Genomic DNA, 107,579 nt, shown 5'->3' with positions numbered 1-107,579 from the left:
ACCGAAGAAAAGACCAGTGTCCTTGCTATGTTCCGCCGGCCTGGTGGTTCTGGCGAGGGGTCTGAACCCGATCCCATTCCGAACTCGGCCGTTAAACCCCTCAGCGCCGATGGTACTTCGTCTTAAGACGCGGGAGAGTAGGTCGCCGCCAGGCCTGCAGAGCATAGCAAAAACAATCACGAAACCTTCTCAACACAACTCACTCCCCCAAAAAACCAAAGCACAACGAAAAACCCCGGCAGGCCAAAAGCCCGCACGGGGATAAACTCGTTGGCCCAAGGCATGAGAACCGGAAAGCGGTGAACCACAGGTCGGCGAGACGGCGCGCCATGCGGACCGGCTGCCAAAGCAAACGGCCGCCGGATGCCTCCGGCGGCCGCTCGCATCGCGTGACAGGACGGGTGTGACGCCGTCCTACTGAGCCTGCTTCGCCTTGTGGGCGCCGTCCACCACCTCGCTGTGGAGCTTGCGCACCCGGGAATGGTACGGGTGCACCAGGTCCGCGAAGTCGGACTGCGAAGTGTAGACCTTGGCGAAGAAGTCGTCGTCTTCCATGTACTTCTTCACCACGCCGTTCTGCGCCTCGATGAACAGCGTGTAGTACTCGTCCGGGGTATCTAGCAGCGTGATGCCCTCTTCCTCGTACTCCTGCACGGCCTTGGAGTTCTCGTAGAGATTGTCCGCCTGGGTGCGCATGGCGTTCGCCATGATGGCGGTCTCGACGATGGCCTTCAGGTCGTCCGGCAGGTCCTCCCAGAAGTCCTGGCAGATCATCAGCTCGCCGACGTCGGTCTGCTGATGCAGGCCCTGCAGGTAGTAGTAATCCCAGATCTTGCTGAGGCCGAGATTGCGGTCGTCGGCCGGGCCGATCCATTCCGCCGCGTCGATGGTGCCGCGCTGGGCCGAGGGCACGATGTCGCCGCCCGGCATGGCCACCGCCGGAACGCCCATCGCCGTGTAGGTCTGGCCGGCGATGCCCGGCGGCGAGCGGTACTTGATGGACCGGAACTCGTCCATGTTCTCGAACTTCTTGGAGAACCAGCCGAGCGGATCGGGCCCCATGGGCTGCATCAGGAACGGCACGACGCGCAGTCCCATCACCTCCTGGGTGAGCTGGTTGTAGAGCGCCTGGCCCTCGCCGCTGTAGTACCAGGACATCAGCGTCTGCTGGTCCATGCCGGTGCTGGCCGGCACGTTGGAGAACAGCACGTAGGCCGGGTGCTTGCCGGACCAGTAGTGCGGCCAGGCGTAGCCCGCCTCCACGAGGCAGGCGTCGACGGCGTCGAGGATCTCGAACGCCTTCACTTCGGCGCCGTCGGGCAGCACCTCCACCTCGAGGCGGCCGCCGGACATGGCCTCGACGCGGCCGGCGAAGTCTTCCAGGAGCTTGAAGTAGAGGCTGGAGTTGGGGATCGCGGTCTGGATCCGCATCTCGTAGCTGTCGTCCTGGGCGCTCGCCGATCCGGCGAGCAGGCAGAAGGCGCCAAGGGCGCTTCCCGCCAGGCAGGCAATGCGTGAGCGTTTCATCGGTATTTCCTCCCTAGGGTTGGTTCGGTGTCCGGGATCTCCGGACGGTCGGCGAAGGCCCCTTGTTGCTCTGGTTGGACGGGGTCTTCACTGAAGCGCGTTTGGCAGCCACAGCACGATCTGCGGGAAGGCCACCAGAAGGGCGACGACGATGAGCTGCAGCACCACGAACTGGGTCATGCCGAGATAGATGTCGCCCATCTTCCATTGCGGCACGACGCCCTTCAGGAAGTAGGCGGACAAGGCCATCGGCGGGGTCAGCCAAGAGGTCTGCAGCGTCACGGCGATCAGGATGGAGAACCACAGCGGATCGTAGCCCATCTCCACCATGGTCGGCAGGAAGATGGGCACGATCACCAGCACGATGGGAATCCATTCCAGCGGCGAGCCGAGCACGAACACGATCGCCAGGATGATCATCAGCATGATCGTCGGCGAGAAGGGTAGGCTCAGCAGGTAGTCCGTCAGGAGGTTGGCGCTGCCCAGCCGGGAGAACACGGCGCCGAAGAAGTTGGCCGAGCCCAGCAGGAACATGATCATCGCCGACATGGTCAGCGTGCTGTAGACGCACTTCTTGAAGGACGGCCACGACATCCGCCGGTAGACCAGGGCCAGCACCAGAGAGGCCAGCGCGCCGCTCGCCGCCGCATCGGTCGGCGTCGCGACACCGCCGATGATGACGCCGAGCGTGAAGGCGATGACCACTGTCACCGGGATGATGCCGAGCAAGAGCTCGCGCACCTTCTCCGCGCCGCTGGTCTCGTTGATCTCCTCCAGGCTGAGGGGCGGTCCGAGCTCCGGGTTCAGGTAGCTCTTGATCAGCGTGTAGGCGATGTAGGCCGTCGACAGCATCAGGCCGGGAATGATCGCCGCGGTGAAGAGGTCCGACACCGGCACGCCGACCACCGGTCCCATGACGATCAGCAGGATCGAGGGCGGGATCAGGATGCCGAGGGTGCCGCCGGCTGCGATCGCGCCGGCCGACAGGCGGGTGTCGTAGCCCGACTGCATCATCATCGGCGCGGCCATGACGCCGAGCACCGTCACCGAGGCACCGACGATGCCGGTGGCCGCGGCGAACACCGTCGCCACCAGGAGCACGATCAGGTAGAGCGAGCCGCGCACCCGTCCGAGCAGCAGCCTGAGCGCCTTGAACATGCGCTCCATCAGGCCGGATTGCTCCAGCACGAAGCCCATGAACAGGAAGAGCGGGATCGCGGCCAGTGTCGTGTCGCGCATCAGCGCGAAGAACTGGTACTGCATCAGGGAGATCACGCGATCGCCCATCCCCAGCCAGCCGAACACCAGCGAGATGAAGATGAAGGTGAAGGCCATAGGATAGCCGGTCAGGAGACCGACGAAGATGAGGCCGAGCGACACCAGGCCGAGGGTTGCATCGGTCATACCCGTGCCTCCTCGCCCGGAGCGCGGAAACGCCGGTTCGTCACGATGCTGAAATAGCTCTTCAGGAGTTCCGAGACGCCCTGGATCAGGAGCAGCGCTCCGGTGATCGGCATGACCGTCTTCAGCGGATAGATGATTGGCATCATCGGGCTGGTGGGAATCCGCTCGCCGCGCATCCACGACACCATCGCGTAGTCGAAGGTCGCCACGGTGAAGAAGTACATGGCCGGGAAGAACAGGACGAGCGTGAACAGCCCGTCGATGATTCCCTGCCAGCGCGGCGTCAGGATGTTGAACAGGAAGTCGGCCCGCACGTGGCTGTCCTGGCCCAGCGTGTAGGCCGCGCCCAGCATGAACAGCGCGCCGTAGAACATGAACGTCGCGTCGTAGGCCCACATGGTCGGGCTGTTGAAGCCGAAGCGCGCGATCACCTCGTAGACCAGCGCGCCGATCATCGGCACGATCAGCCACGCGGCTGCCTTGCCGACCAGCATGCCCGGAAAGTCCAGTATGCGCGTGAGACGGCGAAGCCGGTGTTCGGCCTCCGGGCTCATAGCCATCGCCTCCTCCCCTTGTTGGTGTCCGCAGGAGGCGGCCGGAGGCGCTGCACTGGCTGGGGGTCGCGTGCCCGGCGGGCCTTTTTCGGACCTCTGTCGGCAGGCGTCCCGATCACGTCCTCACGCGAGAACGACGCAACTCTCATCTTCCCTCCCTGGTGAAAATGAGACTTATAGCCTCAATAAGATATCAATCGTTGGGTCGACGCAATCTCCGATTGGCGGTCTGGCCCCGTCCCTTCTGGTCTCTCCGTTGTCTCGGCGCCCGGTCTTCGCCGGATTCTCCGCGCCTCGTGTCTGGGGTCACGTGGACGGGGCTGGCCCGTCCGCGCCGGGTGCGGTGTCAGGCCTGCGGACGCATGTCCGCCTTGTCGACGCCGGCCACGGCGACCGGTTTCTTCATGGCGTCGCGGCGGAAGGGCTCGCCCAGTTCCTGGTTGATCATCGCCTCGATGAGGGTGGTCTTGCCGCTCTCCATCTGGTCGCGGACGGCCTGGTCCAGCGCCTGGGTGAGCTCGTCCATGGTGCGCGCCTGCACGCCCTTCAGGCCGCACGCCTGGGCGATGCCGGCATAGCTGACGCCGTCGGCCAGCTCGGTGCCGACGAAGTTGTCGTCGAACCACAGCGTGGAATTGCGCTTTTCCGCGCCCCACTGATAGTTGCGGAACACCACCATGGTGATGCCCGGCCATTCGGACCGGCCGATGGCGGTGAGCTCGTTCACGGCGATGCCGAAGGCGCCGTCGCCGGCAAAGCCCACGACCGGCGTGTCCGGGCAGCCGATCTTGGCGCCGACGATCGCCGGGAGACCGTAGCCGCAGGGGCCGAACAGGCCCGGCGCCAGATATTTCCGGCCCGCCTCGAACGCCGGGTAGGCGTTGCCGATGGCGCAGTTGTTGCCGATGTCGGTGGAGATGATGGCGTCGCGCGGCAGGGCGGCCTGGATGGCGCGCCACGCCATCCGCGGGCTCATCCAGTCGGGCTTGGCGGCGCGGGCGCGCTCGTTCCAGGTCGTGCCGGGATCGTCGTCCTCGTGGTCCATGGAGGAGAGCTGCTGGGCCCAGGCCGACTTGCGCATGGCAATCGTGTCGCGCCGCTTGCGGCCGGCCTCCTCGTCCTTGTCCTCCGGCAGGAGTTCCAGGATGCGGCGGGCCACCTTGCCGGCATCGCCGACGATGCCGACCGAGACCGGCTTGGTGAGGCCGATGCGCTCCGGCTTGATGTCCACCTGGATGACCTTGGCGTCCTTCGGCCAGTAGTCGATGCCGTAGCCGGGCAGGGTGGAGAACGGGTTTAGCCGGGTGCCGAGCGCCAGCACCACGTCGGCCTCGGAGATCAGCTCCATGCCGGCCTTCGAGCCGTTGTAGCCGAGCGGGCCGGCGGCCAGGGGATGCGAGCCCGGGAAGGCGTCGTTGTGCTGGTAGCCGACGCACACCGGCGCATCGAGACGCTCCGCCAGCGCCACCGTGTCGTCGATGGCCCCGGCGAGCACGACGCCGGCGCCGTTGAGGATCACCGGGAACCGGGCGCCGGCCAAGAGCTTTGCCGCCTCGCTGATCGCCGCGTCACCGCCGGCCGGCCTCTCGAACTCGACGATCTGCGGCAGCGGCACGTCGATGACCTGGGTCCAGAAATCGCGCGGCACGTTGATCTGTGCCGGGCCGCTCGCACGTTTCGCCTCGAGGATGACGCGGTTCAGCACCTCGGCCACCCGGGAGGGGTCGCGCACCTCCTCCTGGTAGGCCACCATGTCCTCGAACAGCTTCATCTGCTCGACTTCCTGGAAACCGCCCTGGCCCAGCGTCTTGTTCGCCGCCTGCGGCGTGACCAGAAGCAGCGGGGTGTGGTTCCAGTAGGCGGTTTTCACCGCGGTGACGAAGTTGGTGATGCCCGGCCCGTTCTGGGCGATCATCATCGACATCTTGCCGGAGGCGCGCGTGTAGCCGTCCGCCATCATGCCGGCGGAGCCCTCGTGGGCACAGTCCCAGAACGTGATACCGGCTCGGCCGAAGAGGTCGGAGATGGGCATCATGGCGGAGCCGATGATGCCGAAGGCGTGCTCGATGCCGTGCATCTGGAGCACCTTCACGAAGGCTTCTTCCGTGGTCATGCGCATGGGTGTCTTCCCCGTTTTCCAGTCTGTCCTGACGGTCGCCGGTCCGGGCTCAGTGCCGGTCTTCGGCGATCATGTCGCTTGCCTTCTCGCCGATCATGATGGCCGGCGCATTCGTGTTGCCGGAAACGATCTCCGGCATGACGGAACAGTCGGCGACGCGCAGGCCGCGAATGCCGCGCACGCGCAGCCGCGCGTCCAGCACCGCCTGGCCGTCAACGCCCATCCGGCAGGTTCCCGTGGGGTGATAGATCGTCGTTGCCGAGTTCCGCGCCCAGTCGAGAAGCCCGTCGTCGTCGTCCGCCGCAACGTCCGGTCCCGGACGGTATTCGACCGCGATCTTTTCGCGAAGGGGGGAGTTGTCGGCAATCCGCCGCGCGATCTTGATGCCGGCGACGATGGTCTGCCGATCGGTCTCGGTGGCCAGGTAGTTGGGGTGGATCGCCGGGTGGTCGGCCGCGTCCGGTGAGCGCAGCCGGATCTCGCCGCGGCTTTCCGGTCGGAGCTGGCAGACCGACATGGTGAAGGCGGAAAAGGGATGCACACCCTCGCCGGGACTGTCGGCCGACCACGGCTGGACGTGGAACTGGATGTCCGGCGTCTCCACGCGCTCGTCCGTCCGCATGAAGCCGGTGGCCAGGCTCGCCGCCATGGTCATCGGGCCGGTTCGGAAGAGGGCGTATTCCATGAAGATGCGGCCGCGGCCCACCAGGCTGCGCACCTCGTCGTTGAGGGTCGTCTCGGTGCACTTGTAGACCAGGCGGGCCTGCAGATGGTCCTGAAGGTTCCGGCCGACGCCCGGCAGATCGACCACCGGCGCGATGCCGTGCTCGGCAAGGTGCGCCGCCTCGCCGACGCCGGAGAGCATCAGGATCTGCGGCGAGCCGATGGCGCCGGCCGACAGGATGACCTCGCCGTCGGCGTACGCCACCCGCACGGCGCCCGAGGCGTCTCCATATTCGATGCCGGTGGCGCGTCCCTCCTCGATCACCACGCGGCGCACGTGCGCCCGGGTGACGATCTTCAGGTTCGGCCGGTCGAGGACGGGTTTCAGGAAGGCGGCCGCAGCCGAGCAGCGCCGGCCGTTGCGGGCGGTGAGCTGGAAGTAGCCGACGCCCTCCTGGCTGGCACCGTTATAGTCGGGGTTGAAGGGATAGCCGGCGGCCTCGGCCGCGGCGATCCAGGCGTCGCAGACCGGGCGCACCAGCCGCATGTTGCTGACCGCCAGCGGCCCGTCGGTGCCGTGATAGGCGTCGCCGCCGCGCTCCTGGTTCTCCGAGCGCTTGAACAGCGGCAGCACGTCGGACCAGCCCCAGCCCTCCAGCCCCATCTGGCGCCAGCGGTCGTAGTCCTGGGCCTGGCCGCGCACATAGAGCAGACCGTTCAGCGACGACGATCCGCCGAGCACCTTGCCGCGCGGCCATTCCAGGCTGCGCCCGTTCAGGCCCGGGTCCGGCTCGGTGCGGTAGCACCAGTCGACAGCCGGATTGTGCATCGTCTTGAAGTAGCCGACCGGCACGTGGATCCAGGGATTGGTGTCGCGGCCGCCGGCTTCCAGCAGGATCACGCGCACCGACGGATCTGCGGTCAGCCGGTTGGCGATAACGCACCCGGACGACCCCGCGCCGACGATCACATAATCCGCCCTGAGCTCTGCCGCTCCCGTGTCCATGCGCTCCCGTCCACCTGTTCGCCGGTGTGTGGGTCGATCATTGCCTTTTGATAATGAGACTTCAAGTATCAAAATGAAATGGATTATGATGCGCTGCATCGACGGATCGGGGGCGGGCACCATCGTCATGGCGGCAAACTGCGAATTGATGCGCTCCCCCCCTTCTCCTAAGGTCTTGGCGACTTGGCTGGGTCCATTCACGGTGCGGGCGGAGGCGCATGCAGGTTCTCGACGAGGGAAAGGAGACGATCCCGACCAATCTGCGGCTGCTTCTGGTGATGGAGGCGGTGGCGGCCGCCGGCGTGCCGGTGACCCCCACCCAGATCAACCAGGCGATCGGCCTTCCCAAGCCCACGATCCATCGGCTCTTCGCGACGCTGGAGGAGGAGGGCTTCCTGCAGCGCGACATCGACGGCCGCAGCTATGCCCCCGGCCGGCGCGCGCGCGAGATGGCCGGCGGCATCCTGTCGTCGCTCCGGCTGCGCACCGCGCGGCTGGCGATCCTGACGCGGCTTGCCGCGGGCATCGGCGAGACGTGCAACATCTCGCTGCCCGAGCGCGACGAGATGATCTACCTGGAGCGCGTCGAGACGGCCTGGCCGCTGCGCATCCAGCTGCCGGTGGGCACCCGGGTGCCGTTCTACTGCACCTCGTCCGGCAAGATGTATCTGAGCTCGCTGCCCAACCGGCATCTCGACCGCTATCTCGCGGCGGCAAGGCTGGAACCGCGCACGCCCAACAGCATCACCGATCCCGACCGGCTGCGCGCCGCCCTGCTGCAGATCCGCGCCGACGGCTTCGCCACCGACGACGAGGAGTTCATGGAGGGGATGATCGCGCTGGCGGTGCCGGTCCGCGACACCAACGGCCGGCTCTTCGCCACGCTGTCCTTCCACGCCCCGACCCAGCGCTTCGACATCGCCCGGGCCAAGGATCACCTGCCGCAGCTGCGCGCCGCGGCGGAGGAGCTGTCGCGCCTCTCCTTCGCCTGAACCGGCGGAGCGGGCGCCGGTCCGCGCCGGTCGGTCGCATATCTGCAATGCGGCCGGGCTATCCGCTCAGGACATCAACGAAGAGGGCTCCATGATCCTGACCGTCAATGCCGGCTCGTCCAGTCTCAAGGTGGCCCTTTACGAGCGGGGAGGGGGCGAACCGGTTCGCGTGGCCTCCGCCATGGTCGCGCGCATCGGCCACGAGGCGGTCCTGTCCATCGCCGGCGAGGGCACCGAGAAATCCAGCCGGCCGGTCGAGGCGGCGGACCACACCGAGGCGCTGGCCCGTCTCGTCGAGGCGCTGGCGCCCTACCAGGGCGAGGCACCGCTCTCCGTCGTCGGCCACCGCATCGTGCATGGCGGCACCACCCTGCACGAGCCGCGCGTCCTCGACGCCGGGCTGCTCGCCGAACTGGCGAAGCTGGAGCGCCTGGCGCCGCTGCACCAGCCGATCAATCTCGCCTGCGTGCGGGCCGTGGAGGCGCTGGTGCCGGGCGCGGTCCAGGTCGGCTGCTTCGACACCGGCTTCCACCACACCATGCCCTGGGCCCAGACCGCCTTCGCGCTGCCGCCGCGCTATTATGACGAAGGCCTGCGCCGCTACGGCTTTCACGGGCTCAGCTACACCAGCGTGTCGCGCAGCCTGGAGAAGAGCCATCCGGCGCTGCATGCCGGGCGCGTGGTGGTCGCCCATCTCGGCAACGGCGCCTCCGCCTGCGCCATGAAGAGCGGCCTCGGCCAGGCCACCACCATGGGCTTTTCCACCCTCGACGGTCTCGCCATGGGCACCCGTTGCGGCCAGATCGATCCCGGTGCGCTGATCCATCTGCAGCGCGCCTACGGCATGGGCCTAGAGGAGCTGGAACGGCTTCTCTACCACGACAGCGGGCTGATCGCGCTCTCCGGCGTCGGCGCCGACATGCGCGACATCGAAGCCGCCGGCACCGAGGCGTCGGAACGCGCCATCGACTATTTCGTGGCCCGCGCGGTGCGCGAGATTGGCGGCCTGGTGGCGGTGCTGGGCGGGCTCGACGCGCTCGTCTTCTGCGGCGGCATCGGCGAGAATTCGGCCCGGGTGCGGGCCGAGATCGTCGCGGGTCTCGGCTTCCTCGGCCTGGAGCTCGATCCGGTCGCCAACGACCGCAACGCCGGAACCATCTCCCGCGGGCCGACGCCGGCACTCGTCATCCCCACCGACGAGGAGGCGGTCATCGCCGAGGCCTGCGCCCGCCTGACGGCCTGAGGGGCGACCCGGCGGTCGGCAACCGACGCGACGCCGCGCGGCACGGTGCGTGCCGTGCTCAGTGGCCGGGATCTGTCAGGGAAGGGGGGTGGAGCGGGCGATCGGGATCGAACCGACGACATTCAGCTTGGGAAGCTGACGTTCTACCACTGAACTACGCCCGCGAAGCGTCCTGAAAAGAGCGCTCTGGAAGGGTCCTGTCAAGCGCATTAGATGAGGGGTCGCCGCAGCCGTCGTTATGGGCGTGTCATCGACCGCCGACGCCGGCTTCGCCCCGCCCCGACCGTCATCCGCCCGACGAGCCCGCCTGATGCGCCAGCGCCTGAAGACCCTCCTCGAAAGCTCCACCTGGGAGTGGTTCATCGCGGGCCTCATCATCTTCAACGCCATCGTGCTGGGCCTGATGACCTGGGAGGACGCGACGTCCGCCGCCGGGCAGCTTCTCGCCTTCCTCGATGTCGCGGTGATCGCGATCTTCGTGGTCGAGATCGCCGCCCGGCTCTACGTGCACCGGCTCAAATTCTTCCGCGATCCCTGGAGCCTGTTCGACTTCGTCGTGGTGGCGATCGCGGTGGTGCCCAGCCAGCACGGCCTGTCGGTGCTGCGGTCGCTCAGGATCCTGCGGGTGCTGCGCCTGATCTCCGTGGTGCCGTCGCTGCGCCGTGTGGTCGGCGGCCTGATCGCCGCGCTGCCGGGCATGGGCTCGATCGTGCTGCTGATGACCATCATCTTCTACGTCTTCGCGGTGATGGCGACGAACCTCTACGGCGCGTCGTTCCCCGAATGGTTCGGCACGCTCGGCGCGTCGGCCTACTCGCTGTTCCAGATCATGACGCTGGAATCCTGGTCGATGGGCATCGTCCGGCCGGTGATGGAACAGTATCCGATGGCCTGGGCCTTCTTCGTGCCGTTCATCATGGCGACGGCCTTCACCGTGCTGAACCTGTTCATCGGCATCATCGTCTCCGCCATGCAGCAGGAGCACGAGGCGGCGCTGGATGCCGAGCGCCAGGTGCTGCACGACGAGCAGGCGCAGATCGCCGAGGAAATGCGGGCGCTCAGGCGAGAGATCTCCGGCCTGCGTGGGGAAATAGCCGCAGCCCGGCCGGCGGAGGCGTCGTCCGACGCCTGAACGCTCCGCCCGGCGCTTGGCCCCTTAGCCCGCCCGGAAATGCTTCGACAGTTTCAGCCCCTGGGCCTGGTAGTTGGAGCCGAGGCCGGCGCCATAGAGCGTGTCCGGCAGCTCTCCCATCCGCTCGTAGACCAGCCGGCCGACCACCTGGCCGTGGTCGAGGATGAACGGCACCTCGTGGCTCCTGACCTCAAGCACGGCGCGCGCGCCCGCCCCGGACGTGCCGTGGCCGAAGCCGGGATCGAAGAAGCCGGCATAGTGGACCCGGAATTCGCCCACCAGCGGGTCGAACGGCACCATCTCCGCCGCGCATTCCGGCGGCACCTGCACCGCCTCGCGCGACACCAGGATGTAGAACTCGTCGGGATCCAGGATCAGGCCCCGGCCGGGCCGTACCGTCACCGGGTCCCAGAAATCGGCGACGTCGTAACCGGCCTTGCGGTCGACGTCGATGACGCCGGTGTGGCGCTTGCCCCGGTAGCCGACGAGGCCGCTTCCGTCGGTGCTCTGCAGGTCGATGGAGAGCTGCAGCCCGTCCTCGATCAGCGCGTCTCCCGGCGTCACCAGCGGCTCGCGATCGTGCAGCGCCTTCAGCGCGGTATCGGTCAGCGTGGCATTGCCGCGCCGGAAACGGATCTGCGAAAGCCGCGACCCGGCGCGCACCAGGACGGGGAAGGTCCGCGGCGAGATCTCGGCATAGAGCGGCCCGGTATAGCCGGCGGGCACCCGGTCGAAGGCGCCGGCCCGGTCGGCGGTGACGCGGGTGAAGACGTCGAGGCGGCCGGTGGAGCTCTTCGGGTTGGTGGAGGCGGAGATGTCGGCCGGCAGCGCCAGCCGCTCCTGCAGCGGCACCACGTAGACGCAGCCGGTTTCCAGAACCGCGCCCTGCGTCAGGTCGATGGTGTGCAGCGTCACCTCGGCCAGCTTGTCGGCCACCGGCCCGTCCGGGCCCGGCAGGAAGCTTGCGCGGATGCGATGGGCGACGGTGCCGAGCCGCAGGTCCAGGCTGGCCGGCTGGATCTGGTCGGCATCGAAAGGCCGGTCGCAGGCGATGGCGCCGCTGTCGGAAAGCGCCGCGATGGCCTGTCTCGGCAGGATGCCGGCTTCGTCCTGCATGATCCGTCCGCCCTTTGTCTGGCCGCGCCCGGCCTGTCGTCTTCCTGACCTAACCGAAGTGCGCATTGACGCCAAGGAAACTGCGGCGTAAAGACCTTTTGTCCCGTGGTCATTTGAGCCGGCCGGCTTGCAGCCACGTTAAACAAGTCGCTAAAAAGGCCGGGCGAGGTACGCCCCGGTCGCCCCCGACCGGGTTTTTTTGTGCCTGCGGTCCGGCTCTTGCTTGCCCGGCGCCGGGTGAACTCGAAAGGAAGTGCCATGTCGTCTTCGTCGCTGCCCTCCGATGTCGGTCCGTCCACCCGCCTCGTGCATGGCGGCGTCGAACGGTCCCAGTTCGGCGAGACCTGCGAGGCGCTCTACCTGACCCAGGGCTTCGTCTACGAGAGCGCCGAGGCGGCGGAAGCCCGCTTCGCCGGCGAGGAAGACGGCTACGTCTACTCCCGCTACGGCAACCCCACCGTCACCATGTTCCAGGACCGCATGGCGCTTCTGGAAGGCGCCGAGGCCGCCCGGGCCACCGCCAGCGGCATGGCGGCGGTCACGGCAGCCATGGTCGCCTGTACCAAGGCCGGCGATCACGTGGTCGCGTCGAAGGCGCTGTTCGGCGGCTGTCGGTACGTGGTGGAGGAATTCCTGCCGCGCTTCGGCGTCGAGGCGACGCTGGTCGACGGGCCGGACGTGGAGGCCTGGAAACAGGCCGTCCGGCCCAACACCACGGCGCTCTTCACCGAGACCCCGGCCAACCCGACACTGGCGCTGGTCGACATTCCGGCGGTGGCCGAGATCGCCCACTCCGTCGGCGCGCGTCTCGTGGTCGACAACGTCTTCGCAACCGCCATGCACCAGGCGCCGCTGAAGCTCGGCGCTGACGTGGTGGTCTACTCCGCCACCAAGCACGTCGATGGCCAGGGCCGCTGCCTGGGCGGCGTCATCCTCTCCGACGAGGAATGGGTGACGGAAAAGCTGGACGTCATCCTGCGCCAGACCGGCCCGGCGATGTCGCCCTTCAACGCCTGGATCATGCTCAAGTCGCTGGAGACGTACCCGCTGCGCATCCGTCAGCAGACGGCGAGCGCGACGGCCGTTGCCGATGCCATCGCCGATCATCCGCGCGTTGCGCGGGTCATCTATCCCGGCCGCGCCGACCACCCGCAGGCCGACATCGCGCGCAAGCAGATGACCGGCGGCGGCACGCTGATCGCGCTGGAGATCGCAGGCGGGCGCGACCCGGCCTTCGCCTTCTCCAACGCCCTCAACGTGGTGAAGATCTCCAACAATCTCGGCGACGCCAAGAGCCTCATTACCCATCCCGCCAGCACCACCCATCAGCGCCTCACCGACGAGCAGCGTGAGGAACTGGGCATCGGGCCGGGCCTGCTGCGGCTGTCCATCGGTCTGGAGGACGAGGCCGACCTGATCGCCGACATGACCCAGGCGCTCGACCGCGCCGGCAAGAAGGCGTCTGTCAGCTTGGGTTGACCCGAGCAATCCCAGGAAAAGTGCTCTTGCGGTTTTCCGTTCGGGATTGCGGTTAAAGGGACTCCCTCCCGGCTTCGGCCAGAACCCGCGCCGCCATGATCAGCCGCGCTGTCGCCGAGATCCCGCAGACGGCCGCAAAGGTCCAGGCGATGGCCGGAAACCAGGCCGGCACCAGGCACATGAGCACGAAGGCGGCGATGGTTTCGCCGCCTTCGGCCAGCCCCCCCAGGTAGAACAGCGACTTCTGGCCCTGCGCGCTGGTCTCGATGCCGCGCCGCTCCGCGAAGATGGCGAAGGCCAGGAAACAGGCGCCGTTGGCATAGAAGGACAGAAGCAGCGCGGCGGCGGCCAGCGCGTTGTTCTCCGGGTCGGCAACGGCGAAGGCGAACGGGACCGCCCCGTAGAAAAAGAAGTCCAGCACGATGTCGAGGAAGCCGCCGCGATCGGTCTTGGCGGTGGCCCGCGCCACGGCGCCGTCCAGCCCGTCGGCGACCCGGTTGAGCGCGACGAGGGCCAGTCCCAGCGTGTAATGTCCGAACGCGATGGCGACGGCCGCAGCCAGCCCAAGCGCGAAGCCGCCCAGCGTGATCGCGTCCGCCGGCAGGCCGGACGCGGCAATGCGGCGGCCGGCGGCGGTCAGCGGCGGGTCGATCAGGGAGCGCAGTCGGGCATCGAACATGCAAGGTGGGCCGTTGCGGTTGGTGGGGCGCCGGGCGCACACCGTTGACGTTCATCGAAGCCGGGCGTAGAGCGCCACGCAAGTCTCGTGTGCTTGAATGCATCGTGAGAACGGGGCCGCCGCCTCTCGTCCGCGCGTTTGCGCGGTCAACAGGCGGTCGCTCCCCACAGGGATCAGTTCAAGTTGATGATGTACGAAACCACCACGCGCAATCTCCGGATCACCGTCAATCCGCAGTATCTGGAGGATGAATCGGTGCCGGAAGAGCAGCGCTTCCTCTGGGCCTACACGATCGAGATCGCCAACGAGGGCCGCGAGACGGTGCAGCTCGTCAACCGCTACTGGCACATCACCGATGCGGTCGGTCGGGTGCAGGAGGTGCGCGGGCCCGGCGTGGTGGGCGAACAGCCCGTGCTCGCGCCGGGCGATGCCTACACCTACACGTCCGGCTGTCCGCTGCCGACGCCGTCCGGCTTCATGGTCGGCGCCTACGAGATGGAAACGTCGGACGGCGAGCGGTTCGAGGCGGACATCCCCGCCTTCTCCCTCGACCTGCCCGACGCCCAGCCGACGCTGAATTAGGCTATTCCCTCACGCCGAGTTCGCTTCGCTCACCGGCTCCGGGAGGGCGGCCTGACCGGCCGGCGGACGGTCGTCCGCTGGTTGGAGGGAAGCGGCGGGGCGGAGATTGGCTGAGGGCGAAGTCGGCCCCAACGCCGCTGACCACGGGCGCGCCGGGTCCGGCAAGCGGATTTTCAGAGCGTCCGGTAGCGCGCCCGGGCGCCGCGCTCGATGGCGGCGGTGGTGAGCTTGTCGAGGTTCAGCCGGTCGCGCAGCATGGCCAGAAGGCGCAGTTCCTCCGGCTCCACGTGCAGGTCGGCGGCGGCCACCTCGACGCCCAGCGCATAGGCGGTCTCGTAGAGATGCGCCGGCAGGCAGGTGCGGACCAGTTCCAGAACCGTTTCCAGCCCGTCATTTTCCTGCAGGATCTCCGCGCAGATTTCCGACGAGCCCACGAGCTTGTGCTCCTGGTAGTCGCGGAACACCGGCGTCGTGCGGACGATCTCCCCGATGCGCTGCAGTTCCGCGTCGGTCATCGTGCGGTCCACGGCGGACATGGTGACCATGACGTAGATGAGGGCGTCGTGATGGGAGATCGGCTGGTTCATCGGAGGGTCTCGCGAATGAGGGGTCTGCGCACAGCGCGGGCCGCACCCTAGAATATGCGCGACGGGGATTAAATCGTCCGGAGACAGAAAATCGCCCCCGAAAGGCGGAATTCGGCGCTTTTGCCCGCGCAGAAGAATTGACCCGCCTCCCGAAGGTGCCTAGTTCATCGGCCCGGACCGGGCGGCTTGGACCGCGATGCGGCGCGCGCCTGTCCCCTTCTTCATCCGAACACCGAGAAAGACCCGTCATGACCGTCCCTGCCGTTCCCGCCGATCTGACCGAGGAGATCGTGGCCGCGGCGACGGAGGGCAAAGCCTGGCCGTTCGAGGAGGCGCGCAAGATCATCGCGCGGCTCGAGCGCAAGGGCGGCAAGGACGAGGTTCTGTTCGAGACCGGCTACGGCCCGTCGGGCCTGCCGCACATCGGCACCTTCGGCGAGGTGGCGCGCACCACCATGGTGCGCCACGCCTTCCGGGTGCTGACGAAGGACGCCATCCCGACCCGGCTCCTGTGCTTCTCCGACGACATGGACGGCATGCGCAAGGTGCCGGAGAACGTGCCGAACCAGGAGAAGCTGGCGGAAAGCCTGCACCTGCCGCTGACCCGGGTGCCGGACCCGTTCGGCACGCACGAGTCCTTCGGCGCCCACAACAACGCCCGCCTGCGCGCCTTTCTCGATGCGTTCGGCTTCGACTACGAGTTCGCCAGCTCCACCGACTACTATCTGTCGGGCCGCTTCGACGACATCCTCATCCGCGTCGCCGAACGCTACCAGGCGATCATGGACGTCATGCTGCCGACGCTGCGCGAGGAACGCCAGGCGACCTACTCGCCCTTCCTGCCGATCTCGCCGTCGACCGGCCGCGTCCTCTACGTGCCGATGAAGCAGGTGAACGCCGCCGACGGCACCATCACCTTCGACGACGAGGACGGCACCGAGATCACCATGCCGGTCACCGGCGGCAACGTGAAGCTTCAGTGGAAGCCGGACTTCGGCGCCCGCTGGGCGGCGCTGGACGTCGACTTCGAGATGTTCGGCAAGGACCATCTCTCTAACCAGCCGGTCTATGACCGGATCTGCTCGGTGCTCGGCGGCGACCCGCCCGAGCATTTCGTTTACGAGCTGTTCCTCGACGACCGCGGCGAAAAGATCTCCAAGTCCAAGGGCAACGGGCTGACCATCGACGAGTGGCTCACCTACGCCTCGCCGGAGAGCCTGTCGCTGTTCATGTTCCAGAAGCCGAAGACGGCGAAGCGGCTCTATTTCGACGTCATTCCGCGCACCGTGGACGAGTATTTCGCCCACCTCTCCGCCTTCGGGCGCCAGGACGCGGCCGGCCAGGTCAACAACCCGGTCTGGCACATCCACTCCGGCCATCCGCCGGCGGTGGAGATGCCGGTGTCGTTCGCGCTGCTCCTCAACCTCGTCTCGGCATCCAACGCGGAATCGGCCGACGTGCTGTGGGCCTACATCTCCCGCTACGCGCCGGACGTCACGCCGGAGAGCGCGCCCGAGCTCGACGCCCTCGTCGGCTACGCGATCCGCTACTTCGAGGATTTCGTCCGGCCGAAGAAGGTGTTCCGCGCCCCCGACGAGACCGAGCGCCAGGCGCTGTCGGAACTCGACGCCAAGCTCGGCACGCTCGCCCCCGACAGCGATCCCGCCGCCATCCAGGACGCCATCCTCGACGTGGCGCGCCAGCACGAGCGCTATCTCGATCCCAAGCGCAAGGGGCCGGACGGCGGCCCCGGCGTGTCGGGTGTCTGGTTCCAGGCGCTCTACGAGACGCTGCTTGGCCAGGAGCGGGGGCCGCGTTTCGGCTCGTTCGTGGCGCTTTACGGCATCGACGAGACGCGGGCGCTGATCGCCAAGGCGCTGGCCGGCGAGCTCGCCGCGGCGACGCCTTCGGCGTAACTCTGCCCGGTTGCGGGTCCCACTACTGCGCGGTGGGCGGCAGCGGCCGCCACAGGCCGCGCTTCTGTTCCTGGGCGATCCAGGACAGCACCTTGAGCCGGTCCGGGGCGCCCTCGGCCGGTTTCGCCCAGCCCTGCGACACGAGCCAGCCGGCGATGTCGGTGCCGCCGACCGAGCAAGTCGCCTCGAACGGCCCCTTCGGCCCGTGCTGGCCTTCCGGATCCTCGGCCTCGGGCGACGACAGCAGGCGCGCCGTCTCCTCGTCCACCGCCAGGCATTCGATGGCCCGGGCGCGCACCAGCTGGCGCAGCGCCGTGCGGGCGCGCAGCTCGCAGCTCCACGCCACCGGCGAACCCTCCTTGCAGGCCTCGAAGGTGGTCGGCCCCTCCACGCTGCCGATGGTCAGCACCGTGCCGGAGGCGTCGATGGTGGTGGCGTCCTCCACCACCACCAGATGGTAGCGCACCGGCTTCGGCGGCAGCGGCGGCGGCGGCTCCACCGAGCTCGGCAGCCGCTGCAGCGGCGCGGCGATGTCCGGGCTGCGGGTGATGCGGTTGGAGGAGACGTCGCGCACCGCGCGCTCGGGCTCCAGCGCGGCGGTGTCCACGCCGACGGCCGGGTCCACCGGATCGTATCCGACGCTGCCCTGGCGCTTCGGCTCCACGCCGCCCCAGTCCGATGGCACCTGTGGCTCGTCTTCCGGCGCGCTGAGCGGCAGCGATTTCATCTTCTGCACCACCGGCCCGAAGACGGTGTCGTCGAGCAGTAGCAGCGGCAGCACGCTGGCGGCCGCGGCCCCCACCACCACGAGCGCGTAGATCGCCCGGGAAACGGTGTCCGACCGGCGCGGCCCGCGCCCGGTATAGCCGGGAGTGTACGCCATCACTGACTCGCCCAAAGGATCCGCGCCATCCACTCGATGGCGGCAAGCGGCACGATCCTGTCGGGGTGATCCGGGTTGAGCGAGGTCAGCTCGATCTGCTTCGGGGTGCGCCGCTGCAGGATCTTCGCCATCACCTCGCCGTCGGACGTCTTCACCACCACCCGGTCGCCGCGCCGGATCGTCGCCGCGCGCGAGACGATCAATACGTCACCATGGCGGTAGAGCGGAAGCATGGAGTCGCCCGAAATCTCCAGAGCGTAAACGGGCTCGTCGCGGCGCTCGGGAAAGGCGATCTCGTCCCAGCCGGTACCGACCGGGAAGCCGCCATCGTCGAAGAAGCCGCCAGCGCCCGCTTGGGCGAAGCCAAGCAGCGGTACCGCCCTCGGCGTCGGCAGCGCGTCGCCCACCGTCGTCATCCGGACGTCCGCGAAGAACTCCGACAGGCCGGACCCGGTGGCCTCCAGCACCTTGGCGATGGATTCCGTCGAGGGCCAGCGCGGCCGGCCGTCGCCCGCGGTGCGCTTCGACTTGTTGAAGGTGGTGGGATCGAGGCCGGCGCGGCGCGCCAGACCGGAAGGGGTCAGCCCGTGGCGCTCGGCAACACGGTCGATAGCTGCCCAGACCTGCTCGTGGGTGAGCATCGCGGGTCCTCACTCCGCCGCTTGGGGCGGATGCCGGCCCGGGGATGTCCCCGGGGAAAGAGAAAGGAAAACATACCTAGGCCGCACCCTAATCCCCGCTGCCGCTTGAGTCCAGAACACGATGCGGGACAAACTTGCGTTCTCCTTGCCTCGGCTTGAACGCCCGCCCCGTCAGAAGCTACGGTCCGGCCGCGCTTCGGCCGTGTCCGGCGCGGGCGCAATGCTGCGGGGAACGGCTTTCTGGAGACCGGCCATGCCGACACCGACGACCGTCTACAAGATCGTGGAGAAGGACGCCTGGGCGGCGGCTGAGGCCGAGGGCGTCTACCGCGGCGCGCCGGTGGATCATGCCGATGGCTTCATCCACTTCTCCGCCGCCGACCAGGTCATGGAGACGGCCGGCAAGCATTTCGCCGGCCAGGATGGGCTGCTGCTCGTCGCCGTTCCGGCCGCGGCCCTTGGGGCCGATCTGAAGTGGGAGCCGTCGCGCGGCGGCGCGCTCTTCCCGCATCTCTACGCGGACCTGCCGGTTTCTGCGGTGGCTTGGGTGAAGCCGCTGCCGCTGTCGCCGGCTGGCCACGTCTTTCCGGAGCTCGACGCATGATCCAGGGCCTCGCCACCGCCGCCCCCGCGCTGCTGCGCCGGCTCGATCCGGAGCGCGCCCACCGGCTGACCATCAAGGCGCTGGAGACCGGCCTCGCCCCGGCCGAGCGCATTCCGCAGGATGCGGCGCTGGCGGTCTCCGCCTTCGGGCTCGACTTTCCCAACCCGCTGGGCATGGCGGCCGGCTTCGACAAGGACGCCGAGGTGCCGGGCCCGCTTCTGAAGCTCGGCTTCGGCTTCGTGGAGATCGGCACCGTCACGCCGCTCGCCCAGCCCGGCAACCCGAAGCCGCGCATCTTCCGCCTGCATCGCGACCGCGCGCTGATCAACCGGCTCGGCTTCAACAATTCCGGCCACGCCGCGGCCCACACCCGCCTTGCCGCCCGCCGCTTCCAGGGCATCGTCGGCGTCAATATCGGGGCCAACAAGGTCACCCATGACCGCGTCGACGACTATGTGCGCGGCATCCGCGCCTTCGCTGACGTGGCCTCCTATTTCACCGTCAACATCTCCTCGCCCAACACGCCGGGCCTGCGCGACCTGCAGGGCGCTGAGGCGCTGGACGAACTGCTCACCCGCACGCTCGCCGCCCGCGACGAGGCGGCGGCCGTCGGGCGACGCGTGCCGCTGCTGGTCAAGGTGGCCCCGGATCTCGACGAGATCGGCATCGACGCGATCGCCGAGGCGGCGCTGCGCCACGGCATCGACGGTCTGATCGTTTCCAACACCACCATTGCCCGCCCGCCGCTCCAGGATGTCCGGGTGGCGGAAGAGACCGGCGGCCTCTCCGGCCGGCCGCTGTTCGAGCCGTCCACCGTCGTGCTGGCGAAGATGGCGCAGAGGATCGACGGGCGGATGCCGCTGGTCGGTGTCGGCGGGGTGTCGTCGGGGGAGACGGCGTTCGCCAAGATCGCCGCCGGGGCGAGCCTGGTGCAGCTCTATACCGGGCTGGTCTACGAGGGAGGGCCGCTGGTGGGCCGCATCCTGCGTCATCTCGGCGAGGAGGTCCGCCGTCGCGGCTTCACCTCCATCGCCGACGCCGTCGGGTGCGAGCGCGACGCCTGGGCCAGCGGCGAGGCGGCCGGCCGCTGACCGGCCGCTTCTGCCAGGCGCGCGTCTCGCCTATTGCGGCATTCGCAGGATCGGCTTGATGGTGCGCCCGGCTTCGGAATCCTCCACCGCCTGGTTGATCTGGTCGAAGTCGTAGAACTTGACCAGCTTCTCGAACGGAAAGCGGCCCTGACGCTGCAGTTCCACCAGGTGCGGAATGAAGATCTGCGGCACGCTGGAGCCTTCCACGATGCCCATGATCCGCTTGCCCGGGATCATCACGCTGTTCACGTCGAAGCCCGCCTCGACACCGAGTTTCGGGGCGCCGACGATGCCGCACGTGCCCATGGTGCCCAGTGCGTCGACCGCCTGACGCAACACTTCGGGGATGCCGCTCGATTCCAGCGTGTAGTCGGCGCCGCCGCCGGTGATCTCGCGGATCGCCTCCACCGGATCGGTCTCCTTGGAGTTGATCGTGTGCGTCGCGCCGCAGTCCTTCGCCAGCTCCAGCCGGTTCGGCTGAACGTCCACGGCGATGATGGTGGTGGCACCGGCGACCTTGGCCGCCATCACCGCGCTGAGGCCCACCGCGCCGGCGCCGAACGAGGCGAAGCTCTGGCCTGCCCCGACCCCGAGCGAGTTCAGTACCGCGCCGGCACCGGTCTGGATGCCGCAGCCCAGCGGACCGAGCAGCTCCAGCGGGGCGTCCGCATCCACCTTCACCAGGTTGCGCTGGTGCGCGATGGCGTAGGTGGAGAAGGAGGACTGTCCGAAGAAATGGTCGTGGATCGGGTCGCCGTCCCGCTCCGCGACCGCCGTCGAGCCGTCCTTGCGGCATCCGCCGAAATTGAGGGCAAAGAAGTCGTCGCAATGGCAGGGATGGCCGCTCTGGCAGGGATGGCAGATCCCGCACGACATGAAGCTCATGACCACGTGGTCGCCAGGCTCAAAGGCCGTCACGGCGTCGCCGACGGCCTCCACGATGCCGGAGCCCTCGTGACCCAGAACCACCGGCAGCGGCGTCGGGTAGTACTGGTCGCGGATGATCAGGTCGGTGTGGCACATGCCGGCGGCGACCACGCGCACCATGACTTCCAGCGGTCCCGGCGCACCGAGCCTCAGGTCTTCCAGCGTGAATTCGGCCCCTTCCTCGCGGATCACGGCGGCCTTGATGTCGCGGGCGACGGAGTGGTTCATCGAGCGTGCTCCCTGTGTAGCGCGTCTTCTGTCCCGTCGCGGTCAATCGCCGGCGGGGCGAACGCGTTCCATCGTTGGTCGGTCCATAGTGGGGAGCAAAGCACCGGGAAGACAACCCGGCGTGGCGACAGGCTGCGCGCTGCCCGGTTGGATGGCCCTAAATGCAAAAGGCGGCCGTTGCCGGCCGCCTTCGCGTTGCATGCAATGAGGGGCGAGCGTACCGCCCGCCGGGAAGCCCGGAGCCTCAGGCGGCTTCCTTGCGCGGCGTGACCAGCTTGCGGTTCACCAGCAGCTCGGCGATCTGGACCGTGTTCAGCGCCGCGCCCTTGCGCAGATTGTCGGAGACCACCCACATCGACAGGCCGTTCTCCACCGTGATGTCCTCGCGGATGCGGCTGATGTAGGTCGCGTCCTCGCCGGCGGCCTCGTAGGGCGTCACGTAGCCGCCCGGCTCGTGCTTGTCGACGACCAGACAGCCCGGCGCCTCGCGCAGGATGTCGCGGGCCTCTTCGGCCGTGATCGGATTCTCGAATTCCAGGTTCACCGCCTCGGAATGCGAGATGAACACCGGGATCCGCACGCACGTCGCCGACAGCTTGATGGCCGGGTCGAGGATCTTCTTGGTCTCGACCACCATCTTCCATTCCTCCTTGGTCGAGCCGTCTTCCATGAAGACGTCGATCTGGGGGATGGCGTTGAAGGCGATGCGCTTGGGGAACTTCTCCGCCTGGATCGGATCGGAAACGAACACCGCCCGCGTCTGGGTGAACAGCTCGTCCATCGCGTCCTTGCCGGCGCCGGAGACCGACTGGTAGGTCGCCACGACCACCCGCTTGATGGTGGCGGCGTCGTGCAGCGGCTTCAGCGCCACGACGAGCTGCGCCGTGGAGCAGTTCGGGTTGGCGATGATGTTCTTCTTGGTGAAGCCCTCGATGGCGTCGGCGTTCACTTCCGGCACGATCAGCGGCACGTCCGGATCGGTGCGCCACTGCGAGGAGTTGTCGATGACGACCGCGCCGGCCTTGCCGATCTTCGGGGCCCATTCCTTGGCGATGGCGCCGCCAGCCGACATCAGGCACAGGTCCACCTGGCTGAAGTCGACGTGTTCCAGCGCCTCCACTTTGAGCGTCGTGTCGCCGTAGGAGACCTCGGTGCCCTGGCTGCGGCGGGACGCGACCGGGATGACCCGGTCCGCGGGGAAGCCGCGCTCGGAAAGGATGTCCAGGATTTCCCGGCCGACATTGCCTGTCGCGCCGACGACTGCGATCACGTAGCCCATTGAATTGCTCATTTTCGTCGTGTGTCCGTTCGCGCGGCAGTCGCCCCCACCAAGGGCGGGCCGGAACGGCAGACGCGCGTTTACCGCGTCTGGTGGCCAGTGTCCACGCGCCGCCGCTACCCGCGTCCGCTCGCGTCTTCTGATTTGTCAGCGCGTACGTGATCGAACATGCTGACGCCGGGCATCGCGAAGCCGTTGAATAGGACGCGGCCAACGCCATATCGATCTGGACGCGGCTGGACGGAAAACCGAATTTACGTTGACACCTGAAGTGGTTTTTGGTCCAATTTCTTCAAGCTTGGGTTCCTCCATCAGGGAGACTCTCCAATGAATCTCGGGGAAGGCGCACGGGATTAGGCCGTGCACTGTTCGGAACAATCGTTCGAGGCGGCGCAGACGATCATCGTTTGCGCCGCCTCTTCTTTTGGATGGATGTCTCTTCTCACGCCCGTCATTCTGATCGCGTCACTCTGCGTTGCGATTTTCGGCGTGCGGTCGGCGCGGGCGTCGGCCCGCCAGCGTGCCACGCTGGACATGATCGAGAAGGTCGAGTCCACGCCGCACTATCGCGGTTTGCATTCGGTCTTTTCTTATCACCGTCGGCAGAGCTCCTTTTACCGGCTGCACAATCCCAGAGAGGAAAAGGACCGGCAGGAGCGCCAGGCGGTTCTCGACTACCTGAATCACTACGAACTGGTGGCGATCGGCATCTGCAACAGGATTCTCGACGCGGACTTCTATCGCGACTGGATGTTGGGTCCGTTCGTTCGCGACTGGAACGCGGCGGCCGAATTCATTCAGCGGGAGCGATGGAAATGGGATGTCGCAAAGGGGGAGTGGCGCTACCACGGACCGCTATTCAGAAACTTCCAGACACTGGCTTGCAGATGGAGTTCGCAAGCTATTGTCTTGGACGAGGCATACTCACCGCCTCCCGATGCACCGTCCGGTCCCGGCGATGAGGCCTACCCCGTTCCTCGCAATGAGGATGGGGAGACGTCTTGACCCTTCGGCGCGAGGGCCCGCGTCGCCGCGCGGTTTTGCCTTTCCCCGTGGCCGCTGATCCGCTATGCATCCTGCGCTGCAGCACGCGCGAAGGACGCGCGCGGTGCCGGCGACCCGTTCCTCCAGCCGCGTGACCGACCCGACGACCGTTTTCCTCCCGGTGCGGTGCCTCGCTGGCGGTTTCTGGAACGAAGCGGCCACCACTCGACGCATACCAAGATCCTCCCGAGCCGACATCGCGGCCGTGCACGCTTGGGAGCGGATCCAGACGGACACTTTCATGACCCTGCGCAACATCGCCATCATCGCCCACGTCGACCACGGCAAGACCACGCTGGTCGACCGCCTCCTGCAGCAGTCGGGCACCTTCCGCGAGAACCAGCGCGTCGCCGAGCGCGCCATGGACTCCAACGACCTGGAGCGCGAGCGCGGCATCACCATCCTCGCCAAGGTCACCGCCGTGACCTGGCAGGACACCCGCATCAACATCGTCGACACGCCCGGCCACGCCGACTTCGGCGGCGAGGTGGAGCGCATCCTGCACATGGTGGACGGCGCCATCCTGCTCGTCGACGCGGCCGAGGGGCCGATGCCGCAGACCAAGTTCGTGCTCGGCAAGGCGCTCAAGGTCGGGCTGCGCCCGATCGTGGTGATCAACAAGATCGACCGTACCGACCAGCGCCACGAGGAGGTCCTGAACGAGGTCTTCGACCTGTTCGCCGCCCTCGACGCCGACGAGGACCAGCTCGACTTCCAGGTGCTCTACGGCTCCGCCAAGGAAGGCTGGCTGGCCACCGAGCCCACCGGCCCGAAGGATTCCATCGCGCCGCTTCTCGACATGGTGCTTCAGCACGTGCCGACCCCGCCGGTGGAGGAGGGGCCGTTCCGGATGCTCGCCACTACCATCGAGGCGCATCCCTTCCTCGGCCGCATCCTCACCGGCCGCATCCGCTCCGGCGAGGTCGTGCCGAACATGGCCGTGAAGGCCGTCGATCGGGACGGCACCGTGGTGGAAAGCGGCCGCATCTCGCAGGTCCTGTCCTTTCGCGGCCTGGAGCGCGTGGCGGTGGAGACCGCCAGTGCCGGCGACATCGTCGCGCTGGCCGGCCTGCAGACCGCGACCGTGGCCGACACGCTCTGTCATCCCTCGGTGCCGGAGCCGATCGAGGCGCAGCCCATCGATCCGCCGACCGTCTCCGTGACCTTCCGCATCAATGACGGGCCGCTGTCGGGCCGCGAGGGCGACAAGGTGCAGAGCCGCGTCATCCGCGACCGTCTCCTGAAGGAAGCCGCCGGCAACGTCGCGCTCAAGGTTGAGCCGGGCGAGGACGCCGATTCCATGATCGTGTCGGGACGCGGCGAACTGCAGCTCGCCATCCTGATCGAGCAGATGCGCCGCGAGGGCTTCGAGCTCACCGTGTCGCGCCCGAACGTTGTGTTCCAGCGCGACGAGACCGGCGCCCTGCTCGAGCCGGTGGAGGAAGTCACCATCGACGTGGATGACGAGTTCTCCGGCGCCGTCGTTTCCAAGCTGTCCGAGCGCAAGGCGGAGATGCAGGAGATGCGGCCGTCGGGCGGCGATCGCGTCCGCCTGGTCTTCTATGCCCCGACCCGCGGCCTGATCGGCTACCAGTCGGAGCTTCTCTCCGATACGCGCGGCACGGCGGTGATGAACCGCGTGTTCCACGCCTACGAGCCGCACAAGGGCGACGTCCCGACCCGGCACACCGGCGTGCTGATCTCCAATTCCGAGGGTGAGGCGGTGGCCTACGCCCTGTGGAACCTGGAGGATCGCGGCCCGATGATGATCGATCCTGGCGCCAAGGTGTACGAGGGCATGATCGTCGGCGAGCACACCCGGGGCAACGACCTCGAAGTGAACGTCATGAAGGGCAAGCAGCTCTCCAACGTGCGCTCCTCGGGCAAGGATGAGGCGATCAAGCTCACGCCGCCGATCCGCATGACGCTGGAGAAGGCGCTGGCCTTCATCGCCGATGACGAGCGCGTCGAGATCACCCCGCAGTCGATTCGCCTGCGCAAGGCCATTCTCGACCCCAACGACCGCAAGAAGGCGGAGCGGGCCAGCAAGGCCGGCGCCGCCTGAGCGGCGATCTCGACGGGCCGCCGGCTCGTCCACAGCCGGGTGAACACGCCGGCTTCGCAAGGATTTTCGCCTCCCCCGACGGGCGGCGGACCGGTGCTCAAAGCCCGCGGCAGAGATGTCGCGGGCTTTTCTCTTTTCCCGCCGCGAAGGTCGGGCTACCCTTCCTTTCATGAAGACGGGTTCGATCGGCATAAGACGGGCTAGGCTCGTGGATGCTGCGGCCATCGCAGAGGTCCACGACGACGCTTGGCGCTATGCCTATCGCGGCGTCCTGCCGGGGGCGGAACTTGAGCGGATGATCGCCCGCCGCGGCCCCGCGTGGTGGGAGCGGGCCATCCAGCGCCGCGTCTCCATCCTGGTCCTGGAAGTGGGTGACGAGGTGCGCGGCTACGTCACCTTCGGCGCCAGCCGGGCCCGCAGCCTTCCCTACAAGGGCGAGGTCTACGAACTCTACATCCAGCCGGAATATTCCGGGCTCGGCTTCGGCCGGCGCCTGTTCGATGCCGCGCGCACGGCGCTCGCCAACGAGGGCCGGCGCTCCTTCGTGGTCTGGGCGCTGTCGGACAACGAGGCGGCCTGCAACTTCTACAACCGTCTCGGCGGCCGCGCGGTGGCCACCGCCGAGGAGACGATCGGCACCGCCAACCTGCCCAAGATCGCCTTCGGCTTCGCCGCCCGCCACGCCCGCCAGGGGGGCTCGCGCAGCGCCTCCTGAGCCTGCGCGAAATCGCGCACGATCGCGCAAAACTGCGCAGGGTTCGCGCAAGTCACGCCTGCGCATGCTGAGATCCGCGCGGGGGCGATGGCGATGTCTGGAATGACCCTTTCGATCAATGGCTTGCGCAGGCACCCGTGCCTGTGTTGCGCGGACACGGGTGCGCGGCTGCGCGTCCGAGGTCTGCGCGCGCCGGATTTGACATGGCTCCATGCGCAGGGCCGACGAAGGCGCTATCGGCGTTCACGCTGGCCGTAAAAAGGTCCCCGTCGCCCCTTGTCCGTCAGGGGGAGGCATGGTTGAAGGCAACGCGAGCGGTGGGATATTGCAGTGCGACACGGCGTTGCTGCAGCCGGCCGTAGAACAACAAGGTGACACCAACATGCGTATCGAGGCGATCCCCGCCGGATCCAATCCGCCCAAGGACATCAACGTCATCATCGAGGTTCCGGTCGGCGGCGAGCCGATCAAGTACGAGCTTCACAAGGAATCCGGCACGCTCTGGGTCGACCGGTTCCTTTACACGCCGATGCGCTATCCGGGGAATTACGGTTTCGTCCCGCACACGCTGGCCGACGATGGCGATCCGCTGGACGTGATCATCGCCAACCAGCGTCCGATCGCGCCGGGCGCGGTGATGAACTGCCGCCCGATCGGCGTGCTGATGATGAAGGACGAGGCCGGCGCGGACGAGAAGATCATCGCAGTCCCGACCACCAAGCTGACCAAGCGCTACGAGAACGTGCACAGCTACGAGGACCTGCCGAAGATCACGCTGGATCAGATCGTGCATTTCTTCGAGCACTACAAGGATCTCGAGCCCAACAAGTGGGTCGAGGTGACCGGCTGGGAAGGCGCGGCGGAAGCCGAAGCGATCATCGAGCGCTCCATCCGCCAGGGTGCAGCCGACGAGAAGGCCGGCGGCTAGCAGCCGCCACAACGGGGCGGGCCGCCGGTCCGCCCGTCTCTTCTGGTCTTCACATCATTTGTGATTGTGCGATGCACCAGGTGCATTGACGTAATCTCGCCGCCCGATTAAATAACCGTCCGGTTGGATATAAATCGGATGGAATGATGGGTCGCAAGCGCACCATAGATCGCGAGTCAGTCCTCGACGCCGCCCAGTGCGTCGTCCAGCGTGACGGCGTCGCACGCCTGACCCTCGACGCCGTGGCCGCCGAGGCCGGCATCTCCAAGGCCAGCGTTCTCTACGACTACAAGTCCAAGCCGGCGCTGATGCGGGCGCTGGTGGAACGCAAGATCGCCGCCGAGGAGGCGCGCGTGGGTGCAATCCGCGATGCGCTCGGGGACACGCCGGACGTGGCCGTGCGCACCCGCATCGCCGCCGCCTCGGACCCGGCGACCGAGGACGATCAGGCCTTTACACTCTGCCTCGCTGCCGCAATGGCCCAGGACAGCGATCTGCGCCAGCCGATCTGCAGCACCGTCGGTGGCGCGATCTCGGAAATCCGCGAAACCTCTAAGAACCCGAATGGCGCTCTCCTCGCCTTCCTGGCGCTGGAGGGGCTCAAGCTCATGGAATATTTCGGCGTCCACCGGTTCGATCCGGAGCACCGGAAAGAACTCGTCGAGGAGATCGGCTGGCTGGTCGAACAGTCTCCCGGCCGCGTCCCGCTCGTGGCGCCGAAGAAGGTCGCCTGAGGTCGCTCCCTCACCCCCGTTTCAATTGCTTGCCCGCGCCGGACCCGACCGCCGCGCGGGCCGCTCGGAGAACCGTCATGCCACGGATCCATCTACCGCTGGCGCTGGCCGCCATTCTTTGCCTGGCCCCCGTTCTCGCCGCCTGCAACGACAGCGGCGAGGCCCAGGAGAAGGGCGCGGCCGCCGCGCCCCAGCGGCCGCCGTCCCCCGTTGCCATTGTGACCGTGGAGCCGGAGCGCATCCCGATCATCGACGAGCTGCCGGGCCGCATCTCGCCGACGCGGATCGCGGAGGTGCGTCCGCGCGTCTCCGGCATCGTGACCGACCGGGTCTTCACCCAGGGCAGCCGGGTCGAGGCGGGCGACGTTCTCTACAAGATCGATCCGGCGAAGTTCAAGGTCGCTGTTGCCCAGGCCGAGGCATCGCTCGCCCGGGCCAAGGCCGAGCAGCTGAGGGCCCAGCAAAGCGCGGATCGCCAGAAGCAGCTTCTCGACCGCAAGGTCATCGCCGCGCAGGCGTACGAGACGGCGAACGCAACGCTGGCCCAGGCTGACGCCACCGTCGCCGTGGCGCAGGCCGAGCTGGAGGCGGCGCAGCTGGACCTGGAATATGCCGACGTGAAGGCCCCGATCTCGGGACGCATCGGCCGCGCGCTGATCACCGAGGGGGCGCTGGTCAGCGCCAACAACACCGAACCGCTCGCCACCATCCTGCAGCTCGATCCGGTCTATGCAGACTTCACCCAGTCGGTGCGCGACCTGATGGCGCTGCGCAAGTCGCTGAAAATGGGCGCGCTGGCCAAGGATCCGGGCGAGGCGCCGGTGGCGCTGCTGCTCGACGACGGCTCGGAGTACGGCCATCCCGGCCGGCTGCTTTTCTCCGAAACCACGGTGGACCGCACCACCGGCCAGGTCATTCTGCGCGCAGAGTTCCCCAACCCCGACGGCGACCTGCTTCCCGGCCTCTATGTTCGCGTGCAGATCGAGCAGGGTCAGCAGGAGAACGCGCTCGCCGTGCCGCAGCAGGCGGTGCGTCACGACGCCGGCGGCAATGCCCAGCTGTTCGTGGTCAACGACGAGAGCAAGGTTGAGCCGCGGCCGGTCGAGACCGGACGCGTGGTCGGCGAGCGCTGGATCATCTCCGAAGGCCTGCAGCCCGGCGACAGGGTGATCGTCGAGGGCTTCCAGAAAATCGGGCCAGGCGCGCCGGTCGCGCCGCAGCCGTGGAAGCCGGATGGGACCGCGGAAAGCGATCCGACCGCAGCCGACGCCAAGAAGGCCGGCTAGCGGGCCAGCGTCCGGATCGCGTCGACCCGGACCGACCCGTCACGCCCGACAGTGTTGAACCGAGAGCCTTTCCCCGTCGCGCCCGCGCGCGGCTGACGGAGGCGGGCTGCAGGGGCCAGGTGCCATGCCACGTTTTTTCATCGACCGACCCATCTTCGCGTGGGTGATCGCGATCTTCATCATGATCGCGGGCATCATCGCGATCCCGCAGCTGCCGATCTCGCAATATCCCAAGGTCGCGCCACCGCAGATCTCCATCCAGACGACCTATCCGGGGGCGTCGCCGGAGGACCTCTACCAGAGCGTCACCCGACCCATCGAGGAGGAGCTGAACGGCGTTGAGGGGCTGATGTATTTCGAGTCCACCTCGGAGGCCTCGGGCAGCGTCAGCATCACCGCCACCTTCGCCACCGGCACGTCCATCGACCAGGCCGCCGTCGATGTCCAGAACCGGATCCGGCGCGTCGAGCCGAGCCTGCCCGACGTCGTGCAGCGGCAGGGCATCCAGGTGGATCAGGCCAACAGCGGCTTCCTCATGGTGGTGGCGCTGACATCCACGGACGGCTCCGTGGATCCGGTCGGGCTCGGTGACTACCTCACCCGCAACGTGATTGGCGAAATCCGCCGCGTCGAAGGCGTGGGCAGCGCGCAGCTCTTTTCCACCCAGCGCGCCATGCGCGTGTGGATGGACCCGGACCGCATGGTCGGGCTGGACCTGACGGCCGACGACATCGTCGCCGCCATCAGCGCACAGAACGCGCAGGTCGCGGCGGGCAGCATCGGGGCGCAACCGGCGCCGGCGGACCAGCAGATCTCCGCGACCGTGCTCGTCGAGGGGCAGCTGAAGACGGTTGGCGACTTCGAGGCCATCGTGCTGCGGGCCAACCCGGACGGGTCGACCGTCCGGCTGGGCGACGTGGCGCGCGTCGAGCTCGGCAGCGAGAGCTATAATTTCTCCTCGCGCCTGAACGGGCAGCCGGCCGCGGCCATCGGCGTGCAGCTTTCGCCGAAGGGCAATGCGCTGTCCACGTCCGAGGCCATTCGCGTGAAGATGGAGGAGCTGTCGCGTTACTTCCCGCAGGGCGTTGAGTACGACATTCCCTACGACACCTCGCCCTTCGTGGAGATCTCCATCGAGAAGGTGCTGCACACGCTGATCGAGGCGGTGGTGCTCGTCTTCCTGGTGATGTTCCTGTTCCTGCAGAGCTTTCGCTACACCATCATCCCGGCAATCGTGGTGCCCATCGCGCTGCTCGGCACCTGCGCGGTGATGCTGGCCACCGGCTTCTCCATCAACGTGCTGACCATGTTCGCCATGGTGCTCGCCATCGGCATCCTCGTCGACGACGCCATCGTGGTCATCGAGAATGTCGAACGCATCATGGCCAGCGAGGGTCTCGGTCCGCGCGACGCCACCATCAAGGCGATGAAACAGATTTCCGGCGCGATTGTCGGCATCACGCTGGTGCTGACGGCGGTGTTCGTGCCGATGGCCTTCTTCCCGGGTGCGGTGGGCGTCATCTACCAGCAGTTCTCGCTGACGATGGTGGTCTCCATCCTGTTTTCCGGCTTCCTGGCGCTCTCGCTCACGCCGGCGCTGTGTGCGACGATGCTGAAGCCGGTGAAGGACCATCACGAGCGGCGCGGCTTCTTCGGCTGGTTCAACCGCAACTTTTCCCGTCTGACGCGGGGCTATGGCAAGACGGTGCGCGGGACCACGCGCTATGCCGGCCTGTTCATGATCGTCTATCTCGGCGTGGTGGTCGGGCTCGGCTATCTCTATGTGCGCATGCCGACCGCGTTCCTTCCCAACGAGGACCAGGGCTACCTGCTGATCGACATGCAGGCGCCGCCGGATGCCAGCGCCAACCGCACCCTCGACGTCATCCGCACCGTGGAAGGCATCATGCAGGGCGAGGAGGCGGTGGAGAAGGTGATCTCGATCCTCGGCTTCTCCTTCTCCGGCGCAGGCGAGAATGCCGGCCTTGCGTTCGCGACGCTCAAGGACTGGAGCGAGCGCGGACCGGAGGATTCCGCCCAGGCCATCGCCCAGCGGGCGAACATGCAGCTCTTCGGTATCAAGGATGCGATCTCGTTCGCGCTGTCGCCGCCGCCGATCCAGGGTCTCGGGACCACCAGCGGTTTCTCCTTCCGGCTGCAGGACCGCGGCGGCCTCGGGCAGGAAGCGCTGATGGATGCCCGCGATCAGCTTCTCGCTGCGGCGCAGGGCAGTGCCGTCGTCACGGGGCTGCGCGTCGAGGGACTGCCGGATGCCCCTCAGGTGCAGCTCGTGATCGACCGCGAGAAGGCGAACGCCTTCGGCGTCCAGTTCGCCGACATCAACTCGGCGATCTCGGCCAATCTCGGCTCGTCCTACGTCAATGACTTTCCCAATGCCGGGCGAATGCAGCGCGTGACGGTGGAGGCGACCGACCGCAAGCGCATGAAGACATCCGACCTCCTGGACCTGCACGTGCGCAACGTAAACGGAGGCATGGTGCCGCTGTCGGCCTTTGCCTCGGTTGAGTGGACCCGCGGGCCGCTGCAGGTGGTCGGTTACAATGGCTACCCGTCGGTGCGTATTTCCGGCCAGGCCGCACCCGGCTACTCGTCGGGCGAGGCCATCGCGGAGATGCAGCGCCTGGCGGGCGAACTGCCGACCGGATTCGGCTACGAGTGGACCGGTCAGTCGCTGCAGGAGATCGCCTCGGGCTCCCAGGCGCCGATCCTGATCGGCCTGTCGATCCTGTTCGTGTTCCTGCTGCTGGCGGCGCTGTACGAGAGCTGGGCCATTCCGCTCTCGGTGATGCTGGTGGTGCCGCTCGGTGCCATCGGCGCGGTTCTGGCCGTGCTGATGCGCGATATGGGCAACGACGTCTACTTCAAGGTCGGCCTGATCGCGATCATCGGCCTTTCGGCGAAGAACGCGATCCTGATCGTGGAGTTCGCCAAGGAGCTTCGCGACGAGGGCCAGGACCTGTGGAGTGCGGCACGCGAGGCGGCCGAGCTGCGGTTCCGGCCGATCCTGATGACGTCGTTGGCCTTCGCGCTGGGCGTGACGCCGATGGCGATCGCCAGCGGGGCCAGCGCGGCCAGCCAGAACGCCATCGGTACCGGCGTGCTTGGCGGCATGATCTCGGCGACGATCCTGGCGCTCCTGTTCGTGCCGGTGTTCTTCGTATTCGTCATGCGGCTGTTTGGGCCGGGCAAGACCAAGACACCCGTCAAAGCGGCTGAAGCGGCCGGGGAGACGGACTCCGGCGCGGCCGGGCCGGAGCCGGCGGGCTGACGGGGACCGGAGGCGGAAAATGGCGGCGCGCGGAACCATGGGCGAGTGCACACGTTGCATTTTCCGAGCGGACGCGACTAGGTGATAGCCTAGAGCCGGCCGCGGTCGGTTCCTCCAAGCGCCGACCGCGGCCGGACCTCATCGGGAAGACGGAGCTCGCACTTGGCCTATCGATTCGAGGAAGACGACGTCAGCGTGGCAGACGCCGTGCGTCGCATCGCGGTCGAGCAGATCGACAAGGCGATCGGCGAAATTGACGATCCTGAAATCGACCAGCGCGAGACGGTTCACCAGGTCCGCAAGCGCTGCAAGAAGCTCAGGGGGCTGGTGCGGCTGGTACGACCTGCGCTCGCCAGCTACGCGCTTGAAAATGCCGCGTACCGCGACGCCGCCCGCGAGCTGTCCTTCCTGCGCGACACCGAAGCCCTGATCGAGACCTATGACCGGGTGGCCGATTGCTTCGACGGGCAGATCGACCGGCCGGCGTTCGCCTCCATCCGCCGGCGGCTGACGCTGCGCCAGAAGGAGGAGGAGAATCGCCAGGACATCGCCGACAAGCTCGACGCCTTTCGCGAGTCGATGGTGGAAGCGAAGGTGCGGGCGCTGCGCTGGGAGCTGTCGGAAAAGGGCACGCAGGCGTTTGCCGGCGGCGTGGAAAAGACCTATGGCCGGGGCCGCGAGGCCATGAAAACGGCGCGCAAGACCGGCGACGTCGAGGCCTTTCACGACTGGCGCAAACGCATCAAGTATCACGGTCACCATGCACGGCTGCTGGCGCCGATCTGGCCCGGGCCGATGACGGCGCACCATGCGGAGGCCGACGCGCTCGGAAAGCTCCTCGGCGACCATCACGACCTGGAAGTGTTCGCCGAAACGCTGCGGGCCGAGCCCGATGCGTTCGGCAACCTAGGAGATGTGGAGGTGTTTCTGACGCTGATGGAACGTCGGCGGGCCGCCATAGAAACCGAAGCCTTCGAGCGCGGCGCACGGCTTCTGGCCGAACCCGAAGAAGCGCTCGCGGCCCGCTGGGCCGCCTATTTCAAGGCGTGGCGGAAAGAGTGCCGAAAGGCCGACGCGCCGGCGCTTGCGGCCTGAGGGTCTGCCTGTAGCTCGCGGGGGTATTGCGACGCAAAAGGGCCGGCATTTGCCGGCCCTTCGTGCATTTCCAGGGGGGTGATGGCCGCCGGGCGGTTCAGCCCTGCAGGTCTTCCCACATCTTCCGGTCCTTCTCCGCCGTCCAGATACGCGGCGTGTCCATGCCGCGGGCCTCGTCAAAGGCACGCGCCACGTTGAAGGGCAGGCAGTGCTCGTAGATGGCGTAGTCGGAGAATTTCGGATCGCAGACCGCACGGCAGGCGTCCCAGGCTTCCTTCAGCGTGCCGCCGCGCGCGGCCACCTTCTCGATGGGCCGGTAGGTGGAGTCCAGGAAGTCGCGGGTGAGCTCGATGGCTTCCTCCACCTTCGCCTCGCCCATCAGCGCGTCGCCACGCCCGGGTGCGATGGCCGACGGCTGGAAGGACTTCACCGCGTCCAGCGTGTCGCCCCAGTCGGAGAAGTGGCCGTCGCCGCAATAGCAGGCCGACTTGTATTCCACGAGATCGCCGGTGAACATGACGCCGGCGTCCGGCACCCAGGCGACGATGTCGCCGGCGGTGTGGCCGCGGCCGAGATGGATCAGGTCGACCCGGCGGTTGCCCATGTAGACGGTCATGGACGTCTCGAAGGTCATGGTCGGCCAGGTCAGGCCGGGGATCGATTCATGGCCCTGGAACAGGCGCGGGAAGCGGCCGAACTCTGAATCCCAGTCCTCCTGACCGCGCTCGTGGACCATGGCGCGACAGACGTCGGAGGCGATGATCTCGTCGGCGCCGTAGGCGGAGGCGCCGAGCACCCGCACCGCGTGATAGTGGCTGAGGGTGACGTAGCGGATCGGCTTGTCGGTGACGGTGCGCACCTTCTCGATCACGAGATTGGCGAGCCGCGGCGTCGCCTGGGCGTCGAAGATCATGACGCTGTCGTCGCCGATGATGACGCCGGTGTTGGGGTCGCCCTCGGCGGTGAAGGCATAGAGGCCGGGGCCGACCTCGGAGAAGGAGACGGTCTTCTCGCTCATGTCGCCGGTGGAGGCGAACTGCTTTGCCATGGGTCGTGTCCTTGCGTTGGCGGAGTGCGGGTCAGCGGGTCGGGGAATGCTTGCCGGCGTCCCACCCGGCCGGGCCGATGGCGCGCTCGGCGAGGCGTCCGGGGACGTCCTCCATCTCCGTCGCCATGGTGTCGTTCCAGCGGTTGAGGTAGCCGAACAGCGCGATGGAGGCCACGATCTCGACGATCTGGCCCTCGTCGAAGTGTGTCTTGAGCTCGTCGAAATCCGAGGCCTCGGCCGCGTTCGGCACCACGCCGGCATGGGCGGCGAGCCGCAGCGCGGCCTTCTCCGCGTCGGTGAAGAGCGGGCTTTCCTCGAATTCCCAGATGGCGGCGATCTTCTCGTCCGGCACGCCGTAGACGGCGGACAGGTTCGCCATGTGCCCCTGGCAGTAGCGGCACTCGGCTACCGAGCTCGCCATGAAGGCGACCATCATCTTGAGGTCTTCCGGCACGGTGCCCTCGTAGAGCACGGCCTGGTTCAGCAGCATGAAGGCCTCGGCGATGGCCGGCCGACGCGCCATGGTCAGGATCGAGTTGGGCAGGAAGCCGCGAATGCGGTCGTAGCGCTCGAACAGCTCCGCGAACTGGGGCAGGTCGGCGCGGTCGAGGGGATCGAGATGGGGCATGGGTGTCACTCCCGCGGCCGGCAGCTCGTCGTCCACCGGCTCCGTTCGATTGCGCGGCGGGCGGCTGCCCAGCGCGTCAGTTGGCGTTTTCCGCGGCGATCGCGCTCATGTCTCCCTTCAGCGAGGAAGCGCTGCCGCTGCCGTCGTCGACCAGGATGTCGTCGATGACGGCGCGGCCTTCCTCCTCGACAACGGCGAAGCGCGTCTCGGAGAAGGTATCGTCGCCCATGCAGGCCAGGATTCTGTAGCGGGCGACGACGATGGTCACGCCGGCGTCGGTCTCGCCCTGGGTGACGGTCACGTCCTGGAGCGGACAGCCGTCCTGGGCGTTGACGACCACGTCGTAGTCGAAGGGCGTTCCCGCCTCCCGCGCGTAATCGTTGTCGGAGGCCGACCTGAACAGCGCGACAAAGTCGCGGCTGAAGAGCCGGCTCAGGCGATCCTCGGAGAAGAGCTCCCGAGGTTCGCCCGCATCCTCCGACCAGTTGGCCACCGTCACCTCCATCACCTCGTCGACCGGGGCGGTGGCGTCCGCGGCTCCGGCGGCGCCGACCGAAAGCAGCAACGTGCCGGCGATCAGGAGGGCGTTAGCCTTCATATTTCTCGACGACCTGCTCGATGGCGCCGAAGACCGAGTGATGCTTGTCGTCCAGCATCTCGATGCGCACCGTGTCGCCGAAGCTCATGAACGGCGTCTTCGGGGCGCCGGTGTTGATGGTCTCCACCATGCGGATCTCGGCGAGGCAGGAGTAGCCGACACCACCTTCCGCGATGGGCTTGCCGGGCTCGCCGTCCAGCTTGTTGGAGACGGTGCCGGAGCCGATGATGGTGCCGGCGGAAAGCGGCCTGGTCTTCGCGGCATGCGCGACCAGCGTCGGGAAGTCGAAGGTCATGTCGATGCCGGCGTTGGCGCGGCCGAACGGCTTGCCGTTGTAGTCGACGCAAAGCGGCAGATGGACCTTGCCGCCGTCCCACTTGTCGCCAAGCTCGTCCGGCGTCACGGCCACCGGCGAGAAGGCCGAGGACGGCTTGGACTGGAAGAAGCCGAAGCCCTTGCCAAGCTCGGCCGGGATCAGCCCGCGCAACGACACGTCGTTGACCAGCATGAGGAGGCGGATGCGGCCGGCGGCCACCTCGCGCGAGGCGCCCATCGGCACGTCGTCGACGATGACGGCGAGTTCGCCTTCCATGTCGATGCCCCAGGCCTCGTCGCCGAGCCGGATCGGATCGCGCGGGGCGAGGAAGGAGTCCGAACCGCCCTGGTACATGAGCGGATCGGTCCAGAAGCTCTCGGGCATCTCCGCGCCGCGTGCCTTGCGGACCAGCTCGACGTGATTCACGTAGGCCGATCCGTCGGCCCACTGGTAGGCGCGAGGCAACGGGCTGAGCGCGTCGTGCTCGTGGAAGCGCTCGGAGGGCACCGAGCCGTGCTCGAGGCTTTCGGCCAGCGCCTCGAGCTTCGGACCGCAGACGGCCCAGTCATCGATGGCGGCCTGCAGCGTCGGGGCGATCTCGCCGGCGTCGGTCATGGCGGTCAGGTCGCGCGACACGACGACGAGCCGGCCGTCGCGGCCGCCGGATTTCAGCGTTGCAAGTTTCATCAGTCCCACTTCCCCTCGGGCGTTCCATCGAAGCGCTTCTTCAGGCCGTCCCAGCAGTCGAGATAGTCGTCCTGCAGCGTCTTGGTTTCCGACGCGTAGCGCGTCAGATGCTGGGGGTATCGGGTTTCGAACATGAAGGCCATGGTCTCCTCGAGCTTCACCGGAGCGAGCTCGGCGGTGGAGGCCTTCTCGAAACCGAACGTGTCCGGGCCGTGCGGCAGCATCATGTTGTGCAGGCTCATGCCGCCCGGCACGAAGCCCTTCTCCTTGGCGTCGTACTGGCCGTGGATGAGGCCCATGAACTCCGACATGATGTTGCGGTGGTACCAGGGCGGCCGGAAGGTGTTCTCCGCCACCATCCAGCGGGGCGGGAAGATCACGAAATCGACGTTGGCCGTGCCCTCCTCGCCCGACGGCGCCGTCAGCACCGTGAAGATGGACGGATCCGGGTGGTCGAACAGGATCGCGCCGACCGGCGAGAAGGTGGAGAGGTCGTACTTGAAGGGCGTGTAGTTGCCGTGCCAGGCGACCACGTCGAGCGGCGAGTGTCCGATCTCGGTCTCGTAGAAGCGTCCGCCCCACTTCACCTGCACGCGGCAGGGTTTTTCCTTGTCCTCGAAGGCGGCCACCGGGGTGCGGAAATCGCGCGGGTTGGCGAGGCAGTTTGCGCCGATCGGCCCGCGGTCGGGCAGCGTGAACTTGGCGCCGTAATTCTCGCAGACATAGCCGCGCGCCGGGCCTTCCAGTGCGCCGACCTTGATCATCATGCCGCGCGGAACGATGGCGATCTCGCCGGGCGCGACCTCCATGCGACCGAGCTCGGTGAAGAGGTCGAGGGTGCCTTCCTGCGGCACCAGCAGGAGCTCGCCGTCGGCGTTGAAGAAATAGTCGTCTTCCATCGCCTCGTTGAAGGCGTAGACATGGGCGGCCATGCCGACCTGGGTGTGCACGTCGCCGGCCGTGGTCATGGTGCGCATGCCCTGCACGAACGTCGTCGGCTCGTTCGGCATCGGCGTCGGATCCCAGCGGAGCTGGCCGATGGGCAGCTCGCTGTCATCAATGTTCGGCGCGCTCTTCCAGTGCGGCGCGTCGAAGGCCCGGAAGCGGCTGGTGTGGCGCACCGACGGGCGGATCCGGTAAAGCCAGGAGCGCTCGTTGGTGCCACGCGGCGCGGTGAACGGCGAGCCGGACAGCTGTTCGGCATACAGGCCATAGGGGCAGCGCTGGGGCGAATTCTGGCCCTGCGGCAGCGCTCCGGGAAGGGATTCGGTCTCGAAGTCGTTGCCGAAGCCCGGCATGTAGGCGATGCCCATGGCGTCCTCCAGGTCGCAGAGTGCGGATCGGTCGCTCGTCCGGCGGCACGGCGGCCGGCAGCCCTTTGAAGCGCATCCGCCTCGGTCCCCTCCCGGGAAACGGCGGACGACCCGAACCGTTGCGTTGACGGTGACCGGGCCGGACTGGCGCGCAAGATCGTATCAGATGAAACGATTGTCAACGGGGCGCCCGCCCGACCGCGGCAGGCGGAGAGTGCCCCGTGGCCCGCTCAGGCGTCGACGATCAGCCGCCAGGCGATGGCCCACATGACAAGGGCGATCACCGCCTCCAGGATGCGCCATGCCGAGGGTCTCGCAAACAGTGGTCTGAGCCGCACCGCGCCATAGCCGAGCGCGAAGAAGAACAGGAAGGAGCCGGCGATTGCGCCCAGGGCAAACGAGGCGCGGGCGCCTTCGAAGCGGGTCGCGATGGTGCCGAGAAGCACCACCGTGTCGAGATAGACGTGCGGGTTCAGCCAGGTCAGGGCGAGACAGGTAACGAGGGTGCCCACGAGGCCGTTCACCGCCGGCGAGGTCTCGGTGGACAGGGCATCGCTGGAGCGCAGCGCGGAGCGCAGGCTGCGGGCACCGTAGACGATGAGAAAGGCGGCGCCGCCATACCGCATGACTGGTTCCAGCCAGGGCAACCAGGCGGTGACGGCACCGAGGCCGGTGACGCCGAGCGTGATCAGGATCGCGTCGGACACGGCGCAGGTCGCGCAGACCGCGAGCACGTGCTCGCCGCGCAGGCCCTGGCGCAGCACGAAGGCATTCTGTGCGCCGATGGCGACGATGAGGCTGAGGCCCATCATCATGCCGGTGAAGAAGACGGTAAGATTCATGCCGGGCCCCGGTTCCTGTCTGGTTGCCAGGGTTTAGCGTGGGCCGTAAGTTCAGAAAAATTAAACTGACTAAGGCTGAATAAGGATCTCTAATGATCGATTACCGTGCCGCGCGGGCCGTGGCCGAGGTTGCGCAGAGTGGCAGCTTCGAGCGCGCGGCCACGGTGCTCGGCGTGACGCCTTCGGCCGTATCGCAACGCATCAAGCACCTGGAAGAGCGTCTTGGCACGGTCCTGATCGAACGGGGGACACCGTGCGTCGCCACCGAAAAGGGCGCGGCGCTCTGCCGGCACATGGACCGGGTCGGCATGCTGGAGAGCGATCTGATGGAGGCGCTTCCGGAACTCGCGGCCGAGGCCGGCGCGGCGCAGCGGGTGACGCTGAGCGTGGCCGTCAACGCCGACAGCCTCGGCACCTGGTTCCTGGATGCGATCGCTGCCTTCACCCGGGACACGGACTTGCTGGTCAACGTGGCCATCGACGACGAGGAGCACACGGCGGAGTGGCTGCGGCGCGGTCGGGTCTTCGCGGCGGTGACGGCGCTGGAGAAGCCGGTGCAGGGCTGCCGCGTGATGCCGCTGGGCAGCCTGTGCTACCACGCGACCGCCAGCCCGGATTTTGTCGCCCGGCATTTTCCCGAGGGCGTCAGCGCGGAGGCCCTTGCCCGGGCACCGGGCCTGACCTTCAATCAGAAGGACCGGCTGCAGCAGGCGTGGCTGAGGCAGACCTTCGGCTCGGATATCGCCTACCCGACCCACTGGCTGCCCTCGACCCAGAGCTTTGTCGATGCCTGCCTGGTCGGGGTGGGCTGGGGCCTCAACCCGGCGCAGCTGGTGCGCGACCACCTGCAAGCTGGCCGGCTGGTCGAGCTGGTGCCGGGCGCGACCCTCGACCGGCCCCTCTTCTGGCAACTCAGCCGGCTGGCATCCGGCTCGCTGGAGGGGCTGACGCGCAGCGTGGTGACCACCGCCCGGCGGGCGCTGACGTGAGATGGGCGTGCCCTGCCGGGGCCTCCGGCGTGGACGGGGTGCGCCGGGACCCGCTAGAAGATGAGCCGGCTCGAAATCCCGGTCCCTTCTCACCCGCGCATGGCTCGCCGATGCCCCAGGACTTCACCCTCGACGATTTCCTGCCCTACCTGATCAACGTTCTGGGCACGCGCCTGTCGGTGGAGCTGGGCGCCGAATATGGCCGCCGCTTTGCCATCACCATTCCCGAATGGCGGGTGCTGGCGCATCTTTCCCAGCACGAGCGGGTGTCCGTCCGGGAAATCTACCGTCGGGTGGAGATGGACAAGGCGAAGGTCAGCCGGGCGGCGGCGCGGCTGGAAGCCGCCGGGCTGATCCGCAAGGAGGTGCCGGAGGACCGGCGGCTCGTGGCGCTGTCGCTGACACCGAAGGGCCAGACACTGATGGCCGAGATCGCGCCCCTGGCGCTCGACTTCGAGACGCGTTTCCTGGAGCGGCTTACTCCGGAAGAGGCGCGGACGTTCCGGGATCTGGTCGGCAAGCTTCTGCGCTGAGGGCGGCGGTGGCCTCGTCGGCGCTGGCCAGCGCCTTGTCGAGGAGCGCAAGCAGGGTCGCGCGCTCGTCCGCGCTCAGGCCGGACAGGAGGTCCGCCTCGTGGCGGATCATGTCGCGCTCCACCACAGACGCCGCCGAGCGCCCGGGGTCCGACAGGCCGAGCTCGAAGGCGCGCCGGTCGCGGCTGGAGCGGGAGCGCGTGACGAGGCCGTCGCGCAGGAGCGGCGCCAGTGCCTGCATGAGGGTTGGCGCCTCCACCTGAAGGAGCCGCGAGAGTGCCACCTGGGTGATGCCCGGATTGTCGCGGATCAGGAGCAGGATGCCGCCCTGGACCGGCGTTGCGGTCACCCCGAGATCGCGGAACCACATCGCCCAGTGGGCAACCCAGCGCGCCTGCAGGCGGCGCAGCCGGTAGCCGATGACCGGAGCCAGCGGCGCCGTGGTCGCCTCGGCCGCCGGCTCGTCGATGATCTCGCCGGCGCTCACGCGCCCCGGACCCTGATCTCGGTCTCGCCGATGCCCTCGAACCAGGCGTGCATGAGGTCGCCGGGAACGACCGGGGCGACGCCTTCCGGCGTGCCGGTCAGGATGATGTCGCCGGGATGGAGCGTGTAGGCTTTCGAGGCGACGGCGATCAGCTTCGGCACATCGAAGACGAGATGGCGGGTGTTCGATTTCTGCCGGGTTTCGCCATTCACCTTGAGCTCGAAATCCAGCGCGCCGGCATCCGGCAACTCGTCGGCTGTCACCACCCAGGGGCCGAGCACCGTAAAGGTGTCCAGCGACTTGCGGTAGCTGCGATCCTCGGTGCCCCGGATGGTCATGTCGAGGCCCATCGTGTAGCCGGCGACGTGGCCGAGCGCGTCGTCTTCGGAGATGCGAAAGCCCTTCCGGCCAATGACGACGGCGAGCTCAAGCTCGTGGTCGATGCGTCGGTCGGACCAGTCGGCGACGACGCCCTCGCCGGGACCGACCAGCGAGCTGGTCGCCTTCAGGAACACGCCGCACTCCGCGATGGTCTTCACGCCGGAGCCGAAGTTGATGCCGGTGTCGGTGCGCGCCTCGTCCAGATGCAGCTGGTAGTTCACCGGAGCGGCGACGATCTTGTCGGGATTGGCGATCGGGCTCAGGAGTTTGACGTCCTTCACCGGTCTCGTCGGCGCGTTCGCCGCAAGCCGCTCCATCTCGGTGCGCACGGCGTCGAAATGGGCCAGGAAGAGGTCGCCGTGGGGCAGCGGCCAGCGGACATCCGGAAGGATGTCGGCGGCGTCGGTCACGTCGCGGACCGTGTCGCCCTCAATGAGGCCGAGGCGGTTGTCGTCGAAGCGGCAGAAGCGCATGCGGATCTCGTTGTCTTGATGTCTGGGCGTGCCGTCACGCGGCATCGACCGCCCGGCCGGGGCCGGGCAGCGCTCCAGAGGCGTGCGCGGTCAGCCGCGCTGCTCGCGGAAAAGGCTGAGCTTCTCCTGGGCGACCCGGTCGGACAGGCAGAACAGGAAGGAATCCTCGTCGGCCCTGATGGAGCGCCAGGCCCAGGCCGGCATGACGATCACGTCGCGCGGCGCGTAGGTGAACGTCCTGTCGCCGGTGGTGATCTGGCCGCGGCCCTCCGCCACGCACAGCACGATGCCGTCGGTGGAGCGCATGCGGGCGGTCTCGAAGCCCTTCTCCACGTGGGTCATCCAGGCGGACATGGTGGGCATGGTCCAGCCGCCGTCCACGGGGTTGGCATAGCGCAGGGTGGTGGCGAGATGCGGGTCCGGGCCCTCGCCCTTGGCGGCCGCAATGAGCGCCTCGCGGGTGCGCTCATAGGGATAGTTGAAGATGGGCGAGGTCTGGCCGTAGCGGCGGCCCGAGTCGTCGAGCGGCAACAGGCCGGAGCCGAAGCGGGCGAGCGCGTCGCCCTCCGGCCGGGTCAGGCTCTGGCTCTTGTCGTTGTAGCCTTCGGAAAACACCGTCTCGAAGAAGCGCACCATCGGGATGTCGAGACCGTCGAGCCAGGCGCAGGGGCCCGTGCCCTCGTTGCCGTGGTCGTGGTAGGCCCAGTTCGGCGTGATGACGAAGTCGCCGGCGCGCATGGTGGTGCGCTCGCCACCCACGGCGGTGAAGGCGCCTTCGCCCTCCAGCATGAAGCGCAGGGCCGACGGGGTGTGGCGATGGGCCGGCGCCGTCTCGCCCGGCATGATGAGCTGCAGGCCGGCGTAAATAGTTGCGGTGGCGCGGCTCTCGCCGGCGAAGGCCGGGTTTTCCAGCACCAGAACCCGGCGCTCGGCTTCCTCCGCGGTGAGGAGCCCGCCAGATTCCATCAGCAGCGGCCGGACCTCCTCGTAGCGCCACTGATGCGGCACCGCGCGCGACGTGGGTTCCGGCGGCATCAGGCCCTTCAGAACCTCCCACAGCGGCGCGAGATTGTTCGGGGCGAGCCGGTCGTAGAAGTCCTGGCGCTTGGCTCGGGTCGCGGCGTCGATGGTCTCGGTCATGGCGTCTCCTCCGGAGGAAGCGGCGCAAGCCGTCCCTCGTCGTGTCCGTGCGGGTCGCGGATCCTTGCACCGGAGCCGGTCGGCGATGGGCGCAACTCCGTTCTTGAGTTAGTTAGGTATACTAAGTAAATTGCGATGAGGCAACGGCCCGGCTCCCGCACGGCCTCCTCGGCAGCACCGGGGGGTGCGTCAGATCGGGCCTTGCCAAACCGGCGTGGCTGGGCAAGCGTCTCGGTCACGTTCGTCGCGCGGGCTGAACTTCGCGCGGACCAAGAAAGGGCGGTGCGCCGGGACAATCGCGCCGACCGGACAACAAGAGGTGAGGGCACGCGCCGTAGGCCTTGTAGCCGGGCGCGGAGCCGAATTCGGGAGAACTGGCTCGATGAGCTTCAAGACAAACCGCAGAACCTTTCTCGCCGGCACCGCTGCCGCGGTCGGCACACTGGCGATGCCGCCAATCCTGCGCGCCGAGACGATCAAGCTCGACATCACCCATTACCTGCCGCCGTCACACGGTATCGAGGTGGACATGCTGCGTCCCTGGGCGGAGCAGCTGCGCGAGAAGACCGACGGGCAGGTGGATTTCGAGATCCACAACGTCTCCAGCGCGCTGGGCCGCCTGGACCGCCAGGCCGACCAGGTGCGCGCTGGCGTGACCGACATCGGCTTCGGCCTGGCCGGCATTCCGCGCGGCCGCTTCCCGCACACCTCGGTCATCGAGCTGCCGTTCGTGGTGGAGGAAGCCGGCGCCGGCAGCCGCGCGCTGTGGGAGCTGTACCAGACCGGCCAGCTCGGCGGCGAGTATGACGGCTTCAAGGTGCTGGGCCTGATGACCCATCACGGCGCGCTGTTCCACACGGTCGACCGGCCGATCAAGCAGTTGTCCGACCTGAAGGGCCTGCGCATCCGCTCGCCCGGACCGGCGGTCAACGCGATGCTGGAATTCGAGGGTGCGAGCGCCATCGGCATGCCGCCCTCGCAGATCTACGAGGCGCTGCAGAAGGGCGCCATCGACGGCGTTGCGACGACCTGGGACCTGGTGGGCGCCATCAAGCTCAACGAGGTGCTGCGCTACCACACCGACGCGCGCGTCTACGCGGCGGCCTTCTACGTGGTGATGAACCCGAAGTCCTACGAGGCGCTTCCGGAGAACGCCCGCAAGATCATCGACGAGACCACCGGCGAGGGCTGGCAGTCGCAGATGGGCCCGTGGTGGGACAAGTGGGACGCGGCCGGCAAGAAGGACGCCGTGGATCGCGGTCAGGAGATCATCGTCATCGACGACGCCACCCGCGACCAGTGGCGCCAGGAACTCGAGCCGATGATCGATTCCTATCTCGACAGCCTGAAGAAGGAAGGCGTCGAGAACCCGCACGAGCTCTACGAGACGACGCGGGCGCTCGTGCAGAAATACTCCAAGTCCTGACGGGCGACCGGCGCGGGTGAGTGACCTCGGACAGACCGACGCTTCAACGCGGCAGACGGGCGGGATGCGGCTTGCACCCGCCCGCCTCGTCGGGCGGCTGACCTACTGGCTCGCGCTGGCTGGCGTGGGAACGCTGATCGTCGCCATCGTGCTGACCTGCGCCGACATCGTCTGGCGCAGAGCGGTCGGTGGCGCGTTCATCGATACCTTCGACATCACCAAGCTCTGCCTGGTGTCGGCGGCGTCGCTGTCGATCCCGTACGGCTTCACGCTGGGCTCGCACATCACCGTCGACATCCTCGCCGACCGCTTTTCCGATGGCGTCCGCCGGGTGCTCGATACCGTGATCTCGCTGGTGGCGGCGATGCTTCTCGGCTTCCTGTTCTGGCTCACCTGGCAGGGGGCGATGCTGCGTTACTCCTATGGGGATACCACCCTGAACCTGCAGATCCCGCTGATCTGGTACTGGGGCATCTTCCTGGCCGGACTGGCGCTGGCTGTGGTCGCGGCGCTGGCGCGCGCGGCGGAGACGGCCGTCTACGGTCCCATGGAGAAGAGCGCGTGAGCCCCGAGCTTGCCGGCCCCATCGGCTTTGCCGTTGTCGTTGCGCTGATCGCGCTTCGGGTGCCCATCGCGCTGGCGATGGCGCTCGTCGGCACGGTCGGCTCGATCTGGCTCGGCGGCTGGACGAGCGGCACCTACGTGCTCTCCAATCTGCCGTTCGAGGCGATCTCCATCGACGGGATGGAGGTGGTGCCGCTGTTCATCTTCATGGGGGTGTTCGCCACCTATTCGGGTCTCTCGGCGAACCTTTATTCCGGCGTCCAGGCCATGATCGGCCACTGGCGCGGCGGCATCGCCATGGCCACCATCGGTGCCTCGGCCGGCTTCGGTGCCATTTGCGGCTCCTCGCTGGCAACGGCGGCGACCATCGGCCGCGTGGCCATGCCGGAAATGCGGGCGCGCAACTATTCCGACAGCCTGGCGGCGGCCTCGGTGGCCGCCGGCGGCACGCTTGGGGTGCTGATCCCGCCGTCGATTATCCTGATCCTCTACGCCATCCTGACGGGCGAATCGATCGGGGCCCTGTTCGCCGCGGCGCTGATCCCGGGACTGGTGGGGACGCTCCTCTACATGGCTGCCATCAGGGTCCAGGTGGCGCGCCGGCCGGAGCTAGGGCCAGCCGGTCCGCGCTACACGGCCCGCGAGCGGCTCGCCGCCCTCTCGCGCATCTGGGATGCCGCGCTGCTGATCGCGCTGGTCATCGGCGGGATTTACGGGCGGATCTTCTCGCCGACGGAGGCAGCGGCGGTGGGGGCCGGCGGCGCGCTGCTGATCACGCTCCTGCGCGGCAAGCTGACCGGCAGCGTGCTGATCAAGGGACTCGCCGAGACCGCCGGCATGACCGGCATGATCTTCCTGATCCTGATCGGCGCGGCGCTGTTCAACTATTTCATCGAGCTGAGCAACCTGACCACGGTGCTGACCGACGCCATCCGCGCCTCCGGCCTGCCGCCGCTCGGGGTGCTCTTCCTGATCGTGATCTTCTACATCGTGCTCGGCTGCTTCATGGACAGCCTGTCCATGGTGCTTCTCACGGTGGTGCCGCTCTACCAGCTCGCCACAGGGCTCGGCTTCGAGGGCATCTGGTTCGGTGTCCTCGTGGTGACGGTGGCCGAAATCGGCCTGATCACGCCGCCGATCGGCATGAACCTGTTCGTCATCCAGGCGGTGACCCCGAACCTGGCCATCGGCACGGTTATTCGCGGCATTCTGCCGTTCATCGGTGCCGACATCGTGCGGGTGCTGCTGCTTGTCGCCTTCCCTGCGATGGCCCTCTATCTCCCGCGCGTCTTCGGCTTCTGAGCCTCTGCAGGCCCCCGCAACTTGATCTCGGCCCGCGGATCGTGCACGCCCAAGGGAGCGCCGTTGCGGCGCAGCACCGGGTATGGGGGATTGCGGGATGACGTCAGAGAAGTCCGGGCTTGTCGGCCTCGCGATGAAGGAAGGTCCGTTCATCGCCGGCGCCATCACCACGGCGATCTTCCTGCTTTACGGGAAGGTCTGGCTGGCTGATCTGTCCAACCCCCTGCTAACCTTCGTCCTGTTCGGCTGGCTTTTCCTGGCCATGCTGTGGGGAGCGTTCGGTGTCGTGCGCCATGCCGACTGCCTGGCGGAGCTTCTGGGCGAGCCGTACGGCACTCTGATTCTCACGGTGGCGGTGATCACCATCGAGGTCGCGTTGATCTCGGCGATCATGTTGACCGGCAACGAGACGCCGGAGCTGGCGCGCGACACCATGATGGCGGTCATCATGATCGTGCTCAACCTGATGATCGGCCTCGCGCTCCTTCTCGGCGGCCTCCGGCACCGGGAGCAGGTGTTCAACTTCGCCGGCGCGCGCGCCTATATCGGCGTCATCATCCCGCTGGCGACGCTGACGCTGATCATGCCGAACTTCACCCATTCGACGGTGACGCCGACGCTGACGGCCTTCCAGTCGATCTTCTTCGCGGGGCTGACCGTGCTGCTCTACGCGACCTTCCTTGGCATTCAGACGATCCGCCACCAGGGCTACTTCATGCAGCCCTCCGAGCTCGCGGACGGGTCGCTTGCCGAAGATGACGGCAGCCACGGCCACCACAAGCCGGTGAACACGCCTTTTCACGCGATCATGCTGGTTCTGACGCTGCTGCCCATCGTGCTCCTGTCAAAGAAGCTCGCCGTGCTCGTCGACTACGGGACGGCGCAGCTCGGTGCGCCGGCAGCACTTGGCGGCGTGCTGGTCGCGATCCTTGTCCTGGCGCCGGAAGGCCTGGCGGCGCTGGAAGCCGCCAGCCAAAACAAGCTGCAGCGTTCGGTGAACATCTGCCTCGGCTCGGCGCTGGCGACGATCAGCCTGACCGTGCCGGCCGTCGTGATCATCGGCCTGGTAACCGGCGATCCCGTCGTCCTCGGCCTCGACGCCACCGAAACCGTGCTGCTCTGCCTTACGCTGCTGATGAGCATCGTCACCTTCGGGGCGAACCGAACGACGATGCTGCAGGGCATGTCGCACTTCGTGGTCTTCGTCGCCTACATGGTGCTGCTCTTCGATCCGTGATCGAAGGCGGTGACGCTTACACCAGCCACGTTCCGGGAAAAGGCTAATTCTCCCGCAATCCCGGACGGAAAACCGCAAGGGCACTTTTCCTGGGATTGGTCTGGGCGAAGCTAGCGCGCGACGGCGCGCCGGCCGGAGGCCGCCCTCCCGGAGCCGGTGAGCGAAGCGAACTCGGCGTGAGGGGAGTCTGTCAGACGCGTTTGCGGACGGTGAACCGGTTGCCACTTCGCCTGGCAACGGCTTTTTCTGCCGCAATCCCGGACGGAAAACCGCAAGGGCACTTTTCCTGGGATTGCTCTAGTCGCGCCTGAGCTCCACGAGCCGGGTGAGGGCCTCGCCGAGGTCGCCGGAGGGCAGCGCGTCGTCCGGCAGGTCCCCCATCGCCTGGTGCACGTCGGCGATGGCGTTGCCCAGCGCGCCGGTCAGGCCAAGCTCGTCCACCGTGCGGGCGCTTTCGCGCATCTCCGCGGCGCGCCGCACGCCGTGCCTGAGGGTGCGTTCGAACTGGTAGGGGGCGAGGGCCGGCAGGTCGAGACCGGGATAGGACGTCGACAGCGACCGCATGATGTGGTCGAGGCAGCCTGACGCCGAGGCCGCCAGAAGCGTCTCCACCGTGATGGCCTCCAGCCCCTTCACGAACTGGCTTCGCACCATCTTGATGGCAGTGGCCGCGCCGATATCCGCGCCGACGACCTCGAATGCGAAGCCGAGGCGGCGCACCGTGTCCATCACCGAAGCCGGCAGGGCCCCGGCAACCAGCACCGGCGTGCGATGGCCGCGCGGATGCACCGGCGCCATCACGGCCATGTCCACGTAGGCTGCAGCCCGGTCTGCGACCAGCGCCGCCGTCTCCTGCTTGCGGCCCGGTGAGACCGAGTTGATGTCGACGAAGACCTGGCCGGCAGCGAGCGAGGGAGCGACCGAGCGGCCAGCGTCGAGGCTTGAGCTCGCCGTCACGGCAGAGACAATCCAGTCGGCATGCACGATGGCCTCCGCAGCGCTGCCGAGGGGTGAAACCCCGGCGGTTCGCGCAGCCTGCCCCGTCGGGCCGTCCAGGCCTTCCGTGTCGAAAAGGATGTCGTAGGTGGAGAAAGTTAGCTCGGGCTCGCTCGCCGCGAGGCTTTCCTGGAAGGCACGGGCGGCTTCGCCGAAGCCGATGAAGGCAATCTTCATGGGCGTTTCCTGGTCGCGGGATGCGGGCGGAGACCCGGCGTGCCACGCCCGTCGTCGCGGTCAGTTGCGGGCGTCGCCACTCCTTCCCGCCGGGCGGCGTCGATGACGGCGATGGCCTTGAAGTTGGCGAAGCTGGTTGCAACGAGCTCCTCGATGGCGCGCTCGTGGTCGCCGCCGTCAGTTGCCCCGTCCGACAGCCGCGTGATGCGCTCCGGATTGATCAGCGTGTAGTAGAGCGAACCGAGCAGGAACTGGGATCGCCAGACGATCGCGGTCCGGTCAGCGCCCGGCAGGCACCCCTCGATGGCGTCGATGAAGGCGCAGGTCGTGGTGTCGAAGGCCTGGGCGATGATCTCGCGCGCCTCCGGATTGCCCTCTGCCGACAGCACGGCCCGCATTCGCGTGAAGCGGGCGCCGCCGCCCGCCTCGCCATAGGACGAGATGAACGCGGGCAGCACGTAGGCGCGCAGGACCGCCATCAGCCGCTGGTCATCGTCGGAGATGCGCATGGCCTCGCCGATGAGCTCCAGCCGGCGCGCATTCATCGGCCGCGTATGAGTGGTGTAGATCGCCTCCAGCAGGCCGAGCTTGTCGCCGAAATGATAGGTCACGCTGCCGACATGCACGCCGGCGGCGCGGGCGATCTCGCGCAACGGCACCGATCCGAAGCCGCGCTCGGCAAACAGGTGTTCCGCGATCTCGAGAATGCTTTGACGTGTGTCGGCGCGCGCCACGGCAATCCTTCCAGTCTGGCGTCGGGGCCAGAGGTGGCCCATTCTTCCCCTACATGGCCTTGATTGGTCTGTCCATTGAACTTGCACGACTGTTCAAATTGCGTCCGCAGGCCAGGCACCGGGCGTGCGCAGGTCCCTGCACGACAAAACTTTTTTCGCGATGGGCAAGCCAGCGAGCAGCCCCGGCCGAAGCGAAACGCCGGCGCGCTTGCCCGAATATTCCCGGATTCCGCCCGATCGCCTGCGAAATTTGACCGCATTTTCGCGCATGGTCGTCGTTACGGCTCGGCTTGGCCGACCGCACCGAAACAGACCGTGGAGGCATGGCGATGGACGGGCGCGAACGGACAGGGGTCGATCGAAGGCGGCTTCTGATGGGCGGAGCAGCACTCCTTGCCGGTCTCGGCGCACCCTCGCTTATCCGCGTCGCGCACGCGATGACGGAACTGCCGCTGGAAGCTGCTACGCCGTTCGATTTCGAGATCCTCAAGGACGAGGCCCGCCGGCTTGCGGCTCGGCCCTACATGGCTCCGGCGATTCCGCATGCCGACCTTCTGGAGACTGTCGATTTCGACGCCTACCAGACCATCACCTACAAGCCGGCGCGCACTCTCGGCCCGGGCGAGGACACCACGGTGCCCGTTCGGCTCTTCCACCTGGGGCGCTACTTCAAGGCGCCCGTTCAGCTCTATCTGGTGAAGGACGGCGAGGCCCGGGCCATCGGGTACGATCACGATGCCTTTACCTACAAGGACAAGGCATTGGAGGACCGGCTGCCCGACGATCTCGGCTATGCCGGCTTCCGCCTGATGAACGAGGGCGAAGAGACCGACTGGCTCGCCTTCCTGGGCTCCAGCTATTTCCGCTCCTCGGGCCCGGATGGCCAGTACGGACTTTCCGCCCGCGGACTGGCCATCGACACGGGCCTGGCCCGTCCGGAAGAGTTCCCCCGGTTCTCCGCCTTCTGGCTGCATGGCGCCGGCGACGACGCGGACGCCATGATCGTGGATGCGCTCCTGGAGAGCGAGAGCTGCACCGGAGCCTACCGGTTCACCATTTCGCGGTCCGATGCCATCGTGATGGATGTCGATGCGTACCTTTTCGTCCGCAAGGACATCGAGCGGCTGGGTATCGCGCCGCTGACCAGCATGTTCTGGTACGGGGAGGCCACCCGCTTCCAGGGAGCCGACTGGCGACCGGAAGTGCATGACAGCGACGGGTTGGCGCTGTGGACCGGCAGCGGCGAGCGCATCTGGCGGCCACTCAACAATCCGAAGGCGGTGCAGACCTCCGCTTTCCTGGACAACGCGCCGAAAGGCTTCGGCCTGCTGCAGCGCGACCGGGATTTCTCCAACTACCAGGACGACGGTGCCTTCTACGACAAGCGTCCGGGCATCTGGGTGGAGCCGATCGGCAGCTGGGGTGAGGGTGAGGTTCAACTGGTCGAGATCCCCACCGACGACGAGATCTACGACAACATCGCCGCCTACTGGAAACCGGCCGAACCGGTACGGGCCGGCGACACGCTTCACTTCGCCTACCGGCTGCACTGGGTTTCGCACGAACCCTATCCGCCGGAAGCGGTGGCGCGGGTCGTCAGCACCCGGATCGGCCGCGGCGGGGTGCCCGGACAGGAACGCGCTGCAAACACCAAGAAGTTCGTGATCGACTTCGAGGGCGGACCGCTTGACGGGATGGAACAGCGTTTCGACGTGGAGCCCGTCGTCGACGCGTCGCGCGGCACGGTCGAGGGCCGCTACGTGGTGAAGGTGGTGGGCACCAACCGCTGGCGGGCCTTCTTCGATCTCGACGTCGAGGGCGAGGAGCCGGTGGACCTGCGTTGCTACATCAAGCTGGACGACGACGTTCTGTCGGAAACCTGGATGTACCAATACCTGCCGTTCAGCTTTCCGACCTGAGGGAGCGGGCCGCGCGCTTGCGGGCTCGCATCATCGTCCGCTCGATCATCCCCGAAATGTCGGGGTGAGACGGGCGGTGCCGGCGGCGGGTCCCGCCTGCGCGGAAATCCCGGGCGCCAATCCCGGCGCCCCGGGTGGGCTCCATCCCGCACCGCAACCGCGGAGCGTTGGTTTTGCACGCCCTTATTGCCGCCTCCGCATGCGGCAGCCACAAGAATGTCACGAAAAAATCTTCATTTTCAGGTGTCTAACGGGGAACCCGTTCGGCCCCACGCGGTTTTGCGTCCGGGGGCTGCAGCGAGGTGGGGGATACTGCAGTGCAGGATGACATGACCGGCGATCGCAGGAACGGGAGCGTTGCGCTCAGCCGCAGGTCGGTTCTCGGCGGATTGTCGGGCGCGATTGCCGGCGTGGCAATCGCGCGGCCCGCGGCCGCCCAGGAGCAGGCGACGCAACCGACCGGCGATACGGGTTTTTCGTTTGATGCGTTGGCCGCGCGGATGCGCGAGAAGGCGCGTCACGACTACGAGCCGCAGACGGTCGACGTGCCCGAGGCGATCCGCAATCTCGACTACGAGGCCTACAAGCAGGTGGCGTTCCGTCCGGATCGGGCGGTCTGGGGCGACAGCGACCTGCCCTTCCGGATCCAGGCCTTCCACATGGGGTGGCTCTTCAATGACCCGGTGAAGCTGTTCGTGGTGGAGAACGGCGAGGCCAGCGAACTGACCTTCTCTGCGGCCGACTTCGAGTATCGTCCGCCGCTCGATCCGGCGGCGTTCGAAGGACTGCAGATGCCTGGCGTTGCCGGGTTCCGGCTGCATTTCCCCCTGAACAGGCCCGATGTTTTCGACGAGGTCATCGCGTTCCAGGGCGCGAGCTATTTCAGGGCGGTGGGCCACCGCAACGCCTATGGCATCAGCGCGCGCGGGCTCGCGGTCAACACGGCGACCGGGAGCGAGGAGGAGTTTCCGCGCTTTACCGAATTCTACATCGAAAAGCCGGGGCCGGGCGCCCGCTCTATCATGGTCTATGCGGCCATGGAAAGCCCCAGCCTGACCGGGGTCTATGCTTTCCGCATCACGCCGGGCACGGACACGGTGACCGACGTGCGGGCGCAGCTCTTCTTCCGGGCCGACATCCAGCGGCTGGGCGTGGCGCCGATGACCTCGATGTTCCTGTTCGGCGAGAACAACCAGGCCGCCTTCGACGACTATCGCGAACGCGTGCACGACAGCGAGGGGCTGCGGATCGTGCGGCGCAGCGGCGAAGAGCTTTGGCGTCACCTCAACAACCCGCATGTTCTGGCCAACTCCTTTTTCGGAGAGGACCAGCCTGTGTCCTTTGCGCTCAATCAGCGCCATCGGATGTTCGAGGACTATCAGGACGCGGAGGCTCATTACGAGCGGCGGCCGTCGCTCAGGGTCGAGCCCGGGCAGGGATGGGGCAAGGGCCACATCCAGCTGGTCGAGATCCCCGCGAACGCCGACCACATGGACAACGTGGTCGCGTTCTGGACGCCCGCCGACCGCGCGACCGCAGGCAGCGAACTTGCGCTGGACTACCGGCTCGTATGGGGCAGTCCCGGATCGGAGACGAGCACGCTCGCCCGAGCGATCGCGACCCGGACCGGCGTTGGCGGAACCGCCGGCGCTCGGAACGAAGACGGCCTTCGAAAGTTTGTCATCGACTACGAGGGCGGAATGCTTCCGGGCCTCCCCCCGGACGCCGCGCTCTCGCCGAAGATCTATGTCGGGGGCGGCGAGCTGAAGGCGTCGGCCCTGCACCGCATCAACGACGGAATCTGGCGGTTCGCATTCGACGTCCTGCCGGCCGGCGACGGTCCGGTCGAATTGTCGGTGAGCCTCGACATGGCTGGCCGCCCCGTTACCGAAACATGGCTTTATCAGTGGAGACCTGGCGATGAGCGCAGACGTGCGTAGCCCGAACACCCTTATGGAAGCCGACCCGTCCCTGGGGACGGAATTGCGGATCGAGGCCTTTGCCCCGGCGCCGGCGCCTATGGCGATGCCGATCCGTGCGCTCGAGCGGTCGTGGGCGGAGCGCCTCTTCGCGCTGCCGGCGCGTCCCGCTCTGAACCCGGCGAACCGCTAGAGAGCGGCCGTCGAGGCCGCCATCGGCACAAGGCAATAGATGGTCTACTATTATCGCGTTCTCACCCTCACGGCCGCCTTCCTCCTGACGCTGCTCGCGACGTCGCTGTTCTTCGACTACGTCGCGTCGGACGATCTGGATGCGCTGGATCTGGTCAGGGTTACGCTTCTCGCCATCACCTCGTTCGGCATTGCCTGGGGCGCCGCGTTGGCATTTTCCGGCCTCTTCGCCCGCGATCCGAAAGTGCCCGACCCTGCGCCCCTTTCGCAGCGGCGGATGACTGCCGTCCTCGTGCCGATCTACAATGAGGACCCGGTTGCGACCTTCTCGCGCATCGCCTCCATGAGCGACAGCCTGGTCGCCACAGGCCGCGCGGACGATTTCCATTTCATCGTCCTGTCCGACACCCGCGACGAGGAAATCGCCGCCGCCGAGGAGCGGTGGTTTCTGCGACTGGTCGAGGAAACGGGCGCCGGCGCGCGCATGTTTTACAGGCGGCGCCCGGTGAACCATGGCCGGAAGGCGGGCAACGTTGCCGATTTCGTCCGCCGCTCGGGTGCCTCCTACGATTTCCTGCTGATCCTCGACGCCGACAGCCTCGTCGAAGGCGAGACCATGGTGGAGATGGCCCGGCGCATGGACGCCGAGCCGGACGTCGGGCTGATCCAGACTTTGCCGAAGGTCATCAATGCCAAGACCTGGTTCGGTCGCGCGATGCAGTTCGCGTCGTGGTTCTTCGCGCCGTCCTTTTCCCGCGGGCTGGCTGCCGTGCAGGGCAGCGCTGGCGCCTTTTGGGGACATAATGCGATCGTCCGCACCGAGGCGTTCGCCCAGACCTGCGGCCTGCCGAAACTCTCCGGCAAACCGCCCTTCGGCGGCGACATTCTCTCTCACGACTATGTGGAGGCGGCGCTGCTGGCCGGCGGCGGCTGGAAGCTGCGCCTCTACACCGACCTGGAGGGCTCCTACGAAGAGGCTCCGGACGACCTGATCGCCTATGCAAAGCGCGACCGCCGCTGGTGCCAGGGCAACCTGCAGCACATGCGCCTGCTGCTGGCGCCCGGAATGCGGCTCTGGAGCCGGTTCTTCCTGGTCCAGGGCATCATGGCCTACCTGGCATCGCCCCTCTGGCTCGCCTTTCTCCTGACCAGCCTGGTCGCCCCTTTCTTCGAGGCGGGTCCGGTCTACTTCCCGGAGCAGGGGGCGCTCTTCCCGCAGTTCCCACACGTGGACAAGGCGAAAGCGCTGATGCTGCTCGCCACCGTCTTTGCACTTCTCATCCTGCCCCGGCTCCTGATCGTGGCCCGGGCCACCGGCACGGCGGCCCACCAGGGCTTCACGGGTACGGCGTCGGTCGGCTGGTCCACCGTCGGCGAGGTGCTGTGGTCCAGTGTGATGGCGCCCATCATGCTCTGCTATCAGAGCCGGTCCGTGCTCCAGATCGTGACCGGGGCGGATGGTGGCTGGCCCGTATCGGACCGCGAAGAGGGCATATCCCCGGCCGAAGCATGGGCGGGCAGCTGGTGGATTACCGCCGCCGGTATTGTGGCGCTGACGGTCGCCGCCGTCTTCACGCCGGAGCTGCTGCCGTGGCTGCTGCCGGTGGGACTGCCGATGATGCTGGCTCCGCTCATCATCTACGGGACGTCGACCAAGGGCAGCGGGCTGCTGGCCGCACGGCTCGGGCTGTTTGCCACGCCCACGGAGCTGAAACCTCCGAAGCTGCTCCTCGACCGTCGCGCGGTGTTGGCTAGATGGTTGGGCGAGCCGTTGCACCCGCGGAAAGAAGAGGCGATGCCCACCATCGCAGTGCCGGCACCCGGCGCAATGCCCTGAACGGGTTTCAGCCCGCGCCGGAAATGGCAGTCCAGATGCCGCCCTTTGCGAGGTCGCGGGCGAGCTCCCGCATCGTTTCCTCGACCCTGCCCGTGATCCCCGCTGGCGCGCGCTGCGCGTCGTAGGCCACGCTCCAGACGAGCCGCATGCTACCCAGCGGCCGACCGACGACGGTACCGGACGCGATTTCCTCCGTCACGGCACTGCCCGGCATGAGGGCCACACCGATCCCGGCCCGCACCAGCTCCACCATCAGCGTGCGCGAGTTCACTTCCGTCGCCAGCCTGACACCGAGCCCGTAACGGGCGTTCATGCGCGTCAGCCAGTGCCGCATGAAGTTGCCGTCGGGGTGAGCGACCATCGTTTGACCGGCGAGATCGCGCCAGCCGAGTCGCGCCCGGTCTGCAAGCGGGTGGCCGGGCGGCATGACGGCCAGGAGCTGTTCGGAGGCCATCGGCGCAGTGTGAAGCCTGCCGCGCCGCGTCTTCGGGCTGACCAGCACCGCAAGATCGAGGTGACCGCGCGACAGCCCGATCTCCATGTTCTCCGAGATGTCCTCGGTGATCGCCAGCCTTATCCTGGGATGCCGCTCGGCGAGCCGGGCCACGAGCGGCGTGGCGAAGACACGCGAGGTGGATATCGGCAGGCCGATGCGCACCCGGCCGCCCGGATCGGCGTCGAAGGCCGAGATCTCGCGGACCGTGGCTTCGTGCAGCTCCACCATCTCGCGGGCGCGCTGCAGGAAGAGCTTGCCCGAGTCCGTCAGCCGGGCGCCGCGCTTGCCGCGATCGAGCAGCCGCGAGCCGTAGGCGTGTTCCAGCGACTGCACGGATCGCGTCAGGGCGGACTGGGAAATGCCAAGGCGCTCGGCGGCCGAGGTCAGGCTCCCCTGGTCGGCAATTTCCATGAACCGGTAGAGGTCGCTCAGGCTCTCGGCCGCTCTATCCATGCACAAGTCGCATCATAATGATCTCTCCAATTGCATTTTTAGCATGTGAAGCCGGGTATACAATCGATTGCAAACACGACGAACGGGCTTTGTTGCCCTGACGCACCGGAGGATAGGGATGGCACCGCGCATCGAACCCCTGAGCGACGCCGACGCGAGCGGTACCCAGCGGCTCCTGATCGAGAACGCAGAGGCCAATGGCGCGCCGGATCCGCTGTGCGCACGAATCTACGTCCGGGCGGAGGCCGGCCGGAACTGGCTGCGCCACTGGAATGAGCTCCTCAACGGCGGTGTGCTGCCGGTGCCGCTGAAGGAAATGTGCCGGGTGCTGATCTCCATGAAGCACTTCTGCGGCTACTGCTCGACGGTGCGCTCGCGCATTGCCCGGGAGGCGGGGCTCACCGAGGAAAAGCTCATGGCCACCATGGACTTCGAGACGAGCCCGTTGTTCGACGCGCGCGAAAAGGCCGCGCTGCGGTTCGCGACCGCCTTCAAGGCCGGCGACGACGCGATCGACGATGACGCGGTCTACGAGGACCTGAAGAGGCACTTCTCCGAGGAGGAGATCGTCGAACTCGGGCTTCTGTGTGCGGAAACCGACGGCGTCGGCAAGTTCGCCCGTTCGCTCAGGATGCGCACCTGGGAAGAGGCCTGCGACCTGCAGCCCATGCTGCGCGCCAAGAACGAGGCGGCGGCGTGAGTGAGGCGATGAGCGGAAAGCAGGTATTCGAGGTCGTCTTCGACGCGGAAGGCGTCGCCGTCGGCAAGATGCGCAACGAGGTGACGCTGACGGCACGCGCGCCGTTCACCTCCGTCAACATGCTGGCCACGGACGAAGGCCCGTTCCAGGGGGGCGAGGGGACGGCACCGACGCCTCTGGAATTCTTCCTGACCGGCCTCGTCGGCTGCCTGATGACCCAGATCCGGGCCTTCTCGCGCAAGCTGAAGATCGAAGTGTCGGACGTGAAGGTCCGCTGCCGGGCCGAGTGGACGGCGGAGACCGGTACGGTCGGGCCCTACGAAGGCAGTCCGCGCGGCTTCCATCTCGACGTCGACGTGGTCTCCGACGCGCCCGCCGAGGACGTGGCGCGCCTGGTGGAGGCGGCCAAGCGGGGCTGCTTCGTGGAACAGACCCTGGCCGTGCCGAACACCGTGACGCACCGGCTGCGCATCAATGAGGGAGCGTGGACCGACGCCTGAGCCCTGCATCGGAGAAGGACGGTTAATGTCCGGATCGGACAGGATTGCGCTTTCGGCGAGCCCGGCACGGCGGGCAGGCTGAGGGCGCGGACGACCGCCCGGCACCGGGCGGCACAACAAGACGACCAAGAACCGTGGGAGGAGACACGATGAGGAACTTCAAGGGCCTGGGACTGGGGCTCGGGCTTGCCGCGCTCGTGGCGGCACCGGCCAGCGCACAAGAAGCGGTCGATCTGACGATCGTCTCCGGCTTCTCGCCAAGCGTCGCCGCGGTGAAGATGCTGCAGGAAAGCTTTATCCCGACGGTGGACGCGGAACTCGCCAAGACCGGCACCTACGAGATCAACTGGCAGGAAGCCTTTTCCGGCACGCTGGCCACGCCGGGTGGCGAGCTGGAGGCCGTGCAGACCGGCCTCGCCGACGTGGGAGTCATCGTCACCGCCATTCACGCCGACAAGATCCCGCTCTATCTGATCGGGTACGTGACGCCGTTCACCACCACCGACATGGTGCTCGTCCACGAGGTGGTCGATGAGCTAGTGGAGAAATATCCTGCCTTCACCGAGACGTGGGACAAGTTCAACCAGGTGACGCTGTCGGCCTCCGGCATTGCCGACAATTACGTCGTCTGCTCGGCCAAGCCGATCGACACCGTCGGTGACATCGAGGGCCTGAAAATCGGCGGCATCGGGCCGAACCTGCGCTGGATGGAGCCGATCGGCGCCGTCGGCGTGAACGCCAACCTCGGCAACTTCTACAACATGACCCAGACCGGCGTGACCGACGCCATGCTGGTGTGGGGCGAGGCGGTCGTCTCGCTGAAGTTCTACGAGGTCTGCGACTATTACTTCAACGCCAACCTGGGCGGCGCCAATACCTACGCCGTGAACGTCAACAAGGACACCTGGGGGCGCCTGCCGGACGAGGTGAAGGACGCTCTGACGACGGGCGCCAAGGCTTACGGCGTCGCCATTGGTGAGTTCGCGGCCGAGGTCGGCGAGAAGGCCATCGCCACCTTCAAGGACTCCGGCGGCACGGTGTCGGAGATCGACGAGCAGGAGCGGCTCGAATGGGCGGCCACGCTGCCCAACATCGCGCAGGAATGGGCCGACGAGCTGGAAGCCCAGGGCATTCCGGGTAACGATATCCTGCACGATTATATGGAAGCGATGCGCGCGGCCGATCAGCCGATTGCCCGCCAGTGGGACCAGAACTAGTCCCGCATCGTCTTCGGAAAGAGACGATCGATGGCTCACCACCAACCAGGCGATCCCGGGGAAGATACCTCTCCCCGGGATCATGCGCCGTGCATCCCCGGCCTGACTCCGGCGGTGACCGGAATGAATACGCTCGGCGCGCTGGTCGTGCTGGCGATGGCGGTGATCGTCAACATCGACGTGATCGGCCGCTGGCTCTTCAACGCACCGCTGGACGGGGCGGTGGAGCTGACGGAGATGGGGATCGTCGCGATCGTCTACCTGCAGCTCGCCCATGCCATCGCGGTCGGCAAACTCACGCGGTCCGAAATGCTGCTCGACCTCACGGATCGCCGGGCTCCCCGCTTCAACCTGGCGCTCAGGACGCTGTTCAATCTGATGGGCGCGTTCGTGCTCGCGGTGATCGTCTACGGCCAGTTGCCCCGCCTGATCGCAGCCTGGGAGAACGGCTACTACAAGGGCAATCCGGGAATCTTTCGGGCGCCCATGTGGCCACTGGAGGCGATCCTGCTCATCGGTGCGGCGTTCGGCATCGTCCAGTTCCTGGTGCTCGCGGGGCGGAATGTCAGCCTGATGCGTGCGCTCGGCCGCGGCCAGCCCTGATTGGGGAGACGGAACCGCGATGGCTCCCTACGAACTCGGACTGATCTCCATCGGGGCCATCGTGCTGCTGATCTATGCCGGCGCCTACATCGCCGTGGCGCTGTCGCTGGTCTCGTTCGCGCTGGTGACGCTGCTCAAGGGGGCGCCGATCGCGGTCCACCTCCTGACGCTGGCCGCCGCAGACAGCATTTCCAGCCAGACCTTCGCGGTCATCCCGCTGTTCGTCCTCATGGGCCTGATCATGAGCGCGTCGAATGTCGGCCGGGATGCCTACGACGTGGCTGACCATTTCCTCAGGCGCATCCGCGGCGGGCTGGGACTGGCCACGGTGACCTCCAACGCCGTCTTCGCGGCGGTGACGGGCGTGTCGATCGCGGCGGCCGCGGTGTTCACCCGGGTGGCCGTGCCGGAGATGCTGCGCCTAGGCTATCACCCGCGCTTCGCCGTGGGCGTGGTAGCCGGATCGTCGGTGCTGGGCATGCTGATCCCGCCGTCGATCCTGCTGATCATCTACGCAATTCTCACCGACCAGTCGATCGGCATGATGTTCTACGCCGGCATCGGCCCCGGCATCCTGCTGTCCGCCGTCTACTGCGCCGGCATCATCGGCATGGCCTACCTTGTGCCGCGCTTCGTCTACGACGTCGACCGCCGCTTTGCCGACCTGCACGACGATGCGGGACGGCCGGCGCTCTCGGGCCTCGACCTGCTGCGCAAGGGTGGTCCGCTGGTCCTCCTCATCGTCATCGTGCTGGGCGGCATCTATGGCGGCGTCTTCACGCCGACGGAAGCCGGCGCGATCGGCTCGTTCGCCGCGCTGATCATCGCCATCGCGCGCCGGTCGCTGACGCCGAAGGGCCTGTGGAAGGTGCTTCTGGAGACGGGGCACATCACCGCCTCGGTGTGTTTCCTGATCATTGCCGCGACCATGTACAGCCGCGCGCTCACCGTGGCGGGCGTGCCGTTCTGGCTGTCGAAGCTCGTCGCCGGCGACGGCGACAGCTTCTTGATCGTGATGCTGATCTACATTGCGGTGATCCTGCTCCTCGGCACGATCATCGATTCCGTCTCGATCATCCTGATCATGGTGCCGCTGTTCCTGCCCATCCTGAAGGGCATGGGCGCCGACATCGTCTGGTTCGGCATCGTCACCATCATCACCGTGGAGATCGGACTGCTGACGCCACCGCTCGGAATGGCGTGCTTCGTCATCAAGGGCTCGCTACCGGACGAGCGGATCAAGCTGGGCGACATCTTCTCCGGTGCCGCGCCGTTCGCGCTGATGATGCTGCTGGTCGTTGCGCTGATCGTCAGCTTCCCCGACCTCGTCTATATCGGCCGCTGGATCGGGATGTAGGGCGCGGCGTTGCCGGGAGGCCCGTGACCGGCTCCTCAGCGGCAGGCGCGCGCGAGGATATCGAGCAGCGCATCGATGTCGATGGGCTTGGTGAGCAGGTCGACCGCGTTCAGGCGCCGGGCTTCCTGGCGCATCTCGTCGGTGGCGCGCGCGCTGACGATCACGGCAGGCGCCCAGACCTCGGTGCGGCGCAGGTGTTCGAGCGCCTTGAGGCCGCTCATGCCGGGCAGGTTCACGTCGAGAATCAGGAAGCCGGCGTTGTCGGCAACTGGCTGTTCAAGCAGTGCCTCGGCACTGTCGAATTCGGTGACGGCATAGCCGTCGAACTCCAGGACCGTCCGCAACGCCTCGCGCACCGCGGCGTCGTCCTCGACAAGCAGGATGGAACGGACGCCGGGGGACATCGGTTCTGACTTGCCGGCCGGGGCTCCGGCTGGCCGGCCACCGTCGATGCCATCCCGCCCGGTGTCGCCACCACGAGCGAACAGATCCGGCAAGGACTGGTCGTCGGTCATCTGCAACTCCCCCTCGTGTCTTCTCCGCTTGAATGGAACGCCGGTCTGTGCCGGCGTGCCCGAAAATTGCGGTTGGCTCCCCCGAGCAGATTGGGCAGCCTGTCGAAGACGAATCTTTATCGTCAATCTGCGGGAGCATTGGCAGACCCGGATGGCTACGTAAGGGAAAACCCGTACGGGTGCGTGGCCTCTGACCGGCACCAAGCCGGCCGTGTCGACAGCTTGGCGTGCGAACGACGCCTCAAGGGCGGATCCTAAAGCGCGGCCTTCCCAGGCGGGGTGGGATCGTGGTCGCCGGATGTCTTCAGGTATGTAAGCAGCATGTCGGAGGCTTCGTTGGCCCGTCGGTCGAGCCAAGCCTCGTCGATGTCGATGCGGAAGACGGCCCGCAGCGTGTGCATGTTGGAGATGGGGAAATAGCAGAGCGAGGCGATGAAGACGTAGAATTCCTTCGGGTCCACCTTCCGGTGGAAGACGCCCTGGGTCTCGCCCCGCACCAGCACCTCTTCGAGGCGTTTCAGGAGAATCGACTGGATGTCGGCCGCGTCGTGCAGGCTGCGGATCGTGTCGCCGCCGACCAGGTTCTCGGAGTTGAGCATCCGGATGAACCACGGCTTGCGCCGAAAATGGTTCATGGTGAAGCTGACCAGCTCGCGCACCGCAGCCTCGGGATCGTCGGGGTCGAGCTTGAGGTTCTCCTCGCCGTGGCGGATCTGGACGTAGGCTTCCCGCAGCGCCGCCTTGTAGACGGCGTTCTTGTCGCCGAAATAGTCGTAGATCATCGGCTTGCTGACGCCGGCCCGCGCCGCGATCCGGTCCACCCGCGCGCCCGAGACGCCCATATCGGAAAACTCTTCCAGAGCGGCCTGAAGAATGTCCTCGCGCGTCTGCTCGGCGTTGCGCCGGCGTTTCTTTTTCGGTCTGGTCGGGGAAAGTTCTGCCATGATCGGAGGTCTATAGCCGCCTGACTTTCTCTTGGCCAGATCGCGGCGCCACGCCCCGAATGGGCGGCGATCCCGGGCGTTTCCACGGAGAGCCCGGGACCGACGGGTCCGCTCAGCAGGCCGTTCGCCCACGCTCCAAGACGGCCGCGAGCACCTCGTCGGCGTCGCGGGTCCACCAGTCCAGTTCGGAAAAGATCTCCACCTCGACGAGGCCGTCGAACCCCTGTGCCTCGACGAGGCCGCGCAGGCGCGGAATGTCGATGACGCCGTCGCCCATCATGCCGCGGTCGGTGAGGAGATCGCGGGTCGGCACGAGCCAGTCGCAGACATGGAAGGCCATCAGCCTCTCGCGGCCGGCCCGCGCGATCTGCACCTCCAGTTCCGGGTCCCACCACACGTGATAGACGTCGAGGGCGCAGCCGATGCCGTCGCCCAGCCGGTCGCAGATGTCGAGAGCCTGCCCCGTGGTGTTCACGCAGGCGCGGTCGGCGGCATACATCGGGTGCAGCGGCTCGATGGCGATCTTCACGCCGACCGTGCGCGCGTAGTCAAGAGTGGCGGCGAGCCCGTCCTCGACCAGCTTCCAGGCTCCGGGCAGATCCCTGCTGCCGTCCGGAAGACCGCCGACGACCATGACCAGGCAGGCGGCCTCCAGCGCGGCGGCTTCGTCCACGGCTCGCCGGTTGTCGTCGATCACCGACTGGTCGAGGGCGCCGCTGGCGGTGAACCAGCCGCCCCGGCACAGGCCGGAGACCGATAGTCCGGCGTCCCGGATGGCGCGGGCGGCGGCATCCACTCCCATCTCGTGCAGTTTGTCGCGCCAGGGCGAGATGCCGCCGATGCCGTGGCGCGCGCAGCCCTCGATGCACTCCGCCAGCGACCACTGGGCCCGGACCGTCGCCGTGTTGAGGGAGAGGCGTTCCGCCGGGACCCCGCTCACGTCGACAGCCCGCGTGCCGCGAAGACGGGCCGCGCTCGCGCGGCGGCAAGCTCGGGATCGGGGAACAGGCCGGCGGTGTTGGCCAGCCGCACGATTTCCGCGAGATGCACGGTGGAGCGGGTGCTTTCCTGGCCGCCGACCATGGTGAAGTGGTCCTGGTGACCGTTCAGGTAGGCCAGGAAGACCACGCCCGTCTTGTAGAAGCGGGTGGGCGCCTTGAAGATGTGACGCGACAGCGGGACCGTCGGCGCGAACGTTGCTGCATAGGCGTCGGCGTCACCGGCGGCGAGCTCCGACAGTGCCTTGGCGGCGACGCCGGCGATCGGATCGAAGATGCCGAGCAGGGCGTGGGAGTAGCCGTCGTCGTCGCCGGCGATCAGGTCGGGATAGTTGAAGTCGTCGCCGGTATACATGCGCACGCCGTCAGGCAGGCGGCGCCGCATGGCGATTTCCTTTTCGGCCGACAGGAGGCTGATCTTGATGCCGTCGACCTTGTTGGCGTTCGCCTGGATCACCGAAAGGCAGGTGTCCATCGCCGCCATGTGGTCGGCTGATCCCCAATAGCCCGCGAGCGCCGGATCGAACATTTCGCCGAGCCAGTGCAGGATCGCCGGCTGCGACAGGCCGGACAGGACCCGGCCATAGACGCGGCCGTAGTCGTCCGGGCTCTTCGCGGCCGCTGCGAGCGCCCGGCTCGCCATGAGGATGACGCGGCTGCCGGTGGCCTCCACCGCCTCGCATTGCTCCTCGTAGGCCCGGATCACGTCATCGACGGTGACGTCCGGACCGGGCGCCAGATGGTCCGTGCCGGCACCGGAAGCGATCAGATGACCGCCCGCCTTTGCCAGTTCGGTGGAGCGGCGGATCAGTTCCAGCGAGGTGGGCCAGTCGAGGCCCATGCCGCGCTGGGCGGTGTCCATCGCTTCCGCCACGCCGAAGCCCAGCGACCAGAGATGCTCGCGGAAGGCGAGCGTCCTGTCCCAGTCGAGCGCCGCGTCAAGCCACGGGTCGCAGTCGGCGAGCGGATCGGAGACGACATGAGCCGCGGCGTACGCGGTGCGCGTCCAGCCGCCGCTGCCCGACACTGCGGGCCCGGCCTGAAGGGTGACGTCGCTGCCGGGAAGATGAAGCGTCGTGCTCACAGGTCGAGGTCCTCCAGATCGACCCAGCGGCGCTCCTTCGACGAGGTGTAGCCGGCCTGAGCGAGCTGCACGCCCTTGGCGCCTTCCGCCAAAGTGTAGGACCACGGCGCGTCCTCGGCGACATGGCGCAGGAACTGCTCCCACTGCACCTTGAAGCCGTTGTCGAAGACCGTGTTGTCCGGCACCTCTTCCCAGTCTTCGAAGAAGTCCAGCGTCTGCGGCTCGTCCGGATTCCAGACGGGCTTGGGCGTGTTGACGCGGTGCTGGGAAAAGCACTTGTGCAGCCCGGCGACAGCGGAGCCGTGGGTGCCGTCGACCTGGAAGGTCACCAGGTCGTCGCGGCGCACGCGGGTGCACCAGCTGGAATTGATGTGGGCGACGATTTCGCCGTCCGGGCCGTCCAGCAAGAAGGTGGCGTAGGCGGCGTCATCGGCGGTGGCCTTGTAGCGCTCGCCGCGCTCGTCGAGGCGGGTGTCGATGTGGGTGGCCGCCAGGCAGCTTACCGACTTGACCGGCGCCACCACGTTGTCGAGCACGTAACGCCAGTGGCAGAGCATGTCGGAAATGATGCCGCCGCCATCCTCGATCCGGTAGTTCCAGGAGGGACGCTGTGGCGTCAGGTCGTCGCCGGTGAACACCCAGTAGCCGAACTCGCCCTTCACGCTCAGGATCTTGCCGAAGAAGCCGAGCTCGCGAAGGCGCTTGAGCTTGAGGAGGCCCGGCAGGTCGAGCTTGTCGTGGACGATGCCGTTTTTCACGCCCTTCTCGCGGGCGTGGCGGGCAATCGCGACGGCCTCGTCCAGCCCTTCCGAGACCGGCTTTTCCGAATAGACGTGCTTGCCGGCATCGATGGCCTTGCGCAGCAGGCCGGGACGCATCTGCGTGGACGCGGCATCGAAGAAGATCGTGTCGTCGGGGTTGGCGAGCGCGGCGTCGAGATCCGTGGTGAAGCGCTCCACGCCGTGCTTGCGGGCGAGGGCTTCGACCTTGTCGGCGTTGCGGCCGACGATGATCGGATCGGGCATGAGCCGGGTGCCGTCCGACAGGGCGACGCCGCCCTCCGCCTGGATGGCGAGAATGGAGCGGATGAGATGCTGGTTCATCCCCATCCGGCCCGTGACCCCGTGCATGATGATGCCGATGCGTTGCTGTTTCACCCTGCCAGTTCCTCTTTGTTTTCCTTGCGATGCAAAACCTACCAATCGGTAGGTTAGCAATCAAGTCGAATTTGTCACGTGCCCCCGAAACCGGGCCGGTCCAGCGATCCGATGGCGACCTCGCCGCCTTCGATCCGAAGGGCCGGCCGGCCGTTGACCGATCGGTAGATGTCGGGATGAGCCACCATGCGGTCGGCGATCTCCGTGTCCGGGGCGCCCTGCATGCCGCCGGCGAAATGGTGGCCATTGCGCTCCAGGTCCTGCACGCCGCAGGCGGCCGCCATGCTCGTGTCCTGCTGCCAGCAGAGTCCCGGCTGGCAGGTCAGGTCCTCGCCGGAGAGAATCGCGCCCGACGCGTCGGCCCGAGCACGGTTCAGGAGCGCGCGCAGAACGCCCTTGCAGCTCTTGATGGAGGTGCCGGACCAGCCAAGGCGGAGTGCCTCGGCGAACGCGGCCTCGTGGTCGTCGCTCTCGTCGATGACGAGGGGCACCGAGATCCCGGCCGGCAATGGGCCCGCGAGGGCCGCGGCCCGGTCGAAGGGCTGTTCCACGAAGCGCAGCGCTTCGTGGATCGGGCTGGCGGCCTCGCTTCGCGACAGGGCCCCGAGAAAGGCCAGGAAGGCGTCACTGGAGCCGTACTGCTCATTCGCGTCCAGCGTGACAGACAACTCCGGACGGGCCGCGATGACCGGCGCGATCGCCGCAAGCCGGGCGATGTCGGCGTCGGGGTCGCCCTTCAGCTTGATCTTGAAGGCGGTGAAGCCGTAGGCCTCGATCGCCGACGCAAGCGACACCGGCAGGCCGTCGTCGGGCCCGTCTCCATCCAGTTCGCCGTCGGTGAGCGGGCTGTCGAAGCCCACTGTGTGTCGCAGTTTGACGCTTTGCGGCGGTCCGATCCGCGCCAGCGTCGCCAGTATCCTTTCCCGGCTAAGGTCCCTCGGCGCGTCGGCTGCAAGCCCGAACAGGTCGCCGCGGGCGGCGGTCCAGAATGGCACGTCCGCCGACCGGCAGATCGCGTCGATGAGCGCCATCTCCACCAATGCCGGACCGAAGCCGGCCGCGAGCCGCGGCGTGCCGGCAGCCACCCGCGCCTCGACCTCGGCCCGCAGGTCGCGGGTGATGGCAATCGCGGGGCCCGTCATGCCGGGTGCGGCGGCGCAGGCGGTGCGGACGCTGTCCTCCAGCTCCGCGACCGTATCCTCGCCGGACATCTCTGCGCGCTTGTCGAACCAGCGCGGAACCATGAGCTGCGCCGACCGCCCCTCCACCGCGCGCCCGTCTATGACGACGGTAACGGTGCAGTGCGCCTCGGTGGCGCTGCGCATGGTGACGGAGCCGAAGCGAAACGGCAGCCGCATGGCGACGGCGCGGGTGGTGAAGTCGACGGCATCGATACGCACGGCGGTCACGTCAGGGTCCTTTCGCAGGCGCGGAGGGTGGCAATGCCAACCGCAGCGGTGGCGGTGGCATCGACGACCGTGCGGAACGGCTCGACGCCGATCGGATGCTCCCAGCCCGTCTGCATGAGCGCCGCGACGATCTCGTGCATCGGGTCGTCGCCCATGCCGGGCCCGCCCCGATTGGTGTCGTTGGCGTGGATGTGGGCGATGTGGCCGGTGGGAACCCATCTCTGGATCAGCCCGGCCACGGGCGGTTCGCGCCGTCCGGCCGCGCTGCAGTCGATCATGGTGCGGAAGGCGGGATGGTCGACTGCCTCCACCAGCTCCACGCCCTCGGCGACGGTGCCGATGGTGTCGGCTTCGGCAAGCGGTTCGATGCAGTAGGTCACGCCGCGCTCGCCGGCCCGCTGGGCGACCGGCGCGAAGAACGCGGCAAGCTGATCGAGGAGCGCGGCGTCGGAGATCCCGTCGGGCCGCAGCCGCTGGTTCGGCGAGCCGTGCACCAGGATCCGCCCGCCGAGATCGGCGCAGAGATCGATGAGCCGCAGCAGCACAGCCTGGGCCTCGTCGCTTCGTGCGGGATCGGTGATGGAGGCCTCTGGCAGGTGGCTCAGGAGCCAGTGCAGTCCGGTCACCCGGACTCCGGCGTCCTCCACCTGGGCCCGGATGGCCGCGACCGCGTGGCGGTCCAGCCGGTCGGGCGCCTCGCCCAGGGTGAAGGGCGCGAGCTCCAGCCCGACATAGCCGAGGTCGCGGGCGATGCGTGCTTGCTCCCCCAGGGTCTTGCCCTCGGCCGCCAGCAGTTCGTTGCAGAACGCATACTCAAGCATCGCTGGACTTTCCCGACGAGATTAGCCGCGAGACGCGGGCGCGCACCCAGGAGACGTTCGCCAGGATCGACAGCGCGATGATCAGCACGAAGGCGAGCGAAACGGGACGGGTGAAGAAGGGGGTCAGGTCGCCATCGCTGAGCGTCAGGCCGCGGCGCAGGCTCTTGTCGAGCAGGTCGCCGAGGATGATGCCGAGCACCAGCGGCGCCATCGGGTAGCGCATCTGGCGCAGCAGGAAGCCGACGATGCCGAAGAAAAGCATGACGTAGATGTCGAACACCCGCTGGCTGAGCGCATAGGTGCCGACCACGCACAGCACGAAGACGATGGGCATCAGGTAAGCGTAGGGGACCCGCAGCACCTGCACGAAGGCGCGGGTGAGGCTGAGCCCGTAAAGCCCCATGAACAGGGTCGCGAGCACCAGCATGGCGGCAACCGAGCTGATGAACTGAGGCTGCTCGATCATGATGAGCGGGCCTGGCCGGATGCCGTGGATGAACAGCGCTGCGATCAGCACGGCCGAGCTTGCCGAGCCGGGAACCGCCAGCGTGATGGCCGGGATCAGCGAGCCGGGAACGACGGCGGAGTTGCCGGTTTCTGCCGCGGTCAGGCCTTCGTAGCTGCCATGGCCGTACTCTTCCGGCTTCTTGCTGGAGCGCCGCGCCGCCACGTAGCTGGCCCAGGCGCCGATGTCCTCGCCGACGCCCGGGATAATGCCGACCAGGGTGCCGATGATGCCGGAGCGAACGGTGGTGACCTTGTAGCGCCACAGATCGACGAGGCGGGGCAGCACACGGTCGCTCTTGTCCTTGGCCGTGGCCAGGGTGCCGGCCTTGCTCCACATGGCGTTGAGCACCTCGGCGAAGCCGAAGGCGCCGACCATGGCCGGGATCAGGCCGATGCCGGCGTTGAGGTCGCCCACACCGAGATTGAAGCGGACGTGGGCGTGAATACCCTCCGAGCCGATCATGGCGACCATCAGCCCGAGAATGCCGGCGATGTAGCCCTTCACGGGGGTCGTGTCGGCGGTAAGCTGGCCGGAAATGACAATGCCGAACACGGCAAGCCAGAAGAACTCGAAGCTGCCGAAGTTGAGGGCGGCCTCGGCCAGCGGCGGTGCGATCATGACCAGAAGCACGATGCCGACCAGGGTGCCCAGCATCGAGCCTGCCGTGGCCAGGCCCATCGCGTAGCCGGCGCGTCCCTTCTTCGCCAGCGGGTACCCGTCGAGGGAGGTTGCGGCGCTGGCCGGCGTGCCGGGAATGTTCAGCAGGATGGCGCTGCGCGAGCCGCCATAGATGGCGCCCACATACATGCACAGGAGCACGAGAATCGCGGCGGTGGAGTCCAGCGAATAGGTCAGGGTGGTCATCAGCGCCACGCCCATGGTGGCGGTGAGGCCGGGCAGGCTGCCGACAATGATACCGAGGAGCGTTGCCCACGCGGCATGGAACAGCAGCGTCGGCGTCATCAGCCCCATGAAGGCTGTGGCGAGGTCGTTCAGGGCACTCACGGCAACCTCACCAGGAAGACTTCGGAAAACAGCGCCGTCGTTCCCCAGCTCGCCGCCAGCGCCAGCAACGCGGCGGAGCCCAGGCAGATCAGCCGGGCGCGGGTGCTGCCTTCCGCGGGCCAGGAGAAGAGAGCTGCGAAGGCAAAGACGAACACGACGGTCGCCCAGAAATAGGGAAGCCAGCCGAGCAGAACGATCGCGTAGGCGAGCGTGAGCGCAGCCGTGAGGCCGAGACGCATCCAGGATCCGCTGGCGAAGACGGATGACGATTCCTCGGACGCTGCGCGCGCGCCGTCTCGGAACAGCAGCGCCGCGCAGATCACCATCAACACCCCGAGGATCATCGGTACGAGGCCAGGGATGGATGCGGGATGGATCTGGCGGATTTCCAGACGATCCATCGTGTAGCCGCCGACTGCCATCGCCAGGCCCAGTGCGGCCAATACGATGGCGGTCAGGCGGTCAGCCTGCGACATGGTCATGATGAATGCCCTGAATAACGTGAACACGGGAGCCGGCGCGGTGCCGGCTCCCGCAAGGTCGGTCACACCAACCGGTTCAGGGGCAGTCGATGCCGATCTCGGAAGGATCGACCACGGCCTCACCGCGCGTCACCCGGGCACAGGCCTCGGAGATCACCACCGGCATGGCCTTGTCCAGCGCCGCCTTGCCGTAGCTCGGCGCGAACACGGCGCCGCGATCGTTGGCGTAGGACTTGAGGGCCTCGCTGTTCATGACGTGGTCCTTCCAGACCTGGTCCACTGTCTCGTAGACCTCGTCCGGCGCACCGACCGGGATGAACACGCCGAAATAGTCGGCGGCGACGTGGAAGTCGGGCAGGAACTCGGTGATCGGCGGCACCGGGTCGATGCCCTCGACCTCGAGCGCGGTGTCGGAGAGGACTGTCAGCGGACGCAGGCGGCCGGCACGGATCATCTCGGTCTGTTCCACGGCGAGCTGGGTCGTGGCGTCCACTTCGCCGGAGGCAGCTGCGATCACGGCCGGGTTGCCGCCGTCATAGGTGATCATGCGCGCGCCGGAGAGGTCCTTGCCGGCGCCTTCCTTGATGGCGGCGAGCGCCATGCCGCCGGACGAGTTCACGCCGGCGGTGCCGACGGTGACGGAGCCGCTTTCCATGGCCTCGAGCAGGCCGGGAAAGTCCTGATAGTCGGTGTTGGCGTTGACGCTCACGACCGGCACGTTCGCCACGTGCAGATAGATGGCGTAGTCGTCGATGGAGGTGTCCTCGATCAGGCCGGTGACCGAGTAGGTGGCGTTGTTGGCGATGGCGTTGGCGGTCCAGGTGTAGCCGTCGCGCGGGGCGTCGAGGGCAGCCTTGGTGCCGGTGGAGCCGGACGCGCCGGGCTGGTTCACCACGACGACTTCGGTGCCCAGCGCCTCTTCGAGGATGGGCGCCACGACGCGGGTGACCTGGTCGGTGGAGCCGCCGGCGGACCACGGCACGATGATGTTGATGGGACGGTCGGGCTTCCAGCTGTACTCGTCAGCCAGAGCCGGCGCGCTGATGCAGGTCGCGGCCATGAGGCCGACGATGAAACGGTAGTTCATTTGTTGTTCCTCCCTAATCTACCGTTTGGTAGGATACGAGGGGAACGCGACCTGTCAAGCGCTCCGATAAGGGCGTCGCAAAGAGCCGTTCGGCAGAACGAAAAAGGGAGGCCGAAGCGCTTGCCAGCGGCGGCAGTTCAATCGGATTTACAGCCGGGCAGCGATATCAAGATACTGGTTTGACGGGATATTGAGGCGGCAAAGCATCGTCATTCTGAGAGAACGACGCTTTGGCTGCCGTCATGCCGTCTCACTCGCCAGACCGGAACATCGCTGAATCGGCTTCCTCGGCCAGCTTCGCGGTTTCGACGCTGAAGTCGCCCAGAGCCGCCTCGAAATAGTCCGACTGGATGTCAAGCGCATCGGCAGCCGACTGACAGGTGGCGAGTTTCGCGACGAGGTCGGCCTGGGCAGCATAGCGGCGCCCGGCATAACGCAGGCTCTCGGCGGTGAGCCGGAGTGGCGTCTCCACCATCATCTTGTGCCAGATCTGGGCATAGGGCGCGGGTGAAACGAACGCGTCGCCGAGCGGGCTGCCGAACTTGAAGGCGTCGGCGAACGGGTTGCGGGGGAAGGCGCCGCCGGTTTTCATGGCTTCGGACATCGTGGGGTCTCCATCAGTGCCGCGTGGTCGAGGGAACACCACTCTGGATGAATCACCGCGCAAGGGCGTTGATCCCGCTCAATCGGGCGCGGCGCGAGACGCTGTCGCGCGAGCCCCCCTGCGGGAACAGCCGGTGGAATGGCGAAACCCGAGCGGGACGCTTGACGTTTCTCAAGGGCAACCAGCGACCGATCGCTCATAAAGGCGATCGATGGAGTGGGCATCACGCCCGCTCGACGCCACCAGGATTGGTTCCGCGCAGCGCTTGCCGAGATCGGCAACCCGGCGGGCAACCCAGGGAGATGAAACATGCAGGTCGGTGACATCATGACGGTAGGGGCGGCGACGGTGTCGCCCGACACCACGATTGCCGAAGCCGCCGCGCTCATGCTGGAGCACCACGTCAGCGGCATGCCCGTGGTGGACGGCGAGGGGCAGCTCGTTGGCGTCGTAACGGAGAAGGATCTGCTCCGGCGCAGCGAGATCGGCACCGAACAGGAGCACCGGCGCTGGATGGAACTGGTGATGAGCGCCGGCACCCTGGCCGACGAATATGTAAAAGCCCATGCCCGCAAGGTCTCCGACGTCATGACCCGGGACGTGGTGACCGTGGCACAAGATACCCCGCTTTCTGAGGTTGTGGATCTGATGGAGGAGCGCGGCTATCGACGGCTTCCGGTGGTGCGCGACGGCAAGGTCACGGGCATTGTGTCCCGGGCCAACTTCCTGCGCGCCCTCGTCCGACGCGCCGATTCCGCTCCGCCGATCACCGTCGATGACCTCGGTATCCGCAACCACATCGTCGAAGAGATCGACCGGCGTGGCTGGGTTCCGTCGAGCAGCATCGACGTCACGGTGCGCGACGGGGTCGTGGAGTTGAAGGGGGCCGTGATCGACGTGCGCATCAAGGATGCGCTGCGCATCGCGGCGGAAAACACGCCCGGCGTGAGAGCCGTCGAGGACCACGTGGAACTCGTGCCCCAGATGCCGGGCTGGATGTGATTCATCCGCCGGGAACCGTTCAGCCGGAGAGGCGGTCGGCGTTCACGCAGTTGAGAAGTGGTTCGCCGGCGATCAGCCGGCGGACATTTTCCACGAGGCCGGCGACGATCCCATCATAGGAGGCATCGGTGACGCCGGCGATGTGCGGCGTTGCGACGACATTCGGCAAGCCCAGGAGTGGCGAAGCGGAATCCACTGGTTCGCTTGCGAACACGTCGAGACCGGCGCCGGCAATGCGCCCGTCCACGAGGGCTTCGATCAGCGCCGGCTCGTCGACGAGGCCACCGCGCGAAGGGTTGATCAGGACGCCCTCCGCTCCGATCAGCTCCAGCGCCGTGCGGTCGATCAGGCCGCGGGTTTCGGGCGTCACCGGGAGGCACAGGAAGACGATGTCGGCTTCGTCGAGGAGACGGGGCAGCCCGTCCATCGTGTCGATGCGGTCCATGCCGAGCCGGGTGGCGAGTGCGGGGTCCGGCGCGCGCTTCACGCCGATCATGCGCACGCCGAACGGGGCCAGCCGTGTCGCAAGCGCCTCGCCGATGCCCCCCATGCCGACGAGACCGGCAGTCTTGCCGAGAAGCGACCGGCCGATGGGCTTGCCCCAGCTCGCTCCGCCCCGGATCTCGTCGAAGGCGAGCGGCAGCTTCCGCAGCACCGCGATGGCCGCCATGACCGACCATTCCGCGACCGATTCGGCGTTGCCGGTCCCGGCGGTTGGCACGTTGGCGACCGCAATGCCACGCGCGCTTGCAGCCTCCACGTCGACGCCCTCGAGGCCCGATCCGAACTGGATGATCAGCCGCAGACCGCGGACGGCGTCCATGAGCGCCCCGTCGATGCGGGTCATGGTCGGAATGAGGACATCGGCTGCCGCGCCGTTCTCCAGGATGTCGTTGGGATCGATGCCCTGGATGGGCGCATCGGGAAGGGCGGAGTGAAGGTGCGCTCGGGCGGCGGCAAAGCCGGCGCTGGCAAACAGGATCGATGGCGATGTCACGGAACGCGGCTCTGTCGTCGGGAGGGGAAGACCGACGCAAGGGTAGCATCCACGCCGGCGGCCTCAATGCCTCTTTCGCGAGCCGTTCGCATTCATGAGTTCATGACCTCGTCGCGACACCGTGAGCGGTGCACCGCCTTTCGGCCCCGAGCGCCTTGGTCTAGACTCGGTCGTTCGCTCTTGATGGAGCGATCGATGGAACGTGGAGCGGTGCCATGGCCTCCAACCGCGAGAAGTCCGACGATGACGGCCGGCGCCCGATGGGCGGGCTGACCGGCGGCGCGTTCGCGGCCGGCGCGATGGCGCTGGGCGCTCTCATGCTGGGCCGTCGAGCGCTGAGCTCGGCGCGGGACCGGCGGCGCGCCCGTCGCATTGATCCTCCGTCCCGGCCGGCTGAACCACGACGCGGCGACACCGACGGCGAGTAGACGGACCGGCCGCGCTCAACTGCCGACGAGGTTGGCGGCGATGTCGACCAAAAGGGCCAGGTTGATCGTCGAGAACAGGAACGACAGCACGCCGTGAAAGGTCACCCACTTGCGGAAGGTGGGGCTCACCGTCACGACGTCCGACACCTGGAACGTCATGCCCGCGCAGATCGCGAAATAGAGGAAATCCCAGTAGTCGGGCGCGCGTTCGCCTGGGAAGACGAGTCCCGTCTCTCCGGACGGAACCGCTTCCTCGGGGCGATAGTAGAGGTTGGCATAGCGTACCGCGAAGATGCATTGGATGGTGAACCAGGTGATCAGCACGGTGCCGCCGCCCAGCACCAGGTGGAGCGCTTCCGAGACGGCGCCCTGATCGCTGGACACCCGCAGGACCCAGATCGTCGCGGCCACCGACACGCAGGCCCCGACGACAAGCAGGACGGCGAAGGCGAGGGGGCCGGCGGAGGCGACGACGATCCGATCCCGGAACGGCAAGGCGCTCCATCGGCTCATTACGGTCAGCACGAGGGCAATCTGACAGAGCGCCGCGCCGCACCATCCCGCCGCGACACGAAACGCCGGCGACAGCGAGGCGGGCAGCAGCGCCGCGATGGCGAGGCCAACGGCCAGGCTGATCAGGTGGCGCCCGATCAGCACGCTGCGGGGATGGTTGATCACCATGAAATCGATGTGACGGTACAAGCGCCTGGTCTCCCGGGTTGAAGTCGGCCTCCCGTCAACCCGAGAGCCTAGTGGGGGCGGGTTGCCTCGCTCCAGCACACCCGGTTGCGGCCACCGTTCTTGGCCTCGTAGAGCGCGGTGTCGGCGCCAAGCAGCAGATCCTGCAACTGCCATTGCTGGTTCGGCGGCGAGGCATGAACGCCAGCGCTCACGGTGCAGGAGAGGGGCCCTGCCGGCGTTGCGATCTCCTCCTTCTGGAAGCGGCGCCGGATCCGGTCGGCAACCAGGATTGCCTCGGCCTCCCCCGTCCCGGGCAGGACGACGGCGAACTCTTCGCCGCCGATGCGCGCGGCCAGGTCCGTGGCACGCAACGCCTGGCGACAGACCACGGTGAACCGTCTGAGGACGAGGTCGCCGACGGCGTGGCCGTGTGAATCGTTGACGTCCTTGAAACGGTCGAGGTCGAAGATGATCACCGCGGTGCTCTCCACCGTGCCGCTCGCCTTCCCGATGTCCAGAAGTGCCCGGCGGTTCAGCAGCCCGGTCAGGGAGTCCGTCATGGCGTCCGCCCGGTGGCGGTTCGCGATCCGTTCGTGCACCAGGGCGAGACAAAGGGCGCCGATGCCCGTCAGGCCGAGCAGGGTGATGACCCCGTTCAGCGTCTCCACCAGGGTTTGCGGGATACCGAGGAAATCGGGTTCCTCGAAGAAGAAGAGGGCGATGCCGCAACTGAGGAAGCTGATCCCGATCAGCGCCGTCAGGCCGGCCAGTCCGGTCAGGTAGACCGGGCTTTCGGTGCGCGTCGCCCAGAACACGCGCGAGATCTCGAGCAACAGGACGAACGCGGCCACATCGAAGATGACCATCATCGTTCCGGGCCTGCCAGCGAGGGCCGCTGCGGACGTGGCACCGATGCCCGCGGCGATCCGGATGGCTGCGCCGACGACGGGCAGGTCTTTTTGCCGGAGCTGCTCTGCTGCCATCCAGCCGACGGTGATGCCCGCGATGCCGAGAATGGCGGCCAACCACCCGAGCAGGAGCGTCGGTCGCTGCTCGAACAAGCCGAACGAGACGGTGGAGCCCACGAGCACCAGGGTCCCCAGCGACCAGGTGCGCAGAAACCGCTCGGGCCGGTTCGACAGCCAGACCAAGAACGTGACGACGGCGAGCCCCCCGCAGGTGACCCCCACCATGATCATTATGGTGCCTATATCGAGGATCATGCCCGACCGCCGCAAAGGGGGCACACCGAACGCGGCATCCCCTGATGCCGAGTAGCGGCACTCCACCGTCCGGTGCAAGCGCAAACTGACGCGCACCACATACTACAGGATGTGGCGCACGCCTGTGAAAAGCGAGTGGAATGTGGTGTTGCGGCTTGCGCGGATGAAAGCCGAACCCGGTCTGAAGACCGGCGGACGCCCTTTAGTAGCGACGCTGCTGAGGCTCGCGGGCGAAGCGAATGACGTTGAGGGCACTGCGAGAGTCCGGCGTCGATGCCGCCCGGTCGACGGCTTCGAAGATCTGCTCCGCAGCATTCCACTGACCCAGGTTGTAGTGGGCGTAGCCGCGCAGCAGCATCAGGTCGCGCTGGTCGGGGGCCACCCGCGAGCGCTCGTCGAGGGCCATGATTGCGTCGGCGTACTTGCCGTCGCGATAGGCGGCCAGGGCCCGCTGGGTGAGGATCTCGCGCGACACCTCGGCCCGCCGGGTTCGCGGCTGCGGCGACTTGGTCGCGGCGACGGCAGCTTCGTTGGTCAGGTTCTTGGAGGCCGTGGCGAGGGTCTCGCCATAGGCGGCGTCGGCAATGTCCTCGGCGCTGTAGCTGGTGGAGTAGGCGGTCTCGAATGCCATCGCCGCTTCGATCGGCCGCTTCAATTCCATCAGGCACCAGCCGCGGGTCAGCGCGTCGCCACCCCGGATCGCGCCACGCTTGATGGCGGCTTCCGTCAGGCCGACGCAGCGGGAGTAGTTGCCGCTGGCGTAGGCGCTGCGGACGGAGGAGGTGGCGCCCGGATAGGCGTCGATGAGCCGCGGAGCGCTGGTGGTCCGGGCCGGCCCGGCCGGGAGGTCGGTGTTGATGGCGATCACGTCCGGGCCGCCTGTCGCGAGCACGGTGGCTGTCGAGGTGTCGCGGCCCCAGTTCGGAGCGCCGCCCGTGTAGATGATCGAGCCGCCACTCGAAGCCTGTCCGGCCCGGGGGCGGTAGTCGCCGTAGGGCGTGCCGGCAGAGGCTGCCACGTCGCCCGACATGTCGAAGGCGGCCGGCTCCTCCTCCATGCGGAAGGCGCCGCTTGCGGTGGTGGTGGCAGTCTGGGCCGGGCGGCGCGTCGGCTGGGTGCGCATCGGGGCGCCGGTGGCGCGCGTGGCGGTCGTGGTCCGGGTGGTCTGCATCACGCCGGCGGTGGTGCGGCGCGGGGTGGCGGTCGTGGATCGATCGCGGGTCCCGGCCTGGACCTGCTCGCGATCGCTCACGTCGCCGCATTGGATCTGCTGAACGCCGCTCTGCAGCAGCGAGTCGTCCGGGCTCTCCGACTGGCTCGGAGCCTCTGGCTGGTCGCCGGTACCGGTGGCGAGACTTGCCACGGCCGGATAGACCGGACCCCACTCGGCGATGACCTCGTCGAAGCCGGCGGTGTCACCCAGCCGTAGCCGGGCAAGCGCCAGGCCGAACAGCGCGGCCTCGGACGGCTTCCAGTTGGCCGAAGTGATGAACCAGTCTTCCGCCGTCTGGAACTGGCAGGTGTTGTAGGAGTACCAGGCCAGCGCCTGGGCGCCGTTGGCATCCCTCTGCTCTACGACGACCGGTGCGAACCGGGTCACCGTCTCCTGGTCGATGGCGAACAGGTCCTTGCCGGTAAGGAAGGTCGCCACGGCCTCCAGATAGATGTCCATGATGTTGGCCGAGGTGTTGCGCCAGATATAGGCGGCCTCCCGGGCGCGGGCCTCGTCGCCCATGGCGCGCAGGGACAGGATGAAGCCCTGGGCGGCCTCGACGCCGTGGCCGCGCTCCAGCGCGAAGCGGAACCACTCAAGCCCGTCCTGCGGATTTTCGTGCCGGTAGAGATACCAGCCGAGCAGAGTGGCGTCGTTGGTGTCGCGGCCGGTTGCGGCCTCCTTGGCCAGCGTCTGCAGCTGGGTTTCCGGCACCGTGAGCGTCGGGTCCTCGGCGGCCTTGCCGACGGCACGCCGGATGACGTTGATCTCCACGCTGGCGAACTCGTTCACGCCGTCGGCGCCGGTCCGTCCGAACTGGAACAGCTGGTCGATCAGGTTTTCCGGAAGCAGCTGCGAGGCCTTCTCGACCGTTGCGATACGCTCCTGCGTGTCCTCGCAATTCTGCAGGACGTAGGCATAGGCATCGTAGGCCCGCTGCATGCGGTCGGTCTTCGCGAACGCTTCGGCCACGCGCCACAGGACGTCGACGTTGCGGCAGACCAGAAGCTCCGGATTGTCGGAGGCGATGTTGATGACCGCCTGCCACTGCTCCAGCTTGGAAGCATTGGTCAGCCGTTCGCGCGACTCCGCTTCGTTCAGGGCGTTGATAAGGGCCGTGGGCGGCGCCCAATTCGGATCGCGCTGCTGCCGCTGCGCCAGCATCTCGCGCGCCTCGCTGTATCGGCCTTCGCCGAACAGGTCCCAGATCTCCTGGGTCTGCTGGTCTTCGCCGACCGGGTCGAGCAGGTTCGTCGGCGGATCCCAGTCCGGGTAGAGCGCGCGCAACCGGCGCAGCTCCGCCTCAAGACGGTCGACATCGCCCTGGCGCGCGAAGTAGCGCAGCGCGCTCTCGTCGGCCGGAGACGGGCCTGTGCTGGAGCGGTTGCCGGACTGGCTGCTGAACAGTGTCTGTTCCTGGGCGCCGGCCGGCAGCAGGAACTTGTCCGTCCCCTGCGGCCAGGGTCCAATGTTGAGAAGGTAACCGATCACCAGCGCGGAGGCGGCGCCGATCATCATGTGGTGGCGGCGCTTCAGGCGGATGCTGGGGGAAGAGGGAAGCGTGCCGAAGCCGTCGCCGGCAACGGCCGAGCGCAGACCGGTCAGGATCCGGTCGGTGGGGCTGTCGCTGCGAGCGCGCCGGAGCGCGTGCGGCTTCCACCTATCAGAACCAGGCTCGAGGCCTACACTCATTACACGTCAACTCCGACAGCCTCATCGGGGCGGCAGTCGTCCCGACCTGTGCTGCTTCCACCCGTCTGGGCACGACACCATGCGGATCATGGCAGAATCCGTAGTGCGACCATGCAGCGACACGGTTAATAGATGGTAAGAGACCGTCGCCCCCCGGCGAAAAAGGTGGTCTGCTTCAGTCTATCCGGAGCGGATAGCGGCGGGCAAATCCAAGTGTTGCGCGGTGCCACACTTTGGGCGACTTGGTAAACGCGCTGTTAAAGCTTTAGGCGACGACAGGGTCAGCCTGGGAGGCAGCGCGGATAGTCCTCGGCCAGGACAGAAAGGGCAAGCAGCTGCAGCGACGAAGGATAGTAGTCCGTCGGCTGGAAGGTCTGGAGATCATTGGGGATCGGCGTGCCGCGCAGCGCGCAGGCAATGAGCGCGGCCTGGATCCGGTAGCCCGGATCGTCAAGCTGCTGCTGGATCTCGTCCGTCTCGACGTTGACGACCGCCGGCCGCCCGTTGCCCCTCTGGTTCCAGGCCTTGTCGTAGGGTTCCAGGAGCGAGATCTCGGTGATGCCACCCTGGATCAGATAGAGCGGGATGCGGATGGAGTTGTAGCCGAACACGGGATCGAAGCCGGCCGCCGGCCGGGGGGGCTGACCGGCCTGCATGGAGATCCAGTCGGTGGGCAGCTTGTAGGTGCCGAACCGGGCCTCGCGCAGAAGCGTCAGGCCGCTGGCATTGACCGCGCTCCAGTCCGTCTGCGGCGCGAGCCCCTTCATTGCGTTGATCGCGGCGAACACCCAGTAGGACGGGTTGACCACCGGCCCATCCGGTCGCTCCGAGGCCGAGAAGCCCTGGGAACCGGGCAGGATGAGGCTCATCCGCCCCTCCTGCACGATCAGCGTCTGGCCGATCGTCGTCGCCATCTTGGCGGCGTGGTCGCGGTACCGGTCGATACCCCAGCGCTCCGACGCCTTCAGGAGGGCCCAGACGATGAGAATGTCGCCGTCGGTCGCGGTGTTGATGTCGGCGATGTGCGGATCCGCGTCGGGCACCCATTTCCAGGCGGCCAGCCCGTCGTCGCGGATCAGGAGCTGGGTCAGGGTGAAGGTCCAGATCTGCTCGAATGTCGCCCGGTCGTCCGCGGCCACCGCAAGCAGGAGCCCATATCCCTGGCCCTCGGAATGGCTGATGCCGCCATTGCCGGTGTCGACGATCCGGCCGTCGGGGGCGAGGAAGTTCTGCCGGTAGGCCGCCCACGCGTCGCTGGTGATCGACGGTGCGGTGGCGCTGATGCCGACGCCGGACTGCTGAGCGTGCGCCGTCGGCGAAAGCCCGGGAGCGAGAGAAGCGGAAAGCGCGACGACGAGGAAAACAAGGAGCGGGCCGGTCAGGCGCTGCAGGGTCCGCTTGAGGGTCACTTCTTTCTCCCCATTGGCTCGATGACACGGTGGGTAAAGATGCCCAGGAACACCGCAGCCAAAATCATGACAATCGCGTAGATGCCGTTGTTGATCGAGAACCAGTTCGCCGCGATCAGACGAATATTCTGAAAACTCAACGCTTCGGTGACAAGGAAGGTTGGGTTTTCCGCCGGCAGTGTCTGCACCGCTTCCGATTCCACCTGGAAGGCGGACAGGCGCCCCCCCATCCGGTCCCAGCGTTCCGCCGCCGACAGCGCCGCGACGCCGGCGGAGAGAAGCGCGGGCGTCGGCGCGGTGACCAGGGTCCAGGCATTGTCCACCGACTGTGGCGCGGCGGCCTGGGCGATGATCAGGGTCGCCTGTTCGCTGATGGCGGGACCATCCTCCTCCATGTCGCCGGCGGTGATCGCGGCGAAGGAGACGTCGAACTGCCGGCCGAACCAGTCGTGCACCTTGCCGAGCCAGCCGGCCAGGCCCTCGCCGTGGCGAACTTCCGAGCGCCAGCGGTCATATAGTTCTTCCGTCTGGGTGCGCTCGTCGGTCATCAGGTCGTCGGTCGACTGGAACTCGTCGATCGACACGTTGCGGTTTCTCAGCGCGTCCTGTTCGCGGGTCTGGGCGCGCAGCCGCTGGAGGATCTCGTCATACTGGCTCAGTCCCCGGGCCTGGGTATCGGCAACCGACGCCCTCGGCGTGAGCCAGCTCTGCGGGATCACCTTGTCGACCCGCGTTTGCTGAAGCACCAGCGGGGTCACCTCGGCAAATGATCCCACGACGATGGCGGGCCTGCCGATGAGCGAGGAAATGCTGTCCACCGCGACAGCGTTGAAGCGCCTGCCGCGGGTTACCGCCATGCGGGCCAGAAGGCTCGCGGTCGCGCCCAGCGTGTCGCGGGAATCGCCGGAAACCCGCACGGCAATCGGCCGGTCGCCCAGCGAGTAGGGGAAGCCGTCGGCCCCGAACGAGGCGAGGTCTGGCACCCGCCCGATCCGGGCGAAAGCCGGGAACACGAACTCGGTGGTGTTGAACAGCACGAAGCGCTGCTGGGTGGAAACGGTGCCACCCGGCAGGCAGAGCTCGTCGGAGTCCGTCAGCAGATTGACGGAGATGCGGATGTCGTTGACGCCCGGCCGGAAATTCTTCAGCAGGATCCGGACCGGGAACTTGTTGAAGACGCGGCCTTCGCTGGCGGTGAAGGACAGCGCAGTCGCGAGAATGCCGTTGACGTAGACGTTGAGGCGGCTGCCCGGCCGTACCGCCGGGGTATAGGCGGCATCGAGATCAATCGTGGCCTGGCCGTAGGCGGCGGCGAAGAAGTCCGGCGGCAGTTCGATCTGGAAATGGGTCTCGAAGCGACGGCCGGAGAACTCCTGGGTGAACACGCCGGCGTCGCGCAGGCTGAACCGGTCGGCGCCGTTGATCTCAATGGCGTCCGGCGAATGCCAGGGCGGCGTCGAGGCGATCGGATTGGTGCGCGAGATGGGATCGATTTCCGATTCCAGGCGGCGCATGGCGACGTCCAGTCCGCGCTCGTCCGGTGCGGCGACATAGACGGTGGGGCCGATGTCGGGCCGGTCCTGCAGCACCGCCGTCGGCCCGCCCTGGCCATCGGCGGACACGCCGCGCACCAGCCGGCTGATGTCCTCGTAGGTCCCCATGACGAGATTGACCACGCCGGGGCGCGGCGGCGCGTCCATGCCGGGGGTCAGGATCTCCACGAGTGGCTGCGAGAATCGTCCGCGCACGGCCATGATCTGCGCGGCTTCCAGGATCCGGTTCTGGGACGCCGCCGTCATCACGGCCGGCTGCAGGACCCGGATACGGGTGGCGCCTGTGGTGTCGACGCCGACCGCAGGCAGCTCGGCGAGGCTCTGCAGCGGCACGTTTCCGCCACGGAAGGACAGGCCGGTGAGCCGGGGCTCTATGCGCGTCCAGAGTTCGTAGGTGGCGGAAAGCGAGCAGTCGATACGATGGCGCTGATCCACCTCGAAACGGATCGCGTTGGCTCCTGGCCGCACCATGTCGGCGGTGATCGGAACCGCCACGACCTTGGTGTTGTCCGGGCTGTCGATCTCGGTGGTGAGGATCTCGCGGGTGTTGAGGAAGACACGCAGCTCGGAGGCTTCCGGCAGCACCAGGACGGAGTTGGTAAAGGCCACGGTGAGCGTTGCGCCGCGAGCGGCCTGCGCGGCGGTCAGGTAGAGCGTCCAGCTGCGGAAGTCGATCTCGCCGCCGAGGCGCAGATGCGAGAACGGCACGATCGGGCGATCGACGGCCGGAATCGTCTCAGAGATGTTGCCAAGGGCCACTTCCAGCGTCCGCTGGCCGGTGGCGGTATCGTCTTCGAGAAACTGATTCAGAAGCTCCAGCTGGTCGGAATTGTCGATCGTCAGAGGGTTGCGCTGGCTGCCCAGCTCATTGCCGGTGGGCGAGCCTGTGTTCCAGACCGAAGGGGCGTTGCCCGGGCTGCCCTGGTTGGTGAGCGTCTCGATCGGAGGCAGGGACGGATCCTGCGGTCTCGAGGGTGAGGGCTGCGCCGTGGTCTGACGGGACGTCGAGCCTCCGCCGCTCCCCTGGCCGATGGAAAAGGGCGGTGGCGCGGCCTGGCTGTCGGGCTGTGCGCGCTCGATGGACTGCAGTGTCGGGGCAGACCCGGAGCCGCCGGACTGGAAATATTGCGAGGCGGTGTCGCTGATCGATCCCGACAAGCCCCCCGTGCCGGACCCGGTCGACGGGGAGGTGGAGCCGGAGCCGAAGGCCGGTGCAGGCTGAGAGCTGGCCGATCCGGCGCCAAAGGCGGGGGGCTGCCCGCTCTGGCTCTGCGATTGCGGCCGCGAGGTGGTTCCGCGCGACGTCGAATCCGATCCGGCGGCGGGCTGTCCGGGCGCGGAAGCCCCGGAGCCGCCGCGGTCGGTGGGCGACATCTGGAAGGGCGCCGGCTCGTCCTGTGCGTGGGCTGCAAGGCCCCCGATGGCCGCCACGGCGCAGGCAAGCGCAAGACGCGGCAGGAGGCGGGCGCGGCGGCTATCCATCGGCGGCCTCATTCTGCCGGCACCGTGCGCGAGCCCTGCGGCGTGGGCGAAACGGGGCCGTCATCGAAGTCGTCGTAGCTGCCGGTGGGGTGGTCGGGCGGAGGCAGGCGCTCCACGGGACCGTGGCCGGCCGTGCTGGCGTTGTCGGCCGAAATGCCCTGCTCGGCGGGGCCGCCCCCTTCGTCCTTGCGCGGGAACAGATAGGAGAGGCCGCGGACGGTTTGGTAGAACGCCATGATGAAGAATTCGCCGATGCCGCGCAGCACGCCGATATCTTTGCGCCGGCCCTGCTGGAAGGCGACCCACTCATCGGAGTCGGCGAAGACGAGGTCGGCCACGAGGCGGAAGTGAGCCGCCTCCTTAGTGGCGAACTTGCAGCCGAGTGCCTGACCGCCCTGGTCTCGCATGATCGACATGACCTGCAGCGGCAGCGCGTTGGACTTCAGCTCCGCGCGCGGCTCGAAACGCATGGACACTTCCTGGCCCCGCTTGAGGTTGCGCAGGGCGTTCGCGGGAACTAGCAGGCGGGTACCAGTGACCGATACGTCGTCGATCTTGGCGGGCACGACCTCGTCGCCGAACAGAATCTCGGCCTTTCGGTTAATCGTGACGCGCTGGCTCTGACGGAGGTTCTTGCGCTCCGACACCACGCCGAGCGCCGCGCCCATAATGATGAGATTGAAGACGTTCCAGCCGCCCACGACGATCGCGATGTCGGCGATGTAGGGCTGCGTCCAGACGCGCCAGATTGTGACCAGAAGCGCGAAGAACAGGATGAAGAAGATGATGTAGAACGGCCAGCCAAGCTCCGAGATACGGCTCTGCGTGGTCGATTCACCCTTGGCGGTGACCTTGAAGGTCGGTTTTCGCGGGTTCATCAGCACGCCGCCCAGCGCCTTGATCAGGTAGACGGACTGGATGGTCTCGTAGAGTTCGGAAACGAACGGCCAGCGGAAGCTCGAATACAGGTAGTTCTGCATCAACACGTTGATGAGCATGTAGGTCATCGTGTAGGCGGCGAACTCCGCCCCGGACGCGTTGAAGATCTGCAGCGAGAAGAACAGATAGGCCAGCGGCGCGAACAGGAAGGTCAGCCGCGGGAACGGAAACAGCCAGAACATCGACGCGGCCATGTAGCACAGGCGCTGCGGGATCTTCAGGCCGCGCTTCAGGAACGGGCGCTTGAGAAGGATGATCTGCAGCATGCCCTGCGCCCAGCGCGAGCGCTGGCCGATGAAGCTGGCGAACGTTTCCGGCTGCAGGCCGGCGATCATCGGCCGGTCGACATAGGCGCTGTGCCAGCCGCGCGAATGCAGCTCCAGCGCGGTTTCCGCGTCCTCGGTGATGGACACGCCCGAGAATCCGCCGGCCAGTTCCAGCGCCGAGCGGCGCAGCACGGCAGCCGATCCGCAGAAGAACGAGCCATCCCACTTGTCGAAGCCCTTCTGGATCATGCCGTAGAACATCTCGTTCTCCGACGGCATGCGGTACCAGGTCTCCAGGTTGCGCTCGAGCGGGTCCGGATTGATGAAGAAGTGCGGCGTCTGGACCAGGAACAGGCGTTTGTCGTCGCGGAACAGCCCCACCGTCTGCTTCAGCAGATCGCGCGTCGGTGCGTGGTCGGCATCGAGCACGAGCACCAGCTCGCCGTGGGAGTGGGCGAGACCGTTGTTGAGGTTGCCGGCCTTGGCGTGAAGGTTCTTGGCGCGGGTCAGGTAGCGGCAGCCCATGTCGCGGGCGAGCTGCTGAAGTTCGCGACGACGCGCCTGCGCCTCAGCGGCCTTCTCCGGATCCTCGTCCTCGCACTTCTGATCGGTGCCGCCATCGTCGAGGAGATAGACGACGAACTTTTCCGACGGGTAGTCCATCTGCTTGGCCGCGGCGAGGGTCGTGGCCAGAAGCGCCGGTTCCTCGTTATAGGTCGGGACGAACACATCGACGGTCGGCTGGTCGTCGTCCGCCAGCACCCGGGCCTTCGGCCGTTCCAGCGGATCGGAAACGGCAAACAGGCTGAGGAACAGCATGTAGACGCTGTACATCTCGGCGACGTACAGGATGACGCCCGGAATGAAGTCTTCGAGCTGGCCGATGGGCGGGATCGTGCTGGTGGTGCGCCAGTAGACGTAGCGCAGCACGATCGAGGTGGCGAGCGCGAGCACGATCAGCCGCAAGGCGCCCTCGCGCTTGAAATTCTTCAAGATCGCGATGACGGCCGCGACGAGCATGGCCGTGATGAAATGCGTGTTGATGTCGATCGGCTGCGTCACCATGAAAATGATGACAAGGGCGAAGAACGCCCAGCCGACTACATTCAGGATCTTAGCCATCCAGTCTACGCCACGCCGTCCGTGCGGGTTTGGTCGATGCTATGCATGCTCCATCTCCCTTGCCCGGAGCTATCACCGCGCAACTTAGGCTGCGCGCGTTAACAGCCTCTGACCATCCGATCGCCGTCGTCCCTTGCGTTAACCTCTACCCCAATTGGCCTCCCCGGGTCGTTCAAAAAATGTAGCGGCCCGTGCGTTCGCGGTGCGGCACGTCGCGCTTGCGGGCGTGATTTGCGGTCAACCCCGGCCGGTCAGGGCGCGCGCGAACATGGTTAACGGATTCTCAAGGCTTGGCGGTTAGCAAGAATCGGTGCGCGCAGTGTGCAGGTTCTGCGGTCGGATACCCGGCCGCGGAGAACCGGGAAGTTGGCGTGCACGGTTCGAGATGGAAGGCCCATGCTGAAGCTTCTGGCGCGGACAAGTCTGATCGTCGCTCTCGCCCTGGCGGTGGCAGCGTGCTCGTACAAGCCGCGCGGCCCCCGGCTCGCCACCCTGGCGTCCAAGGTGCCGGTCGAGAATGCCTTTATCAGCACGCCACCCGGTGGTCCTCAGCCCATCGCCATCGTCGAGCAGCGCTTCTACAACGGCGTCCTTCAGGAGATCCTGCTGGAAAACCCGACCGCCTCGGCCGGTGAGAACGTCCTTGTCGCGCGCGCCTTCGGGCCGATGGGCGACGATCGCGGCATGGAGCGCATGCCGATGGACGAGCCGACCACCGCGGACATCCGCCGCGAGATGCGCGAGCGCTTCCCCGGCGTGGCCATGACCATCTCCGAAACCTACGTGCAGAACCGGTTCGGGCCGTTCGGCTTTGCGACCGGTCGCCTGGGCAACGGTGTGAGTTGCATCTACGCGTGGCAGCAGATTCGGGCCAAGAAGAGCGTCCTGTTCCCCGGCTACCGCGGCGCCGTCACCTGGCGGCTGCGCTTCTGCGACCGTGGCGCCACACCGCGCGAGCTGCTGTACCTGCCGTACGGTCTGAACGTGAACGTCTACTTCCTGCAGGACAACTGGAACATCTACGGCAAGCCGCCGGAGCCGAATCCCGATCTCGGCGAGCTCGGAGCGCCGATGGGTCCGGACAAGGTCGTCGAGGACCTGTCGATGGCGCCGCCGGCCGGCTACGGCAACTATCGGAGCAAGCCGACCCGGCGCAGCAGCAGCACGCGTACGTCGGTCAAGCGTGAGGCTCCGAAACCGGTCGACAACGAGGCTGCCGCCGGTGCCGCCGTCGTGCCGCCGCCATCAACGGCCCAGAGAATCCGGGTCACGCAGCCCAGCACTTCGTCGGTGCCGGCGCCGCGCCGGACGACCACGCCTCAAGTGCAGCCCGCTCCGTCCATTTCCGCGCCTACGACATCGGGGTCGATCCCGCGGCCCGGCACGCCGTCTCCAACCACGCCAAGCACGGCGATCAAGCCGACCACGCGGGCGCCATCGATCCCGGCGCCGGCGACCTCCAGCTCCATCCCGACGCCGCAGTCGGGTGGATCGTCCTCCGGTTCGACGTCGGACGGGGTGCGGACGGTCGGCCCATCGACAAACCTCGCCCCGGCACCGCAGGCCCCTAACGTGATCCGCTAAAGCAATCGCAGGAAAAGTGCCCTTGCGGTTTTCCGTCCGCGATTGCGGTTTAAGAAGCCAATCGCAGGAAAAGTGCCTTTGCGGTTTTCCGTCCGCGATTGCGGTTTAAGAAGCCAATCGCAGGAAAAGTGCCCTTGCGGTTTTCCGTCCGCGATTGCGGTCCAAAGACATCGCTTACGCGAGCTCGCTTCGCTCGCCGCTGCGCGGGCGCGGCCTCCGGCTGGCGCGCGGTCGCGCGATGAATAAGAGACGGCAGGCTAAGTGGGCACCATGTATCCCTCGGCGACAGCAATCGTCGGACATGGGCTGGCAATGCCAGCAAATGCTCCGGCCATGGAGGGGACCATGAGTGAAACCCGACGGCAGAACCCGTTCGATGGCCCTCAGATGCAGGGGGCCCAATTCAAGCGAGCCGACATGTCCGGCGCCGATTTCGACGGCGTCAACTTGGCGGATGCCAGTTTCTTCGCCGTCCTCAAAGGGGCAAAATTCACGAACACCAACCTTGGTGGAGCCGAGTTTGACGACGTCAACCTCGCGGACGCCCGGTTCGACAATGTGAACCTGTCAGGGGCGACCATTACCAACGCCAACCTGTCGGGGCTGCGCATCACGGGCGCGACCTTGGAAGGTGCGGAAATTGCGGATGCGAACCTCATCGGAATGCGCATCGACGGCGTGCTAGTGACCGACCTTTTCGCCGCCTACGAGCGCGCGACCTCTTAGCAGTCTGCCCGTCTGCCTGTCGGCGGCCGTCGACCGGAACGGCTCGGCGCGCCCCTGGACCCCGGCTTCGCCTCAGGAGAGGCGAAAGCGCGGAGCCAGGTGATAAAGAACGATCCGGAACACGATCAGCAGCGGCACCGCCATGAAGGCGCCGAGTATACCCCACACCCAGAGCCAAAGGACGAGGGACAGAAACACCACCATGGGCGTCATCGCGAAGCGATGGCCCAGCACGGTGGGCGTGATGAACTGGCCCTCCATCAGGTTCAGGGTGATGAAGGCCAGCGGCGGCGCCAGCACTGCCGCGGCGCTGTCGAAGGTGATGGCTCCGACGCCGAGAAGGATGACCGCCATGGTCGCCGGTCCGATATAGAGCGCGAAGTTCAGGACTGCCGCCATCGCGCCCCAGAGGTGGGGCGAGGGGAGACCCAGGCCCCACATGACAAGGCCGACGATGATGCCGAATGTGGCGTTGATGCCGGCGATGGTCAGCACGTAGCGCGACAGGGACCGCTCGATCTCGCGAAACATGCGGGCGGCGGCACGGCGTCGGCGGAAGCGGACAAAACTTGCCAGGACCTGCCTTCGGAATTCGGTCCGGCCTGCCAGGAAGAAGTAGAGCGTCGCGAGGAAGATCAGGACGTGGGCGCTGATGTCGGGGGCCGACGAAACCATCGCGGTAACCAGGCCGGGTGACTTCACGGCGACCTCCATGGCCGCCTCGTCACCGCCGGCGGTTGCCTCGTTCACCTTTTCCTCGACCTGCTTGAGCCGTTCGAGCGGCCCGCGGATATCCTCCCACTTCTGCTCCAGTTCGCTGGTGATCTCGGGAATGCGGGCCGACCAGGTTTCCAGCGGCACCGCCATGGCCACGATCAAACCGGCAATGGCGCCCACCGACGTCAAGACGATCAGCGCGCTGGACAGGGCCGGCGGCAGGCCCCGGCGCTTCAGCCAGTCGACCACCGGCGCCAGCGTCAGGCCGACCAGAAAGCCGCCGACGGTGGGGGCGAGGATGCTGCTTCCGAAGTGCAGCACGGCGACGAAGGCGATAATGAACAGCCCTACCGTCGCGAAGTTGGCTGCCGTCGCCAGAGGCCGACGCACGCCACCGCTTTCGGCCGTCTCCGAATGGGCCAGCGCGGCGATGGTCAACTCGCCTTCCTCGTGGTGCGACACGCCTGTCTCCTGATCGCGCAGCGGAACCCGAAGCGGCGGACGCCGCCCCAATCGCGGTGTCAAATCAGACAGATGCGCGCCGTGCCGAGCGTCCGGTTGTCCCCGGGGTGATGTCGGCTCAATTCCCGAAACCGGGGGTGGTTCCGTGGGATGCAACGGCGCTGCCGGTTTTTCAGCTCCGGGATCCGGGGGCGCGGGAACCTTTCGGGCCAGTGCACGGTTCAGGTTTGAGCGGGTGACTGGGTCGCTGGCGTGGGTGGAGTGGGAGTGATGATGCTGGAACAGATTCGCGACAATTGGCGGCCGATGAAGGGTGCGGTTCAGGAACGGTGGTTCCGTCTCACCGACGACGATCTCGACCAGATCGACGGCCGGCTCGAGCGCCTGGTGCGGCGCATTCAGGCACGCTACGGCGTCACCTCGGAGGAGGCGCACGATCAGGTCAATCAGTGGTATGCGCGGCTCATTCCCGAGCGCCGCCGGCCGATCCAGACCCGGAAAGCGCCCGCAGCCGTTCTCTGACGGACTGTCGCATCGATGATCCATCGCCGTCCCGGGCGCCTGCGCGGGGCGGCTTTTTTATGGGGTGAAGCGGTCTCGACCGTGCCTGGGGGGGCAAGTCGCGCACACTCCGCTCAAGTTGATATTCCGAAACTATTAAATAGATTGGGGCGCAAATTTGGTTGCTTCGCCCCAATTCGGTTTATTTCGATTTTTTGAGGGCCTATACGTCCCTTTGCGGGCGGGAATACTTATACATTTCGCCGGGTAAGGGTGGCTTGGATTGACTTGCCCGGACCGCCATGACAGGTTGGCGCACGGCCGAAGACCCGATGCGGGACTTTGGGGGCCTGACGCCGGCTGCACTCCTGTCGCAGGAAACCTGTCGCTTCCGACAAAAGGCGACCGGGAAGTCGGCGATCGGCCCCGTCTGCCAACCACATCGTGCACCGACGGGACGAAAGATGTTCAAGAAGATAATGCTGCCGGTCGATCTTCAGCACGTGGATCGGCTTGAGAAGGCGCTCCGCGTGGGTGTCGACCTCGCCCGCCTCTACGGATGCGGACTGTGCCTCGTCGGCGTGACCGCTGAAACGCCGACCGCAGTGGCGCACAACCCGGAAGAATATGCCGACAAGCTGGAGCATTTTGCCTCCGAGATGGCAGAGAGCCAGGGCCTCCCGGTGGAATCCGTGGCCTATGCCGCGCATGACCCGGCCGTCGATCTCGACAAGACCCTGCTCGCCGCCGCCGAAGAGACGGAGTGCGATGCCATCGTGATGGCGTCCCATGTCCCGGGCCTGCCGGAGCATTTCTTCGCCTCTCACGGCGGCAAGATCGCATCCCACGCCCACGTGTCGGTGTTCGTGGTCCGCTAAGCCAAGCAGTCCGGCCGCGCCCCGGCGCGCCGACCCATTTTACGATTGTCCATTCGCTCCGCAGGACAAGAAGACGAAAGGATCGCAGACGTGAGCGACGACACGATAATGACCCCCGACGGGGACGCCAATCCCATCGAAACGGACTACACGGTCGGCCAGGACAACATCCAGCCGCAGATCGGCCCGTTCGGGATGGACATCCACAATCCCGTCTTTCTGGTGTCCGGCCTGACCATCGTTGCCTTCGTGATCTTTGCGACGGCGATGCCTGAGCAGGCGAGCACCATGTTCGGCTGGCTTCGCCCGGCCGTGACCTCGACCTTCGACGTGGTCTTCCTGTTCGCCGGCGACGTGTTCGTCGTCCTGGCGCTCCTGCTGATGATCTCGCCGCTCGGCAAGGTTCGCATCGGCGGCACCGAGGCCACGCCCGACTATTCCTATACCGGCTGGTTTGCGATGCTGTTTGCTGCCGGCATGGGCATCGGACTGATGTTCTTCGGCGTCTCGGAGCCGATCTCGCACTACTCGGCATCGCTTGCTGAAGGGGCCGGAAGCCCCGAAAGCTGGGCGCCGCTGGCCGGCGCGGCCGGAGTGGAGATGGAAGCCCGCCGTCTCGCCATGGCAGCGACGATCTTTCACTGGGGTCTTCACCCCTGGGCGATCTACGCCATCGTCGGCCTGTCGCTGGCGATCTTCGCCTACAACAAGGGGCTGCCGCTGTCGGTGCGCTCCATGTTCTACCCGATCTTCGGCGAGCGCGTCTGGGGCTGGGTCGGCCATGTCATCGACACGCTGGCGGTATTTGCCACGCTGTTCGGCCTGGCCACCTCGCTCGGCATCGGCGCCCAGCAGGCGAATGCGGGCCTGAACTTCCTGTTCGGCATCCCGGAGAACGATATCTCCATGATCGTGCTGATCCTCTGCATCACCGGTGTTGCGCTGGTGTCGGTGGTGGCCGGTCTGGACGCCGGCGTGAAGCGGCTGTCGGAAATCAACATGGTCCTGGCGGCGCTGCTCCTGGTGTTCGTCATTGCCGTGGGCCCGACGATGCTCATCGCCACCGGCTTCTTCGCCAACCTGGTGGCCTATGCGGAGTATCTGCCGGCACTGGCCAATCCGTTCGGCCGGTCCGACACCAACTTCAGCCAGGGCTGGACATCGTTCTACTGGGCCTGGTGGATTTCCTGGTCACCGTTTGTCGGCATGTTCATCGCCCGCGTCAGCCGTGGCCGCAGCGTGCGGGAGTTCATCTTCTGCGTGCTCCTGATCCCGTCCATGGTGTCGGTCCTCTGGATGACGGCCTTCGGCGGCTCCGCGATCACGATGGTCAACGAAGGCTTCACCGACATCGCCGAGGCGGACATGCCGCTGCAGCTCTTCACCATGCTGAGTGATCTGCCGCTGGCCTCCATCACCTCGTTCATCGCGATTGTCCTGGTGATCGTCTTCTTCGTGACGTCCTCGGACTCCGGCTCGCTGGTGATCGACACCATCACGGCCGGCGGCAAGGTGGATGCGCCCGTGCCGCAGCGCGTCTTCTGGGCCACCTTCGAAGGTCTCGTGGCCATCGTGCTGCTGCTCGGGGGCGGGTTGACGGCCCTGCAGGCGGCATCGGTCTCGACGGGCCTGCCCTTCGCCATCGTGCTGCTGCTTGGCTGCTTCGCGCTGATCAAGGGGCTGATGTCCGAGCCCCGATAGGCATGGTCTCCTCCGGAGCCGCGCGCTGCGGGGCTCCGGGCGGCGGCGCCGCCGCTTGCATACGAAAAAGGGGAGGATGGAGCCTGGCTCCGTCCTCCCCTTTTCTGTCTCAGGCGATGGCGTGGAAGGGTGCTCAGAGCACCTCGTACATGGACAGGACAACGGCCGACCTCAGCCGCGCTCCGCTGCCGATCGCGACGATCCGGTTGAGCCAGGCATAGCGCGGATCGGCGGTCACGAAGAGTGCCTTGGTGCGCATGTAGTAGGACGACGGATCCACGTCCTCGCCGCGGCCGACGGCCGCCAGCACATCCTGCGGGCCGTGGCGGAAGCCGAAATTTTGGATCTCGACGAGTGCGCCGTCGTCTGTTTCGAAGGCGTAGCGGGCGTCGAGTTCGGCAACGGCGTCGGGGCGGACCGTCTGCCAGTCGGCCCCGATCGGCAGGATTGTGCCGTTCACCCTCTCGCCGGATACCCGGCCACCCACGATCGGGATGATCCGGTGGCGGCCTTTGGCGCCGTCGCCGCCCTCGTGCGGCGCAGACAGCTCGATCGTCAGGTCGAACAGGTGGGCAAGGCCCGGGACGGGCAGCCGCGTGCCCGGCGTGTCGGTGGCGCTCATTGCATGGTCCGGGGCAGGAAGAGAACGATCGCGGGGAAGGCGACCAGCAGGATCAGGCGGACGATGTCGATCAGCACGAACGGCATCACCCCCTTGTAGATCTGGTAGAGGCTGATCTTCGGCGTGATGGAGTTGATGACGAAGACGTTCATGCCCACCGGTGGCGTAATCAGGCCGAGCTCCACCGTCATCACGACGATGATCCCGAACCAGATCGGATCAAACCCGAGCTGCTGCACCACCGGGAAGACGATGGGCACCAGCAGGATGATCATCGCCATGGCATCGAGGATGCAGCCCAGGAGCAGAAAGAAGACGAGGATCAGCGCCAGCGTCGGATAGGCGCCGAGATCGAGGCCCACCAGGAAGGCGGTGATTTTCTGCGGCGTCTGGGTAATCGTGAGGAAATAGCCGAAGAGGAGCGCGCCGATCAGGATCATGTAGATGGAGACGGACGTCCGGAGTGCCTCGGCGAGACTGGCGGCCAGCGCCTTCGGGCCGAGCCGACCGCGCAGGATGCCGATCAGTGCCGTCAGCGCCGCGCCGGCCGCGGCCGCCTCGGTGGGGGTGACCACGCCGGCATAAATGCCGCCGATGATGGCCACGAAGAGCAGCGCCACGGCCCAGATGCCGCGCAGTGAGACGAGGCGTTCGCGCAGGCTGCTCTTCTCGCCAGATGGCAATCGGCGGCCGTGCACCAGCTGCACGGTGATCATGTAGAACAGGATGGCCAGCACGCCTGGCACGACGCCGGCGATGAACAGCTTGCCCACGTCCTGGTTGGTGATGAAGGCATAAACGGCCAGCACCACGGAGGGCGGAATGAGGATGCCGAGCGTGCCGCCGGCCGCGATGACGCCGGTGGACACGTCGTCGGGGTAGCCGAAGCGCTTCATCTCCGGCAGCGCGATGTTGGTCATCGTGGCGGCGGTTGCGACCGACGATCCGCAGATCGCGGCGAATCCGGCGCAGGCACCGACGGTGGCGAGCGCCAGCCCGCCCCGGAACCGGCCGAGCCAGGCGTTGCCGGCGCGGAACAGCTCGCGCGACAGGCCGGAGTTGGTTGCCAGCACCCCCATCAGGATGAACATTGGCACCAGAGAGAGATTGTAGTCGGTGACCGTACGGATCGGCGAGGTGGCAAGGAGATTCAGCGCCGGCCCCCAGCCGACGATGGCTGCGAAGCCGGACACGCCGACGACACCCATGGCCACACCCACCGGCACGCGCACCAGCATCATCGCGAACAAGGCGACGAAACCCAGGACGGCAACGAGGTCGCGCTCACTCATAACCGGTCTCCGCGGGCGTGTGGTCGTCCGGGGCGGGCGTCTGCCGTTCGGCCCCGGTCAGGAGATAGAGAAGTCGCGCGGCGATGGTGATGACGGAGACCGCCACGCCCAGCCAGGCGAAGGCGAGCCATGGCCAGACGGGCAGGCGCAGGTCGAAGGTGGATTCGTGCGATCCCTGAGCGCTTTCGACCCGGCCGAGCAGCTTGTAGGCAAACACGATGGTGAAGCCGAGCAGCACCAGCCAGCCGAACGCTTCCATCCATCGGCCGACGCGCTGCGGAACGACCTGGGCGACGATGTCCACGGCGATGTGCCCGCCGCGAAAGCCGATGGAGGCAAGGCCCCACATCACCGCCACGCCCAGAAGCAGGCGGGAGATGTCGAATGAATCGGGGATCGGAAAAGTGAAGAGGTAGCGGCCGACCGCCGAGATGAAGACCAGGAGCGTGACCACACCGAGGCAGATGCCGGCGATCACGTCGACGCCCTTGGAGAAGCGTTCGAGAAAGCGGAAGATCGAGCGCATGAATGTCTGCCCCAGGCTTGGGAGGTCGGCAGGCCGCCAGCGGTCCCGGCGGGGCGTGCGGCAGCAGGTCGGTCAGGGCCCTTGCCTGACGCGTGGATCGGGTGCCGCGCCGCGGCGCGGCACCCGTCGTGGTCAGTAGGCCGAGTCGTGCTTCGCAAGCGTCTCGTTGAAGCTCTCGTAGATCGCGTCGGCATCGTAACCGCGATCGTTCACATCCTTCTTCCACTGCTCAAGAAGCGGCGCCGCGGCGTCCTTCCAGGCCTGGACCTCCTCGTCGGTGGGCTCGTGGAGAATGTGGTCGTCCGACGAAACCGCGATCTCGCGGCCCTTGTCCTCCCACTGCGCCCAACCGGCGGCGACCTTCTCGGCCCATTCCGGCGTGCAGTGCTCGTCGACGACGGCCTTGTCTTCCGGCGACAGGGCCTCGTAGCGCGCCTTGTTCATGCCGGTGACGAAAGTGGTCACGTACAGCGGCATGTCGAGGTGATGCTTGGTGACGTTGTCGATGCCGAACAGCCAGATGGAATTCCAGGGGAAGGTGATCGCATCGGCCGCGCCCTTGGACAGCGCCTCGCGGGCTTCAGGCGCGGAGACCTGCACGTTGGCACCGCCGAGCGACGTCACGAAGCGGCCCATGGTGGCGTGCGCCGGGCGGATGTTCTTGCCCTCCACATCGGCCGGAAGGGTCAACTTTTCCTTGGAGTGGAAGGTACCGGGCGAATGCAGGTACGCCATGCAGACGTAGATCTCCGGCATCTCCTTCTCGGCATACTGCCGGTACCATTCGTCGAAGGCGCGGCTGCCGGCTTCGGCGTTGGTGATCTGGAACGGAATCTCGCCGAGCGCCACGACCGGGAAGCGGCCGGCCTGGTAGCCCGGATTGATGAAGCCGAAGTCGGCGATGCCGTCGCGCACCATGTCATAATGGTCGGGCGCGGCGCCAAGCTGCTGCGAGGGATAGATGGTCAGCGTGATGCGGCCGTCGGAGGCCTCTTCCATCGACTTCGCCCACGGCTCGAAGCCGGTCGGCTGCAACGGATGCTGGGGCGGAAGCCAGCTTGAGAACGAAAGTTCGGTCTGCGCGCTGACTTGTGTGGCGAAGACCATGCCTGCGGCCGCGGCCGCGGCGAGCCAAGTACCCTTCATCGGTCGCTGTCCTCCCTGGTTGGCGACGTCGATCATCGACAGGGAGAGGACAGGGACCGTACCGGCAGACGGCCTCTGTGTGCCGTCCTGACCGCGGACCGTGCCGGTTTCCTCCCCGTGCCGTTCTCATCGAACGGTTCACCCGTTCGTTTGAGTGCCAACCATACCAATCCGTACGGTGAAGGCAATCGGTCAGCATCGGTGGTGGGCGATGCGGGCTCAGCCGGCCAGCGGTTCAGCCAGCCAGCCGCGCGCCGGTCTCGCGGTCGAAGAGATGCAGGGCCTCGGGCGGTGCGTGGCAGTGGACCAGGCTGTCCGGCGCGATCCGGTGCGTGCCATGGGCGCGCACGATCAGGCCGGTCCCGTCCGGGCGCTCGCAATGGATCAGGCTTTCCGCGCCCACCGGTTCCACCGTGGTCACGCCGAAGGCCAGGTCGAGGCCCTGCATGCCGTCGGGCAGACCGCCGAGCACCAAGTGCTCCGGCCGCACGCCCACGGTGACCGGTCCCGCCGGCGCATCGACCGGCAGCTCAGGCCGCCCGCCGTTGCCGTTGGTTGCGGCGCCGCCCAGGTGCAGATGCCCGTTGGAGACGGTACCGGGAAGGGTGTTCATGGCGGGCGAGCCGATGAAGGTGGCCACGAACACGCTGGCCGGCCGGTCGTAGAGCTCCATCGGCGTGCCGACCTGCTCCACCGCGCCGGCGTTCATCACCACCAGCTTGTCGGCGAGCGTCATCGCCTCGAGCTGGTCGTGGGTCACATACACGCTCGTGGTCGCGAGCTTGCGCTGCAGCTTCTTGATCTCCACGCGCATCTGCACGCGAAGCTTGGCGTCGAGGTTGGAGAGCGGCTCGTCGAAGAGGAACACGGCCGGCTCGCGCACGATGGCCCGGCCCATGGCGACGCGCTGGCGCTGACCGCCGGACATCTGGCGCGGCTTGCGATCGAGGAGGGAGGCGACGCCCAGCATATCCGCCGCTGCCCGCACCCGCCGGTCGATCTCGTCTTTCGGCGTTCGGCGGTTTCGCAGCCCGTAGGCCAGATTGTCATAGACGCTCATGTGCGGATAGAGCGCGTAATTCTGGAACACCATGGCGATGTCGCGCTCGCCCGGCTCGACCTCGTTGACCACCCGGTCCCCGATGGCGATCGTGCCGTCGGTGACGGTCTCCAGGCCGGCGATCATGCGCAACAGGGTGGACTTGCCGCAGCCCGACGGCCCGACCAGCACGACGAGTTCGCCGTCGGCCATGTCCAGGGAGAGGCTTTTGATGGCCTCGTACCCGTTCGGATAGACCTTGCGGACGCGGTCCACGACAATGCCGGCCATCCTATTTCTCCGTCTCCACGAGGCCTTTGACGAACAGGCGCTGCATGACGACGATCACCACGACCGGCGGCAGCATGGCGAGCACCGTCGTCGCCATCACGTAGTGCCATTGGGGAAGCTGGTCGGCGACCGTGACCAGACGCTGGATGCCCATCACGATGGTGTAGTAGCTCTCGCTCGTGGTCACGATCAGCGGCCAGAGATACTGGTTCCAGCCGTAAATGAAGAGGATCACGAACAGCGCCGCGATGTTGGTGCGCGACAGCGGCAGCAGAATGTCCCGGAAGAATTTCAGCGGGCCGGCGCCGTCGATGCGGGCCGCCTCGGCCAGTTCCTCCGGCACCGTCATGAAGAACTGGCGGAACAGGAACGTCGCCGTGGCGCTGGCGATCAGCGGCAGGATCAGCCCGCCATAGGAGTTCAGCAGACCGAGCTGAGCGGTGATTTCGAAGGTCGGCAGGATCCGCACCTCCACCGGCAGCATCAGCGTGATGAAGATGAGCCAGAAAATCGCGATGCGGAACGGGAAGCGGAAATAGACGATGGCGAAGGCGGACAGCAGCGAGATGGCGATCTTGCCGAGCGCGATGCCCAGGGCCATCACCAGCGAGTTGCCGAGCATCAGGGCAATCGGCGGGGCGCCGGATGTGGAGACGCCGCGAAACAGGACATCCCGGTAGTTCTCGACCAGATGATCGCCGGGCAGAAGCGGCACGACACCGGTCAGCAGGTCGTGCGGCGCATGGGTGGAGGCCACGAAGGCGATCCAGACCGGAAACGCCACCAGCGCCACGCCCAGCAGCAGGACCAGGTGGCTCAGCAGGTTGAGGATCGGGCGGTGCTCGACCATGGGCCCCTCAATACTCCACGCGCCGTTCCACGAAGCGGAACTGGATGACGGTGAGCGCGATGACGATGGTCATCAGCACCACGGACTGGGCCGCCGAGCCCCCCAGGTCCTGGGCGACGAAGCCGTCGCGCCAGACCTTGTAGACCAGGATCGAGGTCGACTGGCCGGGGCCGCCCTGGGTGGTGGCGTGGATGATCGCGAAGGTCTCGAAGAAGGCGTAGACCATGTTCACGACCAGCAGGAAGAAGGTCGTGGGTGACAGCAGCGGCAGCACGATCGTCCAGAAGCGCTTCATCGGGCCGGCGCCGTCGATGGCAGCCGCCTCGAACACGGAGTTCGGAATCGCCTGCAGCCCGGCCAGGAAGAACAGGAAATTGTAGCTCACCTGTTTCCAGGCCGCCGCGATCACAACCATGATCAACGCATCGGTGGACGAGATCACCGGATTGAAGTCGATGCCGAGCTGCGCGAGCGCGTAGGTGGCGATGCCGATCGACGGATTGAACAGGAAATACCAAAGCACGCCGGCCACGGCTGGGGCGACGGCATAGGGCCAGATCAGCACGGTCCGATAGGTGTTGGTCCCGCGGATCACCCGGTCGGCGACCACGGCGAACAGCAGCGCCAGGCTCATGGCCAGCGCGGCGGTGGCCACCGAGAAGATGATCGTGACGTGCACCGAGGACAGGTAGCTGGGGTCGCGGAGCAGGGTGCGGAAGTTCGCCAGCCCGACAAAGGTGGTCGACAGGCCGAAGGCGTCCTGCTGCAGCATCGACTGGCGGATCGCCTGCAGCGCCGGCCAGATGAAGAAGACCAGCGTGATGGCGAGCTGCGGCAGACACAGGAGGTAGGGCAGGAAGGTGTGGCGGAAGACCACGCGCTTCGTCTGCATCGATGGCGCTCCGCGCTAATCGGCCGATCGGACAGGGGCAGGTCCCGGCGCGAACGCCGGGACCCGGTTCAGGCATCAGCCGGTCAGTTGGCGGCTTCGAAGCGACGCAGCAGCTCGTTGCCGCGCTCGGTGGCGGCGTCGAGGGCTTCCTGCGGGGTCTTCGAGCCCGACCACACATTCTCCAGCTCCTCGTTCACCACGTCCCGGATCTGGACGAAGTTGCCGAGACGCAGGCCACGGGAGTTCGGGGTCGGCTTGTTGAGCGTCATCTGCTTGATCGGCAGGTCGGCGCCCGGGTTTTCCTTGTAGTAGCCCTGCTTCTCGGAGAGCTCGTAGGCGGCCGTGGTGATCGGCAGGTAGCCGGTCGACTGGTGCCAGTCGGCCTGGACCTCGGGCTTGGAGAGGTAGGAGAAGAACTCCGCCACGCCCTTGTACTGGTCCTCCGGATGGCCCTGCAGGACCCACAGCGTCGCGCCGCCGATGATGGAATTCTGCGGGGCGCCGTCGACGTCCTCGTAGTAGGGCAGCATGCCGTAGGTCACATCGAAGTCCTTGGCGTTGGCCAGGACGCCGGCGCGCGAGGCCGAGGAGGCCATGTTGATGGCGCACTCGCCGGAGAAGAACATCGGATTGGCGTTGGACTGGCGGCCGCCGTACTTGAAGGTGCCGTCCTTGGCCCATTCCGCCATGTCGGAGATGTGGCGGACCGGCAGTTCGCCGTTGATCTCAAGCTCGGTGTCCAGCCCGGCATAGCCGTTGTTCTGGGTGGCGAACGGCGTGTTGTGCCAGGCGGAGAAATTCTCCAGCTGGATCCACGACTGCCAGGTGGTGGTGAAGCCGCACGGAGCGGCGCCCGAGGAGACGATCTTCTTGGCGGCCTCGCCGAACTCGCCCCAGGTCTTGGGCAGCGTCTCGGTATCGAGCCCCGCCTTCTCCATCGCCGTCTTGTTGTAATAGACGATCGGAGTGGAGGAGTTGAACGGCAGCGACAGAAGGTTGCCGTCGTCGTCCACGTAGTAGGAGATGACGGAGGGCAGGAAGGCGGACTGATCGAAGTCCTGGCCGGAGTCTTCCATCAGCTTGTAGACTGGGTAGATGGCACCCTTGGCCGCCATCATCGTTGCGGTGCCGACCTCGAAGACCTGCACGATATGGGGCTGCTCGCCGGCGCGGAACGCGGCGATGGCGGAGGTCATGGTCTCCGCGTAGTTGCCCTTGTAGACCGGCACGACCTTGAAGTCGCTCTGGGTCTTGTTGAAGCCGTCGGCGATTTCCTCGACCTTCTGGCCGAGCTCGCCGCCCATGGCGTGCCACCAGGTGATTTCCGTCTGGGCCATGGCACCGGTGCTCGCCATGACGAGGGCGAGGGCGGAGCCGAACAACATCTTCGAGGACGTCATCGCTGCAATCCTTTTGAAGGGGGGAGGGGGCTGTCACGCACAACCAATCCGTTCCCCTTAGCGATGATCTGACGCGCTGCTGTGACGAACGGCTTACAGAACGATGACGCCTGCAGGACAGCCACAGCCAGGGGCGCTCGGCCTGCGTTCGGTCTGGCAGAAAAGCCAAAAAAAGCCCCGGCGCGGACGCCGGGGCCTTCGATTGGTTGTCGGATCGATGCTGTACGCGGCCCTCAGGCCGCGTCGATGGCCGTCACCATGGACTGGTAGACACCGCTGACGTCATCGAGCTCCGCCGCGGTCGCGGCGCGGCGCTCTTCCAGGTCGGCGATGGACGATTCCAGCTTGTCGCGGCGCTGGCGGGCGGCCCGCGCAGCGGTGGAATAGGCGAAGTGAGCGGGATCCTCGACGCCTGTGCGCCGCTCCTCCGCTTCGATCTGACGGTCGAGATCGTCCGCGATCCGCCGGAAGTCGGCGATCATCATGTCGGACTGGGCGAGCTGGCGCTCCAGCTCCCGAACCTCGAACTCTTTGTTACGTACCAGGCTTTCGCGCGGCTTCATGACGCTTCTCACTCCCCCGATGCCGGAGACGGACCCTAGCGCCGAGTCCTTGCCAAAGAGTTGGCATTTTCACCGGAATTCGCCTGCCTCCGGTTACCGCTCGTTGAAGCGTCGGCGGCTCGGAGGAGTCTTTTACCGCGCTTGGTAACCGATCGTTTACGGCTCTTGTTCACCATCAGCACGTTCCTGATCGGCCGGACGTCGTGGCCGTCGGGAGCCGCAAATTCGACAGGGCGCGCGGTCACCGGTTCATCCGGCCCGTTAACCCGGCCGGCTGTGGATGAAGAATGCCTTTTGATGAACGGCTTATGGTGAACTTCGCATTTCCGTCATTAAGGCGCTTGGGGTCCGATTCGGCTTTTGTTAACCATTCTTGGTCAGTCTCTCGAATCGGGAAACAGACCACGTCTATGCCGTCGTTCCCGCATCTGGCGGACATGACGAACCCGAGGGCGGGTGGCACGAGGGGATTGGCATGCGCGTACTGCTAATCGAAGACGACGGCGCCACGGCGCGGAGCATCGAGCTGATGCTCAATTCCGAGAAGTTCAATGTCTACATCACCGACTTTGGTGAAGAGGGCATCGATCTCGGCAAGCTCTACGATTACGACATCATCCTGCTCGACCTGAACCTGCCGGACATGTCCGGCTACGAGGTGCTCAGGGCGCTGCGGATGTCGAAGATCTCGACGCCGATCCTGATCCTGTCGGGCCTGGGCAACATCGAGGACAAAGTGCGCGGTCTCGGCTTCGGCGCCGACGACTACATGACCAAGCCGTTCCACAAGGACGAGCTGGTCGCCCGCATCAACGCCATCGTGCGTCGCTCCAAGGGCCATGCCCAGTCGATCATTCGCACCGGCGAGCTCGCGGTGAACCTGGACACCAAGACGGTGGAGGTTGGCGGTCAGCGCGTTCACCTGACCGGCAAGGAGTACCAGATGCTGGAGCTCCTTTCCCTGCGCAAGGGCACCACACTGACCAAGGAGATGTTCCTCAACCATCTCTATGGCGGCATGGACGAGCCCGAACTGAAGATCATCGACGTCTTCATCTGCAAGCTGCGCAAGAAGCTGTCGGCGGCCACCGGGGGCAAGAACTACATCGAGACCGTGTGGGGTCGCGGGTATGTCCTTCGGGAACTCGACGAGGAAGTGGCCAAGGAATCGGCCTGAGCCTTCAGGGGACGGATCGCCTCGTCGCGCCGTCCCGGCGGGTGGCCGGAAATCCGCCCCCTCAGCGTACCTCGAGTACGAACCGCCCGTCATCCTCTTCCAGCCGTGCCGTGACCGACAGGCCGGCGGCGCGCACCAGCAATCCCGTCAGATAGGGCTGCACGCAATGCGGGTCGAGCGGGACATCGCAGGCCTCGCCGAGGACGAACGGGGTTGTATCCGGCAGGCGGACCTTCGGCCCCTCGGCCACGACCGAAAGGTTCAGCCGGTCCTCCGCCACCATTTCCACATTGGCCGAGATCGTTCCGCCGCGCGGAATGGCGCGGACGGCGAACATCGCCAGATTGAGCAGCACCTTCACCTGCGAGCGCGGGGCCACGGCGACCGGCAGCGTCAGCGCCAGGTCGGCGCGCTCGTTCTCGAACTGAGCCTCGAGAAGCGTCCGGGCATCCGCGAGATCGATCATCGAGCCGGCGGACCCGCCGGCCCCGAAAGCCAGCCGCATGAACTGGAGAGCCGCCGACGCCTGGGTCGCGCTCTTTTCGATCAGCTGCAGCGCGACGTCGCGGGTTTCGGGCGAATCGTCGCCTTCAAGCAGCTCCAGTCCGTTGACGATGGCGCCGACCGGTCCGACGACGTCGTGGCAGATGCGGCTCGACAGCAGGCTTGCAAGCTCAAGCGAGCCGAGAAGCTCTTCGGAAGGCTCGGAAGACACGGGACGGTGGTCCTTTCGGGATCGCTGACGGAAGCGCGCGAAAACGGCGCGATTCGCATGATCCGGCGAGGGTTACACGGCGGCACCAGCCGTGCCAACAGCCGCCCGCCGGCTCTCGGGGCGATCGCCACGCCGCCTGTCGCCAGAAGGAGAGAGAGATGATCGCAACGACCCAGAGCCGGCGCTGCGGGCCTGCACCCGTCCTGGCCGCCATGGCCGCGCTCGTGGCCTTCACGCTTTTTCCTGCCCCGGCCATGGCCCAGCAGCAACTGGTGCCGCAGCAGGAAAATTATGCTCAGCCGGCCCAACCGTCCGGGTCGCTCAGCCCGGCTGGCAGCGAGACCTACAGCGGCGACGAGGTGCTGAGCACGGGCCATCGCTTCTTCGGCGAGGTTTCCGGAGGGCTGGCCACCGTCATCGAGAAGGCCGTCTCCCGCTATGGCGAGCCGAACGCCTACATTCTCGGCGAGGAGGGCTCGGGCGCCCTCATCGGCGGCCTGCGTTACGGCGAGGGTACGCTCTACACCCGGCTGGGGGAGACCCGGGTCTACTGGCAGGGGCCGTCGATCGGTTGGGATTTCGGGGGTGATGGCGCCCGGGTGATGATGCTGGTCTACGACCTGCCGTCGGTGGAGGCGATCTTCCAGCGCTATGTGGGCGTCAACGGGTCGGCTTACCTGGTCGGCGGCTTCGGCATGACGCTGCTGGCAGCCGACACCACCTACGTGGTCCCGGTTCGCTCCGGCGTGGGGGCGCGGCTGGGCGTCAATCTCGGCTACCTGAAGTTCACCAGCCGGGCGACCTGGAATCCGTTCTGACGCCCGGGCCGGACTTGCCTGTGCGCTCCCGCAGAATCGTGAAGTGGCCCCGCTTCGCCGTCTGCGCTAAAGACTGACGGGCCGGCGCGACCGAGTTGTCCGCCGGTCGATGCCTTCCGAGTTCCGCGGCCTGCGGAGGATGATGTGGACGAACGCCTGTCCCTGCTTGTGACCTACGGACCTGTCGTCGGGTTCGTGATCGCGTTTCTGCTGGCTCTCTATTATCGGGGGTCGGCCAAACGGGCGCGCCGCCGAGCGGACCGGGCGCGTCCCCTGGCGCTTGCCGAAGCGCGGGCGGAGCGTGACGTGCACCGAGCGGAATATGCGGTCGAGGTGCGCGGCCTCGAGCAGCAGCTGGAAGCCGCCAAGGACCAGCTGGCCGCCGCCAGGCTCGCCGCAGCGCGCGACAACAAGCTCCAGTTCGATCTGGCGCGGGCGCTCGAGCGCGCCGTCCAGGCCGAAACCGAGCGCGACCGGCTGCAGCGCGAACTCGCCGAGGAACGGTCGAAGCTCGCCGACATCGAGCAGCGCCTGGCCGACCGGGACAAGGACATCGCCTTCCAGACGGGCCGCGCCGCAGACAGCGACAAGCAGGCAGAGGCTGCCCGGGAGGAGGCGCGCGTTGCAGCCGAAGCGCTTGCGGACGCACGCGAAGCGCTCGAGGCCGTGCGTCGCGAGAAGACCGAAGCGGAAACCCGCGTCGAGGCCGTCACCAGCCAGATCACCGAGATCCGCTCCGCCCAGGTGAGCAGCGAGGAAGTTGCCGCGCTTCGGGCGAGCCTTGCCCAGTCGACCGAGCAGCAGGCGGCAGAAAAGGCGCAGCGGCTGGAGGCCGAACGTCGGCTGGCCGACCGCGAGCACGAGTTCGAGACCCACTCAGACCGCCTGCAGCGTGCCGAGGCCGCCGCAGACGAGGCGCGGGCGGAGCTCGCCAGGCGCGACCGTGCCTTCGCCGATCAGGCCGCAGCTCTTGCCGACGCCGAGGAAGCGCGCGACGCGGCACGCGAACGGGTCGAAGCGATGCTGCGCGAGGGCGACCACGACCGGTCGTCGGCCGCCTCCGCGAAAGCCCGCATCGATCTGCTTTCGCAGGAGCTTTCCGATCTCCGCTCTGCCCGCGTCAGCGGCGACGAGGTGGCCGAGCTGCGCCGGCTCCTGGCCGAAGCAAACACGTCGCTCTCCGACGAGCGCGACAGGCGGTTGGAGATGGAAACCACGGTGCGACGGCTGCAGGCCGCCGCCGGTCTCACGGCCGCAGCGGCTGCCGCCCCGGTTGCCGAAGCGGCACCGACCGATTCCGCCGCCGCCGATCTCGCGGCTGATCTGGAGCGCACCCGCCAGAGCCTGGCGGATGCCAACAATGCGCTGGCGAGCGAGAAGAGCCGGCGCATGGCGCTGGAAAGCGATGTGACCCGCCTCGAGGCTCAGGCCAGGGAGGCACGCGCCTCTGCCGAGGCGGAGGGCGAGGCACGTCGGGCGGCGGATAGGGCTGCGCCCGCCGCAAAGGTCAACGGTGCCGGCAACGGCGACGACAGCTTCGACCGCGTGGCACAGGCGGCGGCGCTGTCGGGTGCCACTGGCGTCAGCCACGAGCGGGCCGGGAGCACGGCCGAACTGGATGATCTCCGTCACGAGCTGGAACGTTTGCGCGCGGAGAATGCCGCGCTGGCCCGCAATGCCGACGGTCATGGCGAAATGGACCGGCTGGAGACGGCCGTCCTGCGCGAGCGTCTGCAGGACATCGCTGCGGAGATCGCCGTGGTGGCGGCCCAGACCAGGGCCAACGGTGCGCTAGGCGATGGCGAGCAGCTCTCGGCGGAAAATGACGACGCGTTGGGCTCGCCGGACCGGGAAGGCCCGAGCCTTGCCGCGCGCGTTCGCGCTCTGAGACGCCGCCGCGCCGTGTAACGACCGCTGGTCCTGGTGCGTACGGGCTGTGCAATCCGCCAGCGGTGGCGGCGATCAACCGGCCCTATGCCGCGCCTTTCCGCGCGGATCGGGCGTGCCGACGCCGGCGGCAGCGTGACAAGCCGTTGAAAGTCTGATCTCTTCTTCTCAAGAGACCGGTTCAGCCACGGCGAGTGTCTCACCTCTGGAGGATTGGCCGGTGGGGGTCAGTCGAACGGCGACGGTTCGGTAGATCAATCTATGAAGCGGTTCCGTAAACCGCGCGCCTCCCGGGGGGACGACGCGCGCACGACGTGGATGCCGCTGCCGGACGATCCATCGGATCAACCGGCCGACGCCGCTTTCACCCCACCCGATCAGGCCCGCGACCGCGAGGGCGGCTCTGCGGCGGTTCAGGCGCTGATCCATGGGGCGCCGGCGCAGGATTCTGATCCGGAGGCAATGCCGCACGAGGTGGCGATGGAGCGGGCACGCACGCTGCTTCAGGCCCTTTCGGACTGCGACGCTGACACCGTCGGGCATCTGCAGCGCACCGCCACCACGGTGGCCAGGGTGAGTGCCGCGCTCGGTTGGGACGAGGATCGCCGCAGATGGGCGACGTTCGGCGCGCTCCTGCACGACATCGGCAAGATCGGCGTCTCGCCCAGCGTAATGTACAAGCCCGGACCACTGTCGCCCGATGAACAGGCGGTCATGCGCGATCATGTGAACTACGGCATCGACCTTGTGACCGCGTACGGTTTTCCGGCCATCGTGGCGCGGATCGTGCGCGAGCATCACGAGCGTCTGGATGGCAGCGGTTATCCTCAGGGGCTCGCGGCGGAGGGGATCTCCGAAGAGGCGAAGCTGGTGATGTTGGCGGATATCGCCGACGCGATGCTGTCGCGGCGCCCCTACAAGCAGGCACTGACGCTCGACGACGTGCGCCGCGCGCTGTCTGCCGGAGCGGGGTCGATGTTCGAGGCTGAGTTGGTGGAGCCAGTGATTCAGGTCCTGGCCGCAACGCCTCCCGAAGAGTGATGCGCAGCCTGTAACAGCGCTGCATCAGGCGGCGAGGCAGGTGTGCGGATTGTCCGCGCAAAGAAAAACGCCGGTCGCGAGAGCGCCGGCGTTTTTGCGTTTCCGGGTGGCCTGTTGGGCCGTCGGGCGCAGCCTCAGTTCAGGCGGCCCTTCACGTCTTCCATGCTCTTGGCCAGAAGCTCGTCGGCCACGGGGCCCTTCACCTTGTCGGTCAGGATCCGCTCGGATGCGGCGATCGCTAGATCGGCGGCCCGGGCGCGAACCTCTGCCACAGCCTGGTTTTCGGCCTGGGCGATCTTGTCCTCGGCAGCCTTCGTCCGCCGGGCGATCATGTCCTCGAGCTTGGCGTTCGCCTCCTCGGTCATGCGCTCGGCTTCCGACTTGGCGTCGGAAACGATCTGCTCGGCCTCTTCCTCGGCCTCGCGCCGCTTGCGCTGATACTCCGCAAGCAGGGCCTGGGCCTCTTCGCGAAGCTGGCGGGCCTCGTCGAGCTCCTTGCGGATGCGCTCGGCGCGGCCGTCCAGCGACCGGATGATCATGCCCGGCACGCCGAAGTAGACGCAGATCGCGAGGAAGATGATGAGGCTTATGAGTGCCCAGAAAGTATCCGTGCCCATCTCGCTACTCCTTCGCCGCCTTGACGGCTGCGGTGATTTCCGAGCGGTCGGCACTGATCGGGGCGATGGTCGCGATGACCGCCTCGACAGCGTCGGAGGCGATGTCCTCGACCTCGCTCAGGGCCTTGGCCTTGATCTCGCCGATACGGCTTTCCGCATCGCGGACCTTCTCGGTGAGACCGTCCTCGGCCTTGCGGCGCTTGGCCTCGTTGTCGGCCTTGATCTGGTCGCGACGCTCCGCGGCGATGCCGTGAGCCTTCTTGCGGGCATCCGCAAGCTCGGTCTCGTAGGCCTCGATCGCGGCGTCGGTCTCTTCCCGCAGGCGCTCGGCCTCGCCGAGGTCGCCCGCGATCCGGTCCCGGCGATCCTCAAGGATGCCGCCCAGCCGCGGGACGATGACCCGGAGCATCAGGAAGTAGAGGAGGCCGAAGGAGACCGCGAGCCAGAACAGATGGGACGGGAACGCCGCCGCATCGAAGGGCGGGAACGCGCTCTCCACTCCGATTGGAGTGTCGACCGCTCCGTGAGTTGCTTCCGCGGCCTCTCTGGCCAGATTTTCGCTCGCCATCTCTTACGTCCTCTCGCGCCGGCGTTCGCTTGACCGCACCGGCAACGGGCCGAAGCGGCCCGCAGCCATCGCA

The 107,579-nt window shown here is 67.0% G+C and carries 97 protein-coding genes, 1 tRNA gene, 1 rRNA gene and 1 riboswitch; of the genes, 43 read left to right on the top strand and 56 right to left on the bottom strand.

Features of this window, described 5'->3' with window-relative positions; translation table 11 throughout:
* Nucleotides 1-39: 39 nt before the first annotated feature.
* Nucleotides 40-154, top strand: a 5S ribosomal RNA gene (rrf, locus tag C507_RS0116845).
* 260 nt (nt 155-414) lie between these two features.
* On the opposite strand, the gene C507_RS21850 is transcribed toward rrf, so the two are convergent.
* From C507_RS21850 to C507_RS0116820, 5 genes are all read right to left on the bottom strand, one after another.
* Entirely contained in the window at nt 415-1,527 is a 1,113-nt protein-coding gene (locus tag C507_RS21850; RefSeq protein ID WP_018700892.1) for a TRAP transporter substrate-binding protein, read from the bottom strand.
* Nucleotides 1,528-1,614: 87 nt separating this feature from the next.
* Entirely contained in the window at nt 1,615-2,931 is a 1,317-nt protein-coding gene (locus tag C507_RS0116835) for a TRAP transporter large permease (protein WP_018700891.1), read from the bottom strand.
* Complete coding sequence (locus C507_RS21845) at nt 2,928-3,491, bottom strand: TRAP transporter small permease subunit (RefSeq protein WP_083923630.1); 564 nt, start codon at nt 3,489-3,491, stop codon at nt 2,928-2,930. Before C507_RS21845 ends, C507_RS0116835 begins: the two co-directional genes overlap by 4 nt.
* A 340-nt stretch (nt 3,492-3,831) precedes the next feature.
* Nucleotides 3,832-5,604: a sulfoacetaldehyde acetyltransferase gene (gene xsc / locus C507_RS0116825; protein WP_018700889.1), complete on the bottom strand. Its 1,773-nt coding sequence runs from the start codon at nt 5,602-5,604 to the stop codon at nt 3,832-3,834.
* A gap of 49 nt (nt 5,605-5,653) precedes the next feature.
* Nucleotides 5,654-7,273 (bottom strand): GMC family oxidoreductase, encoded by a 1,620-nt coding sequence (locus tag C507_RS0116820; RefSeq protein ID WP_018700888.1) that lies wholly within the window; start codon nt 7,271-7,273, stop codon nt 5,654-5,656.
* A gap of 218 nt (nt 7,274-7,491) precedes the next feature.
* On the opposite strand from C507_RS0116820, the gene C507_RS0116815 reads away from it, so the two are divergent.
* Complete coding sequence (locus tag C507_RS0116815) at nt 7,492-8,265, top strand: IclR family transcriptional regulator (protein ID WP_018700887.1); 774 nt, start codon at nt 7,492-7,494, stop codon at nt 8,263-8,265.
* Nucleotides 8,266-8,356: 91 nt separating this feature from the next.
* Nucleotides 8,357-9,508, top strand: coding sequence for an acetate/propionate family kinase (locus C507_RS0116810; protein ID WP_018700886.1), 1,152 nt, complete (start codon nt 8,357-8,359; stop codon nt 9,506-9,508).
* An 89-nt stretch (nt 9,509-9,597) separates the two neighbouring features.
* Here C507_RS0116810 and C507_RS0116805 read toward each other — a convergent pair.
* A tRNA-Gly gene (locus tag C507_RS0116805) sits at nt 9,598-9,672 on the bottom strand.
* A gap of 146 nt (nt 9,673-9,818) precedes the next feature.
* Between C507_RS0116805 and C507_RS0116800 the strand changes: the two genes are divergently transcribed.
* Complete coding sequence (locus tag C507_RS0116800; protein WP_018700885.1) at nt 9,819-10,640, top strand: ion transporter; 822 nt, start codon at nt 9,819-9,821, stop codon at nt 10,638-10,640.
* 24 nt (nt 10,641-10,664) lie between these two features.
* On the opposite strand, the gene C507_RS0116795 is transcribed toward C507_RS0116800, so the two are convergent.
* Nucleotides 10,665-11,756 carry a 2'-deoxycytidine 5'-triphosphate deaminase gene (locus C507_RS0116795; protein WP_018700884.1) on the bottom strand — a complete coding sequence of 364 codons (1,092 nt, stop codon included), beginning with the start codon at nt 11,754-11,756 and terminating at the stop codon, nt 10,665-10,667.
* A gap of 95 nt (nt 11,757-11,851) precedes the next feature.
* Nucleotides 11,852-11,931: riboswitch (SAM riboswitch) on the top strand.
* Between the two features lie 83 nt (nt 11,932-12,014).
* On the opposite strand from C507_RS0116795, the gene C507_RS0116790 reads away from it, so the two are divergent.
* Entirely contained in the window at nt 12,015-13,235 is a 1,221-nt protein-coding gene (locus C507_RS0116790) for an O-succinylhomoserine sulfhydrylase (protein ID WP_018700883.1), read from the top strand.
* A gap of 52 nt (nt 13,236-13,287) precedes the next feature.
* Here C507_RS0116790 and C507_RS0116785 read toward each other — a convergent pair whose 3' ends face one another.
* The gene (locus C507_RS0116785; RefSeq protein ID WP_018700882.1) at nt 13,288-13,914 is read right to left on the bottom strand and encodes a CDP-alcohol phosphatidyltransferase family protein; all 627 of its coding nucleotides are present in this window, start codon (nt 13,912-13,914) and stop codon (nt 13,288-13,290) included.
* A 189-nt stretch (nt 13,915-14,103) separates the two neighbouring features.
* On the opposite strand from C507_RS0116785, the gene apaG reads away from it, so the two are divergent.
* Complete coding sequence (apaG, locus tag C507_RS0116780) at nt 14,104-14,496, top strand: Co2+/Mg2+ efflux protein ApaG (RefSeq protein WP_026319183.1); 393 nt, start codon at nt 14,104-14,106, stop codon at nt 14,494-14,496.
* 173 nt (nt 14,497-14,669) lie between these two features.
* Here apaG and C507_RS0116775 read toward each other — a convergent pair whose 3' ends face one another.
* On the bottom strand, nt 14,670-15,083 hold the full coding sequence (locus C507_RS0116775; RefSeq protein WP_018700880.1) for a tellurite resistance TerB family protein: 414 nt from the start codon (nt 15,081-15,083) through the stop codon (nt 14,670-14,672).
* Nucleotides 15,084-15,331: 248 nt separating this feature from the next.
* Here C507_RS0116775 and C507_RS0116770 point away from each other — a divergent pair, with 248 nt between their 5' ends.
* Nucleotides 15,332-16,999, top strand: a complete 1,668-nt coding sequence (locus C507_RS0116770; RefSeq protein WP_018700879.1) for a lysine--tRNA ligase — start codon at nt 15,332-15,334, stop codon at nt 16,997-16,999.
* Nucleotides 17,000-17,021: 22 nt separating this feature from the next.
* Here the strand turns inward: C507_RS0116770 and C507_RS0116765 are convergent, their stop codons facing one another.
* Nucleotides 17,022-17,882: a thermonuclease family protein gene (locus C507_RS0116765; RefSeq protein ID WP_018700878.1), complete on the bottom strand. Its 861-nt coding sequence runs from the start codon at nt 17,880-17,882 to the stop codon at nt 17,022-17,024.
* On the bottom strand, nt 17,882-18,523 hold the full coding sequence (locus tag C507_RS0116760) for a S24 family peptidase (protein WP_018700877.1): 642 nt from the start codon (nt 18,521-18,523) through the stop codon (nt 17,882-17,884). Before C507_RS0116760 ends, C507_RS0116765 begins: the two co-directional genes overlap by 1 nt.
* A gap of 253 nt (nt 18,524-18,776) precedes the next feature.
* On the opposite strand from C507_RS0116760, the gene C507_RS0116755 reads away from it, so the two are divergent.
* Both C507_RS0116755 and C507_RS0116750 read left to right on the top strand, forming a co-directional pair.
* Entirely contained in the window at nt 18,777-19,127 is a 351-nt protein-coding gene (locus C507_RS0116755; protein WP_018700876.1) for a DUF952 domain-containing protein, read from the top strand.
* Entirely contained in the window at nt 19,124-20,218 is a 1,095-nt protein-coding gene (locus C507_RS0116750) for a quinone-dependent dihydroorotate dehydrogenase (protein ID WP_018700875.1), read from the top strand. The genes C507_RS0116755 and C507_RS0116750 overlap by 4 nt, the downstream gene beginning before the upstream one ends.
* Before the next feature lie 30 nt (nt 20,219-20,248).
* Here C507_RS0116750 and C507_RS0116745 read toward each other — a convergent pair whose 3' ends face one another.
* Together C507_RS0116745 and C507_RS0116740 are read right to left on the bottom strand one after the other, a co-directional pair.
* Complete coding sequence (locus C507_RS0116745) at nt 20,249-21,373, bottom strand: NAD(P)-dependent alcohol dehydrogenase (protein WP_018700874.1); 1,125 nt, start codon at nt 21,371-21,373, stop codon at nt 20,249-20,251.
* 244 nt (nt 21,374-21,617) lie between these two features.
* Nucleotides 21,618-22,652, bottom strand: coding sequence for an aspartate-semialdehyde dehydrogenase (locus C507_RS0116740; protein ID WP_018700873.1), 1,035 nt, complete (start codon nt 22,650-22,652; stop codon nt 21,618-21,620).
* Between the two features lie 360 nt (nt 22,653-23,012).
* Here C507_RS0116740 and C507_RS0116735 point away from each other — a divergent pair, with 360 nt between their 5' ends.
* The 8 genes from C507_RS0116735 to C507_RS0116700 all read left to right on the top strand — a co-directional run bounded on the left by C507_RS0116735 (nt 23,013) and on the right by C507_RS0116700 (nt 33,808).
* Entirely contained in the window at nt 23,013-23,657 is a 645-nt protein-coding gene (locus C507_RS0116735) for a DUF4760 domain-containing protein (RefSeq protein ID WP_018700872.1), read from the top strand.
* Nucleotides 23,658-23,937: 280 nt separating this feature from the next.
* On the top strand, nt 23,938-25,761 hold the full coding sequence (typA, locus tag C507_RS0116730; protein WP_018700871.1) for a translational GTPase TypA: 1,824 nt from the start codon (nt 23,938-23,940) through the stop codon (nt 25,759-25,761).
* A gap of 169 nt (nt 25,762-25,930) precedes the next feature.
* A complete protein-coding gene (locus C507_RS0116725) occupies nt 25,931-26,476 on the top strand; it encodes a GNAT family N-acetyltransferase (RefSeq protein ID WP_051089795.1) in 546 nt (181 codons plus the stop codon).
* A 382-nt stretch (nt 26,477-26,858) separates the two neighbouring features.
* Nucleotides 26,859-27,404 carry an inorganic diphosphatase gene (ppa, locus tag C507_RS0116720; protein ID WP_018700869.1) on the top strand — a complete coding sequence of 182 codons (546 nt, stop codon included), beginning with the start codon at nt 26,859-26,861 and terminating at the stop codon, nt 27,402-27,404.
* 146 nt (nt 27,405-27,550) lie between these two features.
* On the top strand, nt 27,551-28,138 hold the full coding sequence (locus C507_RS0116715) for a TetR/AcrR family transcriptional regulator (protein WP_018700868.1): 588 nt from the start codon (nt 27,551-27,553) through the stop codon (nt 28,136-28,138).
* Nucleotides 28,139-28,215: 77 nt separating this feature from the next.
* Entirely contained in the window at nt 28,216-29,424 is a 1,209-nt protein-coding gene (locus tag C507_RS0116710; RefSeq protein ID WP_018700867.1) for an efflux RND transporter periplasmic adaptor subunit, read from the top strand.
* A 124-nt stretch (nt 29,425-29,548) separates the two neighbouring features.
* Nucleotides 29,549-32,713, top strand: coding sequence for an efflux RND transporter permease subunit (locus C507_RS0116705; RefSeq protein WP_018700866.1), 3,165 nt, complete (start codon nt 29,549-29,551; stop codon nt 32,711-32,713).
* Between the two features lie 162 nt (nt 32,714-32,875).
* Nucleotides 32,876-33,808 (top strand): CHAD domain-containing protein, encoded by a 933-nt coding sequence (locus C507_RS0116700; protein WP_018700865.1) that lies wholly within the window; start codon nt 32,876-32,878, stop codon nt 33,806-33,808.
* A 97-nt stretch (nt 33,809-33,905) separates the two neighbouring features.
* On the opposite strand, the gene C507_RS0116695 is transcribed toward C507_RS0116700, so the two are convergent.
* The 6 genes from C507_RS0116695 to C507_RS0116670 all read right to left on the bottom strand — a co-directional run bounded on the left by C507_RS0116695 (nt 33,906) and on the right by C507_RS0116670 (nt 39,240).
* Nucleotides 33,906-34,856 carry an MBL fold metallo-hydrolase gene (locus tag C507_RS0116695; RefSeq protein ID WP_018700864.1) on the bottom strand — a complete coding sequence of 317 codons (951 nt, stop codon included), beginning with the start codon at nt 34,854-34,856 and terminating at the stop codon, nt 33,906-33,908.
* Between the two features lie 31 nt (nt 34,857-34,887).
* Complete coding sequence (locus C507_RS0116690) at nt 34,888-35,484, bottom strand: carboxymuconolactone decarboxylase family protein (RefSeq protein WP_026319181.1); 597 nt, start codon at nt 35,482-35,484, stop codon at nt 34,888-34,890.
* A 76-nt stretch (nt 35,485-35,560) separates the two neighbouring features.
* Entirely contained in the window at nt 35,561-36,082 is a 522-nt protein-coding gene (locus C507_RS0116685; RefSeq protein WP_018700862.1) for a hypothetical protein, read from the bottom strand.
* Nucleotides 36,072-37,085: a fumarylacetoacetate hydrolase family protein gene (locus C507_RS0116680; RefSeq protein WP_018700861.1), complete on the bottom strand. Its 1,014-nt coding sequence runs from the start codon at nt 37,083-37,085 to the stop codon at nt 36,072-36,074. Before C507_RS0116680 ends, C507_RS0116685 begins: the two co-directional genes overlap by 11 nt.
* Nucleotides 37,085-38,398, bottom strand: a complete 1,314-nt coding sequence (hmgA, locus tag C507_RS0116675) for a homogentisate 1,2-dioxygenase (RefSeq protein WP_018700860.1) — start codon at nt 38,396-38,398, stop codon at nt 37,085-37,087. The genes C507_RS0116680 and hmgA overlap by 1 nt, the downstream gene beginning before the upstream one ends.
* 230 nt (nt 38,399-38,628) lie before the next feature.
* Entirely contained in the window at nt 38,629-39,240 is a 612-nt protein-coding gene (locus C507_RS0116670; protein WP_018700859.1) for a LysE/ArgO family amino acid transporter, read from the bottom strand.
* Between the two features lie 92 nt (nt 39,241-39,332).
* Between C507_RS0116670 and C507_RS0116665 the strand changes: the two genes are divergently transcribed.
* The gene (locus C507_RS0116665) at nt 39,333-40,229 is read left to right on the top strand and encodes a LysR family transcriptional regulator ArgP (protein WP_018700858.1); all 897 of its coding nucleotides are present in this window, start codon (nt 39,333-39,335) and stop codon (nt 40,227-40,229) included.
* A 110-nt stretch (nt 40,230-40,339) separates the two neighbouring features.
* Nucleotides 40,340-40,762 (top strand): MarR family winged helix-turn-helix transcriptional regulator, encoded by a 423-nt coding sequence (locus C507_RS0116660; protein WP_018700857.1) that lies wholly within the window; start codon nt 40,340-40,342, stop codon nt 40,760-40,762.
* On the opposite strand, the gene C507_RS0116655 is transcribed toward C507_RS0116660, so the two are convergent.
* From C507_RS0116655 to gtdA, 3 genes are all read right to left on the bottom strand, one after another.
* Nucleotides 40,707-41,249 carry a MarR family winged helix-turn-helix transcriptional regulator gene (locus tag C507_RS0116655; protein ID WP_018700856.1) on the bottom strand — a complete coding sequence of 181 codons (543 nt, stop codon included), beginning with the start codon at nt 41,247-41,249 and terminating at the stop codon, nt 40,707-40,709. The genes C507_RS0116660 and C507_RS0116655 overlap by 56 nt on opposite strands.
* Complete coding sequence (locus tag C507_RS0116650) at nt 41,246-42,103, bottom strand: fumarylacetoacetate hydrolase family protein (protein ID WP_018700855.1); 858 nt, start codon at nt 42,101-42,103, stop codon at nt 41,246-41,248. Before C507_RS0116650 ends, C507_RS0116655 begins: the two co-directional genes overlap by 4 nt.
* A gap of 90 nt (nt 42,104-42,193) precedes the next feature.
* Nucleotides 42,194-43,243 (bottom strand): gentisate 1,2-dioxygenase, encoded by a 1,050-nt coding sequence (gene gtdA / locus C507_RS0116645; protein ID WP_018700854.1) that lies wholly within the window; start codon nt 43,241-43,243, stop codon nt 42,194-42,196.
* Nucleotides 43,244-43,625: 382 nt separating this feature from the next.
* Here gtdA and C507_RS0116640 point away from each other — a divergent pair, with 382 nt between their 5' ends.
* From C507_RS0116640 to C507_RS0116625, 4 genes are all read left to right on the top strand, one after another.
* Nucleotides 43,626-44,669, top strand: coding sequence for a TRAP transporter substrate-binding protein (locus C507_RS0116640; protein WP_018700853.1), 1,044 nt, complete (start codon nt 43,626-43,628; stop codon nt 44,667-44,669).
* A gap of 64 nt (nt 44,670-44,733) precedes the next feature.
* Nucleotides 44,734-45,234: a TRAP transporter small permease gene (locus tag C507_RS21840; RefSeq protein WP_018700852.1), complete on the top strand. Its 501-nt coding sequence runs from the start codon at nt 44,734-44,736 to the stop codon at nt 45,232-45,234.
* A complete protein-coding gene (locus tag C507_RS0116630; protein ID WP_018700851.1) occupies nt 45,231-46,535 on the top strand; it encodes a TRAP transporter large permease in 1,305 nt (434 codons plus the stop codon). Before C507_RS21840 ends, C507_RS0116630 begins: the two co-directional genes overlap by 4 nt.
* A gap of 97 nt (nt 46,536-46,632) precedes the next feature.
* Complete coding sequence (locus C507_RS0116625) at nt 46,633-47,772, top strand: calcium:cation antiporter (RefSeq protein WP_018700850.1); 1,140 nt, start codon at nt 46,633-46,635, stop codon at nt 47,770-47,772.
* Between the two features lie 297 nt (nt 47,773-48,069).
* Here the strand turns inward: C507_RS0116625 and C507_RS0116620 are convergent, their stop codons facing one another.
* Nucleotides 48,070-48,945 carry an NAD(P)-dependent oxidoreductase gene (locus C507_RS0116620; RefSeq protein WP_018700849.1) on the bottom strand — a complete coding sequence of 292 codons (876 nt, stop codon included), beginning with the start codon at nt 48,943-48,945 and terminating at the stop codon, nt 48,070-48,072.
* Nucleotides 48,942-49,679, bottom strand: coding sequence for a TetR/AcrR family transcriptional regulator (locus C507_RS21835; protein ID WP_018700848.1), 738 nt, complete (start codon nt 49,677-49,679; stop codon nt 48,942-48,944). Before C507_RS21835 ends, C507_RS0116620 begins: the two co-directional genes overlap by 4 nt.
* Before the next feature lie 374 nt (nt 49,680-50,053).
* On the opposite strand from C507_RS21835, the gene C507_RS0116610 reads away from it, so the two are divergent.
* From C507_RS0116610 to mdoH, 4 genes are all read left to right on the top strand, one after another.
* Nucleotides 50,054-51,598 carry an OpgD/OpgG family glucan biosynthesis protein gene (locus tag C507_RS0116610; protein WP_018700847.1) on the top strand — a complete coding sequence of 515 codons (1,545 nt, stop codon included), beginning with the start codon at nt 50,054-50,056 and terminating at the stop codon, nt 51,596-51,598.
* A gap of 317 nt (nt 51,599-51,915) precedes the next feature.
* The gene (locus C507_RS0116605; RefSeq protein WP_245559705.1) at nt 51,916-53,538 is read left to right on the top strand and encodes an OpgD/OpgG family glucan biosynthesis protein; all 1,623 of its coding nucleotides are present in this window, start codon (nt 51,916-51,918) and stop codon (nt 53,536-53,538) included.
* Nucleotides 53,519-53,710 (top strand): hypothetical protein, encoded by a 192-nt coding sequence (locus C507_RS23155; RefSeq protein ID WP_156829353.1) that lies wholly within the window; start codon nt 53,519-53,521, stop codon nt 53,708-53,710. The genes C507_RS0116605 and C507_RS23155 overlap by 20 nt, the downstream gene beginning before the upstream one ends.
* 39 nt (nt 53,711-53,749) lie before the next feature.
* Nucleotides 53,750-55,546, top strand: coding sequence for a glucans biosynthesis glucosyltransferase MdoH (mdoH, locus tag C507_RS0116595; RefSeq protein ID WP_018700844.1), 1,797 nt, complete (start codon nt 53,750-53,752; stop codon nt 55,544-55,546).
* Between the two features lie 7 nt (nt 55,547-55,553).
* Here mdoH and C507_RS0116590 read toward each other — a convergent pair whose 3' ends face one another.
* Nucleotides 55,554-56,495: a LysR family transcriptional regulator gene (locus C507_RS0116590; RefSeq protein WP_018700843.1), complete on the bottom strand. Its 942-nt coding sequence runs from the start codon at nt 56,493-56,495 to the stop codon at nt 55,554-55,556.
* 118 nt (nt 56,496-56,613) lie between these two features.
* On the opposite strand from C507_RS0116590, the gene C507_RS22555 reads away from it, so the two are divergent.
* The 5 genes from C507_RS22555 to C507_RS0116565 all read left to right on the top strand — a co-directional run bounded on the left by C507_RS22555 (nt 56,614) and on the right by C507_RS0116565 (nt 60,872).
* Nucleotides 56,614-57,195, top strand: coding sequence for a carboxymuconolactone decarboxylase family protein (locus tag C507_RS22555; protein WP_018700842.1), 582 nt, complete (start codon nt 56,614-56,616; stop codon nt 57,193-57,195).
* Complete coding sequence (locus C507_RS0116580; RefSeq protein ID WP_156829352.1) at nt 57,192-57,695, top strand: OsmC family protein; 504 nt, start codon at nt 57,192-57,194, stop codon at nt 57,693-57,695. The genes C507_RS22555 and C507_RS0116580 overlap by 4 nt, the downstream gene beginning before the upstream one ends.
* 149 nt (nt 57,696-57,844) lie before the next feature.
* The gene (locus tag C507_RS21825) at nt 57,845-58,912 is read left to right on the top strand and encodes a C4-dicarboxylate TRAP transporter substrate-binding protein (protein ID WP_018700840.1); all 1,068 of its coding nucleotides are present in this window, start codon (nt 57,845-57,847) and stop codon (nt 58,910-58,912) included.
* Nucleotides 58,913-59,035: 123 nt separating this feature from the next.
* Nucleotides 59,036-59,515: a TRAP transporter small permease subunit gene (locus tag C507_RS21820; protein ID WP_018700839.1), complete on the top strand. Its 480-nt coding sequence runs from the start codon at nt 59,036-59,038 to the stop codon at nt 59,513-59,515.
* 19 nt (nt 59,516-59,534) lie between these two features.
* Nucleotides 59,535-60,872, top strand: coding sequence for a TRAP transporter large permease (locus C507_RS0116565; RefSeq protein ID WP_018700838.1), 1,338 nt, complete (start codon nt 59,535-59,537; stop codon nt 60,870-60,872).
* 35 nt (nt 60,873-60,907) lie between these two features.
* Here the strand turns inward: C507_RS0116565 and C507_RS0116560 are convergent, their stop codons facing one another.
* The 11 genes from C507_RS0116560 to C507_RS21805 all read right to left on the bottom strand — a co-directional run bounded on the left by C507_RS0116560 (nt 60,908) and on the right by C507_RS21805 (nt 71,486).
* Nucleotides 60,908-61,387, bottom strand: a complete 480-nt coding sequence (locus C507_RS0116560) for a response regulator transcription factor (protein WP_018700837.1) — start codon at nt 61,385-61,387, stop codon at nt 60,908-60,910.
* A gap of 254 nt (nt 61,388-61,641) precedes the next feature.
* Entirely contained in the window at nt 61,642-62,331 is a 690-nt protein-coding gene (locus tag C507_RS0116555) for a TetR/AcrR family transcriptional regulator (RefSeq protein ID WP_018700836.1), read from the bottom strand.
* Nucleotides 62,332-62,443: 112 nt separating this feature from the next.
* Nucleotides 62,444-63,271 (bottom strand): sugar phosphate isomerase/epimerase family protein, encoded by an 828-nt coding sequence (locus C507_RS0116550; RefSeq protein ID WP_018700835.1) that lies wholly within the window; start codon nt 63,269-63,271, stop codon nt 62,444-62,446.
* On the bottom strand, nt 63,268-64,356 hold the full coding sequence (locus tag C507_RS0116545; protein WP_245559706.1) for a dihydrodipicolinate synthase family protein: 1,089 nt from the start codon (nt 64,354-64,356) through the stop codon (nt 63,268-63,270). The genes C507_RS0116550 and C507_RS0116545 overlap by 4 nt, the downstream gene beginning before the upstream one ends.
* A 53-nt stretch (nt 64,357-64,409) precedes the next feature.
* Nucleotides 64,410-65,543, bottom strand: coding sequence for a Gfo/Idh/MocA family protein (locus C507_RS0116540; protein ID WP_040401342.1), 1,134 nt, complete (start codon nt 65,541-65,543; stop codon nt 64,410-64,412).
* A 101-nt stretch (nt 65,544-65,644) separates the two neighbouring features.
* Nucleotides 65,645-66,979, bottom strand: a complete 1,335-nt coding sequence (locus C507_RS21815) for an enolase C-terminal domain-like protein (protein WP_018700832.1) — start codon at nt 66,977-66,979, stop codon at nt 65,645-65,647.
* Nucleotides 66,976-67,800, bottom strand: coding sequence for a sugar phosphate isomerase/epimerase family protein (locus C507_RS21810; protein ID WP_018700831.1), 825 nt, complete (start codon nt 67,798-67,800; stop codon nt 66,976-66,978). The genes C507_RS21815 and C507_RS21810 overlap by 4 nt, the downstream gene beginning before the upstream one ends.
* On the bottom strand, nt 67,793-69,313 hold the full coding sequence (locus C507_RS0116525) for a tripartite tricarboxylate transporter permease (protein WP_018700830.1): 1,521 nt from the start codon (nt 69,311-69,313) through the stop codon (nt 67,793-67,795). The genes C507_RS21810 and C507_RS0116525 overlap by 8 nt, the downstream gene beginning before the upstream one ends.
* On the bottom strand, nt 69,310-69,861 hold the full coding sequence (locus tag C507_RS0116520) for a tripartite tricarboxylate transporter TctB family protein (RefSeq protein WP_018700829.1): 552 nt from the start codon (nt 69,859-69,861) through the stop codon (nt 69,310-69,312). The genes C507_RS0116525 and C507_RS0116520 overlap by 4 nt, the downstream gene beginning before the upstream one ends.
* A 10-nt stretch (nt 69,862-69,871) precedes the next feature.
* Complete coding sequence (locus C507_RS0116515) at nt 69,872-70,882, bottom strand: Bug family tripartite tricarboxylate transporter substrate binding protein (protein WP_018700828.1); 1,011 nt, start codon at nt 70,880-70,882, stop codon at nt 69,872-69,874.
* Nucleotides 70,883-71,132: 250 nt separating this feature from the next.
* Complete coding sequence (locus C507_RS21805; protein ID WP_018700827.1) at nt 71,133-71,486, bottom strand: hypothetical protein; 354 nt, start codon at nt 71,484-71,486, stop codon at nt 71,133-71,135.
* 309 nt (nt 71,487-71,795) lie between these two features.
* Here C507_RS21805 and C507_RS21800 point away from each other — a divergent pair, with 309 nt between their 5' ends.
* The gene (locus tag C507_RS21800; protein ID WP_018700826.1) at nt 71,796-72,488 is read left to right on the top strand and encodes a CBS domain-containing protein; all 693 of its coding nucleotides are present in this window, start codon (nt 71,796-71,798) and stop codon (nt 72,486-72,488) included.
* Between the two features lie 19 nt (nt 72,489-72,507).
* Here C507_RS21800 and C507_RS21795 read toward each other — a convergent pair whose 3' ends face one another.
* Complete coding sequence (locus C507_RS21795) at nt 72,508-73,485, bottom strand: 2-hydroxyacid dehydrogenase (RefSeq protein ID WP_018700825.1); 978 nt, start codon at nt 73,483-73,485, stop codon at nt 72,508-72,510.
* Nucleotides 73,486-73,700: 215 nt separating this feature from the next.
* Between C507_RS21795 and C507_RS0116495 the strand changes: the two genes are divergently transcribed.
* On the top strand, nt 73,701-73,913 hold the full coding sequence (locus C507_RS0116495; RefSeq protein WP_018700824.1) for a hypothetical protein: 213 nt from the start codon (nt 73,701-73,703) through the stop codon (nt 73,911-73,913).
* Nucleotides 73,914-73,928: 15 nt separating this feature from the next.
* Here C507_RS0116495 and C507_RS22550 read toward each other — a convergent pair whose 3' ends face one another.
* The 6 genes from C507_RS22550 to bcsA all read right to left on the bottom strand — a co-directional run bounded on the left by C507_RS22550 (nt 73,929) and on the right by bcsA (nt 85,493).
* Nucleotides 73,929-74,615, bottom strand: a complete 687-nt coding sequence (locus tag C507_RS22550; RefSeq protein WP_018700823.1) for a DUF1345 domain-containing protein — start codon at nt 74,613-74,615, stop codon at nt 73,929-73,931.
* A 47-nt stretch (nt 74,616-74,662) separates the two neighbouring features.
* Nucleotides 74,663-75,817 (bottom strand): GGDEF domain-containing protein, encoded by a 1,155-nt coding sequence (locus C507_RS0116485; RefSeq protein ID WP_040401334.1) that lies wholly within the window; start codon nt 75,815-75,817, stop codon nt 74,663-74,665.
* 202 nt (nt 75,818-76,019) lie between these two features.
* Entirely contained in the window at nt 76,020-78,722 is a 2,703-nt protein-coding gene (locus C507_RS22545) for a tetratricopeptide repeat protein (protein ID WP_018700821.1), read from the bottom strand.
* A 281-nt stretch (nt 78,723-79,003) separates the two neighbouring features.
* Nucleotides 79,004-80,131: a family 8 glycosyl hydrolase gene (locus tag C507_RS0116475; RefSeq protein WP_018700820.1), complete on the bottom strand. Its 1,128-nt coding sequence runs from the start codon at nt 80,129-80,131 to the stop codon at nt 79,004-79,006.
* Complete coding sequence (locus C507_RS0116470; protein ID WP_026319174.1) at nt 80,128-83,166, bottom strand: cellulose biosynthesis cyclic di-GMP-binding regulatory protein BcsB; 3,039 nt, start codon at nt 83,164-83,166, stop codon at nt 80,128-80,130. Before C507_RS0116470 ends, C507_RS0116475 begins: the two co-directional genes overlap by 4 nt.
* A gap of 8 nt (nt 83,167-83,174) precedes the next feature.
* Nucleotides 83,175-85,493 carry a UDP-forming cellulose synthase catalytic subunit gene (bcsA, locus tag C507_RS0116465; protein WP_018700819.1) on the bottom strand — a complete coding sequence of 773 codons (2,319 nt, stop codon included), beginning with the start codon at nt 85,491-85,493 and terminating at the stop codon, nt 83,175-83,177.
* A 396-nt stretch (nt 85,494-85,889) separates the two neighbouring features.
* Between bcsA and bcsN the strand changes: the two genes are divergently transcribed.
* Both bcsN and C507_RS0116455 read left to right on the top strand, forming a co-directional pair.
* Nucleotides 85,890-87,077: a cellulose biosynthesis protein BcsN gene (gene bcsN / locus C507_RS22540; protein WP_018700818.1), complete on the top strand. Its 1,188-nt coding sequence runs from the start codon at nt 85,890-85,892 to the stop codon at nt 87,075-87,077.
* Between the two features lie 345 nt (nt 87,078-87,422).
* A complete protein-coding gene (locus C507_RS0116455; protein WP_026319173.1) occupies nt 87,423-87,803 on the top strand; it encodes a pentapeptide repeat-containing protein in 381 nt (126 codons plus the stop codon).
* Between the two features lie 72 nt (nt 87,804-87,875).
* Here the strand turns inward: C507_RS0116455 and C507_RS21775 are convergent, their stop codons facing one another.
* The gene (locus C507_RS21775) at nt 87,876-88,982 is read right to left on the bottom strand and encodes an AI-2E family transporter (protein ID WP_018700816.1); all 1,107 of its coding nucleotides are present in this window, start codon (nt 88,980-88,982) and stop codon (nt 87,876-87,878) included.
* A 273-nt stretch (nt 88,983-89,255) separates the two neighbouring features.
* Here C507_RS21775 and C507_RS23505 point away from each other — a divergent pair, with 273 nt between their 5' ends.
* The 3 genes from C507_RS23505 to C507_RS0116435 all read left to right on the top strand — a co-directional run bounded on the left by C507_RS23505 (nt 89,256) and on the right by C507_RS0116435 (nt 92,062).
* A complete protein-coding gene (locus C507_RS23505; protein ID WP_245559704.1) occupies nt 89,256-89,504 on the top strand; it encodes a CsbD family protein in 249 nt (82 codons plus the stop codon).
* 443 nt (nt 89,505-89,947) lie between these two features.
* Nucleotides 89,948-90,361, top strand: coding sequence for a universal stress protein (locus tag C507_RS0116440; protein WP_018700814.1), 414 nt, complete (start codon nt 89,948-89,950; stop codon nt 90,359-90,361).
* 108 nt (nt 90,362-90,469) lie between these two features.
* Complete coding sequence (locus C507_RS0116435; protein WP_018700813.1) at nt 90,470-92,062, top strand: BCCT family transporter; 1,593 nt, start codon at nt 90,470-90,472, stop codon at nt 92,060-92,062.
* A gap of 133 nt (nt 92,063-92,195) precedes the next feature.
* Here C507_RS0116435 and C507_RS0116430 read toward each other — a convergent pair whose 3' ends face one another.
* The 9 genes from C507_RS0116430 to C507_RS0116390 form a co-directional block, all read right to left on the bottom strand.
* Nucleotides 92,196-92,684 carry a DUF3237 domain-containing protein gene (locus C507_RS0116430; RefSeq protein WP_018700812.1) on the bottom strand — a complete coding sequence of 163 codons (489 nt, stop codon included), beginning with the start codon at nt 92,682-92,684 and terminating at the stop codon, nt 92,196-92,198.
* Nucleotides 92,681-93,976 (bottom strand): TRAP transporter large permease, encoded by a 1,296-nt coding sequence (locus C507_RS0116425; protein WP_018700811.1) that lies wholly within the window; start codon nt 93,974-93,976, stop codon nt 92,681-92,683. Before C507_RS0116425 ends, C507_RS0116430 begins: the two co-directional genes overlap by 4 nt.
* A complete protein-coding gene (locus tag C507_RS0116420) occupies nt 93,969-94,502 on the bottom strand; it encodes a TRAP transporter small permease (protein WP_018700810.1) in 534 nt (177 codons plus the stop codon). The genes C507_RS0116425 and C507_RS0116420 overlap by 8 nt, the downstream gene beginning before the upstream one ends.
* Nucleotides 94,503-94,634: 132 nt before the next feature.
* Complete coding sequence (locus C507_RS0116415; protein ID WP_018700809.1) at nt 94,635-95,648, bottom strand: TRAP transporter substrate-binding protein; 1,014 nt, start codon at nt 95,646-95,648, stop codon at nt 94,635-94,637.
* Nucleotides 95,649-95,883: 235 nt separating this feature from the next.
* Nucleotides 95,884-96,978 (bottom strand): sn-glycerol-3-phosphate import ATP-binding protein UgpC, encoded by a 1,095-nt coding sequence (locus tag C507_RS0116410; protein ID WP_018700808.1) that lies wholly within the window; start codon nt 96,976-96,978, stop codon nt 95,884-95,886.
* 1 nt (nt 96,979) lies between these two features.
* Nucleotides 96,980-97,828 (bottom strand): sn-glycerol-3-phosphate ABC transporter permease UgpE, encoded by an 849-nt coding sequence (ugpE, locus tag C507_RS0116405; RefSeq protein WP_018700807.1) that lies wholly within the window; start codon nt 97,826-97,828, stop codon nt 96,980-96,982.
* Nucleotides 97,829-97,835: 7 nt separating this feature from the next.
* Complete coding sequence (ugpA, locus tag C507_RS0116400) at nt 97,836-98,720, bottom strand: sn-glycerol-3-phosphate ABC transporter permease UgpA (protein WP_018700806.1); 885 nt, start codon at nt 98,718-98,720, stop codon at nt 97,836-97,838.
* Between the two features lie 83 nt (nt 98,721-98,803).
* A complete protein-coding gene (gene ugpB, locus C507_RS0116395; protein WP_018700805.1) occupies nt 98,804-100,120 on the bottom strand; it encodes a sn-glycerol-3-phosphate ABC transporter substrate-binding protein UgpB in 1,317 nt (438 codons plus the stop codon).
* Between the two features lie 233 nt (nt 100,121-100,353).
* Nucleotides 100,354-100,683, bottom strand: a complete 330-nt coding sequence (locus C507_RS0116390; RefSeq protein ID WP_018700804.1) for a hypothetical protein — start codon at nt 100,681-100,683, stop codon at nt 100,354-100,356.
* Nucleotides 100,684-101,158: 475 nt separating this feature from the next.
* Between C507_RS0116390 and ctrA the strand changes: the two genes are divergently transcribed.
* Nucleotides 101,159-101,860: a response regulator transcription factor CtrA gene (ctrA, locus tag C507_RS0116385; protein ID WP_018700803.1), complete on the top strand. Its 702-nt coding sequence runs from the start codon at nt 101,159-101,161 to the stop codon at nt 101,858-101,860.
* 61 nt (nt 101,861-101,921) lie between these two features.
* On the opposite strand, the gene C507_RS21765 is transcribed toward ctrA, so the two are convergent.
* Entirely contained in the window at nt 101,922-102,575 is a 654-nt protein-coding gene (locus C507_RS21765) for a histidine phosphotransferase family protein (protein ID WP_018700802.1), read from the bottom strand.
* Nucleotides 102,576-102,733: 158 nt separating this feature from the next.
* On the opposite strand from C507_RS21765, the gene C507_RS0116375 reads away from it, so the two are divergent.
* From C507_RS0116375 to C507_RS21760, 3 genes are all read left to right on the top strand, one after another.
* Complete coding sequence (locus C507_RS0116375) at nt 102,734-103,393, top strand: DUF1134 domain-containing protein (protein ID WP_018700801.1); 660 nt, start codon at nt 102,734-102,736, stop codon at nt 103,391-103,393.
* 144 nt (nt 103,394-103,537) lie between these two features.
* Entirely contained in the window at nt 103,538-105,301 is a 1,764-nt protein-coding gene (locus tag C507_RS0116370) for a coiled-coil domain-containing protein (protein ID WP_018700800.1), read from the top strand.
* 240 nt (nt 105,302-105,541) lie between these two features.
* Nucleotides 105,542-106,321: an HD-GYP domain-containing protein gene (locus C507_RS21760; protein ID WP_083923621.1), complete on the top strand. Its 780-nt coding sequence runs from the start codon at nt 105,542-105,544 to the stop codon at nt 106,319-106,321.
* A 134-nt stretch (nt 106,322-106,455) separates the two neighbouring features.
* Here the strand turns inward: C507_RS21760 and C507_RS0116360 are convergent, their stop codons facing one another.
* A complete protein-coding gene (locus C507_RS0116360; RefSeq protein ID WP_018700798.1) occupies nt 106,456-106,938 on the bottom strand; it encodes a F0F1 ATP synthase subunit B in 483 nt (160 codons plus the stop codon).
* Nucleotides 106,939-106,942: 4 nt separating this feature from the next.
* On the bottom strand, nt 106,943-107,506 hold the full coding sequence (locus C507_RS0116355) for a F0F1 ATP synthase subunit B (protein ID WP_040401268.1): 564 nt from the start codon (nt 107,504-107,506) through the stop codon (nt 106,943-106,945).
* Nucleotides 107,507-107,579: the final 73 nt, after the last annotated feature.

Origin of the sequence: Amorphus coralli DSM 19760, from assembly GCF_000374525.1 — a bacterium.
Taxonomy (GTDB): domain Bacteria; phylum Pseudomonadota; class Alphaproteobacteria; order Rhizobiales; family Amorphaceae; genus Amorphus; species Amorphus coralli.
Note: the sequence above shows the minus strand (reverse complement) of the source record. Positions and strands in the feature narration are given on the sequence as shown.

Excerpts from the sequence above, each read along its gene's own strand:
- C507_RS21850 (WP_018700892.1), bottom strand. The coding sequence starts at position 1,527 with ATGAAACGCTCACGCATTGCCTGCCTGGCGGGAAGCGCCCTTGGCGCC.
- C507_RS0116835 (WP_018700891.1), bottom strand. The coding sequence starts at position 2,931 with ATGACCGATGCAACCCTCGGCCTGGTGTCGCTCGGCCTCATCTTCGTC.
- C507_RS21845 (WP_083923630.1), bottom strand. The coding sequence starts at position 3,491 with ATGGCTATGAGCCCGGAGGCCGAACACCGGCTTCGCCGTCTCACGCGC.
- xsc (WP_018700889.1), bottom strand. The coding sequence starts at position 5,604 with ATGCGCATGACCACGGAAGAAGCCTTCGTGAAGGTGCTCCAGATGCAC.
- C507_RS0116820 (WP_018700888.1), bottom strand. The coding sequence starts at position 7,273 with ATGGACACGGGAGCGGCAGAGCTCAGGGCGGATTATGTGATCGTCGGC.
- C507_RS0116815 (WP_018700887.1), top strand. The coding sequence starts at position 7,492 with ATGCAGGTTCTCGACGAGGGAAAGGAGACGATCCCGACCAATCTGCGG.
- C507_RS0116810 (WP_018700886.1), top strand. The coding sequence starts at position 8,357 with ATGATCCTGACCGTCAATGCCGGCTCGTCCAGTCTCAAGGTGGCCCTT.
- C507_RS0116800 (WP_018700885.1), top strand. The coding sequence starts at position 9,819 with ATGCGCCAGCGCCTGAAGACCCTCCTCGAAAGCTCCACCTGGGAGTGG.
- C507_RS0116795 (WP_018700884.1), bottom strand. The coding sequence starts at position 11,756 with ATGCAGGACGAAGCCGGCATCCTGCCGAGACAGGCCATCGCGGCGCTT.
- C507_RS0116790 (WP_018700883.1), top strand. The coding sequence starts at position 12,015 with ATGTCGTCTTCGTCGCTGCCCTCCGATGTCGGTCCGTCCACCCGCCTC.
- C507_RS0116785 (WP_018700882.1), bottom strand. The coding sequence starts at position 13,914 with ATGTTCGATGCCCGACTGCGCTCCCTGATCGACCCGCCGCTGACCGCC.
- apaG (WP_026319183.1), top strand. The coding sequence starts at position 14,104 with ATGTACGAAACCACCACGCGCAATCTCCGGATCACCGTCAATCCGCAG.
- C507_RS0116775 (WP_018700880.1), bottom strand. The coding sequence starts at position 15,083 with ATGAACCAGCCGATCTCCCATCACGACGCCCTCATCTACGTCATGGTC.
- C507_RS0116770 (WP_018700879.1), top strand. The coding sequence starts at position 15,332 with ATGACCGTCCCTGCCGTTCCCGCCGATCTGACCGAGGAGATCGTGGCC.
- C507_RS0116765 (WP_018700878.1), bottom strand. The coding sequence starts at position 17,882 with ATGGCGTACACTCCCGGCTATACCGGGCGCGGGCCGCGCCGGTCGGAC.
- C507_RS0116760 (WP_018700877.1), bottom strand. The coding sequence starts at position 18,523 with ATGCTCACCCACGAGCAGGTCTGGGCAGCTATCGACCGTGTTGCCGAG.
- C507_RS0116755 (WP_018700876.1), top strand. The coding sequence starts at position 18,777 with ATGCCGACACCGACGACCGTCTACAAGATCGTGGAGAAGGACGCCTGG.
- C507_RS0116750 (WP_018700875.1), top strand. The coding sequence starts at position 19,124 with ATGATCCAGGGCCTCGCCACCGCCGCCCCCGCGCTGCTGCGCCGGCTC.
- C507_RS0116745 (WP_018700874.1), bottom strand. The coding sequence starts at position 21,373 with ATGAACCACTCCGTCGCCCGCGACATCAAGGCCGCCGTGATCCGCGAG.
- C507_RS0116740 (WP_018700873.1), bottom strand. The coding sequence starts at position 22,652 with ATGGGCTACGTGATCGCAGTCGTCGGCGCGACAGGCAATGTCGGCCGG.
- typA (WP_018700871.1), top strand. The coding sequence starts at position 23,938 with ATGACCCTGCGCAACATCGCCATCATCGCCCACGTCGACCACGGCAAG.
- C507_RS0116725 (WP_051089795.1), top strand. The coding sequence starts at position 25,931 with ATGAAGACGGGTTCGATCGGCATAAGACGGGCTAGGCTCGTGGATGCT.
- ppa (WP_018700869.1), top strand. The coding sequence starts at position 26,859 with ATGCGTATCGAGGCGATCCCCGCCGGATCCAATCCGCCCAAGGACATC.
- C507_RS0116715 (WP_018700868.1), top strand. The coding sequence starts at position 27,551 with ATGGGTCGCAAGCGCACCATAGATCGCGAGTCAGTCCTCGACGCCGCC.
- C507_RS0116710 (WP_018700867.1), top strand. The coding sequence starts at position 28,216 with ATGCCACGGATCCATCTACCGCTGGCGCTGGCCGCCATTCTTTGCCTG.
- C507_RS0116705 (WP_018700866.1), top strand. The coding sequence starts at position 29,549 with ATGCCACGTTTTTTCATCGACCGACCCATCTTCGCGTGGGTGATCGCG.
- C507_RS0116695 (WP_018700864.1), bottom strand. The coding sequence starts at position 34,856 with ATGGCAAAGCAGTTCGCCTCCACCGGCGACATGAGCGAGAAGACCGTC.
- C507_RS0116690 (WP_026319181.1), bottom strand. The coding sequence starts at position 35,484 with ATGCCCCATCTCGATCCCCTCGACCGCGCCGACCTGCCCCAGTTCGCG.
- C507_RS0116685 (WP_018700862.1), bottom strand. The coding sequence starts at position 36,082 with ATGAAGGCTAACGCCCTCCTGATCGCCGGCACGTTGCTGCTTTCGGTC.
- C507_RS0116680 (WP_018700861.1), bottom strand. The coding sequence starts at position 37,085 with ATGAAACTTGCAACGCTGAAATCCGGCGGCCGCGACGGCCGGCTCGTC.
- hmgA (WP_018700860.1), bottom strand. The coding sequence starts at position 38,398 with ATGGGCATCGCCTACATGCCGGGCTTCGGCAACGACTTCGAGACCGAA.
- C507_RS0116670 (WP_018700859.1), bottom strand. The coding sequence starts at position 39,240 with ATGAATCTTACCGTCTTCTTCACCGGCATGATGATGGGCCTCAGCCTC.
- C507_RS0116665 (WP_018700858.1), top strand. The coding sequence starts at position 39,333 with ATGATCGATTACCGTGCCGCGCGGGCCGTGGCCGAGGTTGCGCAGAGT.
- C507_RS0116660 (WP_018700857.1), top strand. The coding sequence starts at position 40,340 with ATGCCCCAGGACTTCACCCTCGACGATTTCCTGCCCTACCTGATCAAC.
- C507_RS0116650 (WP_018700855.1), bottom strand. The coding sequence starts at position 42,103 with ATGCGCTTCTGCCGCTTCGACGACAACCGCCTCGGCCTCATTGAGGGC.
- gtdA (WP_018700854.1), bottom strand. The coding sequence starts at position 43,243 with ATGACCGAGACCATCGACGCCGCGACCCGAGCCAAGCGCCAGGACTTC.
- C507_RS0116640 (WP_018700853.1), top strand. The coding sequence starts at position 43,626 with ATGAGCTTCAAGACAAACCGCAGAACCTTTCTCGCCGGCACCGCTGCC.
- C507_RS21840 (WP_018700852.1), top strand. The coding sequence starts at position 44,734 with ATGCGGCTTGCACCCGCCCGCCTCGTCGGGCGGCTGACCTACTGGCTC.
- C507_RS0116625 (WP_018700850.1), top strand. The coding sequence starts at position 46,633 with ATGACGTCAGAGAAGTCCGGGCTTGTCGGCCTCGCGATGAAGGAAGGT.
- C507_RS0116620 (WP_018700849.1), bottom strand. The coding sequence starts at position 48,945 with ATGAAGATTGCCTTCATCGGCTTCGGCGAAGCCGCCCGTGCCTTCCAG.
- C507_RS0116610 (WP_018700847.1), top strand. The coding sequence starts at position 50,054 with ATGGGCGGAGCAGCACTCCTTGCCGGTCTCGGCGCACCCTCGCTTATC.
- C507_RS23155 (WP_156829353.1), top strand. The coding sequence starts at position 53,519 with ATGAGCGCAGACGTGCGTAGCCCGAACACCCTTATGGAAGCCGACCCG.
- mdoH (WP_018700844.1), top strand. The coding sequence starts at position 53,750 with ATGGTCTACTATTATCGCGTTCTCACCCTCACGGCCGCCTTCCTCCTG.
- C507_RS0116590 (WP_018700843.1), bottom strand. The coding sequence starts at position 56,495 with ATGGATAGAGCGGCCGAGAGCCTGAGCGACCTCTACCGGTTCATGGAA.
- C507_RS22555 (WP_018700842.1), top strand. The coding sequence starts at position 56,614 with ATGGCACCGCGCATCGAACCCCTGAGCGACGCCGACGCGAGCGGTACC.
- C507_RS21825 (WP_018700840.1), top strand. The coding sequence starts at position 57,845 with ATGAGGAACTTCAAGGGCCTGGGACTGGGGCTCGGGCTTGCCGCGCTC.
- C507_RS21820 (WP_018700839.1), top strand. The coding sequence starts at position 59,036 with ATGAATACGCTCGGCGCGCTGGTCGTGCTGGCGATGGCGGTGATCGTC.
- C507_RS0116565 (WP_018700838.1), top strand. The coding sequence starts at position 59,535 with ATGGCTCCCTACGAACTCGGACTGATCTCCATCGGGGCCATCGTGCTG.
- C507_RS0116560 (WP_018700837.1), bottom strand. The coding sequence starts at position 61,387 with ATGACCGACGACCAGTCCTTGCCGGATCTGTTCGCTCGTGGTGGCGAC.
- C507_RS0116555 (WP_018700836.1), bottom strand. The coding sequence starts at position 62,331 with ATGGCAGAACTTTCCCCGACCAGACCGAAAAAGAAACGCCGGCGCAAC.
- C507_RS0116540 (WP_040401342.1), bottom strand. The coding sequence starts at position 65,543 with ATGCACGGGGTCACGGGCCGGATGGGGATGAACCAGCATCTCATCCGC.
- C507_RS21810 (WP_018700831.1), bottom strand. The coding sequence starts at position 67,800 with ATGCTTGAGTATGCGTTCTGCAACGAACTGCTGGCGGCCGAGGGCAAG.
- C507_RS0116515 (WP_018700828.1), bottom strand. The coding sequence starts at position 70,882 with ATGAACTACCGTTTCATCGTCGGCCTCATGGCCGCGACCTGCATCAGC.
- C507_RS21805 (WP_018700827.1), bottom strand. The coding sequence starts at position 71,486 with ATGTCCGAAGCCATGAAAACCGGCGGCGCCTTCCCCCGCAACCCGTTC.
- C507_RS21800 (WP_018700826.1), top strand. The coding sequence starts at position 71,796 with ATGCAGGTCGGTGACATCATGACGGTAGGGGCGGCGACGGTGTCGCCC.
- C507_RS0116495 (WP_018700824.1), top strand. The coding sequence starts at position 73,701 with ATGGCCTCCAACCGCGAGAAGTCCGACGATGACGGCCGGCGCCCGATG.
- C507_RS0116485 (WP_040401334.1), bottom strand. The coding sequence starts at position 75,817 with ATGATCCTCGATATAGGCACCATAATGATCATGGTGGGGGTCACCTGC.
- C507_RS22545 (WP_018700821.1), bottom strand. The coding sequence starts at position 78,722 with ATGAGTGTAGGCCTCGAGCCTGGTTCTGATAGGTGGAAGCCGCACGCG.
- C507_RS0116470 (WP_026319174.1), bottom strand. The coding sequence starts at position 83,166 with ATGGATAGCCGCCGCGCCCGCCTCCTGCCGCGTCTTGCGCTTGCCTGC.
- bcsA (WP_018700819.1), bottom strand. The coding sequence starts at position 85,493 with ATGGCTAAGATCCTGAATGTAGTCGGCTGGGCGTTCTTCGCCCTTGTC.
- bcsN (WP_018700818.1), top strand. The coding sequence starts at position 85,890 with ATGCTGAAGCTTCTGGCGCGGACAAGTCTGATCGTCGCTCTCGCCCTG.
- C507_RS0116455 (WP_026319173.1), top strand. The coding sequence starts at position 87,423 with ATGAGTGAAACCCGACGGCAGAACCCGTTCGATGGCCCTCAGATGCAG.
- C507_RS23505 (WP_245559704.1), top strand. The coding sequence starts at position 89,256 with ATGCTGGAACAGATTCGCGACAATTGGCGGCCGATGAAGGGTGCGGTT.
- C507_RS0116440 (WP_018700814.1), top strand. The coding sequence starts at position 89,948 with ATGTTCAAGAAGATAATGCTGCCGGTCGATCTTCAGCACGTGGATCGG.
- C507_RS0116435 (WP_018700813.1), top strand. The coding sequence starts at position 90,470 with ATGACCCCCGACGGGGACGCCAATCCCATCGAAACGGACTACACGGTC.
- C507_RS0116430 (WP_018700812.1), bottom strand. The coding sequence starts at position 92,684 with ATGAGCGCCACCGACACGCCGGGCACGCGGCTGCCCGTCCCGGGCCTT.
- C507_RS0116425 (WP_018700811.1), bottom strand. The coding sequence starts at position 93,976 with ATGAGTGAGCGCGACCTCGTTGCCGTCCTGGGTTTCGTCGCCTTGTTC.
- C507_RS0116420 (WP_018700810.1), bottom strand. The coding sequence starts at position 94,502 with ATGCGCTCGATCTTCCGCTTTCTCGAACGCTTCTCCAAGGGCGTCGAC.
- C507_RS0116415 (WP_018700809.1), bottom strand. The coding sequence starts at position 95,648 with ATGAAGGGTACTTGGCTCGCCGCGGCCGCGGCCGCAGGCATGGTCTTC.
- C507_RS0116410 (WP_018700808.1), bottom strand. The coding sequence starts at position 96,978 with ATGGCCGGCATTGTCGTGGACCGCGTCCGCAAGGTCTATCCGAACGGG.
- ugpE (WP_018700807.1), bottom strand. The coding sequence starts at position 97,828 with ATGGTCGAGCACCGCCCGATCCTCAACCTGCTGAGCCACCTGGTCCTG.
- ugpA (WP_018700806.1), bottom strand. The coding sequence starts at position 98,720 with ATGCAGACGAAGCGCGTGGTCTTCCGCCACACCTTCCTGCCCTACCTC.
- ugpB (WP_018700805.1), bottom strand. The coding sequence starts at position 100,120 with ATGACGTCCTCGAAGATGTTGTTCGGCTCCGCCCTCGCCCTCGTCATG.
- C507_RS0116390 (WP_018700804.1), bottom strand. The coding sequence starts at position 100,683 with ATGAAGCCGCGCGAAAGCCTGGTACGTAACAAAGAGTTCGAGGTTCGG.
- ctrA (WP_018700803.1), top strand. The coding sequence starts at position 101,159 with ATGCGCGTACTGCTAATCGAAGACGACGGCGCCACGGCGCGGAGCATC.
- C507_RS0116375 (WP_018700801.1), top strand. The coding sequence starts at position 102,734 with ATGATCGCAACGACCCAGAGCCGGCGCTGCGGGCCTGCACCCGTCCTG.
- C507_RS21760 (WP_083923621.1), top strand. The coding sequence starts at position 105,542 with ATGAAGCGGTTCCGTAAACCGCGCGCCTCCCGGGGGGACGACGCGCGC.
- C507_RS0116360 (WP_018700798.1), bottom strand. The coding sequence starts at position 106,938 with ATGGGCACGGATACTTTCTGGGCACTCATAAGCCTCATCATCTTCCTC.
- C507_RS0116355 (WP_040401268.1), bottom strand. The coding sequence starts at position 107,506 with ATGGCGAGCGAAAATCTGGCCAGAGAGGCCGCGGAAGCAACTCACGGA.